The following is a 115,343-nucleotide window of genomic DNA, read 5'->3' as shown; positions in this document are numbered from 1 at the left end:
AGAAAAAAAAGCGATGGAGACCGAATCTTTCTTGCAGTTGGAGACCGACCGGCTTCACCAGCTTCTGGTGCTGCACTGGCAGGGCTTTGTCCCTAGCGAAGTGTACCGCGAAGGCTTAATGGAGGCAGTTCAGGTTTCCAGAAGAGCCGGTCTGCAGTGTTGGGTCATGGACATGAAGCACATGAAAGTCATCAGGCAAGCCGATCAGGAGTGGACCATTGCCACCTGGTTCCCCAATTACCAGTTACTGGGAATCAAACGATTGGCTTTTGTGGTGTCTGAGGATATCTTCAACCAGATGGCCGTGAGTAGCATGGTGGCCACGCTCCGGCCTAAGATGCGCACCGAGGTAGAGTACTTCCAGGAGTTGAACTCGGCGTTGCGGTGGGCGCAGGAAAACACCGGTGGACTTAGCGATTTTGGTCGGTTTTCCGTAAAATAGCCCAAAATCGATCGTACATTCTGCATGAACATCCGCAAAAAAGTAAAAGTGATTCTTCCCCTGGAAGGTGGCCGGTTTGTGGCCCTAGGTGTATTTGTGAAAGCCGCCGAGCAGGCGCAATGGTCTGACCAGGAAATCCAGTCAGTGATTGACGAGGTGGTGGAAGCTAGTGAAGCCGAAGCCCTGTCCATCCTGCAATCGTACACCGTTTCGTAATTACTTTTCTGCCATGCCCCTAAGCCCCAAACTGGAAGCCAAACTAAGCAAAACCTACGAGCCCGACAGCCGCCTGGATGACGTGTTCGCCGGCAATGACCTTACCTTTATTACTGACAAGCAGGGCCACCCCGTTACGCTGTTCATCGGCAAGCGCAAACCAGACGGCAGCATCAACGGAGAGCGCTACGTGCGCCGCCTGAAGTTTGAGGCCGATGGCACCACGCTCAAATCCAGCCACTGGGAAAACAAAGGCAAAGTGACCCGCTTTTGATTTCAGGCCAGTTTTGCAGAACTGGGCTTAAAACCTTTCCCTTTGATCTTAAGTTTGGGTTAGACATTCCAGATTCTTTCCAGAATTCCCGCCGTACTTGCGGGTGAATCCCACGGCTATGAAAATACTGGTGATAGAAGACGAACCCGAGATGCTGGAGACCTTGGTGCGCTCTCTTAAGCAAGAACAATACCTGGTGGAAACCGCCGCAGATTATAAAACCGCGCTGGAAAAAGTGGGTGTGTATGCCTATGACTGCATTTTGCTGGACATTAACCTACCCGGCGGCACCGGCCTGGAGATTCTGGAGGAGCTCAAAAAGCAGCAGAAATCGGAAGGGGTGATCATTGTCTCGGCCAGGAACTCGGTGGATGATAAAATCCAAGGTTTGGAATTAGGCGCCGATGATTATTTGCCCAAGCCGTTCCACATGGCCGAGCTGCACGCCCGCGTGAAATCTGTCTTGCGCCGGCGCAAGTTTGAGGGGCAGCACCTGCACCAACTACAGAACCTGCAGATTGACCCAGACAAGCATCAGGTGTGGGTAGCGGGGGAGGAGCTGGTGCTTAACCGTAAGGAGTTTGACATTCTGCTGTACCTGGTCACCAACAAAGACCGGTTGGTCAGTAAAACGGCTCTGGCCGAGCACGTCTGGGGCGATTACATTGACCAAGCCGATAATTACGAATTCATCTACTCACAGATCAAAAACCTCCGGAAGAAACTGAAAGACCATTCCGCCGAGGTGGAAATCCAGGCCATTTACGGGATCGGGTATAAACTGGTCACGGCATGAAATTGCTCAACCACGCCACCTCTTATTTTGCGGGGCTGCTGCTGGTGGTGATCTCGGTCTGGGCCGCGCTTTTCTACTTCAACATGCTGGACGAAATCTACGACAGCATGGACGATGGCCTGGAGAACCAGAAGATTTTGGTGGTGCAAAAAGCAAGTCGAGACAGTACCGTGCTGGCGCAAAAAGACTTTGAGGCCGGGTATTTCAGGATCAAGGAGATTCCGTTCACCTTGGCCATCCACCGCAAAGATCGCTACCTAGATACGCTCATGTACATGCAAAACGAGAAGGACTTTGAGCCCGTCCGCATGCTGACCTCGGTTTTCCGGAAGGGTGACAAATACTATGAGTTGCGGGTGATCACCTCCATGGTAGAGGAAGACGACCTTATTGAAGACCTTTTGTACTCTCTGCTTTGGCTGTACCTGGGACTGATGGGCAGTATTCTGGTGCTCAATAACCTGCTTTTGAAAAGAATCTGGCGCCCTTTTTACAATGTCTTACAACGGCTGCAGAGGTTTAGGTTAGAAGATCCGCAGCCGGTTCCTGTTCACCAGACCAATATTGAAGAGTTTCAGCTCCTGAACCAGACCGTGGAAAAGTTGCTGCAACAGAATGTGGCCACGTACCAGAACCAGAAAGCCTTCATTGAAAACGCCTCCCATGAACTGCAGACGCCATTGGCCATCAGTTTGAACAAGCTGGAACTCTTGGCCGAGAGCCAACCCCTACAGGAAGAACAGTTGATGCAGATTGGAGCCGTCATGGAGAACCTGGAGCGGCTCACCCGCCTGAACAAATCGCTGTTGCTGCTGTCCAAGATTGAAAACCGGCAATTTGCGCAGGAAGAAGAAGTATCGCTGCCTACGCTGCTGCAAAAGGTACTGGTTGATTTTAATGATCAGCTGTCCTATAAAAAGATCTCCCTGAAGGTGCAGATGCTGGAAGAAGTAACGCTCAGGATGAACCCTGATCTGGCGACCATGTTGGTGCTGAACCTGCTCAAAAACGCTATTGTCCATAATGCAAAGGGAGGCTTTCTGCGCCTGGATCTTTCTAAAGAAGCCTTGACCGTTGAGAACTCGGGCCAAGCCCAACCTTTGGATGAGAAGAAGGTATTCACCCGATTCCATAAAGAAGAGGCATCCGTAAACTCTACCGGGTTGGGATTGTCTATCGTGAAAGCCATCTGTGACCTGTACGGCTTCCAGATTACCTACCGCTTCAGGCAGGGGCATACTTTTACCGTTACCTTTTAGGGAAATCGTTTCCAGGTTTCAAGCCTATTTTTTAGAAATCAGGTTCGAAAAGCTTTTCTCTCAATTCTTGGAGAATGGATTTCCTTCTAGTCCGGCCCCAAAAAAACTTTCACTTCTTTTTAGATTCCCAATTCTTTCCTGTTTTGGGTCTGACCTTTGGCTTACCATAACGTGATAAGCTAACCTTTAGACCTATGAAAACCATTTTAATAGCCTGTATGGCAACTGGTGCTACGCTTTGGAGCTGTAGCCAGAACATCACCGCCACGCACCTTCCGTCTTTGGTGCAAAACTCCCTTCAAGTGAAGTTTCCCGGGGCCAAGTCCGTGGAGTGGGAAAAACTGGGAGACCTCTACGAAGCCGAATTTGAGATAGACCAGCTGGAACATACGGCCCTGCTCAACGCCACGGGGCATGTAGTAAGCCACAAACAAGACATTTCATCGGTCCAGCTCCCGCCCCCTGTTTCCATGACCTTGAAGCGCGACTACCTGGCTTACCTCATCGATGATCTGGAGAAAGTGGAAAAAGACGGCCAGGTGTATTACCAAGTAGAGCTGGAGAACAACAACGAGGAGGTACAGCAGGTATACACCCCTAACGGTGTGTTGGCCAGTGTAAGTTATTGGGAATAAGGTTTGTATCTGGGATTTCGGAATGAGAATATAAGCAGTTAACGGTGTTCTAAAGCTCTTTTTCTTAAACGATTTTAAAACACCAGAGGCAAAAGATAGTAAAATGGCAGGAGGGTGACCTTGCTGCCGAGGTAAACCTTCAAAAGAAAAATCCTATGAAACGCTTTCAAATAGTAATAATGAGTTTGGTGCTGTCTCTGGCCGCCCTGGCCTGCGATAACAGCAACGCCCACGGTTTAGCGGATGAAAAACCCAAAAAAGCCAAAAAGAAGAAAACCATAGAACCCTCGTCTGAGGCGGTGCAGGTACAGCATAAATGGGAAGTTCCCGAGATCCTGCGGGAGGTGTCGGGGATTGCTTTCCTGGGGAACGGGAAGTTTGCCTGCGTGCAGGATGAAGCCGGGGTGATCTTTGTCTATGACACAAACAAAAACAGCATAGAAAAGCAGGTGACCTTTGGCGCTGCCGGAGACTATGAGGGCATTGCCTTGGCCGGCAACACTGCCTACGTGGTCAGAAGCGACGGGCACTTGTTTGAGGTAGGCAACTGGCAGTCCATGGCCCCCCAGATCAAAGAGTACTCCACGCCGCTCACCGAAGCCCATAACGTGGAAGGGCTTACCTATGACGGGCAACACAAACGACTGCTGTTAGCTATCAAAGGCGAGGAAGCCGGTGGCCCCGAATACAAAGGAGTATACGCGTTTGACTTGAGTTCCAAAACCTTATCGGTGGAGCCCATCTTTAAACTGAACCTGAAAGATCCTTTGCTGCCGCAGGGTACCGCCAAAAGCCTGAGTAAAACCTGGCAACCGTCAGAGATCGCCATCCATCCGGTGACTGGTGAAATCTACCTGAGCGAGGGTTCCAATCCGCAGTTATTTATCCTGAACCAGGATGGTAGCATTAAGACCCGGCACAAGCTGCGGGATGCTGATTTCTACAAACCCGAGGGGATTGCCTTCAGCCCAACCGGCGAGTTGTTTATCTCCAACGAAGGCAAAAAAGAGGCAGCCAACATCTTGCGGGTGAACCTGGCGCAAACAAGATAAGCCCAAAACTGTTCTTGTCTCTCACATATATTTGATTTATGCTCTTAGAAAGAAACCTGAAGTGGGGCGTCATTATCCATTACACCTGGAAAAGCATGCTCTACTACCTGCTGCTTTCGGTGGCGGTGTTCCTGCTTCATGACTACTTTGACGTGCTGCAACTGCATCTGCCTTTTTCCACGCTTACGGCCTTAAGTACAGCCTTGGCTATTTTCCTGGGCTTCAAGAACAGCAATGCCTATGAGCGTTGGTGGGAGGCCCGGCAGATCTGGGGCCAATTGGTGAATAGCAGTCGGTCTTGGGCGCGGCAGGTGGTGACCATGATCATTCCTAGTGAGGAGCAGGACGCCGAAGTAGTTAGAAAGCTGCAGCACCGCATGGTGTATCGGCATTTGGCGTTTGTGCATGGGTTGCGGGTTTTTCTGCGGAAGCCCAAGCCCTACAATAACACTCAGCAGGAAGAGATCTATGAAGAGCGCAACGAGTACTCAGATACAGTGGCTTTCTTATCTGAGCATGAATACCAGACTTTTTGCCGTAAAAACAACCCACCCAATTACCTGCTCAACTTACAGGGTGATGACATGAAAAGAGCTTTTGAACGGGGATGGCTTTCAGATTACAGGTTTGTGCAATTAGAGCAGACGCTGGTGGAGTTCAACAACATCCAAGGCAGAAGCGAGCGGATCAAGAACACCCCTTTTCCGAGGCAGTACAGTTTCTTCTCTAGGGTGTTTGTATTCATCCATGCCTCCCTGCTGCCCTTTGTGTTTGTGGAGGAAATCGGCTGGGCCAGTATCCCTATTTCGGTGATTATCTCTTTTGTGTTTCTGTGCCTTGACCTGGTAGGCGAGCGCATGGAAGACCCCTTTGAGAACCGCCTGGAAGACGTGCCGCTCACCCAACTCTCGCTCTCCATTGAAACTAACCTGAAAGAGCATTGGGGCGACCATAACTTCCCTGAGGTGAAAGATATCCAGAACGGGATCATGTTATAGAGAAGCCTTTTGTAACCGAGAATTGCAAGCAAAAAAGCAGAGTCCCTGTTTAAGGCCCGTTTTCCAGCAAACGGGCCTTAAACAGGGACTCTGCTTTTGAAAACATGTTTAGACTCTGGCTCCGGTGCCGGTGGTATGAACGGCTGCCGGGGTCATGCGGGTTAAAACCGCCTGGCCTACAATCAGTAAGCCCACAATAAAGTGCGGCTCCCAGATATAATCATGGAAGAAGAAAAGCCAAGGCGACAGGGCTAACAAAAACCCTATGGCCAGATCACTGATGATGTGCGCCGGCATAGGAATGATTTTCATGGCTCCGGTTTCATTGCGGGTCATGAGCGCCTGAATTAGGATCAGGACCCCAATGCCAATAGGAAGGAAGCTTTCTATGCCTCCTCTGTAAAAACCAAATAGCCAGGGCGAGGCAATCAGTAAGATCGCGATGAGATAATCCATGATGCCATGGATGCTGGTTGGAATAATCCGCATAAGAACCTCCTTGAATTAAACTAGAAACAACTACCCATTTATACGATCCAGAAATCAGTTTGCTGTTAGTGTTTTTACTGATTTTCAATCATTTACCATGTAGTTTGTACTGTTTGTGAGAAAGGGGTTCTCTTTGTCATTTTCTTTTTATACCTTAGATGATATCAATATGATATCAAAATAAATAAGGCCATGAAAGCAGAAAAATCTTTTAATCCAGCCTCGGGGTACGTCATCCTGGTTGTACTGGTAATCGTCATTATTGCGGCCATCGCTTCTGGTTCCATCTTTGGGCCAGGGGTAATTGCGCCCTTTTCCCTGGTGTTCCTGTACCTGGCCAAGGGCTTCAAGATTGTGAACCCAAATGAATCTAGGGTGCTTACGCTGTTTGGGAACTATGAAGGCACTATCAAGCAGAACGGGTTTTTCTGGGTGAATCCCTTTCTGGTAACTAAAAACATATCGCTCAGGGCCCGTAACCTGGATACCTCGCCCATCAAGGTGAATGACAAACTGGGCAACCCCATCATGATTGGGGTAGTACTGGTGTGGCGGGTGGAAGAAACCTTCAAGGCAGCATTTGAAGTAGACAATTATGAAACGTTTGTGAAAATCCAGAGCGAGTCTGCCATGCGTAAGCTGGCGGGGGCCTACCCGTATGACAACTTTGAGACCGAGGAAGAGATTTCCTTGAGGGCCAGCTCGCAGGAAGTGAACGATGAATTAGAACGAGAATTGATGGAACGGTTAGCCATTGCCGGCATTCATGTGCTAGAGGCAAGAATCAGTTATTTGGCGTATGCCCAGGAAATTGCCAGCGCCATGTTGCAGCGCCAGCAGGCTACCGCTATTGTAGCTGCCCGGGCCAAAATAGTGGAGGGAGCCGTGGGCATGGTGGACCTGGCCTTAAGCCAATTGAATGACCGGCGCCTGGTAGATTTAGATGAGGAACGCAAAGCTGCCATGGTCACCAACCTCATGGTCGTTCTCTGCTCAGACAGAAGCATCCATCCTGTGGTGAATGCGGGTACTTTACACCACTAGCCTATGGCCGAGAAAAAGTCGTTTGCCCTGCGCATGAACGCAGACATGATGAAAGCTTTGGAGAAGTGGGCCGCAGATGAGTTCAGGAGCACCAATGGCCAGATTGAATGGATTGTGCAGGAGGCACTCAAAAGAGCCGGGCGGCTGCCTCAGCCCAGACCGGAGCAGGAAGAGGGTGAAACCCCGCAAGACCCGTCTGCGTCATAGGACCAATTCAAGGCAGCAACAGGTACTTTCCGGAGATTCAGTCTCGCAGGTTTCCTGTTCTTGCATTATTCTGTTTTAGTCACAGTTCCAGAAAGTTAAGGCCAAAACAGAAATAGTCTTTTTTCATTTTAGATAAAAATACCCAAAGAAATGGGGTATCTACTAAGCAGCATTTATAGGAAAATTGATATCTTAAGCCATGGTAACGCCTAGAGCGAAAGAGAAATCTGTTCATCAAGTTTAATTTAAAGAACTATGGAATACGAAGTGAAACCAGCCGAAGGCCGGTTAGGAATCTTGATCCCGGGATTGGGAGCCGTGGCAACAACGTTCATTGCCGGGGTAGAAGCCGTAAAGAAAGAGTTGGCCAAACCGGTAGGCTCGCTTACCCAGATGGGGCGCATCCGGTTAGGAAAGCGCACCGAGGATAGACACCCCCTGATCAAGGACTTCGTTCCACTAGCTGGGCTGGAGGACATCGTATTCGGGGGCTGGGACGTGTACGCCGACAACGTGTTTGAGGCCGCCGTGAACGCCAAAGTGCTGGAGCCCATGCTACTGCACGCCGTTAAGCCAGAGTTGGAGTCCATCAAACCCATGAAAGCGGTTTTTGACAAAGCCTACGCGCGTAACCTGGACGGTACCCACGTGAAAGAGGGGGCCAACAAGATGGAACTGGCCGAGGCGCTGATGGAAGACATCCGATCCTTCAAAGAAGCCAACCAATGTGACCGCCTGGTAATGGTGTGGTGCGGTTCTACCGAGATCTACATTGAAGAGTCTGAGGTGCATGACACCATTGAGAATTTTGAGGAAGGGCTGCGGCAGAATGACCCTCGTATCGCGCCCAGCATGATTTATGCCTATGCGGCACTTAAGATGGGCGTTCCTTTCGCCAACGGTGCCCCTAACCTCACGGTAGACATCCCGGCTATTGTGGAGCTGGCCAAAGAGAACGGCATCGCTATCTCGGGCAAAGATTTCAAGACAGGCCAGACCTTGATGAAAACCATTCTGGCTCCTGGTCTGCACGCCAGAGCCCTAGGCGTGAAAGGCTGGTTCTCCTCCAACATTTTGGGTAACCGCGACGGTTATGTGCTGGATGCCCCCGAGAACTTCAAGACCAAGGAGGTTTCCAAACTGAGCGTGCTGGATGAGATCTTCCGCCCTGAGTCAAACCCCGAACTTTACGGTGATATGTACCACAAGGTGCGCATCAACTACTACCCGCCCCACGGCGACAACAAAGAAAGTTGGGACAACATTGATATCTTCGGTTGGCTGGGCTACCAGATGCAGATCAAGATCAACTTCCTGTGTCGTGACTCTATTTTGGCAGCACCATTAGTGTTGGATTTGGCCTTGTTCACTGACCTAGCGCAGCGCGCTGGCATGAGTGGCATCCAGGAGTGGCTGAGCTTCTACTACAAATCACCGCAGACCGCAGAAGGGCTGGCGCCGGAGCACGATATTTTTAAGCAGTTGATGAAACTGCAAAATACCTTGCGCCACATGATGGGCGAGGACCTGATTACCCACCTAGGGCTGGATTACTACCAGGACCTGGTGGACACCTTGTAAGGCGTTCATGATCTGGATGCATAAACTCATTTCCACCAGCTTTGGAATTGGGTACGTGGGCAAGGGCGGGGGTACGGTTGCGGCCGTGGCCACCTGTCTGGTCTGGTACCTGGTGCAGGCCGGCGGAAATGAGTTACTCTCCTGGCAAATTGCGCTTACGTTGCTGATCACGGGGCTAGGCATTTGGTCTGCCCAGAAAGTGGAGCCCCTGTGGGGAAAAGACGACAAGAAAGTAGTAGTAGATGAGGTGGCGGGCATGTGCATTTCTTTGTTAGCCATTCCCGTCACTTTTCCGTATTTGGTGGCAGGGTTGGTTTTATTCCGCTTTTTTGACATCGTGAAGCCCTTTTACATCAGAAGGGCCGAGCAGGTGAACGGCGGCTGGGGCGTGATGCTAGACGATGTCTTAGCCGGGGTCTGCGCCAACCTTGTTCTGCAATTGATAATTTACGTAAAGCTTTTTTAGATGCTCACTTTTCTAAAGGCACAGACTGCCTCTGTGGGCTCCACAGTCGTTGATTTCCTGGTAACCATTTTGGCCGTGGAGCTATTTGGAAGTTGGTACGTGATGGCGACCGTGATTGGGACCGCCTCTGGCGGAATCACCCACTTTGCCTTAGGGCGGGAATGGGTTTTCCATGCCGAGGATTCCAGTCTGCCGGCACAGGCTATCAGGTACTTCATTATCTGGAATGGGAGCCTTTTTTTGAATGCTGCCGGAATTTACCTCATCACGCACTACTCAGGCATCAGCTATATCTTCTCCAAGATTATTACCTCGGTTGTGGTAGGAGTGGGCTACAATTACCTGATGCAAAAGAAATTTGTTTTCAGAAAAGACACTACCTATAGCTAATTCTTTCACAACGGGCACATGGAAGCAACTGAGAAAATGGGCATTGATTCTTCTTTCAAAAGCAAGAAAGCCCCCGGCGAGAAAGCCTGGAAAGTATTCCTGCAACAGGGTATCTACAAAATAGTGAACCCTTTTGTGCGGCTTCTGATCAAACTAGGTTTCACGCCCAATGCTGTCACCACCACGGGATTCATCATGAACGTGGGGGTCGCCATCATTTTTGTGGTAGGCGGCGAAAGCGAGAACCGCAACGACTTCTCCTACGTGGGCTGGGCCGGCTTCCTGATCATGATGGCGGGCCTATTTGACATGCTGGACGGCCAGGTGGCCCGGATGGGCAACATGGGGTCTACATTTGGGGCTTTGTATGACTCCGTGCTGGACCGTTATAGTGAACTGGTCATGTTCCTGGGGATCTGTTATTACCTCATGGCCCACCATTACTTTTTGAGTTCCCTCTTCTCGTTTATTGCCATGATCGGGTCTATGATGGTGAGCTACACGCGCGCGCGCGCCGAGGGGTTAGGTGTGGAGTGCAAAGGCGGTTTCTTCCAGCGTCCAGAGCGGGTGGTGCTGATTGCCTTGGCCGGCATGTTCTGCGGGTTGACGGCTTCTCTCATTGGCCCGGACTTCAAGCTGTACGTGCCCGGTATCCCGTTCCACATTTTCGAAACCATGTCGGTCTTCACCATTCCTATCACCATTCTGGCCATCTTCACCAACATCACAGCCTTTACCCGGTTGATGGAGGCGCGCCATGCCCTGGAGTTAAAAGAAAAGAATCAGACCTTGAACAGGTAGGAGGATTTTATAAGATTTGACTTTGTGCCGTTTGGGGCCTGTTTTAGAGAAACAGGCCTCAAACGGCATTTTGATTTATTCTCCCAGCATGGGAGCCGCCTCAAACAACTCCAGCATCGGTTCCCCGTCGCGCTTGGGGATCGGGAAACCCAGAAGCTCAGCCATGGTAGCCGCCACATCTACCTGGGAGCGGGGTTTGGTAGCAATGGTTCCGGCTTTTACATCGGGGCCCAGCACTAATAAGCTAATGTGCCGGCATCCTTCGCAATTGTCACCGTGGTCTTCAAAGCGGTCGCCTAAGTGCCGGCCGTGGTCATTGGTCACCAGTAGCGTGGTGGTGTTTTTATACTTGGGCTGTTTTTGGAGCCATTTCCATAAATCGGCCACTAATTGGTCGCTCTGTTTGATGGCTTTGACGTACCCATCCCAGTTGCCCTCATGGGCCTCAGAGTCCGGTTCGCGCAGGTTGATAAGCACCAGTTTGGGCTTATATTGGGTAAAGACCTGTTTGGCAATCCGGATGGTGGTGGTATCGGGGCGGTAGCCGGTTCCTATTCCATTGTTGCCGCAGCTCACGGATGGTTCAAAAGTAGCCACCGAGTCTTGGCTGTAGGTGCGGGCCAGAATCTCCAACTTGTCTTTGCTGGTAATCACCCAGGCATCGGTGGCCGGGGCTCCGGTGTGCTGCCGGTAGTAATGAAAGACCGACGGCAGCGCCGGTAGTTCATCTCCGTTGTTTTGTATGTGCTGGTGATAGCCGGTGGTAAGGGCTACGTGCCCCGGGTTGGTCTTCGTCACTCCTTTGTTGTAGAACTGCGGATGGAAAACGCCTTTCGGAGCCAGCTCCTGAGCCATGTGGGGGATGTTGGCGAAGGTAGAATCTCCCCACGAATCTGAATACCGTACGCCGTCAATCACCACCAGCACCACGTTTTGTGTGGCGTAGGTTTGGCTAGGTTTCTGTAAGTGAACGGTAGGAGTGGTGTTGGTGGAAGAGTGGCAGGAATTCAGCAACAAACCAAGGGTAAGCGAAAGCAAGTGCACGGGGAAACGAAGGATCATAAAATCTGGTAAGCTTTGTGTCGTGCCTACTACGGATATAGCAGGTATTTTGCTCTAACTTGTTTAAAATAAGTAAGTTCATCGGCCCAGGTCGATAAAATATCTTTTGGAGAATCGCCGGCTTGCAGGCGCTGACGCGTCACATCTGTTTTCCAGAGTCCATCGAGTCGGCTGTTTTTCCATTCCAGTTGGGTAGGGTAGAGGGTTTTCAGGGCATGGATGATGTAGAGGGTAGCCTTGGCAGACTCAAACTTGTTCCGGTCGGTGACTACGGCCTGAGCCCCGTAACAGGTCTGCCCAACAAACTTGGGCGGATAGATCCGGATGCCGTCTACCACGCTATCAGGTTTGAATTGGATGGGTTGAAAAGTAACGCCTGCCAGTTTGTAGCTGTTGAGTTGTTTGGCCAGTTTCTCGCCGTCAATCCAGGGGGCGCCAATAAACTCAAAGGGCTGCATGGTGCCCCGGCCCTCAGAGACATTGGTGCCCTCCAGAATACAGGTTGCCGGGTAAAGGGTGGCGGTGGTCAGGTTGATCATGTTGGGCGAAGGCTTGACCCAGGGCAATCCGGTTTGGTCAAACCACTGTCCGCGGGAGTAATGGCGCATGGGAACCACCATCAACTCGGCTTGGGGCAGGTTCTTGGCGGCTCGTTCCCCGTTGAACATCCGGGCCAACTCGCCTACGGTCATGCCATGCGTGATGGGCAGAAAGTTGGGATTGGTGACGGGTTGTTTCGCGTTTTTGCCCACCGCTCCATCTACATACAGACCGGTAATGGGGTTAGGCCGATCCAGCACAATCATGGGTTTCTTGTTCTCGGCGGCCGCTTCCAGCACGGCCTGCATGGTAGCGATGTACGTGTAGTACCGCGCCCCTACATCCTGAATATCGAACAGGAGGACATCCACATCTTTCAGCATCTCTGGGGTGGGTTTCCGCACTTTGCCGTACAAGGAGATGACTTTCAAGCCAGTTTTCTTGTCTACGTCATCGGCTACGTGGTCATCGGCCTCGCCCCGGATGCCGTGCTCAGGGCTGAACAATTTCACCAGTTTAACGTCTGAGCGCGCATGCAATAAGTCCACCAGGTGACTTTTGTCTGGCATCACGCCGGTATGGTTTGTAAGAATGGCTACCCGCCGGTTCTGGATAAAGGGAAGGAATTCTGGGGTCACCAACCGTTCAATGCCGATGACTACCCGTTCTGCCGAGGCAGCAGGTTTAGCCTCTTTCTTTTTCTGCGCAAATGCCGCATTATGAACCAGTAAGAGAAATGCCAGCAGCCAATACCTGCCAGTGAGGGGATGTCGCTTCATACCCCCAATATAGCAAAAGAAGAAGATTTTATGCCTATTTCCCTAACGGTTGTTTATGCCCTGTTTTACAGAAAACAGGGCATAAACCAGGAGAAAGAAATTACAGGCCGTCGCCGTATTTGTAGTTTGAATTTACGGTTACAGGCAGTTTGCCTTGGGGTGTGATCTCACCCATGAGCATTTTAGCCGCCGCTGCCTGAACGGCGGGTAATTGCTGGTACCCCACTAACAGGGCCGTAGCTTGGTGGATATCCTGGAAGCGGTTAAGGGTATAGGCATTGTCAAACAGCACCACCACGCTCCGTTTCTTCCGGACTAATTCATTCACCAGGGCCCGTTCCTCGGGGGTAAAGCCCAGGTTGTTGCTGGGCCTGATGCTGGGGCCATAGATACTGATCAGGAGCAAGTCATATTTCAAGAGTTCTTTCCTGAGCTTTTCCAGGTATTTCTTGTTGCTCCGGCGGGGTAAAAAGAAATCCTGGGTAGCCAGTTTGGTTTTAATCTGCTTTTGGAAAAACGTGGTTCTGGTACCTCCTACGGCCAGACTGGCGATTGTGCGTTTCTTTTTCTCTTCCAGCGGAATCATTTTGCGCTTGTTCTGCAGAAGGGTAAGGGAGCCTTCTGCCAGGCCCCGCAGCATTTCATGGGCATGAGGAGCGTGCAGGTCCTGATAAAGGCTGTCCAGTTCTATGGGTTTGTACTTGTTCAGGCCTACCCAGAACTTGGCCGCCAGTACTTTCTTGCAACGCCGGTCAATCTCTTTCTGGCTCAATCGCCCGGATTTGATAGCCGCCTTGATAGCCTCCAGGGCATCTGGTACACTAACCAGACGCTCCAAAACATCATTTCCTGCTTCCAAAGCCATGACCTCGGCTTCGCCGGGCTTAAAGTATTTGGTCACTCCCTTCATTACCATGGCATCGGTGAAGATAAGGCCTGCGTACCGGAGCTCGTTTTTCAAGATGCCTGTAACGATGGGTTTGGAAAGGGAGGCAGGCAGATTGGCGGTAGAATCCAGTTTAGGCAGGTGGATGTGCCCTACCATAATACCGCCCACCCCGCTCTGGCTCAGGTGCCGGAAGGGGTGCAACTCCAGGGAGTCAAGGCGCTCGCGGCCGTAGGGGATAACGGGCAAGTCATAGTGAGAGTCAACGTCGGTATCGCCGTGCCCTGGAAAGTGCTTGGCTACGGCAATGATGCCCTTGTCCTGCATGCCTAGCATTTGGGCCAGGCTTTTGGAACTGACATCATTTTTGTTTTCGCCAAAAGCCCGGTAGCTGATAATGGGATTCTTGGGGTTGTTGTTCACGTCTACCACTGGCGCAAAGTTCACGTGCATGCCCAGCCGCTTAAACTCAAACGCCATTTCGGCGCCCATCTGGTAGATAAGACTGTCGTTGTTAATTGCCCCCAAGAGCATGGGCAAGGGGTATTGCATGGCGCTGTCCATCCGCATGCCAATTCCGTTTTCGGCATCCATGCCAATCCAGAGGGGCACTTTAGAGGCTGCCTGTAAGCGGTTGGTCATTTTCGCCTGCCGGATAGGACCTCCCTGGAAGAAAATGAGTCCGCCCACTTTGTAGCGTCTGATCAGGCGCAGGACATCTGCCTCGTGCTTGGGTCCTTGGTTGGAGAACACCTCAATCATCATGAGTTGGGTGATGCGCTCATCAGGGGTCATCCGCCGGAAAACAGAGTCCACCCACTTGTTCTTGCGGTTGAGGGCCGTGATTAGGGCGTTGGGGTATTTGATGGTGTCTTCCGGCGAGATGGGTTGAGGCTTAAAAACCACCGTCTCGTCTGCGTGCGGATTTTTCTTTTTACACGCCGAAAAAGCAAGAACTGTCAAAAACAGTACAAGGCAGTACGTGGGAAAAGTCAGGCGGTGCGCAGGAAGTTTGAACATGAGGCTTGGGCAATAGGTACGGCTTGGATTCCCCTTGGGGGAAGGGACCCATCTAAAAGCCTTTACCTTACGGCAACCATTCTTCATGGTTTTGCGCGGGATGCAATTGATCTGTTTGTTTCCAAGCGTGCATGTTTTTAAGATCTGTTGATGGCTTTGTAGGTCTTCATTCGCGCAGCACTTCAGATCTGGTAGATGCCTTCACGCTAAAGCTGTATTCTTCAAGATGTTTAGTTGAATGGAAGGGCTAGAAGCAGAAACGCCGTTCCCAGAATGAATCTGGGAACGGCGTTTCTGCTTATGATCAAATGCGTTTAAGCCTTCTCTTTGAAAATCTCGGCAAAAAATTGCTTCATGGCTTCCCAGGAACGGCGGTCAGCGGCGGCGTTGTAGGCAGCGCCTTTGGTGATGTCAGCGCCCGCCTCTGGGTTGGTAAAGGCATGCACTGCCCCGCTGTAGGCGTTGAACTGGTAGTCAACTTTGGCGTCGTTCATTTCTTTGAAGAAACCGTCAAGCTCGGCTTTAGAAACAAACGGGTCAATGGCCCCGTGCGCTACAAGAACTTTGGCTTTGATGTTGGCGGCATCGGCAGGGTTTGGGGTGCCTAAACCTCCGTGGAAACTTACCACCCCGGCTACATCGGCCCCGCTGCGGGCAAGTTCCAGAACAGTGGTCCCTCCAAAGCAGTACCCAATGGCCGCTACTTTGGCACCATCTACGTTAGTTTGCTTCTTTAACTGGGTCAGCGCGGCGTTTACCCGCTGGCGTAGTAATGGAATGTTGTTTTTGTATTTCCCGGCTTCGGCACCCATCGCCTCTGGAGTTTTGGGTCTTACCCCTTTGCCGTAGATATCGGCGGCGAACGCTACGTAGCCCATTTTGGCCAGCTGCTCACACCTCTTCTTTGTGTAATCGCTGAGGCCGTTCCATTCGTGCACTACCAACACGCCCGGTAGCTTTCCTTTTTTGGAGGCGTCATACGCTAGGTAGCCTTCCAGGGTGGTAGAACCCTCTTTGTACTCCACCAACTGGGTTTTAATCTGTTGGGCCTGCGTGGTAAGGTGTGTCATAAAGAATAGAAGGAAAACAAAAGCAATAGATAGCTTTTTCATGGTTTCATAAAGTTTAGGTTCAAAGCAGGTTGCCAGTTTCTATACTTAAAGCGGGTATAAAAAGATTGGCGTAACCGCCACGAAGGTAGCAGTTACGCCTGTGATAGACTCAGGAAAGAACCCGCCTTTTTCTTACCTGTTTTGAAGAAAGTGCTTACTTCTGGTAAACCAGGTGGACAGATGATAGTAAGTTCAATCTCTGATTATGATCTGCTTTTGGAACGTGTTAGCCCATGAGAACCGGTAATTCACCAGATCAAAGCTTAGAACGTCAAGGAGGCACTTACTCCTCCCTGACCCCTCTGCCAGGCTGGCAAGACGGTCCAGTTACGTTTGGTAAGCTGCCCTTTGATTTTCTGAAAACCCCAGTACGTGGCTTTCCCGGAGAGGTAGCCCACCGCAGCACCCGCTAATACATCAGAAGCCCAGTGTTTGTTGTCATTGATGCGCGACAAGCCCACCAGGGTAGCTACGCCATAGGCGAGTTCAGGCACCCATTTGCTGTCTCGGTATACCGAGGCAATGGCTGTGGCAGCAGCAAAGGCATTGGAAGTGTGCGAGGAAGGAAAGGATGTGTTGCTGCCATCCCCGTTCGCCCCGTCAAACAAATGGCTATCCTCGGTGTTACTGGGCCGATGCCGCTGAAAGGATTTCTTCAGTTTATCGGTGACCAGAGAATTGAGGTAGAAACTGCCCAGACCTACTATGGCCGCCTCCCGCATCTTGGGACGCTTGGCTAAGGCTCCTAAGGTAAACATAGTGGCAAACGTGACATGCAGTGGTACGGCCCTCCCAAAGGGTTCCAACACACTAGCGGTTCTGTTCGACACAATGGTTCGGTTTTCCTGCGACAAAAGCCTGACAGGCCGGTCTAGCCGCTCATATGAGGTGATGAAAATGCCCGCCACCGCCAATGAAGCTGTTGACTTGAGCAAAATTCTTTGATGTTGCTGAATCCACGAAGGCTTGGGCGCGCTTTGCAGCCGAAACGTGTCTTGGGGTGCTTTTAACGAATCTGCCGGCAGGTACGCCGCAAATACAGAGACTCTGGTAAAGAATAGCAATGCTACGAGGAGCAAGAGGGAACGCATAAACAGGGTAGAAGCTTAAAAGTCAAAGGGATAGATGTTGTAAGAAAGTGGAAACTAGCCCATTTAGTTTCCGGAGGTTCAATTTTTCGATGAAACTTGGAAACTCTGCCATCAACCCAGCAGATTTATCCGGTGAAAGTTTGGGGTGAGCAGCAGAGAAAGGGTGGTTTTGCCTGATAACGGTTTGGCTAATAGATAATTGTTTAAAAACAAAAAGCCCTTCGGGGTGGCGAAGGGCTTTTTGTTTTTAAACGGAAATGACGTTTACGATTAATGACAGCGTTTAGTTATCATTCTGCATTTTCTGCTGAATGGCTTGCTGCAGTTCCATCATGTGGGGCTCTACTTTGGACTGCCCAATCTGGGCGCTTTTCATGGTGATGGTAGACTGCTTGGAAGCTAGTTTTTTACCGGTGGGGGTCTGGTAGAAGGTATTCATGTCTTTCAGTTCTTTCTCGGTGAACTCATCCATGTATAACTTAATCAGATCGCCTTTGATGGCGTCCCAATTCATGTACTTGGAGAAGAAAGACCGCACTTCTAATTCGGCGGCTTTCATGGCAGGTACTTGTTCCATCTGCATGGTCAACATCTGCTGAAGGTTGTCATCAATGGTCTTGGGGCTGCCCATGGTCAGGAGCAAGGTTTCAGCTGCTTTGTAGTGGCTGCTTTGGGTTTGCGCCATGGCGCTTCCTGCTGAAACCACCAGCAGAAGAACCCAAAGAGAGAAGAATTTTTTCATTTTAGAAGGTAGATTTGTTTCATAGGTACGTAACAGGTAGCAGAATAGCCAGTTTTGCAAGGTATTTATTTAAGCCACCCTTTGGGCAGGAACCGCTTGGAACCGTATGCGTACCACAGGAAAAGCAAATCGTTAGAGCACTTTTAGATTATCCTAATTTATGAAAATAACCAAAAAAGATACTGTTTACGAGGGCCATTACCGGCTGCAGGTGTATACCGTGCAAGATCAGGAAAACGAGTTCAAACGCGAGGTGTTCCAGACGGGACAGGCGGCGGCGGCGCTGGTATTTGACACGAAGAAACAGAAGTTCATTTTTGCCAAACAGTTCCGGCCAGCCATAGAGCAGGATTTAGTGGAAGCTGTAGCCGGCATGCTGGACAGTGAGGACGAGAAACCAGATGCCGCCATCACCCGGGAGATTGAAGAGGAGATAGGGTATGCGGTAGATCACCTGCAGCCCATCTATGAGTTTTACCCTTCGCCGGGCGCCTTTGCTGAAAAACTTTACTTGTTTTACGCCGAGGTGAGCAAGAAAACAAGTGAAGGCGGCGGCAAAGACGAGGAGAACGAGGATATCAAAACCTTGGAGCTTTCCCCCGAGGAACTCTCCAACTACTTTTTTATAGATGGCAAAACCCTGCTGGCCGCCGAGTGGGCCAAAGCCAATCTGCTTCCCAAACTCATGAATCAGACCAACGGAAAAGATTAACTTTAGTACCTTCCTGCATACAAAGGCCGATTCAAAGCCGATTTTGAGAAACAAAGCTAAAACCACAAAGGCAAAGCCCCGTCCTGCTGAATCAAGCGGTGACGGGGCTTTGCCTTTTGAATACCCGTTGAGGAAATCTCCAGATAACTCAGGCAAAAGGCTTTCACTGTAAAAACGCTGCCTGGGTGAGTTCTTTGAGCTTTGTAAGAGCTTTCAGTCTTAATTCTAAAAGTTCTGCCGCCCGGCCTGTAGTTTCTCAGGTTCCTGTGAAGTAAATTTCTGGCCTAATCTTCACCGGTTCTACCCCATGAACAAACACTACTACTTAGGTTGCCTGCTCTTGTTAGGGAGTTTATTTACGAATTGTGCCTTCCGGAAAACGTCACAGCCTGATTCCCGCGCAGGGCGGGCAAGTACCGTCAATCCCTTTATCGGAACCGGTGGGCACGGACATACCTATCCGGGGGCGGTTATGCCCTTCGGGATGGTGCAACTCTCCCCCGATAACGGAACCCAAGGCTGGGACTGGTGCTCGGGGTACCACTATTCAGACAGCCTCATTGCGGGGTTCAGCCACACGCACCTGAGCGGGACGGGTATTGGCGACCTTTGCGACATCTCCGTGATGCCTTATTATGCGGGCGCGGTGGAGAAAAAGGAACGTCAGAAGTTCAGCCACCAGCAGGAAACGGCTACCCCGGGTTTCTACACGGTTACGTTGGAGAACAAGATAAAGGTGGCACTCACGGCCACTGACCGGGTAGGTTTCCACCAGTACACTTTTCCCAAGGACTCAGTAAAAGCCATCAGCCTTGACCTGGGCTTCGCCATCAACTGGGACAAACCAACCCAGACTACCATCACCCTGGTAAATGATACGCTTATCACCGGTTTCCGCAGGTCTAGCGGATGGGCAAACCAGCAGTGGGTCTATTTTGCGGCTGTTTTCTCAGAACCGGTGCAAAAGCATATTTTGAAGAAGAATGGGCAGCGGGTAACGGGAAAGGAAGTAACCGGGGAGAAAGCCTTGGGCGCTTTCCTGTTCTCTAAAGGCGAGAAACCGTTGCTTTTGAAAGTGTCTATTTCCAGTGCTAGTATAGAAGGAGCGTTGCAGAATCTAGCTTCTGAGATCCCGGGCTGGGACTTTCAAAAAGTAGCCGCTAGCGGGAAAGCGAAATGGGAGCGTGAACTGGAAAAGATAGAGGCCAATTTCATAGCCCCGGCCATGGACACCATCTTTTACTCGGCGCTGTACCACTCCTTTGTGGCTCCGTCTTTGTTTTCAGACGTGAAAGGGCAGTACAAAGGCAATTCAGATACGGTACGGCAAGTAGGTTTCAACCGGTACACCGTCTTCTCGCTATGGGATACGTTTCGGGCGGCGCATCCTTTGTACACCATCACCCAACCAGAGCGGCTGCCAGATTTCCTGAACTCTCTGCAGGTTTCCTACAAAGAACTGGGTTTATTGCCTGTCTGGGAATTGTCTGGTAATGAAACCAACACCATGACCGGCTACCATGCCGTGCCCGTGCTGGCCGATGCGCTCCTTAAAGGTTACCTGCCCGAAAAAACGGAGGAGATGTACCAAGCCATGGTGGCCAGCGCGTCGCAGAACATCCGGGGCACCGACTTCTACCGGAGCTACGGCTACATCCCCGCTGACAAAGATGGGTTCTCTGTGACCAAGACGTTGGAGTACGCTTTTGATGACTGGTGCATTGCCCAGGTGGCCAAAAAGCTGGGGAAACAGGCAGACTATCAGAAATACAGCAAACGGGCACTTTCGTACCAACCGCTGTTTGACTCCCAAACACTTTTCATGCGCGGCAAGAACGCCGATGGCAAGTGGAAAGTACCTTTTGATCCCTTTTACTCAGAACACGGCGAAAAAGGAACCTACATTGAAGGCACCGCCTGGCAGCACAGTTGGTTTGTGCCCCACGATGTGCAAGGCCTCATTAACTTGTTTAACTCAGAGCAACGCTTTGTTCAGCATCTGGACTCCACCTTTAATGTGACCTCTCAGATGACCGGCGAGAACGTGTCTCCGGATATTTCGGGCTTGATTGGCCAGTACGCCCACGGAAACGAGCCCAGCCACCATATTGCGTACCTCTACAACTACGCCGGTCAGCCCTGGAAAACCCAGCAGAAAGTGCGCCAAATCATGGATCAGATGTACCGCAATCATCCAGACGGCCTCTCGGGGAACGAAGACTGCGGCCAGATGAGTGCCTGGTATGTGTTCAGTGCCCTAGGCTTCTACCCCGTTAATCCGGCAGACGGGAATTATGTGTTGGGCAGCCCGCTCGTCACCAAGGCTAACATCAAGGTCGCGGGTAACAAGTCCTTTGAGATCACCGCCAAAAACAATAGTCCGCAGAACATCTATGTGCAGCAGGTCTTCCTGAACGGCAAGCCTTTGGCGCGCACGTACATTACCCATGCAGAAGTGATGCAAGGCGGAGACCTCAAATTTGTTATGGGACCGCAGCCCAACAAAGCTTGGGGAACCTCACCAGAAGCCTATCCGCCCTCCATGTCTGGGCGCAATTGAGAGAACTCCCGTTCGGTAAAATTGGTCCTTAAATTAACTCTCCCGGTTTCCTCCCGTAAACAGGTACACAAGTTTATTGTATCACCCTTTAAGCTGACTATACTATGGAAGAGCAAAATAAAGACCAGGGCACGCCACAAATGAACGGCGATGGAAGCAATAACAGCCAAGACGGTAACCGCGGTGACGGAGTTTTCGCCGATCATAACTACGGTACCAAAGCCGAAGGCGGAAATACCGCTAACTATGACGCTGATGGCGATTTCGTAGACTTCAATGGCAAAGAAGATGGAGGAACCCCGCACGTAGAGATTAACGGCGGCGGAGACATCCAAGGCCGCAGAGGTGGCGGTTACGGCGAGAGAGAGCAGGAATTGGGCAAACATCCCACTGAACACAAACGGCCCATCCACGGTGCTGAAAGTGACAAAGACACTGGTTATGGAACCCACGCCGGTGGTTTGAGCGATAGCCACAGCGGCTTCAAAGGAAACCACAACGGAAACGACGGTACTGGTGGAGGCCGTAGCAGTGGGCACGCTGGTCACGGCGGAGACCCAGATGACCAGAAATATTCGCCCAATGAAGGCGGAAAAGACCAAAACAATGACCCTGATGTAGCGGGCCGTGGTGCCCGTACCAATTAAGATATAGTAATGAAAGCAAACAGAAGGCCTGTCTCTAAGCAAGAGACAGGCCTTCTGTTTTACCACTGTTTCTCTGAAATCGCCTGAAAAGCAGCAACTAAGGGCTTGTAGCCAGAAAAGGTTTCTTGCGTAAAAAGACTTTTAAGCCTGCTTTTCTGAAAACAACCTTAAACTGATTTGTGAGCCTCCTTTGCAGAGTTGCTCTTTGGTGGGCAGATGATGTAGCGATTTCAAAAGGGATGAGGGAAGATTAAGAAGCCAAAGTCGTCGTACATGGAGAGGGGGTATAGGTTAAGGAGACGCACCAGAAAACCACACCTTAAAAATTGGCTGGAAAACCAAAAATGAGCTCAAAACAGAAAAACGACGCAGAAGCGCTGACGCTGGAACTAGATGGCCATGAAATATCCATCTCAAATCCAGACAAACTCTACTGGCCAGACGAGGGCATCACCAAAAAAGACTTGGTGCTTTATTACCAAACCTTAGCCGATGTGCTGTTGCCTTATCTGCAGGACCGGCCGGAATCCTTGCTGCGTCACCCAAACGGCATCACCAAACCCGGGTTTTTCCAGAAAGATGCCGGAGACCAAGCACCTGACTGGCTGCAAACCACTTCTATCAAAGCCGAATCGACCGGGAAAGAGGTAGATTACTTGGTTTGCCAGAACAAGGCCGCACTGGCGTATCTCAACAATCTAGGCTGTATCCAACTCAACCCCTGGAACTCGCGTCTGCAGAACCTGGACAAACCCGATTACCTTGTCATTGATCTGGACCCCGGCGAGAATACTTATGAGGAAGTGGTAGAGACGGCGTTGGTGGCCAAACAGATTCTGGATGAGTTGGAGATTCCGGTGTATGCCAAAACATCGGGGGCCACGGGCATGCACCTCTACGTGCCTTTGGCAGCCAAATGGCCTTTTGACCAGGTAAAAGAACTGGCCCATGCCCTGGTGCAGCAGGTACATGACCAACTGCCCACCCTCACTAGCCTGGAGCGCAGCCCTAAAGAGCGCCGGAACCAGATCTACCTTGATTTCTTGCAGAACGCCATCGCCCAGACCATTGCCGCGCCTTATTGCGTGCGTCCCAGACCCGGCGCCGCCGTTTCAACCCCGTTAGAATGGAAAGAAGTTAAAACCGGATTGCACCCTTCGCAGTTTACCATACAGAACGTGCCCGCCCGCGTAAAGAAACTGGGTGATATTTTCAAACCAGTGCTGGGCGAAGGCATTGACGTAGCCGCATACCTTAAAAGACTGAAGAAATAAAACTATGGAAAACAGAACCAAGAACACGCTTTTGCTTGCCGGGGTAGCCTTGGGAGCATTGATTGCCTTACGTTCCTACAACCGCCGCAAACAGGAATTCTCTTTCAAAGACCGCACTGTCCTCATCACGGGGGGGAGCCGCGGACTAGGATTAGTGTTAGCCCGCATGTTTGCGGAACAGGGCGCCAACATTGCCATTTGCTCGCGCACCCAAGAGCAACTTGACGCCGCCAGAGAAGAACTGGAGGCAGGTGGTGCCAACATGTTAGCCTTTAACTGCGATGTAAGTGACCAAGTCCAGGTAAAAGCCATGATTGCCGAAATCAACGATAGGTTTGGGCCTGTAGAGGTGCTCATCAATAACGCCGGCATCATTGCGGCCGGGCCGCTGGAGGAAATGACGGTAGAGGATTTCAAAGCGGCCATGGACATCCATTACTTCGGCTCGCTGTACACTATGCTGGAGGTGATTCCGGAGATGAAGGCCCGCGGCGAAGGTCGCATCGTGAACATTGCCTCAGTGGGGGGGAAGGTGAGCGTTCCGCATTTGGTGCCTTACAGCGGCAGCAAGTTTGCGCTGGTGGGCATGTCTGAGGGATTCAGGTCTGAGTTATTGAAAGACGGCATCTACGTCACCACCATCAACCCGGGCCTGATGCGTACGGGAAGTGCGCGCAACGCCTTCGTGAAAGGCCAGAACGAAAAAGAGTACACCGCTTTTGCTTTAATGGATGCCAACCCCATGATCTCCCTTGCCGCCACGAAAGCTGCCCAAGACATCATAGACGCCTGCCGTTACGGGAAATCAGAAGTCACCTTGGGCTTGAACGCAAAGTTTATCAGCACGCTGCATGGCCTCTTCCCGGGGACTACCGCAGATTTGATGGGATTGGTGAATATGTTCTTGCCCGGGCCGGGCGGAGTTGGCAAGCAAGCCGTGCGGGGGTATGAAAGCGAGACAGAACTGACGCAATCTCCCCTGAACGCCCCCAATCAGAAAGCAGCCCGCGAGAACAACGAGCTATAGGCAAACGGCTGCAGCACATCTGTGATTAGGGTAGGCCTGCCAAGGTATGTGCTTGTTTTCCAGTACAAATCAACTTTTTGCCGTATATACAGTCTTACCAAATTTAAAATTATATGAGTGATACCACTGTTATCAAAATAGACAGCGCGTTTTCTCCTAAAGGGGACGACGGAGAAAAATACCTGGCCTCGGGCAAAACCGTTTCTATGCGCCTCTGGGAGAGAGAACAGCCCGGAGATGCCAAACCAGAGGTGCGTCGGGAGTACGAAACGGTAGGTTTTGTCATATCAGGGCGGGCCGAATTGCACTCAGAAGGACAAATTGTCATTCTGGAGCCGGGTAATTCCTATGTGGTGCCTAAAGGCGCCTCCCATACCTATAAGATATTGGAGGAGTTCACAGCCGTGGAGGCAACTACCCCTCCAGCCCACGTGAAAGGCCGGGATGAGGGCTGAGAAATCCACTATCCTTCTAGAAACCCATTTTCCTTGCCTACCGGAAGGAAGACCCTTGTGTAATGTCCCAGATACTTATAAAATTGTGCGAGGTGCTTCAGATAGCGGTAAAGTGGCATTGACCTTTGTAGAGCATGGATAAAGCAGAGCAACAAGATTACTTTGATAGTATTGGAAGGCTTGATTTTGAGCAGGCGCGCATCAAGCACGTCCTGTTCAAATCAAAGCTACGGGCTTTGCTGTACGGGGCCAATATTGACACTGAACCGGTAATCTCTACCACCGGGTGCTCCCTCGGGAAATGGATCTATGACGTAGCTATGCCCAAAATTGGGCATTTACCAGAGGTGAAGGATCTTGAACGGGTGCACAATGAAATGCACGTGATTGCCCGCCGTTTGTGGCAGCAATACCAACAAGGGAAACAGGAAGAAGCCCTCAAAGATCTGTCCCAGATTGATGCTACGGCCCAACGGCTGCTACACTTACTAGATGTCATTGAGCGCAAGACGCTAGCCTGACACTTTGGTTTTCCTTCCAAAAAGACGAAAACAGTAGGGCTGGCAACACCGCCTGCAAGAACCTTTTGCTATGGCTTAAGTACAAGTAGGCAGACCCGATCAAGAGTCGGGGAGACATGTTTTACTTAAGCTTTAAGAAAATGGCAGATAAAGAAAATACCCCCGGGCCCGAAGAAAACAACAACAACTCGGCAAACCAGATGGAACAGGGCAAGCAGTCAGAGCACCAGCGCCAGGACGTGAGTGACCATGACAGTTACCGAAGAAACGTAACTGGGTACGACTCCACCAAGCAGGATGAAAACTTCTCTGGTACCGAGAAGGCCGGCGGTGGCAACACCATAGACGAAAGAGACACCAACGATGGTGATTCAAACCAAGAAAACAACTACTAATCAGTTGATAGAAAAAGCCCTTTGAGCAAATCTGAGGGCTTTTTTGTGCTTTCTACGGAACTAAAAAAATATTTTTTAAACACCGCATCAAACGGGTGTTTAAAGGCTGTTTTTCTAAAACTGGCAGAGAACTTGCTATTAGGTGTATACGCAATGATTTGGCAGGCTTAACGTTGAATCAATTAGCGTGTTCTTCTGTTATAAAACTACATGGAAAAGCATATGAAAAAGGTTCTTTTATCAGTACTAACCGGTCTGTTTCTGACTGGTGCCTCGGTGGCGACACCGGCTGTGGCTGACACGAAGGGAGGAGCTGCCACCACATATGCAGCGCCTGCTCCAGTTGGGGCCAGAGATATCATCACCGAAATAATTGACGTGGTAGGGCTGAAGCCTCGGTTTGAGGTGCGCGCTGCCAACGTTCCTAACGCGGCTGCCGTGATCATGAACGGCAAACGCTATATTCTCTACAACGAGAACTTTGTGAGCACGCTGAACAACGCGCTTAGAACCGACTGGGCTGGGATTAGCATTCTAGCACACGAGATTGGGCACCATTTGAATGGTCATACGCTCTCTCAAGGGGGCAGTAACCAGCAAGATGAGTTGGAGGCCGATGAGTTCTCAGGTTTTGTGCTGCGAAAAATGGGCGCTTCTCTAAGCGAAGCCCAGGCGGCGATCAAAGCCTTGGCCGAGGAGGAAGATTCTTACACGCACCCTGGCAAGAGCTCTCGCCTGACTGCCATCAGCAGAGGCTGGCGGAATGCGCAGGAGCAGATCTTGGCTAGTGCCAAGGCTGGTACTCCAAACCGTACTGTAGCTGCGGCTAACCGCTCTGTTTTCACCGAACAGCCAGTGGCTACCACTGCCAGCAGACGTAGTTCAGCTTCTAGCAGAATGCCTTCTCAGCAAATCCTTCGTCAGGTGAAACTGCAGAGCGCTCCTCAGGAGAGAATCTACGTAACTACTTCTTATAACCTGGTGCGCGAGACGTCACAAGGCATGGAAGTGATTGGTAAACTGCAGAAAACAAAAAGCAGCAAATTCCCTTACGTATTGGAGAGCCGTTACTTCTCTTACCTGTTCGTGAGTACAGATGGGTTGCTGTTGAATGAACAAGGCCAGCGCGTGGGTGTGTTGACCACCACCTAAGCCGCTCCCTTCTAATACCTACAAACGCTACCTTCCTCCCAGAAGGTAGCGTTTTTGTTTTAAGGCCAGGTAGACGTGCAAAGCCGGTTGTTTTTTTAAAGTAAACCCAAAACGCTGTGACCATCTACCCAGAAGTTCTGGCTCGCATCCAATCCAACCAATGCGGCAGGCTTGTCGCTGAAAATTTCTCTATATTCTCCCGCTGAAAAGGATGGTTTTCTGTTCTAGGCCTCTTCTCCTGAAAACAGCCCCAAAACAGTAGCAATTTGAGGCGGCAGATGCAAGATTTCGTTTTTTGCCGTACCTTTTACCCATGAACCGTTTATCCTTCCTGCAGGGCCTGTTAATGGCCTCTATCAGCGTTAGCACCGTAAGCCTTTCTTCTTGCGCCCAAGAAGTGTATCAGACAAACCAAGTGTTGAAAGACGTGGAGATCCTCTCCGCCGATTCTCTGGGAGGGCGCTTGCCCAACACCCCAGGCCATGCCAAGGCCCAGCAATACTTGATGCAGCGCTTCCAAAGTATCGGGTTAAAACCTGTAGGACAGCAGTACCAACACACCTTCACCTTTGCACCACGTAATTCCACTTCAACCGTAAACGGGGTAAATCTGGTGGGCATGATCCAGGGGAAATCAGATAAAGTGATTGTGGTTTCGGCGCACTATGACCACGTTGGTACCCGCAACGGGAAAGTTTATAATGGGGCGGATGACGATGCCTCAGGCATTGGGGCTATTCTGGCGCTAGCTACCCACTTCCAGAAACAAAAGCCGCAGCATACCTTGGTGTTTGTCGCCTTTGATGCTGAGGAGCAGGGCTTGCAGGGGTCCAAAGCTTTCGTGGCCAACCTGCCGTTTGCGAAAGAACGGATTCTGCTGGACGTAAACCTGGACATGGTCAGCATCTCTGAGAAAAACGAACTGTATGCTTCCGGTACGTACCACCATCCTTCCTTTAAACCGATGTTAGAGCAGGTGGCCGTGCCAGAGGGATTGAACCTGCGTTTCGGCCATGACCGCCCAGAGCAGGGCCATGATGACTGGACTCTGCAATCTGATCACGGCAGCTTCCATAATGCCAAAATCCCGTTCATCTACTTTGGGGTAGAGGACCATCCGCATTACCACCAAGAAACCGATGAATTCAGGAACATCCATCAAGCCTTCTACCTGAAAGCCGTAGAAACAATTATGCGATCGGTGCAGGTGTTAGATAAGCAGTTGCCTTTGTAAAGACCTTAAGCGTAGCTAACTAGCTGGTTAACATAAAATTCCGTTTTTGACTCATTTGATGAAAATGCGTTAAAAACGGAATTTTTGATTTTACCACATTCCTTTCTTTAAATCCAATAGGGCAAGATTTGGCACGTAATGTGCAGAAAAGCCGCCCAAACGTTTGAATTGCATTTTTTACAGATTCATAACCCTGTAAAATATAAATCGTTTAAGACTTAGTGCCAAAACCGATGTTTCACCAACAACGAAAGCATGGTCAAGAATCAAACGTATGGATTTATTCTCTTAATAATTCTCCCATTTCTGAAAGAAATTTCGGGGTCTACTACGCAGGCACCGGCGATGCCCGCCATCAAGCATCACCCGGTAGCCATGAAAGCTTCCGCTCCTAGAGCGATGACAGAGGAAATGGAGCATATCAAGGTAGATGCCTCGGTCTATTTCCCGGTAGAGGAGCAAACGGATGAAGACCCCCTCATCACCGCCGACGGCTCCAAGATAAACGAGCAAAACCCCGGAAAGCACCGTTGGTTGGCGCTCTCCAGAAACCTGTTGGCCCGTTGGGGAGGCAAGATAGATTACGGCGACTCTGTAAAGGTGGAAGGGATCTCAGACAAACTAGATGGCATCTATGTGGTCAGAGACGCCATGCACCACCGCATCAAAGATCGGGTAGACATCCTGGTAGGCCCTAATGACAAAATCATGGGCTACTGGGAAGACGTAAAACTCATTAAATTATAGAAGTCCTAAGCTTTAAAAGCAGAAGCGCCCCGTCTTTTAATAGACGGGGCGCTTCTGCTTTTAATAGGATTGATGAATTTTTATAAAAGTTAACTATTTTATTTTCAGACATTTAAAGAAATGGTTTGGAGGCGTTTGAAGATGGTCTAAAGAAAATGAAGCGTTTTTGGCACGGTTTTTCCATTTGGGCAGATACAACCCCAAAGCGAGGTTCAATCAGGAAATACTAGTGACATGAAAAAGACATTACTAATAATGGTAGTTCTGCTGGCAGGGCTCCTTAACAAAAGTTTCGCCCAGAGTGGCGACGTGAAAGTGGGTATTAAGGGCGGTTACAGCGTAGCCGGATGGCAAGGAGAGACCGTGAAAAGCTTCGGGAATCTGTTGGAGTACACAGACGGCAATGTGCAGACCAGAATGCGGCAGGGCTTCCACGCGGGGGCTTTCCTGAGTATTCCGGTGGCCAACGGGTTTGAATTTGAGCCTGGCGTGCAATACTCTCAGAAAGGCATGGTTTTGGAAGGTAGAGTCCCCGGTGATGCTGCTCAATTCGCCAATGCCAAGGTAACGCTTACCAATAAAGCAGAATACATAGATGTGCCATTACTGGCCAAAGTTTACCTGGGAAGTGGTTTTAACTTGTTTGCCGGTCCGCAGGTGTCTTTCCTGCTTTCCAATAAAGTAAACGTGAATGCGGGTGCTTTTGGGTTTTCTGCTTACAACAATGACTTTGAATGGCAGAACAGCCAACGGAAAGTGGATTTGGGGATGTCGGCAGGGGCCGGATACCAGTTCCAGAATGGGTTAAATCTAGGAGGTAGCTATGACATGGGGTTCACTACCATAGATGCCAACGCAAATTATAAATCATATAACCACGGGTTTAAAGCCTCTGTTGGTTTCAGATTCTAAAGAGATTTTAGTTGTAGTGAATGTGTTATAGGATGAGGAAAAACGGCGGACATTGTCCGCCGTTTTTTTGTTATTGATTTCCTTTGTTTGAGTTGGCACCTGCTGTATTGCCGGCACGTTGCCTAACAGCACCTACAATACCCGCTGTGATGTTGCCTACGCTGGAAAGTAAGCGACCGGCAGAGATTCTCTTGGTAACCAGGCCGTACACCAAGGCTACGCCCGCAGCTCCGGCGGCCACATACAAAGCAGTTCTCCAGGTTTTGTTTGGAGCAGAAGTAAGGGCGGTGGCAGCGGTTAGGCCGGTTGGGGCTGGCTCTTCATACCCGGCAGATTCCCAAACCTGATGCAGGTAGGTTAAAACATCGGTAGAGGCCTCTCTCTGGCGTAAGATAGTGCCGCGCACCTCGGCCGGTAACTCGTGGTCCAGGGCATCCCGATAGGCTTTCTGAGCCCATTCTTCACCGTAAATGCAGGAACCTAAGATGGCTTCTTCGCTGCTGCCCGTGATGGTGGCTTTAAAATCCATCCATTGACGGTAAAGCTTTCCTTTAGCGGTAGTATCACGTTCGGGGCTGCCGCCGTGTTGTTGAATGATTTGGTTCAGTTCATTGGCAAAAGCCAGACGTTGCTGTGAAAAACGACGGTACGCATCTTGCCGAAGTGAATCAGTGCTTTCCCGGGCGGCACGCTCGTAGCCTTCCAGGCCATCATGTACAAATTCGTTTAGTTCTTGCAGAACCTCCACGACTTTTTGTTTCTCGTTAGTTGACATACGTTCGGTTATGGTTTATGAGCTTTAATGAACGTGAACTACCGTGACAGGTTTAAGAAAAATATAAAGGCTCTATATAGGTAGAATCTATTAAGCGCTTTAAGGGCTTTTAACCGGTTTAGGTCAAAACAGCCTTAAAGCGCTTCTGGCATTTAGTTGAGGCGTTAAACAGAGGTCTTTTTAACCTATCTCAAACTGCAAAGGCAGGTTGAACGGCAATTGCCTGCGTTTGCTGCGGCCATTCAAATCGGTAAGGAACGTGTTAAGTTGTTCCTGGTACTCCAGGTGGTAATCTTCGTGGAGGTGTTTCTGGATAAGCATCATGGCACGCAAGACCAACCGGGCGGTGGCCACATAGAACCCTTTGTAAATGCTCTCAAACTGCCCGGTGAAGTTGTCAAAGATGAGGTTCAGTAAGTAAAGGTGGAGTTCTACCTCGCCTTTGCGGTCTTTGGTGATGCGCTGGTACCGGGCAATTTCTTGGGTGGCTTTCTTCAGACCGCGATTCAGAGCTTTGCTCAAAGAACGGCCCGAGACAGTAAACATGATGTCATGGATGGTCTCTGAGCTTCTCTCAAAGAGGGTTTCCAAAGTCACCTCCTCCAGCAACTCAAAAGCGAGGGTATCATAGGCTTCCGCGTCTTTCCTGACCAGACGCAGCACCAGGGCTTCCTTCTCTTTCTCACTCAATTTTTTCAACGCCTGCTTGAAGTCAGCGGAGGGAACGGGCATACAGTTTATTCTTTTCTTATAAATCGAATCAGGAGTTTAGCGGCTGCTTATCGCTCCTAAAGATTTCAAAATTACTGCTTTGTGTTCGCAAATAAAAAACGGCCTTTTGCCAACTGGCTTGATTTATGTCCATTTTCGGCAAAGAAGGTTTAAAGTGCAGCTGGGTTGGAGGAAACTGTGTACAGAGAGATCTGTAGGCTAGTACAAAAAAAAGAGCCTCCTATTTTCTAGGAGGCTCTTTCTAAGATTAAGAACTAGGCAGTTATTTCTGAACGGCGACTCTTCTTATGGTGAGCGTATCACCTACTTGAATGTACACCAGGTAAAGACCATGGTTCAGGTTAGTTACATCCATAGAAACTTTCAATTCCTGATTAGTGATAGCTGCTTTCTGAGTCATCACTTTCTGGCCTGCTACGTTGTACATGGTAATTTCTGCTGATATCTCCCCATTCTTGAAGCCTTTCGCTTCAATGGCGAGCTTTTCAGTAGCAGGGTTAGGCCATAAAGTGAGTTTATGCTCAGGTGAAAGTTCCTTGATGCCGTTGGGGTCTCTCATTCTTATCAAAGCGGCGCTGCTGATGTTGTTACCCTCGTTTATCTCATCAATAGTTCCCCTGTGGTCTACTTTGGCAATCAAGTAAAATTGGTCATACCCCATCCAACTTGGAATAGTAAAAGAGACAGAGCTAGTGGTAGAAGCACCTGCGGCTAATGCGGGGTGTTCACTCTCAACTACTAAAAAATCGGCAATCTCATACTCATCATCAGAAGATACAAAATAAGAGACTTTACCGGCAGCAGCAGTTGTATTGCCCGTATTAACTACTCTTGAGCTAATGATAACAGTGTTTCCAATATTGACAATAGTTCTATCAATTGTTGGAGTCTGAACCATCAAATCAGGTTTCTGAACGCTGGTGTTTGCTTCATAAACGGTAATAGGAACAGCTGAAAGGTTGTTAGTTTCACTACTCTCCGTTATTGAATTGTTAGGGTCGGCAATAAACAGGATGTGATAGTTTCCTACAGCGGTGCTAGCCGGGATGGTGACAGTAGCATTTTTAGTTACACTTTCCCCAGCTGCTAATGCGTCTCCTGTGGATGTGCCCAAAAGGATGTCGCTACTTTCGTAAGTGTTATTTGCTGACAGATAATACCCAACATTACTGGAAGATGCTGGTATTGTTCTGCTGTTAGTGATAGTGGTGTTTAAGTTTACGGTAGACCCCTTAGCCACAAAAGGAGAGGAGATCATAGTGTTACTTAGAATAAGGTCTACGCTTTGTGGATACACAAAGAAGCCCAGCATGTCTATCACGTTGTTTGTTTCATTGCTTTCAGCTACTGCATTCGCCGGATCAGCTATGAACAGTAAGAAATAGTTTCCTTCTAGAGTGCCAGTAGGAACGGTGAAAGTACCAGATCTAGTGGCATTTGTTCCCGAAGCCAAAGTGCCACCAGTAACGGTACCTAAGGCAATGTCATTGGTATCAAAAACATTGTTGGCAGAAAGGTAAAAACCTAAATTACTACTTGGCGCTGTTGAGTTGCCGTTGTTGCTTATTCGAGCTGAAACTGTGATAGAGCTACCAACACTCAAGTTGCTAGTGGAAGCAGAAACGTTGCTAACTGCTAAATCAACTGTTGGGGTAACTACCGTAATTGCTGAAAATCTTAAATTGTTGTCTTCATTACTTTCCACAACAGCATTTCTATGATCCGCTTTCACCAATAACCGGTAAGAACCGGCTACGGTAGTTGTTGGAATGGTCACGGCAGCGGTGAGAGTAGCAGTAGTGTTTTGATTTAAGCTTGACCCGGTGGCTTCAGCTAATAAAACATCTGCGGCATCCCAAGTGTCATTTAAAGACAAGTAAATTCCAACAGAAGAAGCTGAGCTGTTAGCATTTCCTTGGTTCTTGATTAAAGCAGCTACGGTGAATACAGCTCCTTGTACGTAGGGAGAAGTAGAGGGAGAAGTATAGAAAGTCTCCACTATCAAGTCTGGGCTAGGGGGGGCAGTTACCGTCAAAGCAACAGAAGAGACGTTGTTGGCCTCATTGCTTTCGGTTACCGCAGCCGCTGGATCTGCCACAAATAAAACATAGTAGTTGCCTGCAGTTGTTGTCGCCGGAATGGTGAGAGTAGCAGTTTTTGAAGCTGAAGTACCAGCAGAAAGTGCTCCGCCGGTAGAAGTGCCTAAAGCCACATCAGAAACCTCAAACGTTGTATTAGTAGAAAGGTAGTAACCTACGGTGCTGGCGCTTGAAGAAATGGTGCCAGAGTTTCGGATAGATGAAGTAGCCGTAACAGTGCCACCTGTGGTCAACGAAGCAACCGATAAAGCTGGGGCTTGAATATTCAGGTCTACAATTTGAGTCAATACCGTCAAGGCTACTGGTGATACGTTATTGGACTCATTTCCTTCCGTCACACTATTGGCAGGGTCGGCTACAAAAAGCACATGGTAGTTGCCTGGCGCAGTTCCTGCAGGAATGGTAAGGGTAGCTGTTTTTGCCGCAGAGGTGGTTCCGGCTAGGGTACCCCCGGTAGTAGTGGTTAACGCTACATCAGAAGCCTCAAAGGTGGTATTGGAAGAGAGGTAATAGCCCATGTTACTGCTGGTGGCAGAAACAGAGCCTTGGTTTCTGAGAGTAGAAGTGGCGGTTACCGTAGCTCCTGCCAGCAAGGCTGTTGGAGAAAGGGATGCGTTCTGCACTATCAGGTCTGAGGTGTTGTTTGTTACCGTAAGAGCAAGTGACATGATGCCATTTGTCTCATTAGATTCTGCAATGTGGTTTTCAGGATCTGGTACAAACAGGATGTAATAACTGCCCGGAGCAGTGGTGCTTGGAATAGTTAAAGAAGCAGTTACAGCTTCAGAGGCTGAAGCGGCCAATGTACCGGCTGTTTGGGTCTGTGTCAACAACACGTCATTTTCATCCAAGGTAGCATTAGGTGAAAGGTAAAAACCAACGGCGCTTCTAGGTGCCAGGGTGTTGCCATTGTTTGTCAGAGTTCCCGTCGCAGAAACAGAAGCTCCTGTCACCACTGTGGTAGCAGCTAAGGTTCTGGCGGTCACATTCAGGTCAATAACATTAGAGGAGTTAACGGTAATTGCTGACGCCCTCACGTTATTGGTTTCGTTTGTCTCCCCCACAAGGTTTGTAGGGTCTGCCACGAAAAGTAAGTTGTAAGCACCTCCAGGTACGGTGCCAGGCAAGATCAGGGAACCACGTCTCTCTGCTGAGTTGGCGCTGGTAAGAGTTTCGCCATTGGTAACACCTAAGTAAAGATCCGTTGTCTCAAAGGTGCTGTTGGCAGATAGATAATACCCAACATTGCTACTTGGAGAGGAAGTGGAACCTGTGTTAGCGATAAAGCTGGTAGTGGTAAAGGAGGTTCCTGGGCTAATGCTGCTTACTGAGGAAAAACCAGAAAGGATAGATAAATCAACAGAAGGGGTTACACAGGAAATATCAGCTTCAAAACCGGAGTAAACAGCGCTACCATCGGTGTTAAAGCGTAAGGTCAACGCTCCGGAGGCACTTGAGGCTGTAATTACTCCTGGGTTGTAGGAATATCGGCCAATTAATGTGGCGGAGGTACTGGTACCATCAAATATCTCCAGGTAATCGTACCCAGGCTCTACCGAAAAGCTTGTAAAGGATAGTTGTATTTTATTTCCGGTGGTGCCTGGGTTCAGTGTAATAGATCCACTGGCATAGTTAGAGTATTCTCCGGTGCCGCCGTTGTCATAGACTTTACCTGTACACGTGGTAAAGCTGGAAGTGCCGTTAAAAGGAACGATGAAAGTAGTGCCTTGCGCGGTAACACTTAGGTAGCTACTTGCCGTATTGTTGGTTTCGTCGCTCTCTGCGATGGAGTTTAGATAATCAACTGCCTGTATGAGGTAGTAATTACCAGGAGCAGTATTTGCCGGGATGGTCACTGACGCACTTCTAAAGCTGCTGTTATAACTGCCAGAGGAAACCGCTCCGCCATTAGCAAAACTGATTAAGACGTCTGCTGCATCCAGAATATTATTCGTTGACAGATAATACCCCATGTTACTGGACCCTGCATTGGTATTCCCAAGGTTGTAGACGGTGGAAGAGACCGTCAAAGGATTGCCGGCAGATACAGTAGCAGAAGAGATACTAGGGGTTTGGAGATTCAAATCAACATTAGGCGCTACCACAGAAAAGGCAACACTGGCAACGTTATTGTTTTCGTTTGTTTCGGTGATGCTATTTAAATAATCTACCTTAAACAGGATATAATAAGATCCCACGGGTGTATTGGAGGGAATGGTAACATTTGCCTCCCTAGAGTATCCGGAAGTGCCGCCCGCAATGCTGGAACCTGAAGAAGAACCAATAAAGGAGTCTGCTGCATCTAAGGTAGAATTAGTAGATAGGTAAATTCCCACGTTGCTGGAGGCTGCCATGGTGTTCCCCATGTTGAAAACCGAGAATCTGGTAGAGACCAGATGCCCTGGTGAAGCAGAAGTACTGTATAGGTAGGGTGATTCAACATACAGGTCTACAGAAGGCGAAACAACCGTGATCTGCCGGGCAAGCGTGTTGTTGGTCTCGCTTGCTTCGGTAACGCTATTCAGGTAATCGGCTACAAAGATAATGTTGTAGGTACCGGGAGTAGTACTAGCCGGTATGGTGATTGTGTTATTGAAATACACATTTTCACCTGCGTTGAGTCTGTAAACACTTGATGCGGAGCCAATAAAAACATCTGCCGCGTCTAGGGAGGTGTTAGAAGATAAGTAATACCCAACACTGCTGGATGAAGCGAAAATATTCCCCTGGTTCCTAATGCTTCCAGACACCGTTACTGAACTGCCAGGAGTAATGGGAGTGTAGTTGTACTCATTCACTACGGCTGAGTTAACAACAAAATCAACAGCAGAAGGCACCACCGAAATGGCAACACTACTCACGTTGTTGTTTTCATCAGACTCTGAAATAGTGTTCAGGTAGTCTGCCTTAAAAAGGAGGTAATAAGACCCGTTGGCAGTACCCGCCGGAATGGTAAGCGTTTCATACCTGCTGGATGTTCCTCCTGCGACAAGGGTTCCCCCAGCGGAAGAGCCAATAAAGGTGTCCGAATTGTCTAAAGTACTGTTGGTTGATAAGTAGTAGCCCACATTGCTACTAATTCCAGCGCTGTTGCCCAAGTTGTAAATAGAACTTGAAGCATTGATAGTACCTCCTACAGCTACGGAGGTGGGTGACACAGCAGCCCCCTGAATAGCATAATCTGCTTGTGAGTAGGCTGCCTGAGCCCCTCCGCAGAAGAGGAAAATCAAAAGCAGGAGTTTCCATCTGAAATCAGATGAGACAGAGAGTAAAGGTTTTAACATACAAGAATAGAAAAGGGGAAAGGGTAAGGTTTAGTATAGATAAATAGGTTTATGGAATTAATCCTATAAAGATGCGGCAAGAATTTGTATATAAAAAGATTATTAAAATTCTGTGTTAAAATATTTTTCTGCCTCCTAAGTGCACGAACAGTTGAAAAGTAAATTCAAAACATTTCTAGGAAGACGATGAACCAAATAATACGCTTCGTTAAATAGATATCGCCTTTCTACACTATTAGAATAGAAGATATACACTCTTGAAAAGTATATGCTAAAAGTAGCCATCGGTGGCGCAAGTATACGTTCACAGCCGATTCCAAATTTCAAAGCAATAGGGTAGGTGCTCGTAGTTTTTTGCTTTGAATGTTTTATAGGATTATTCAATACTTGTCAGTTTTTAATTTCTGGCTGTGATCAGGCAAGCTTAAACTGTATTTTCTTATTTGGGAACTTGTTACTTAAATGCAATAGATGAAGCCAAGTGCCTAAGCCGATACCTACCACTTCTTTAGTTATAAGACGAACTATCATACATAAGCAAGCGCTTCAACACAAATAGAGTCCAGAAGAAGAAATTGGCTCTATATTTTAACTAAAACAAAAAGGCCGCTTCATCTACGAAGCGGCCTTTTTTAGCTAGTTTTTAGCAAAATAGGGTAAAAGCCCTACTTCTTCATAAACTTATCGCGCACGGATTTGAACTCTGAACCGGTTTTCCAGGCAGGCCAGACGTTTGATAAAGCGAGGCGTTTTCCTACTTGGTACAGTAATTGCAAATCGGCTACGGCACCATCTGTTTTAAAGTTTGCGTTCACCTCATCATTGGGTTTGTGGTAGATGTTGGCAGTGAAATTGTCCAACAGCCTTTTGCCCTCGACTTTGCCTAAGGTAACGTGGTCAATGCCCATGCCGGTGAACAGCGCTGGAACTCCCGTCTTGGCGAAGTTAAAGTGATCAGATCGGTAATAGAGACCAGCCTCCGGATTAGGGTCCCGCGCAATGTACCGGCCCTCCTTTCGGGCTTCTTCTGAGAGAATGTCCTCCAATTCTGATTGGCCCATACCAATGAGCACGATGTCCTTGGTAGGTCCAAATGGGTTTAGCATGTCCATGTTGAGGTTTGCCACGGTTTTTTCCTTCGGGAAAGCCGGGTGCTCTGCGTAATGCGCGGAGCCTAACAGGCCCTGTTCTTCCGCGGTGACCGAAAGAAAGACTACGGTTCTGTCGGGTTTTTGGGCTTGCTCCTGAAACGCTTTCGCCACGGCCAGTAGACCGGCGGTTCCGCTGGCGTTGTCGGCGGCGCCGTTGTAGATGCTGTCGTTTTGCTCGTTTTTCTTGCCAATGCCTAGATGGTCCCAGTGCCCGGAGTACACAATCGCTTCATCGGGGCGCTTGCTCCCAGTGATCTTCGCGATGAAGTTATAAGATTTGTCATTCCTGATTTTGGCTTTCAGGGAAGTGCTTACCGTCATGCCCAAGGTATTTCCTTTGAACCCAGGTTTGGAAGCCCGCTGCAGTTCTGTCTGGTAGTTTTTGCCGGCGGCGGAGAATAGTTTTTCAGCAACGGGGGTGGTGATCCAGCCTTCCATGGCGCAATGGTAAGTTTCCTTTCCGTTTGCCCCCAGGTAGAACTTGGAGGTGTTCCAGTTGTTCTGTACCACCTTGAAGCTGTAACCCGCCGGTTCTGTGGCGTGTACAATGAGGCATCCTTTGGCTCCCTGGCGGGCGGCCTCCTCAAATTTGTAGGTCCACCGACCGTAGTAGGTCATGGTACGGCCTTTGAAGAAGGTGGTGTCGGTAGAGTAGAACCCGGGGTCGCTGACCAGAACCACCACTACCTTATCTTTCACATTCAGCCCGGCGTAGTCGTTCCAGTTATATTCCGGGGCCACAATCCCGAAACCGGCAAACACCAGTTCACTGTCTTTAATGGAGACATTTTCCTCGGTCCGTCTGGCCCAAATCACGTAGTCATCCAGCCCTTTCAAGGTCAGGGCCTTTTTGCCTTTCACGGTCATTGTAGGAGCGGGTGAGGAGGTAATCTCCACCATGGGTACTTCCTGCAGGTAGCTGTTGCCATTGCCGGGTTCCAGGCCCAATGCCCTGGCTTCTTGCTCCAGGTAAGCGAGGGTTTTCTTCTCGCCATTGGTGAACGGCTTGCGGCCTTCCATGTCATCGGCGGCCAGAGCAGTAACGTAAGTGCGGTAGCTTTCTTCGGTAACACGGCCCTCAGTCACTGGCGCCTCAGTAGGAGTCGCAGCGGTAATTGCTTCAGATGCAGTTGCAGTAGTCTGCTGAGTGGAGGTGGTAGATTGGCAAGCTGAGATAAAGGTTAATCCGAGCGGCAAAGCCCAGAGATGGTTGCGTTTCAACATAGGTAGTTCATTTAGTAAGCTATTGACCTTCTTTATTTAAACTTCTCAAAGTAAAATCTAAATCAGTTATATACTCCATTTCAACTAAATGGCTGAAAAAAGCTTTATTATTTATCCATTTATCTGCCTCATTAAATAAATATTTATCTCTTGTGAAAATTGACCTAGGAGTTACTTCTAAAAAGAAAACATGACCTAAAAACAACATCTGGTAAAAACCAAATTCATTAATATGAGTTAATGTATGTTCGTTGAAAGCTAGGGAAGGATTGTTGAAATTTTCTTCAACAAAGTAAATACCATTGTTTTTCAAAAAGTAAAGGGGTAAATCCCCTAATCCGTATCGTGCAAAATTCTTGACAGGATCAAATTTTGTGTCTAATCCACTTTTTGTATAACGATGATATTCTTGTAAAAACACTTCATAAACTCCTCTTTTAAATTGTCTTGTGAAGTTTCTTAAAAACCTTGGTTGTATTTCAAAAGACTTTTTGATTTGTAATGTTAACCTTGAATGATGATAGTTAAAGTATATAGACCTTAATTCCTTGTATGAATTTTCGTTTTTATTTTGTTTGAAAAGGAATTTAATAATATTAAAAATTTCTTTAAAGGCTAATTCTGGAGAGATGACAAACTCCTTGAATTTATTCTTGGTAGATGACCCAAAGTATGAGTTGCAGGAATTACAAATGTCAAAACCTATCATAGTAGAACCAAGCTGCCTAGAAACAGTATGAGGTTCACTGGTGAAAAGTACTTCCGGTCTTTCTTTTAAACACCAAATACATTTTCCTTTGTAAGTGTACTCTTTCATAGGTCTTTAATAAAAAGGTAAAACTGCCTTCTTAAGTCTGAATTAATTATAAAGGGTCTGTTTTCTTCAAAACAGACCCTTTACTTTTTTACTTTAGATGCTCGTCAAAGTACTCGGTTACTTTTTTGTAGAGGTGCACGCGGTCTTTGCCGCCCACGTTGTGCGGATGGCCCGGGTACACGAAGTAATCCAGCAGCACGCCTTCATCCACCGCTTTTTTCAGGAAGGCCTGGCTGTGTTGCCACACCACCACGTCATCTACCGTGCCGTGGATCATGAGCAGCTTGCCTTTGAGGTTCTTTACGTGGTTAAGCAGATTGGCTTGTTCATAGCCCTGGGGGTTTTCCTGCGGAGTATCCATGTAGCGCTCGGTGTACATGACTTCGTAGAGGCGCCAGTCTATTACCGGGCCACCCGCTACGCCTACTTTGAAGACGCCAGGTTGCTTCAGCATCAAAGAGGTTGTCATGAAGCCGCCGTAACTCCAGCCGTGAACGCCCATGCGGGTGGCATCTACATACGGGAGGCTCTTCAGGTAGTCCACTCCTTTCATTTGGTCGCTTACCTCGGCTACGCCGGCCTGCCGGAAGATGGCTTGTTCAAAGGCACGTCCGCGGTTGGCAGAGCCCCGGTTGTCTAGCGTGAACACGATGTAGCCTTTCTGGGCCATGAGCTGCATCCAAAGGTTGGAGCCGCCCAGCCAGCCGTTGGTGATCATTTGGGCATGCGGACCACCATACACGTACATCACCACTGGGTACTTTTTCTTCTCATCAAAGTTGGGCGGCGTGATCATCCGGCAGAATAGATCTGTACCATCTTCGGCTTTAATAGGGGAAACAGTGGTTTCGCCTAAACGATAGTCTTGCAAAGGATTTTGGGCTACCAGCAGCGTTTTTGTGATTTTGCCAGCATCGGTGTCCAAAATGCGGATGGTGCGCGGGGTGGCGGGGCTGCTGTAATTGTCTATAAAGTATTGACCGGTAGGGCTGAAGGAAATGGTGTGCACCCCGCTGCCTTGGGTGAGCCGGCCGGTGCGGCCGGTGCTTAACTCAGCGGCGTAAAAGTGACGCTCCAAAGGGCTCTCGGCGGTGGAGGTGTAGTACGCTTCGCGGCCGTTTTTGTCAAAACCCACTAAATCAGTTACCACCCACTCGCCTTTGGTCAATTGCCGAATCAGCTGGCCATTGGTGTTGTACAGGTAAAGGTGGTCAAAGCCGTCGCGCTCGCTGATCCAGACAAACTGATCGGGCTTGCCCGGTACAAAGTACAGCGGGTGCTCAGGCTCTACCCACTTGTCATTTTTCTCCTCAAACAAGGTTTTCACGAAGGCGCCGGTAGTGGCATCGTACTGGTTTAGCCACATGTGGTTCTGCGCACGGTTGACTACCGCCAGGTAAATGGATTTCTCGTCGGGGCTCCAGGTCAGGTTGGTGAGGTATTGCTCGGCGGGTTCTCCGGTCTTCAGGAAAATGGTTTTGCCCGAGGCCACGTTGTACACGCCCACCGTCACGTGGTGGCTTTTGCCGCCCGCCATCGGGTATTTGATGTTGTTGAGTTGCGCGGGAATCTGGCTAACGTCTACCAGCGGGTAATTGGTGACCATGGTCTGGTCCATGCGGTAATACGCCAAATGGTTCCCGCTGGGGCTCCAAAACGTGCCTTTAGAGATCCCGAACTCAGAGCGGTGGGCTGCCTGTCCGTTTACAATTTCGGGGTTCGCCTCCTGGGTAATCTGCTTGTTTTCGGCACCGGGCTGGGAGATGAACAGGTTCTGGGCCTTGGTGTAGGCGACCCGCTGCTTGTTAGGGGCAAAGTCCACGTTTTCGGCGGCGGCATCCAGCCGGTAAAACGCCTGCGCTGCCTTGGTCTGCAGGTTGTACCGGTACAGAGCGCCGCGTTGGTTAACCAGGATGTCATTGCCGTTTAGCCATTCCAGGCCATTAACGCCAGAAACTTTGGCGCCGCCAGCCTTCTCCAGGGCGGCACTCAGATCAGCTACGGTAAGCACTACTCTGGCATTTTCTCTTACTGAGCCGCGCAGCAACTGGTCATTTCTGTCGCCAACGTAGCTGAATTCATCTCTGCCAGGTATCCAGGTGAGTTGGCGCAGATTGGCGGGCGAAAGGCTTGGGTTCAGGAAGGCGTCTTCCATGGTTAAAAGCTTCTGCTGGGCAGTTGCCGTAACAGAAGACAGGAGTGACAGCCACACAAAGGCTATCCAGGCAAGGGGTTGTTTGTGCATGTTCTGTGGGGTTATGCAATTGAAAACCAGAATGCCCAAGAGCAGCCCGGTATGGGTTTTTGATGGAAAAGTAACTATCAAAAATTAGGCTAAACTACCTTTTTTTGAGGAACAAGAGGTAGTTTTTAGCTGTTTTACTTTTGCTGAGACCGGAGCAGAAGGCTCTTCCTAAACTCATGTTAATTGCTTAATTTTGTGTTATGGACATTCTAACTGAAATTCTGGAGCAGGAAGACGTGCTGTTATTGGAGGAAACCACTGATGTGCGGGAGCTGGTGGTGTACAACGATGACGTCAATACGTTTGAGCACGTGATCAATACCTTGGTGCAGGTCTGCCGCCATACACAGGAACAGGCCGAGCAATGTACCATGTTGATCCACTACAAAGGGAAGTGCACCGTAAAGCTGGGCACGTTCTCTGAGTTGGAAATTATGTGCACTGCCATCCATGACCGGGGTATCTCAGCAGATATTGTTTAACCCTGAATTACCTGGATGAATTTTCCTTCTAAGCTGATTGAGAATGCGGTAGAAGAGTTGGCAAAATTACCCGGTGTAGGCAAGAAAACCGCCCTACGCCTAGTTTTGCATTTGCTCAAAGCCGAAACCGAAGATACAAAACAACTTTCTGAGGCGCTGGTACGCATGCGTACTGGCATCAGGTACTGCAAAACCTGTCATAACATTTCTGACCAGGAGGTGTGCGGCATCTGTTCTAATCCGCTCCGGGACCGGGCCTTGCTGTGCGTAGTGAGTGACATGCGCGACGTTATCGCCATTGAGAATACCGCGCAGTACAAAGGTGTGTACCACGTGCTGGGTGGCGTGATCTCCCCGCTGGAAGGCGTTGGCCCCTCAGATCTGCACATACAGTCGTTGGTAGAGCGGTTGCCAAACTCAGGGGTGAAAGAGATCATCCTGGCCCTTAGCCCTACCATGGAAGGAGACACCACGGCCTTTTACCTTACTCGTAAACTGAAGGACTATCCGGCCCGCATTTCCAGCATTGCCAGAGGCGTGCCGGTGGGCGGAGAACTGGAGTATACCGATGAGATTACCTTAGGCCGAAGCATTCTGGACCGTACCGCTTACAGCCAGATTTAGGCTTTAAGCTTCCTTCCATGAAAACAGCCCTAAAAGGCAGAGAGAGCAGGAACATATGTTCCTGCTTTTTTTATGTTTGTAGTACTTTTCCCAAATTACAGGTGAATTACCCGCTTGTACCAACCCGACCCAACGTTCGCGCTTGAAAGACCTCTCTGTTATCATTGTCAATTACAACGTCAGCTATTTCCTGGAGCAGTGCCTGCTTTCCGTCAGAAAGGCCATGCGCAAACTGCAGGTAGAGGTGTTTGTAGTAGACAATAACTCGGTAGACGGATCGGTGGAGATGGTGCAGCGGCGCTTCCCCGAGGTGATTTTGCTGGCCAACAAAGAGAATCTGGGTTTTTCCAAAGCCAACAACCAGGCCATCCGGCAAGCGCAGGGCAAATATGTGTTGCTCCTCAATCCTGATACAGTGGTGGAGGAAGACACCTTCCTGAAGTGTTTCCAGTTCATGGAAGGGAACCCCAAAGCGGGGGCTTTGGGCGTGAAGATGATGGATGGTGCAGGTAAATTTCTCCCAGAATCTAAGCGCGGACTTCCCACGCCATGGGTTGCCTTTTCTAAGGTGTTCGGCCTGGCGGCCATGTTTCCTACTTCCTCCGTCTTCAACCGGTACCATTTAGGGCACCTGCCCGAGGATAAGGTGCACAAAATTGATATTCTGGCAGGGGCCTTCATGTTCATGCGAACGGAAGCGCTGGAGAAAGTGGGCCTTCTGGATGAGAACTTCTTCATGTATGGCGAGGATATTGATTTGTCTTACCGAATCAAGGAGGGAGGGTACGATGTGGTGTACTTCCCGGAAACGCGCATCATCCACTACAAAGGCGAGAGCACCCGCAAAACCAGCGTGAACTACGTGTTCATGTTTTACCGAGCCATGATGGTGTTCGCAGAGAAGCATTTCAGCGGACGGCAGGCCCGGCTTTATTCCTTTCTAATCCGGTTGGCCATTTACCTGCGAGCCGCCATTGCCATTTTCTACCGGGGGCTGCAACGCATAACCCCTATCTTACTGGACGGCCTGTGTCTGGCGGTGGGGGCTGTGGCGGGTGAAAAAGTAGTGCCTGATCCCTTGCCTCTGGACCCTTCGCCTATGTGGGCGGCGTACCTCTGCGTTTGGCTGGGAAGTGCCTTCTTCAGCGGGGCGTATGACAAACCCGGCCGACTTTACCGCCTGGTAAGCGGCATGCTCTGGGGCAGTATTCTGCTTATGGCTTTCTCCAGCATTGTGTCCATTGTGGGGGAGACCAATAAAAAGCACCTGCTGGTGGCGGTGCTGGTGGGCTTAGTAGGCATGACTCTCTGGCGGTTGATCTGGCACTTTAAAACCTTCGGACACTGGCGGTTTGGTGAACCCAAAGCCAAACGCATTGCGGTAGTGGGCAGCGGCAAAGAAGTGAAAAGAGCCTCTTATTTATTGCGGCAAGCCGGAGCGCAGGAACCTTTAACCCGCTTGGAACCACAGCACACTTCCGCCGATCTACGGCAGATCAAAGAAATTATAGAGATTTACAAAATTAACGAGCTGATCTTCTGCGGTAAGGATTTGCCGGTTTCCCAAATTATAGAATGGATGGTGCAGATCCACAACAGCGCCGTGGAGTTCAAGATCCTGCCCGAGAACAGTACCTACATCATCGGGTCATCTTCCAAGAATGCCCGCGGCGATTATTACGCCCTGCACATTGAGGTAAACCTGCTCAACCCTTATCATCGGCGGAACAAAGCAGTGCTGAACTCGCTGGTAAGTGCCGTATTGCTGGTGTTGTCCCCATTGCTGATCTGGCGCATCAATGGAAAAAGGCAGTTTCTGAAAAACTGCCTCGGGAACCTGGTAGGGCTTTACCAGTGGGTGGGCCTGAAAGCCACCGCCACCCCAGAATCAAAACCCGCCATCCTTTCACCAGTAGACAAAATCTCGCGACGCCGAATCAGTCCGGCGGCGGCCCGGCAGATGGAAGTGGTCTATGCCAAAGACTATACGCCTTCCGCAGACCTCCTGATTATGGCCCGTAACATTTCTAACCTGGGCAGACCGGCGTAGGAAGCTTGACCTTTCCCTTGCTAGACTAGTTGAAAAAATCAGAAGGGTGTAACGGCTTATCCAAAATACTGATTCACACTAAGATGCGTTTAAGAGGCAGGTGTTGGTTTTATTCGCCTGTATTTTACTTATTATTCCTCCTAAAATCGTGAAAGTTTAATTAAATATTCACGAAAACGCTATAAAAACAGCAAAAGCTCCTATTTTTGATCCCACACCTTTATGTCTTCACAAGAGATGATTACTACCGAACAAAAAGCACTTTCAGATCGCATTACCTCACTTGCTGAGTCGCAAACCATTGCCATGGCCAAAAAAGCCCGTGAACTGGCGGCCAAAGGGGTGGACGTTATAAATCTAAGCTTTGGGGAGCCTGATTTCCAGACCCCTCAGTACATTAAGGATGCTGCTAAGAAAGCCATTGATGATGGCTATACCTTTTATACACCTGTGGCAGGGTATCCAGACCTGCGCAAGGCCATTGTAGAGAAACTGCGCCGTGACAACGGTCTGGAGTATGGCCCAGAAAACATTGTGGTTTCCACCGGGGCCAAGCAATCTATTGCCAACGCCGTGATGTGCCTGGTGAACCCCGGCGATGAGGTTGTGATTATCTCTCCGTACTGGGTAAGCTACGAAGAAGTGGTGAAACTGGCCGAGGGGATTCCGGTACCGGTGCAGGGCGCCTTGGAAAACGACTACAAAATAACCGCCCAGCAGTTAGAGGATGCTATTACCCCAAACACCAAGCTGGTAATGTATTCTTCGCCGTGTAACCCAACCGGGTCTGTGTTCACCAAAGACGAACTGGCTGCCTTTGCCGCTATTCTGGAGAAAAATCCGCAGGTGTACGTAATCGCAGACGAGATCTACGAGTACATCAACTTCACCGGAGAGCACTACAGCCTGGCTCGTTTTGAGTCTGTGAAAGACCGCGTGATCACCGTGAATGGCTTCTCTAAAGGCTATGCCATGACCGGTTGGCGCGTTGGTTACATTGCCGCCCACAAAGACATTGCCGATGCCTGCGATAAAATGCAGAGCCAGATAACCAGCGGAACCTGCTCCATTGCCCAGAAAGCCGCCCAAGCCGCGCTGGAAGGCGGAAGAGCCTCTGCCGAAGAAATGAGCGCTTCTTACCTGCGCCGCCGTGACCTAGTGTTGGGCTTGATGAACGAAATCCCGGGCTTTAAAACGTATGTGCCGCAGGGGGCCTTCTATATCTTCCCAGATGTGAGCGCTTTCTTCGGGAAATCTGCCGGAGACACCAAAATTGAAAACGCAAATGACTTGGCCATGTACCTGCTCAACGATGCGCACGTTTCTTTGGTAGAGGGTGGCGCGTTTGGGGCCCCGCAGTGTATCCGGTTCTCGTTTGCCGCGTCAGATGCCAAATTGATTGAGGCTCTGGACCGTATCAAGGCTAGTTTGGCAAAACTAAGCTAAAACCGGGTCTCGCATTTTCTTTTTACCTTTGCCTTAGACATTGGATAGCACGCCTACAAACCAGGTGGGTTATCCAATGTTTTGTTTCAACCTATTCTTATTTCTGAATGCCCCTTCAGCATACTGTATCTTCCTTGTTTGCCCGTTTCAGCCAACTGCGGGTATTGGTAGTTGGCGACGTGATGATTGACGCTTATCTCTGGGGAAAGTCGTCGCGCCTGTCACCAGAGGCCCCGGTGCCGATCGTGAACAAATCCAAAACCGAGCAGCGCCTGGGCGGAGCCGCTAACGTGGCCCTGAACGTGCAGAGTTTGGGCGCAACCCCCTTGCTTTGCTCTGTGGTAGGGGATGACCCGGAAGGACACGCGTTGATCCAGCTTTTACAAGATCAGGGCCAAACGGCGGAAGGCATCATTTTGAGTTCCGAAAGGCCTACTACGGTAAAGCAGCGCATTATTTCTGGAGGCCAGCAATTATTAAGGATTGACTCAGAAGTGGAAACCGATTTGTCTGCTACTGAGCGCCAAGCCTTAGTGCAACGGTTCCAGGCGTTGCTGGAGAATGCCCACGTCGTCATCTTTGAGGATTACGACAAAGGCGTGCTGAGCGCCCAGGTTATTGAAGAACTGCTAAGCCTGGCCAAGCAAGCAGGCATACCCACAGTAATTGACCCCAAGAAAAAGAACTTCTTGGCCTACAAAGGCAGTACACTTTTTAAACCCAACCTAAAAGAACTGAAAGAAGGCCTGAAAGTTGATTTCGCGGATGCCAACCTTGAAGCTTTTGAAGCCGCGGTAGATCAGTTGCAGGGCCAACTGGAGTTGGAGAATGTATTGGTGACTCTTTCGGAGCGGGGGGTTTTCTGTCAGTCTGCCTCCCAGACCAAAACTTACCTAGATGCCCACATCCGGTCAATTTCAGATGTCTCTGGGGCCGGTGACACCGTGGTGAGCATTGCCGCTTTGAGCCTGGCCGCCGGTTTGCCGCTTCCTGCTCTGGCAGAGTTGGCTAACTTGGGCGGAGGTTTGGTTTGTGAGCACGTAGGCGTAGTGCCTATAGATAGAGAGCAACTTTTGGCGGAGGCCTTGGAGTCTAAAGTACTCCGCAGAGAATTGGCCTCCTTTGAGGTAAAAGCCTAACCGAAAATGCTGAATAGAGGCTGTTTTAGTCAAACTCCGCCTGAAATCTGAATAAACAAAACGGCCTCCTGTGAATCTTCGCAGGAGGCCGTTTTCATATCAGTTTCTTAAAAACAGGGGGAGAAACCCTTAACGGTGGCTGTACTCTTTCACCGTTTGGATGAAGCATTTCACTTTCTCCGGGTCAGTGTCTGGGTACACCCCGTGGCCTAAGTTGGCGATGTGCCGGTTCGGTCCAAAAGCTTCCAGCATTTTGATGGTTTCACGCTTTACTCCGGCAAAGTCGTTGTAAAGGGCGCAAGGATCCAGGTTTCCTTGTAGGGTTTTATTTGGCCCAACTGCTGCCCGAGCATCTTTCACATTCATGTTCCAGTCTAACCCAATTACTTGGCAATCAAGCTGGCCAAACTCAGCCAGTGAGAAGAACGCGCCTTTGGCGAAAACCGTCACGGGTACATCCGTAATGGCCTGGCAAATCTCAGAGATGTACCGGTAAGAGAACTCCTGGTAATGTGCCGGCGGTAGAATGCCTGCCCAGGAATCAAAGACCTGAATCAGGTTGGCGCCGGCCTCTACCTGTGCCTTCAGGTAAGCGATAGTGGTGTCGGTGATTTTACGGAGTAGTTGGTGCGAAAGCTCTGGAGCTTCGTACAACATCTTTCTTGCCTTGGAGAACGTCTTGGATCCGCTGCCTTCCACCATGTAGGCGAAAATGGTCCAGGGCGCACCCGCAAACCCGATCAACGGCACGCGGCCATTCAGTTCACGCTTGGTGACTTTGATAGCCTCCAGCACGTAGTTCAGGTGCTCGTAAGGGTCTGCCACGCGTACATTTTCTATATCGGCAGCCGTTTTGATAGTGTTTGGGAAGATAGGTCCGCGTTTCTCTATCATCTCGTAGGTGCAACCCATCGCCTCGGGTACTACCAAGATATCGGAGAAGATAATGGCGGCATCCACGTCCAGCAAATCTACCGGTTGAATGGTCACTTCGGCGGCCAGTTCAGGGGTTTCTACCAGTTCCTTAAATCCAGAGAGACGCTCGCGCACGGCGCGGTATTCTGGTAAAATACGACCTGCCTGGCGCATAAGCCATACAGGAGTTCTTTCAGTTGGCTGCCCCATGGCGGCACGCAGGAGCAAGTCATTCTTTAATTCCATGCCGCAAAGATAAGGCATAAAAATGAAGTCCTGAGTTCTGAGTTCAGAGTTCTAAGTCAGAATTTAGAGAGCGGCAGAATTCCAAACCTGGGTTGGTTTTAAGCTCGTTTTGGCAAAATGGGCTTAAAAGGAGAGTCGCTTATTTGAAAAGGGCCAGTAAGGCGGTGACAATAAAGCTTACCCCCAATGAGAGCACAATGAAACCCATGATCTTGGCTAAGGCGGAAAGACCGGCTTTGCCCATGAAGATCATGAGACGGGGAGAGAAAAGCAGGATCACGTAACTTACCATGCCTAGCAGCACAATAGCCAACACCGTGAGGCCCATGTCCAGGATGGTGAGCGATTTGGTGAAAAGGCTGATGACTACCGCAATGGACCCCGGGCCTGAGAGTAAAGGCATGGCAAGTGGGGTGAAGGAGATGTCTTCCTTCTCCATTCCCTCAGCCACCACATCTTTTGAGATCTTTTTGCCATCCTCTGCTTTCGGGTTGAGCAGGTCCAGGCCCGCCCGCATGATCATAATGCCCCCGGCAATGCGCAGGTCATGAATGCGGAGGCCAAAGAAATCCAGTACGGCCTGCCCGGCCAGGAAGAAGACCGTCAGGATCAGGATCATGTAGATACAAGCCCGTAACGCCTGTTGGTTCCGGCGGGCCGAGGTGTCATCATGGGTAAGCGTGAGAAACACCGGCATAGCCCCAAACGGGTTTACTACCGAAAACAAGGCCGAGAAAGTTGCGAGTAGAATTTCCATTGCCTCCAATAATACGCAAAATCAGGAAATTACCTGCTACAGCAGATTTGCAGGCAGAAGCGCCGTGCTCCTGCCTGCAAAAATCACCTTTTAGGCAAAAAGCCGCTGCCAGATACCGGATTGCCTGGGTTTGGCAGGGGTGGAAAGGCGCTTCTGCTGCGCCAACTGTAGGCGTACGATGGCTTTTACCAAAGAGGAATGCGCCTGCCCATCACGGCCCAGCACCCCAATGACGCCCGGTTGCCAGTAGTCAAGGATTTTTTTGCCGTCTATAGACGACGTAAGGATAAAAAGATGCGTACGGTCCAGGTGCGAGGTCAGGGATTTCAGCAAGCGGGTGTCAGGCTCATAGCCTAACGCAGCTTTGCCTCCCAGCACAATGATTTCGCGGGTTGAGTTGCGTCCAATGCCAAACTGGCTCTCAAACACTTCATAGCTAAAGGTCTGCACCTCTACCCGTTGGGCGTATAGATTTTGCTTATTCAAAGCTTGGACGAGTGCACCAGCCAACGTTTGGTCATCTTCCAGGAGTAAGAGCCTGTAGGAAGTATTCATAAAGGGGTTTAGATAATTCTATTTTAATCTAAGCAAATGGGGAGTTTGCTGATTATAAATGTTGTATAATGATAATATTAGGGTAGTATCTTCTACTATCCTCCAAAGATATTCTTTTTTCTAGAAATTTTTATGCTGTGTTCTCATCTGAGATTAAATAAAGAATTCTGGAAAGAAAATATTCCGCTGGCCGCCCTAAAACTTGTAGCTTACCCGCATAAGCCTGAGATTTGGGTTTCCGGTAGATGGCCTGACTTTCTGCAGGAGACGCATATTTCTTATACTTGTGACTTTCCGGTTTTAAGATGAACAATATTAAATTAGGCATTCTGGGTGGTGGCCAACTGGGCCGTATGCTTTTACAGGCAGGGCTGGATTTCAACCTGTACACCTTGGTTCTGGACCCCGATGAACACGCGCCCTGCCGCCATCTCTGCGAGGAGTTTGTGCACGGAGATTTTAAAGATTATGACACGGTTTACGCCTTCGGGAAGAAGTGCACGCACGTGACCATTGAGATAGAGCACGTGAACGTGGAGGCGCTGTTTCAATTGGAGAAGGAAGGCATTCAGGTGTACCCAAAACCAGCCTCGCTCCAAACCATCCAGGATAAAGGCCTGCAGAAAGAGTTTTTTCAGAGAAACAGCATTCCCACCTCTGATTTCAGGTTGTTGAAAGATGTAGCGGAGCTGGAAGCCAATGTGGATTTCCTTCCCGCTTTCCAGAAGTTGCGCCGCGGGGGCTATGACGGAAACGGGGTGATGCGTTTGTCTTCTGAAGGAGATTTGCATAAAGCCTTTCAGGCACCTACGGTCTTAGAGAAACTGGTGGAGTTTGAAACGGAGATCTCGGTGATCTGCGCCCGCAACGTGCAGGGTGAGGTGAAGGCATTTCCGGTGGTGGAGCAGGTCATGCACCCAGAGCACAATTTAGTAGATTACCTGCTGGCTCCGGCCCAAATTGCCTATAAGTTGCAACGCATGGCCATCGAGATTGCCACGCACGTAACCACTGGCTTAGACATTGTAGGCCTTTTGGCGGTGGAGATGTTTGTCACCCGTGACGGCCAGATTCTGGTGAACGAGGTGGCCCCCCGTCCACATAACAGCGGGCATCACACCATGAAAGCCAATGCCACCTCCCAGTTTGAGCAGCATCTGAGAGCTATCTTAGGCTTGCCGTTAGGCGATACTGAGCCCCATTGCCCGGCCGTGTTGGTGAATCTCTTGGGCGAGGCCGGTTATTCTGGCGAGGCCGTGTACGAGGGACTGGAAACCACCTTACAGGAGCCCGGGTTGCACATTCATTTATATGGAAAGAAGTTTACGCGCCCTTTTCGGAAAATGGGCCACTTAACAGTGTTGGCATCCACCATTGAAGAAGTAAAACAAAAAGCAGATACCATCAAGAACCGCTTAAAAATCATTGCATGAGCCAAACTCCTGAGCAAACAAATGCCCTAGTAGGCATTATCATGGGCAGCCAGTCAGACCTGAAAGTGATGTCTGGTGCCGCCGATATCCTGGAACAACTGAATATTCCGTTTGAAGTAACCATCGTGTCAGCGCACCGTACGCCCCACCGCATGCTGGAGTACGCCGAAGGCGCCCGCAAGAAAGGCCTGAAAGTAATCATTGCCGGAGCCGGCGGGGCCGCCCACTTGCCGGGCATGGTGGCCGCACTTACCACGTTACCCGTGATTGGCGTACCCGTGAAATCAAGCAACTCTATTGACGGTTGGGACTCTATCTTGTCTATCCTGCAAATGCCTTCCGGGGTACCGGTAGCCACGGTTGCCCTGAACGGAGCCACTAACGCTGGCTTACTTGCCGCCCAAATTCTGGGAACCACCAACGCCGTAGTAGCCGATGCCTTGGAAAAACACCGGGGCACCCAACGCGACAAAGTAATGCGTTCTGTAGAGCAATTGCGCCGAGGTGACATTGAAATGGACTAGCTTTTGCTTTCCTTCCAGACCATATCCACAAAGCCCACGCTTGAATTCTCTCAGGCGTGGGCTTTGTATGAAGAGGCCTTTCCACCGGAAGAACGCCGAAGCTTAGAGAGACAAAAACAGCTTTTACAGAACCCCGCCTATCAATTTTTAACCATCCACTTTGAGGGTGTTTTTGCAGGAATCCTAGGGATTTGGCAATTGCCTGACTTTACCTTCCTGGAGCACTTTGCTGTGCTGCCTGACCTGCGGGGAAAAGGAGTAGGGAGTATCGGATTACAGACGCTTTTACAACAAACAAAGCAGCCTGTGATTCTGGAGGTGGAGCCTCCCTTGACCGAGGATGCGCAGCGGCGGATTAGCTTCTATGAACGATTAGGTTTCCACCTGAATAAGTTTGACTATCGGCAGCCGCCGTATGATGCCACCAAACCATGGGTACCATTATTGCTTATGTCATACCCTTCTTTGATCACCTTGTTTGAGATTGAACAGGTGAAGGCACAGCTATACCGTTTCGTTTACCAGCAAGCCGTTTAGAGGGTCGTTTCTGAAAAGGAGGCTGAAATTACTCTTCCTGTTTCTAAAGGGTTAGAAGTTTCAAGCCCTGTATCTCCACTCCAGGATAAAGCAATACACCATAACCAGGGCGCAGATCGTGAGTCCCAATGATTCCCGGGCTTCCTCAATGGCGGGGGAGCGGCTCATGTCAAAAAAGATGCCCTGGTACACAGGTGGCCAAAGCAGGAAAGCGGTAACGGCATATCCCAGAAAAGCCACCGCATACACCCACCTGAACAGCTTACGCTTATAGGCCAGAAAGCAAAGTACCGCCGCAGACAGGTAAACCGGCACCCAAATAACCGGATCAGGGTCATTCAACTGCACAAAGGCAAACAAAACGAACATCACCATAAATAATAGCAGAAGCAATACCCGGAATTTCATAGGACCTTAAAAATAGCTTTTTCTATATTCTTCACGAATGTAAAATTTTCTAAACAAGGTGCAATAGCAACTGTTTTACTTACTTAAAAGTATCATACGTAGAACTCTTTCTATTGCATGCCTATGAAAATACTTATCCGCTTTAGTATAGTTGCTTTGATGCCCCTGCTGTTTTCCGGATGCTACAAAATCAAGGGTCATTACGGAGGTCCAAAAAGTTTTGAGCCGCAGACCCGGGCATTACAGGCAAAGGACGTAGCCCTTCCTGCGGGGTATTCCATTGAACCGGTGGCTTCCGGACTCACCTATCCAACAGGCATCACCTTTGATGAGCAGGGGGCCGCTTACATTACCGAGGCGGGTTACTCTTATGGTGAAATCTGGCTTCCTCCCAAACTGCTGCGCCTGAACCCCGATGGCACCACCACCCAGATAGCCGTCGGCGACAAAAACGGTCCTTGGACCGGGGCCACCTACCATGACGGGTTCTTTTATGTGTCAGAGGGAGGGGAACTGGAAGGCGGCCGCATTCTTAAAATCTCCCGTAATGGGCAAATCACCCGGTTAGTGGAAGGGCTGCCCAGTTTAGGCGATCACCATACCGATGCCCCGGTGGTAGGAAAAGACGGGTACCTGTATTTTGGGCAGGGAACGGCCACCAACTCGGGCATCGTGGGCACGGATAACTACCATTACGGCTGGCTCAAGCGCAACCCCAACTTCCATGACATTCCGTGTAAAGACGTTGTGCTAACCGGGCAGAACTTTACCACCTACAACCCCTTAACCGAAGACGACAAAGACGAGGTCACTACCGGTGCTTATCTTCCGTTTGGGACGCCTAGTACGCCTAACCAGACCATCAAAGGAGCCGTGCCCTGCTCCGGGGCCGTGTTCCGGGTGTCCTTGCAGGGTGGCCCCTTGGAGTTGGTGGCCTGGGGCCTGCGCAACCCATTTGGATTGGCCTTCTCGCAAAACGGTCAGCTTTATGTTACCGATAACGGTTACGATACCCGTGGCAGCCGGCCAGGATACGGCGCCGGCGATGTGCTTTGGGCCGTGCAGCCGGGGCAGTGGTACGGCTGGCCTGATTTTGCGAACGGACAGCCTATGGCTTCTGATGACTACAAAACCCCGCACGATGACCCTAAATTCTTGTTGGCGCAACACCCCGGCACACCTCCCAAACCTGCGGCTATTCTTGGGGTACACTCCTCTTCCAACGGATTAGATTTCTCGCGAAATGCTGGCTTTGGTCACGTAGGGGAGGCGTTTATTGCCCAGTTTGGCGATATGACCCCCGAAGTAGGCCACACCTATGGCCCCGTCGGTTTCAAGGTAGTGCGGGTAAACCCGACCAACGGAGTGATAGAGGATTTCGCGGTCAACAGAAGCAAGACGAACGGACCAGCCTCTATCATGAAGAACGGAGGATTGGAGCGGCCCATCGCTGTGAAGTTTAATCCTGCTGGCACAGAGTTATACGTGGTAGATTTCGGGATCATGCCCATGACTGAGCAAGGACCCGCTCCCAAGCAACAGACCGGAGTAATTTGGAAAATCACTAAAACTGCTGGCAGATGAGAACGCTATTCCCTACCCCTACAATTGCCCGGCATCTGCTATGGCTGCTGCCTTTCTTATTGCTCAGCAGTTGTGGCACCGCCCGCCGCAGTGAACCCATCATGGGACCTCTGGCTGTACGCACCCAGCAGTTGGAAAACGGCAGAGTGGTGTTCATGCAGCACTGCCAGCGGTGCCATCCGCTAGGCGAGGCGGGTTTAGGCCCCTCGCTCAACAACATTCCATTGCCCGGCACAGCCCTTCGGTTCAGGGTAAGGAGCAAGGCTTTTTTCTTGGGAATCGGGCGGATGCCGTCTTTCAAGAAACACGAAATCTCCCGAGACCAGATGGATGACCTGGTGGTGTATCTGAAAGCCCTTCGGCGACACAAAACCAATGAAGCGGTAGCCTCCCAATAGTTTCTCTTTTAAACCCATTTTCAGAAAAGCACGTGAAAAGGACACCACCCATTTCACGTGCTTTTTACATAAGAAAAGATGGACCCCAATGCCCAGCACATTTACCTTATTCGGCACGCCCGACCTCTTGTCAACCGCAAAGGATTCTTCTCCAAAGCCCAAGCCCAGCAGTATCTGCAAGACTACAATGTGGCGGAGGTAGAGGAGGTGATGGAACGGAGTGAACACCTGCCCATGAACCAGATCAAAAGAGTTTTCTGCAGTACGCTGCCCCGGGCCAAAGCCACCGCCCGCATGTTGTTTGGGCCAGACGTGCAATTGATAGAAGATGCAGCTTTTGTGGAGTTTGAGAACCGTATCTGGGGACTACCTATAGGCAAGTTTCCGCTTAAGTGGTGGCAGGTAACCTCCCGCATTCTGTGGCTTTTGGGGTTAAACCAGAAAGAAATTGAGAGCTTTACCCAAGCCAAAGCCAGAGCCAGGCAAGCCGCTAATCATTTAATTCAAGAAGCTGAGGAAAACGGCTTAGCGGTCTTGGTAGCCCATGGTTTCCTGAATGAATTCATCAAACGAACCCTAAAAAAACGTGGCTGGAACGTCTTACTGAACGGGGGTAGGGGCTATGTAGGAGTAACGCAATTGGAGAAGTAAATTCAGGATTGTTCTGGTGAGTTTTATCATTTAGTAGATTGAGAACACCTGAAAGCTGTCACAGGAGAGAGTTAAGTGGTAGAATAACTTACTTGGAAGTGAAACTGCCCAAAGCCTCATATTCAGAGACTAATGCGTTAAGCCTGTTTTAGGATAGTAGCCTTAAAACGGAAAAGCCCTCTTCTTTTTAACTTCCTTCTTCACCGATGATGCTTTGTAGCCGCCTTCAAACAACTGCCCAAAATTTATCTTTAGTTTTTCAGGAAAATCCTCTAAACAACTACAATCCGTGTGCGCCAAAGCACGCAAGGTTAACTCGGCGCAGGCATAAGAATCTGCGGCGGCACGGTGGTGCTTGAACTGAATGCCGTGGCGGTTGCATAGCGATTTCAAGTCATATTGCGGTAGGCCCTGCCATACTTGTTTGGAGAACTGCACGCTGCAGGCGTAGTTCAGCTCAGGAAAGGGAAGGCCATAGGTGTTCAACGTAGCCCTGAGCACACTCATGTCAAAGCTGGCATTGTGGGCAATGACCAGTTGGTTCTGCAGCATTGGTTTCAGTTCCTGCCACACCTGGTCAAACGTCGGGCTGTTCTGAACATCCTTGGGTTTGATGCCGTGGATGGCGATGTTCCAGCTGTTGAAGTACGGATACGATTTTGGTTTGATGAGCCAGGCCTGCGTGTCTGCAATCTGCCCGTTTTTCACAAACGTCAATCCAATCTCACAAGGGCTGTCACGGTCAGACGTGGCTGTCTCAAAATCTAAGGTAATAAAATCCATTTCCATACTCCTTTAGCTCCAAAGAAACAAAGGTACGAAGCTTTGGAAGCATTACTGTCTGGTTACAGTCTGGGAAAGCAAAAAAGGGTCGTTTTTGTAAAAACAGGCTGGAAAGAGGAAGCTGATACTTCTGTAAAAGCAGAAAGGAGAAGCCAATGCCTCTCCTTTCTGCTTTATAAATTCAAAGGAAACTATGCTTAACGACGGGGAAACAGGATGTCCAGAATGTCACGGGTAACAGACCCCGGACGGCGTCTTTCCTCTTCCCTCCAGTCATATTCTGCGTCATAAGCCTGGTCCCCGTGTAAAATGAAAGCACCAGGTTCCAGCCGTACGCCATACAGATTCCGGCAATCGGTGGGAGGGGGCTGATGCCCGGGCGGACGGTTAGGATACCAAACTCGGCACTCGCCGGGTGGTGGGTAATGGCCTTTGGGAACGCCCTGTAGTTGCCGAGGGCCTGCCGTTCCTCTTGGAGGAAGAATGACGCGACCTAATATGCCGCCTAAGCTTCCATTCTCCCGAGGCCTAGTTTGGTCGTTCCGGTTGTCACGCCATTCCTGGTCTTGGTAGCCTTTGTCTTTTTTGTGTTTCTTTTCTTTGTACTCCTTGCCCTCTTTGTACTTTTTACCTTTTTCTTGGGCAGAAGCCGCCGGACAGACCAGAAGTGCAAGGCTGGCAGCCAACAATACCGCCGTTACTTTAATCTTTCTCATAGGGCAAGGTTTTAAGGGTGAAAAGATTCTATGAAACAGGCAAAGTTCATACCACACCTGAAACGGCTACTTCTCCGGGTCGCTTTTCCTTTTCCTCAGGTTTGAGAAATGACAGCTAACTACGTCTAAGCAAACAAAAAAGCCCTACCGCAAGGCGATAAGGCTTTCTCAACTAAACCTATTTATTGTTACTTAACTTCTTCGTAATCCACGTCGGTCACGTTATCTGTACCGGCAGACTGGGTGGCACCACCTTGTCCGTTAGAACCTGGTTGTCCAGCTCCACCGAATCCGGCTCCGCCGTCAGCACCTGGCTGTCCGGCTCCGCCAGTGGCGGCGTACATCTCCTGAGAGGCAGCCTGCCAGGCGTTGTTGATGTTTTCCATGGCGCTGTCAATCGCGGCCAAGTCTTTCGACTCGTGCGCTTTCTTCAGGTCAGCCAAAGCACCTTCAATGGCAGTTCTGTTTCCGGCAGAAAGTTTCTCACCGTACTCTTTCAGCTGCTTCTCGGTCTGGAAGATCATAGAGTCAGCCTGGTTTACTTTCTCTACCTGCTCTTTGGCTACGCGGTCAGCCTCGGCGTTAGCCTCTGCTTCTTTACGCATGCGCTCGATCTCTTGCTCAGACAATCCAGAGGAAGCCTCGATTCTGATTTTCTGCTCTTTGCCAGTTCCTTTGTCTTTGGCAGACACGTGCAGGATACCGTTGGCGTCAATATCAAAGGTTACTTCGATCTGAGGAACGCCGCGTGGTGCTGGCGGGATGTCTGACAAGTGGAAACGACCGATGGTGCGGTTGTCGCGGGCCATTGGGCGCTCACCCTGCAACACGTGGATTTCCACGCTTGGCTGGTTGTCAGAAGCAGTTGAGAAGGTCTCAGACTTCTTGGTTGGGATGGTTGTGTTAGACTCAATCAACTTGGTCATCACACCACCCATGGTCTCAATACCCAAGGAAAGCGGCGTTACGTCAAGCAACAGAACGTCTTTCACCTCACCGGTCAATACACCACCCTGGATAGCGGCCCCGATGGCTACTACCTCATCTGGGTTCACACCCTTAGATGGTTTCTTGCCGAAGAATTTCTCTACTTCCTCCTGGATTCTTGGGATACGGGTAGAACCACCTACCAAGATTACTTCGTCAATATCAGATGGCTGCAAGCCAGCGTCTTGCAACGCTTTGCGAACCGGCTCCATTGAACGACGTACCAGGTCATCGGCTAACTGCTCAAACTTGGCACGAGACAGTCTGCGCACTAAGTGCTTAGGACCAGTCTGCGTAGCGGTGATGTATGGCAGGTTGATTTCGGTCTCAGAAGAAGAGGAAAGCTCAATTTTAGCTTTCTCAGCAGCTTCTTTCAAACGCTGAAGGGCCATTGGGTCATTGCGTAAGTCCATGCCTTCTTCGGCTTTGAACTCATCGGCTAACCAGGCAATAATCACTTGGTCAAAGTCGTCACCACCAAGGTGGGTATCACCGTTGGTTGACAATACTTCAAACACACCGTCACCTAACTCCAGAACAGAGATATCGAAGGTACCACCACCTAAGTCGTATACCGCGATTTTCTGATCGGCGTGTTTTTTATCCAAACCGTACGCCAAGGCAGCGGCAGTAGGCTCGTTGATGATACGTTTCACATCCAAACCGGCAATCTGTCCGGCTTCTTTCGTAGCCTGACGTTGTGCGTCGTTGAAGTAAGCAGGAACTGTGATCACCGCCTCGGTTACCGTAGTACCCAGGTAGTCTTCCGCAGTTTGCTTCATTTTTTGCAAAACCATGGCAGAAATCTCCTGCGGCGTGAACTGACGGTCGCCAATTTGCACACGCACCGTGTTATTGCTGCCAGACTGCACGTTGTAAGAAACGTGGCTGGTTTCGTCTTTTACTTCTGAGAAGCCGCGACCCATAAAACGCTTGATGGACGCGATGGTATTTTGTGGGTTAGTGATAGCTTGACGCTTGGCAGGATCACCTACTTTACGCTCACCGTTCCCGTTGTCCAGGAAAGCCACGATGGACGGAGTAGTCCGGCGGCCTTCGCTGTTCGGAATCACCACTGGTTCGTTACCCTCCATTACCGCAACGCAAGAGTTGGTAGTTCCTAAGTCAATGCCTATTATTTTTCCCATTGTCTATAGTTTTATTTTAGTAGTTTCTGAATTCAAACTTGTTTGCACTCTTATTAACAAGACATGTGCCAAGGCCATAATTCTGACGTTTTGTGACACAATGTCATTTTTGGCAAAAGCCATGAAAAAGGCTATACGAAGTTTAGGTAGAAGATGGCAGCCCAAGCGGCGCTTTTGGCTTATTTTTAGGAAAGGAGGCCCCAAAGCAGTGGCATTTTACCATGTCCCTGAGGTTCAACAAGACAGAAAACCTGATTTCAATTTAGCTTACTAAGTCAAAGAGACCGGTGAACGAATTTAGAACAGGGTTGCCTACCCTGCCACATCGTAACGGTGAAACGGCACTACCTTTTTCTGAAATGCGGCTGATAAGTGGCTTTGGGTTTTGCCAACCCTTTCAAAACCTTTACTTCCTCTGAAGTCAATTCCCGGTACTCACCCGGCTGCAAAGAACCCAATTGTAAAGGCCCAATGGCCACCCGCACCAGTCGGAGCGTTGGATATCCTACGGCCGCCGTCATTTTGCGCACCTGCCGGTTCATGCCCTGGCTGATTTTGATCTCCAACCACGTGGTAGGAATGTTTGCCCGGAAACGGATGGGCTTGGAGCGCTCCCAGAAGGTAACGTCTTCTAGTAGTTTAGCCTTGGCGGACGATGTTTTCTTGCCCTGGAGGAGCACGCCTTTTTCCAGCTGGTCCAGCGCCTCGTCGGTAGGTACGCCTTCTACCTGCACCCAGTAGGTTTTCTCTACCTTGAACTTAGGGTCTGAGAGACGGTGCTGCAATTGCTTGTCATCGGTGAGCAGGACCAGGCCCTCGCTGTCATAATCTAACCGGCCCACGGGGTACACGTTTCCAACGGGCACAAAGTCTTTCAGGGTGCTGCGCCCATTTTCGTCTGTGAATTGGGTAAGGACTTCAAAAGGCTTGTTGAGAAGAAGGTACTGCAAAGCGGTAGCGGTAGATGACAGACAAAAGTACGGCTTTGGATCTGTTTAGGGCGTGTTTTTCTGAAACTAGCCCCATTTTGCCAATGCCTGCTGAAAAGGAAGGATACAAAGTCAGTAGACAGATTTGAATTTACGCTATGTAAACCAAGGAAAACTTAGAGTGAAACCGTTTCTGGTCTAGGGTTTGGAAATCAGGTTAAAACCGACTTAGCTACTTACCTTGAAAGAATCCGTATAGAGAATTGGAAATGAGAAAGAGCTTGGAGGCTTTGCGAGGTTTACCTGTGTTAAAGCCTGATAAAATATCGTCCTGAACTATAACCTTCCACTATGAAAAAGAGCCTCATCCTTTGCGCCGCTGTCTCCATGTTTTTGATGGCTAGCTGTAATTCTGCCCCCAAACATAAGGAGGGAGACGTGGAACCAACTGCCACCGAAGAAAGAGATCCTAGCGTACGGGCGCAGGACTATGAAACCGGAGCCGCCGATAACCGTGCTGATACCATAGCTCCAGCCGTGGACTCTGCCGGCGGTAAATAGAAAGAAGGCTGCTGGAATGGCAGCCTTCTTCTTTTAAGGTCATTGCGTTAAATGGCAGATTCTTATAAACTGCCGTAAAAACGCCGAAGGGCCCATTCAGCGCAGGCTAACCCCAGAAGCAGGAAGTAGAACCAGGGCTGCTCCAAAAGGTCTTTTTCCTCATCATCGCTTCGCAGGATGGTTTTGAAATTGGCTTTGAGTAAATCCTGCTCTAGTTGGGCTAATTGCGCGGGATAGTACAGCCGGGTCTCAGATCTATCCGCGATTTGGCTCAGCAAGCTATGATCGGCCACGGCCATGAGTGATTCAAGGTTCTGTTCCTGTACCACAAACTCCCCGTTATCGGTGTGGGTCTGGTTATCAAGGCGGGTGAAGGCGGTGTAGCGGTAAACGCCTACCGGCAGGTTGCCTAAACGCAGTCCTTCGCCGCCCTGCTCGTGCCGGAAACGATGCTGCGTCTGCTTTCCACCTTCATGGGTTAAGGTGAGGGAAATGGTCTGCCCAAAAATCTCTTCCTGAACTGCATTGAATACATCGGCCTGGAGGTTGACGCCTTCTGAGGTCTCAAACTCGTCTTTCACCGGGTACACGTGCAAGCGCTTCTGGTTTCTTCGGTTGGCCAGCAATTGCACCACGTGGGTCATGAGTTCATCATAAATCTGCGACGTGCCATTGTCTACGGCCTCGGTGAGCCGCCACTGCCAGCTGCCATCGGTGAGGAGGACCGCCGATGGGGTAGGGGCAGCCGGTTTGTACACCATGAGCGGTTTGGTAGTGCGCACACTGCCTACTTGTTGCTGCAAAATAACTTCAGCCGCCGGCGCGATCCGCCAATCCCCAAAAGTAACGGCCGTAGGAGGCCAGCTTCTGACCCGGGTTTGGGCGGTGGGCTCGGTGGAGAACCGTTGGAAAGCGTTGTTCAACAGCGGTTGCACCTCATCAAACTGAGGGGAAGGACGGCTCAACTGTACGCCCGCCTGCAAAGCATTGAAAGCGTTGAAATCTGTCTGAGCGCCCAAAATATAGAAAGTCGGAACGTTTGCCGCTCTTAATCTTCTAAGCCAATCATTCCCTACGCCGCTGATGTTTGGAATCTGGTGTAGGATGACCGCGTCATAAGGCGTTTTGAAACTAGGATTCTGAAAAGGCCCCAACACCACTTCCACGTCTAACAACTGGTTTGTGAGCAGGGCGCTTCTAAGGGCTTTGATGTCTGGGTGAGGGGCGGCGGCCGCCACTAACACTTTCAGTTTTCCTTTGATGATCTCCAGGTAGGCGTGGCGACGGTTGTTCAGGTTGGTGAACTCACCGGTGAGTGGCTGTACCACCACTTGGTAGTGCTTCTTGCCCGCTTGCGCCGCATTCACCTGGAATGACGTCTGCATCGCGCCTCCCCGAGGCAAAGAAATGGTTTTTCGTTGTACAGTTTTGCCGTTTTCCTGTAGCATTACGGTAGCCGTGGAGCCTCCAAAGCCATTATGCCGCACGCGGGCCACAACCGGAAAAGAGGTGCCTGTATAGTTGATTTTGTTGTACTGAACTTCCTCCAGCACCACATCGCGCTTAGCTACGGTATCGCCCAAGGCTACGGGGTAGATGGGGGCGTCATACAGCTGGAAGGTGGGAGTGGGGCCCTGGTTATGGATGCCATCGGAGATGAGGACGGTGGCTGCCAGGTTCTGGTTTCTATAGGTGCGGTCGCTTTTCTGGACCAAAGCGTGCAGGTTGGTTACTGAGGCCTTGAGCGGAGTCTGCGCAAAAGAAGTAATTGTGGTATCTCCTTCCTGAAATGTCTGTTTGATCACTTCCAAGCCTTTGTCGCTTAAGCGTTGGGCCAGGGCGTCGAGGCTTTGCAGGGTGCGGTTCAGGTCCTCCTTGGGAGTGAACAAGCCCACCGATTGGGAGTTGTCCAAGGCCAAGACCACTTTAGGTTTTACTTCCTCCTGCCGGATACGGCGGGTATAGGGTTCCAGCAGCAGAAAGCACACCAATGCTACCAAAAGAGCCCGCAACGAAGCCAGGAGCCAGCGCAACCCGGTAGGCCAGGGACCTCCCCGCCGGTACATAAGCCAGGAAACACTTATTCCGGCAGCCAGGCAAAGCAATGCATACCAAGGAGAATAAGCGGTGTGAATTTGGAGTGATTGCACAAACGGTGAGTTAGGTCACAGGTTCAAGTAGCAAGATAAAAGAAGTAAGGCATAGTTATGTCTATTCTCCTTTCTTCCTTGGTTTATTTCTCTAACTGAGCACATAAGAAAGTTATTGCCTTTCGGTTTAAGGGCCGTTTTCATTAGAACTAGGCCTAAATCATACTCGGTACAAAACTTTACTTTTACTTCTTGTAGAGTACCCAGGTTGGCGGCTCCAGGATGGTAGCAGTAAACGCCCATCCCTAATTTTTAAAAATGACACCTATTAAAAAGTGGAAAGCAGGTTTTTTTGCTCCTCGTTGGGCTGCTGTGCATGGCCCCTCCGGCAAAGGCAGAATGTTGTCCAGGTTTAGAGAGTTTGTTTTGGATAGTCGGGATTGGAGTAGCCTTGTTTGTCTCTTTCTGTGGGGTCTTCATCTGGATGATCTTCAATAAAGACGAAGGACAGAAGAGAGTGAATCAAACGCAAACGAACTTCGCCAGAGACCCACATAAAGGAAGCCAAATCATCTACTTTGTGATTTTTGCGGGTGTCCTGCTTTTGTTGGCCATCATCACCTCCAATTGGTGAGAAACCCTTCATACACAGAAAACCCGATGCTTTGGGAAACAGCATCGGGTTTTCTGTGTATAGAAACTAGTTCTAGGACTAGGTCAGCATACCGCCGTCTACCTGCAGGGTTTGGCCAGTAACGTAGGCAGATAAATCAGAAGCCAGGAATACGGCTGCATTGGCAACATCTTCCGGAGCGCCTCCGCGCTTCAACGGAATAGCTTTTCTCCATTCGGCTACCACGGCAGCATCCAGTTCATCGGTCATGTCGGTTTCAATAAAGCCTGGTGCGATGGCGTTGCTACGGATGTTACGGGAACCTAATTCCAGTGCCACCGATTTGGTGAACCCAATTATACCTGCTTTAGAGGCAGCGTAGTTGGCTTGTCCAGCGTTGCCTTTGATACCTACTACACTGGTCATGTTGATGATGGAGCCGCTCTTGGCGCGCATCATGTGTTTAGTGGCCGCCTTGGTCAGGTTGAACACCGATTTGAGGTTGGTGTTGATTACGGCATCCCACTGGTCTTCGCTCATGCGCATGAGCAAACCATCTTTGGTGATACCGGCGTTGTTTACCAGCACATCCAGCTTGCCGAAGTCTTTCACCACAGATTCTACCAATTGCTCGGCTTGGGTGAAGTCAGAGGCATCGGAACGGTAGCCTTTGGCTTGGATTCCGTACTCCGCTAATTCTTGCTCCAGGGCCTGACCTTTCTCTACGCTGGAGAGGTACGTGAAGGCCACGTTGGCACCCATTTCAGCATATTTCTTCGCGATGGCCCGTCCAATGCCTTTAGAGGCGCCGGTTACAAGGGCAATTTTTCCTTCCAGTAATTTCATAGTGCTTCTTTAAAGGGCCATCACCAATCAGGAGACGCTCCCCGGTTCTCGGGGCCAAATATACTAATTGCGGGCGGGAGCCAAAGTAACACCCCAAGGTTTTCACCACGTACCTCCATTTAGAGTCTGTTTTGATGAAAACCTGCTTAAACGGATAGAGAATCAATAAAGCTTGAATACGCTTGTTTTCTGCCGAAAGGCAGATTACGCCAAAGCTGAATGTTCCCTGCAAAAGGGAGACGAAATTCGAGCTCAGCAAAGATTGGGGCTAAATTACAAGCTTGGAAAGTTACTTGCAGAACCGATTAAGGAGATTGCCGGCATCGGGAGAACCAAGTTCAAAGGCTCGTTGCCAATCCTGGCAGGCTCCTTTGCGGTTCTTTTGGGTATGTTTCAAAACGCCTCGGTTATAGAAGGCTTGTACCATGTTGGGGTCATACTGGATGGCCCGGTCATAGTCTTCCATGGCGGGGTTGTACTGCTTTTGGCGCATGCGCAGGTTTGCCCGGTTCAGGTACGCCACGGCATAGTCTTCCTGCAGGGCAATGGCTTGGGTGAAGTCCTGTACAGCTCCTTTGATGTCTTTTAGGCGGGCCCGGTTAAGTCCCCGGTTGTTGTACGCCTTGGCATAGTTGGGCTGATGCGTAATGGCTTGGTTGTAGTCTTCAATGGCTTGCTTGTACTGGCCCCGGTTCTGTTTGATGTCGCCCCGGAATTTAAAGGACTCGGCATCATTGGGCACCAAGAGAATGGCCTGGGAGAAATCGGCGTAAGCGCCGTCAAAGTCATCCATCTCGTATTTGGCCACCCCGCGCAGGCGGTAGAGGCTCCCGTCATCGGGTTTCTTGGCAATGGCGGCATCGTACTCGCGCACGGCACCAATGTAGTCGTCTTTGCTGGCCCGTTCCAGTCCCTCGCGGTAGTGGGTTTTGGCCGTTTTACAGCCGCTGAAGGCCAGCAAAAGCAGCAAAACAACAAAGGAAAATTTAGGTGAAAGCGGGGTGTGAGATTGCAGTTGCATAGGTAGGGTCTAACTTCTGCTACATACTCATTTTTGGGAATATAGTTTTAGGTGCATATTCCTGAAAGAGACCTGAAACGGTAGTGCAGCAGGGTGCGGTTATGTTCTTTAAGAACTCAGTTTCCTGTTTTTCATTGTATTATCCTGAAAAGCGGCACGAAGGATTATAAAAGAAAACGGGTGAATTTTTGAAAAGGAAGTGGAAAGCTTTTGCTCCAGCATTATACCGTTTCAATAGGAGAACGCCCTGAATTGCAGCTTTAGATAAATAAAGGCTGTTGATATAAAATCAAGCCAATCACCTTCTGTCTGCTGTGCTTTCGGGGGTGAAACCTTTGCCGCCCGAAATAGTTATAGGAAAACTTTTCCTGAGTTGACCTTTTAATTAGGTAGTTTTCCATTGCAGTAACCCGCTCTTCATGTCCAGTACAGACCAATTACCTGAATTTTTAAGCAAAACAAACCCGGTAGACATCTTCAGCGCTGCCCAACGGCAAGTAAGAAAAGACCTGATGGGAGGAACTCCCTTGGCCGAGGTCATGGACACGCTCCTGCTAACCCTTGAGAAAGCCTACCCAGATATTTCTGCTTCGGTATTATTGCTGAAAAAAGATACCCTACATCATTTAAGTGCCCCCAGCTTGCCAAAAGCCTTTTCCGAAGCCATTGACGGAGCCCAGATTGGGCCTCTGGCGGGTTCCTGCGGTACCACGGCGTTTACCGGAAAGCGGGTAGTGGTGGAGAGTATTGCCACAGACCTCAGATGGGCAGATTACCAGATCGCTCTGGAGCATGGGCTTAAGGCTTGTTGGTCGCAACCCATTCTTTCCTCTCAGGATGAACGGGTATTGGGGACCTTCGCCCTTTATTATAAAACCGAAAGGACGCCTTCAGAAGAGGAAATCCAGCTAATGGACCTTGCAGCTGACTTGGCGGGTACTGCCATAGAGTGGGGCATGGTGTTGAAAGATTGTCACAGTCTGGAAGATGAGCTGAAAGAATCTAACGCCGCGTTGCAGGCCTTGAACAATGATCTGGAGAATAGAATCCAAATCCGCGCCCAGGAATTGGAAAAGCAGAATTACCTTACCCAAACCATTACCGACAATGCCACCGGGGCACTCTTCATGATGGATGCCACTGGATACTGTACGTTCATGAACCCCGCAGCCGTAGAGATGGTGGGGTACACGTTTGAGGAAATACGGGCAAGGCAGCTCCATTACATGATTCACCATCATCGGCCAGATGGTTCTCAGTATCCTTTGGAGGAATGTCCGTTAGACCGGGCCTTGCCCCAGAACTTTGACGTGCGGGCCCATGAAGATGTGTTCTTCCGCAAAGACGGAACCTCTTTCCCCGTCTCCTGCGCCGCCAGCCCTATTTTTGACGAGAACGGAGTGCCCATTTCCACCGTGATTGAAGTACGCGACATCACAGAAGAGAAAAGAAACCGACAGGAGTTGCTTGATGCAGTCTCCCAAATGCAAACCCTGCTCTCGGCCATGCCCCAGATCGCTTTTACCGCCACGGTAGAGGGGGAGCTGGATTATGTAAACGGGCATTGGCAAACATATACCGGGCTGCCCCAAACAGATGTACTTGGCGAGCAATGGATAGGGGCCTTGCACCCCGAAGATAGGGAAAGGGCTGCCGTCACGTGGGGAAATTCTATTCAAACGGGTCAGGATTACGAGATTGAGTTCAGGGTAAGGCATTGGGGGGGTAATTACCGCTGGTATCTGACCAGAGCCATTCCGCTAAAAAACGAAAAAGGGGAAGTGCTGAAGTGGTTCGGCACCGCGACCGACATCCATGAGCAGAAGCTACTGATTGGCCGCTTAGCGGCCACGCAAGAAGAACTGCAAAAGATGAATGCCGAGCTCACCCAGAAAAACACGGATCTGGAGCGTACCAACGCCGACTTGGACAACTTTGTCTACACCGCCTCACATGACCTGAAATCGCCAATTGCCAATTTGCAGGGACTGGTGAAAGCCCTTCAGGAAGAGTTACAGGAATTGGGGCCCCAAACTCAATCGGTAGATCCGTTGCTAGACATGATTGACAAGGCGATCATCCGGTTCAAAAACACCATTGATGAGCTTACCGAGATCTCCAAGATTCAGAAGCAGGTAGAAACAAGCCAAGAAATGGTGAACCTGGAAGATCTGGTGGAGGAGTTCAAGGTGATTAACGCCGAATTGATCTTTTCCAGCGAAGCCACCATCACTACCCAAGTGACCGCCGCCCCGGCGATCTGCTTTTCTAAAAAGAATCTCCGGAGCGTGTTGTACAACCTCATCAGTAACAGCATCAAGTACCAACATCCAGACCGCAAGCCTGAGGTGAAAATAACAACGGCTACCTATGGGGAACACGGGATTAAGCTGAGCATTGAAGACAACGGGTTAGGCATAGAAGAGCACCATCTACCCCAGATTTTTGGCATGTTCAAACGGGTGCATCAGCACGTGGATGGCTCAGGTGTGGGCTTGTACATTGTAAAGCGCATTATTGAAAATGCAGGTGGTGAGATCTCGGTTAAAAGCAAAGTAGGCGAGGGCACAACCTTTGAAATACAACTGCCCAACGGTACCCTTGGTGAGCGTCCCAGTTAGAACCAGAGCGTGAATATTTCTTCAGAAGCCGATGTTGTCACAGAGCAACATCGGCTTCTGCTTTCTAGCGCATTCTTGCGGTAACTTATTACATTTGGTAAAGCTTCCCTTCTGTAAGCTAATCAGTTTAGAACCTTGTTTTACTCTTACTTAAGCCCTATGATAAAGTCAATGAAATTTTCGCTGTTGCTCACGTGTCTGTTGAGCGTTTGTATTCTGTTCAGCTGTACAGCCCAAAAAGCCTCCGGCAAAAAAGCGGGTGCTGCTAAAACTGCCGGAAAAAACCAGGCTTCTGAAACCGTGGTGTACCTAGTGCGCCACGCTGAGAAAGCTGCTTCCAACGGTACCATGACCGATGACCCTAATTTGTCAGAAGCAGGCCAGAAACGGGCTGAGGTCTTGCGTACCCAACTGGCCTCAGTACCCGTAGCCGCGCTTTTTGCCACTAAATACAAGCGCACGCAGCAAACCCTGCAGCCTCTGGCAACCGCCCAGAAACAAACCGTTCAGATATACGAGGCACAGGACTTCGCAGGATTGGCCCAAAAGATAAAGCAGGAATACGCCGGCAAAACCGTGGTGGTAGCCGGTCACTCCAATACCCTGTTGCCTCTGGTAGAAACATTAAGCGGGAAAAAGCCAGTATCTGAGATCGCCGATTATCAATATGATTACCTGTTCAAAGTGACTTTGCCTACTGGAAAAGAGCCGGTGGTGGAAGTGCAGAAATATGGTGAACCATCCGTAACTCTAGCTAACTAGGTAACATCAGTAATTAATAAAGCCAAAAGCCGAATCGGGGCTGTTTTCTGTAAAACAGCCCCGATTCGGCTTTTGGCTTTCAACAAGGATCAGGCTTGGTTCACAGTGGAATAAGCAGGTTTGTTTGCGCGCATGAACACCAGGTGCAACACCAGCGCTAGTATAGAGAAAATCAAACCTACGGCTACCACGCCGTTCCATTTCCAGAGGTGCCAGGCTTGGCTCGCGATGAACGTACCCGATGCCCCGCCCACAAAGTAGGTGACCATGTACACGGTGTTGAGGCGATTCCGGGCTTCGGGGATCAAGGAGAAGATGAAGGTCTGGTTGGAGATATGCGTGGCCTGCACGCCTAAATCCAAGAGAATCACCCCAATCACCAGCCCAATAATACTGCTGCCCGAAAACCCAAACACTACATAAGAAAGCACAATAAGCGCAATGCTGAAGGTGGTGATGGAAAAGGCATTCCCTCGGTCATTGAGCTTGCCCATGTAGCCTGCGGCCAATGCTCCGCCAGCGCCCACTAATCCGAAGAGTCCGGCCACGTCACTACCCGCATTGAAGGGTGGTTCTTCCAATAAAAACACCAGCGTAGTCCAGAAAGCCCCGAAGGTGGCGTAACACAAAGCTCCGCGCAAAGCCACCAAACGCAACATGGGCTGGTCCCGGATCAGGTGCACGAGGGATTTCATCAGGTTTTTGTAATTCCCCTTAAAATCAGAGGGCACTTCGGGTAAGAGAAAGTACAGTGCTCCCCATAAGGCCAGCATCATGCCCGCCGCAATGTAGAACATGGCTCGCCAGCCCAGGTGTGCGCCCACAAACCCACTGATGGTGCGGGAAAGCAGAATCCCAATCAACAGACCACTCATCACAAAGCCTACGGTTCGGCCGCGAGTCTCGGGTTTCGCCAGGTGGGCGGCCATGGGAATCAATAGCTGAGGTACTACGGAGGTAGCTCCAATCAGGAAACTGGCAGCCATCAGCATCTGGATGTTTACCGAGAAGGCTGCCAAAAGCAAGGCAATGATAATGGCTGCAAAATCAACCATGATCAGCCGTTTGCGGCGCAGCATATCTCCCAGCGGAATAATGAAAAGCATGCCCACCGCATAGCCAATCTGGGTCAGCATGGCCAAACTACCCGCCGAGGCTTCGGTGACCCCAAAGGATTCGGAGATGCGGCCCAAGAGGGGCTGGTTGTAGTACAGGTTGGCCACCACCAGACCCGTGGCAATGGTCATGACCCACAGGTTAAGCTTGGTGAGTTCTGGTTGAGCGGGGGAAGAGGTATTCGTTGTCATGATAAAAGGAAGGCCGCTATCAAGAAATTTTCAACAGTGAGTTTGAGATGCAGCCAATTAAAGTGCGAGTTTACGGTTCTTAGGTCCGTTTGTCTACAGGAATAAGTACTTTATAAGCTAAAAACCAGAAAAAGGAGGGGTGTGCCTGTTTTCAAGGACTTTCCCTTTTACCTTAAAGAGGCTGATTGAAAATACCAAAACAGATAAAAGGCAGTTACTTTCAGATAAAATGGTACATTCCTACAAAATATCCTTTGTCTCTGTCCCATGAAAAATATAGCCCTTCTGTTTTGCAGTTTTTTGTTTATTTCGGCTTGCCAGGTCCAAACGGTTCCTAAGGCTAGTGTCGTAGGCGAAACAAAGCAGGAAGATGCCGTGAAGCGGATGGTGGACAAGCAGGCAGCCTGGCTTCTGAGTCACCCTGAGATCCATGCGGCTTCCATTGGCGTGTACCAGGACGGCGACATTCACATGTTCCATTACGGGGAGTTAGATCCTGGCAAAGGAAATACACCCACTGATTCAACTATCTACGAGATTGCCTCCATATCCAAAACATTTACCGGAACTTTGGTGGCCAATGCGGTGCTGGAGGGGAAACTTTCGTTGGAAGATGATATTCGGAAATACCTCAGGGAAGAGTATCCTAACCTCGCCAAAACCGGTAAGCCAATCCAGGTGAAACATCTGCTGACGCATACCAGCGGGTTGCCCCGGGCCTTGCCCTTTGACTCTGTGCTCTGGCAAAACCCCAAGGACAGCCTGGTATACAAACTGCATGCGTTGGCCAAAGACTATTCAAAACCTCGGTTTTTAGCCGATTTACACAAAATAACCTTAAAAGAGGTGCCGGGCGCTGGGTACTCTTACTCTAATGTGAACCCAAACTTGGTGGCCCACATTCTGGAGAACATTTACGGCAAAAGCTTTGAAGATTTGTTGGCGCAGACCATCTACTCCAAAGCCGGCCTCCGCTCCACCGCCATGACCTTGTCTCCTAAAGCAAAAGGCCGGTTGGCAAACGGGTACAATGAGTCTGGCGTATTGATGCCACACCTAGAATCACCTTTGTGGGGCGCTGACGGAGGGCTGAAATCTACCCTGCCAGATTTAATGAAGTACATGGCCTTCCATCTGCAAAAGGAAAACGCCGTCGCGCAAAAATCACAGGAGTCATTGTCCGCAACACACGGCTATTTCTGGACGGTGCGGGAAAGTAAGGGAACAAAGGTGGTCTCAGGGCACGGCGGTGCCTTCGGGACCCAGACGTGGTTTTCTTTTTATCCAAACCTCAACAAAGGCATTGTAGTTATCACCAACGAATCTGACCCAACCACCGCTAGTAAAATCTCTGGCATGGTGCCCTGGAACTCTCTGTATATTGACTTATTGCAGATACTCAACCAAGACGGTGCCGCCAAAGCCATTGCCTTTTATGACCATCTAAAAGCCTCCCAAGCGCCAGGCTATCACCTGGAAAGCACCGAAACCGAGCTGAATGAACTGGGCTATCATCTGCTGGAAAAGAAGAGGGTAGACGATGCCGTGGCGATCTTTGAATTAAATACCCGCGAATTTCCAGCCTCTGCCAATGCTTTCGACAGCCTGGGAGAAGCGTATCTGGCCAAAGGCGATAAAGAAAAGAGCCGGTTAAATTACCAAATGTCTCTGGAGCTTAATCCAGAGAATGACAATGCCAGAAAGATGCTGCAACAGTTGCAAGCGTCTTCAAAATAGAAGTTTCCCAGAATCGTCCTTTAGGTATAAGGATTTTTTCTGCTTAAACTGCGCCAAGATTTTCATCAATTCAATTTGTTTTTGGTTTTAAGCTCATTTTTAGAAAAGAAGTTTTAAAACAGCATCACGCTTCGATTGTATACTATTAGGAGAGAACCCTTATGTATTGCTGAAGTCCTGCCAAGACTTGATTGTACTTAGATGCAGTCTTGCCTCACAGCCTATCTTTACCTGAATTCTCAAAAAAGCAAGACAACACTACTTCTTCTCCCAGTACTTTTCAATAAGTTGCCTAATAAGTTGCATACGCCTCTTCAATCTGTGAGGTCGCAGCAGCGGAAGGAAATGGTCATGCGTGGCATAGAAACCCTGGTAAAAGACCCAAAAGCCCAAGGCCAGGTAGGGCATAGCGGCCAGCTCTTCTCCTGACAGCGGACGTACTTCGCGGTACGCGGCCAGGAAAGTAGAAAAAGTCTGATCTGCCGTTTCCTGCGTCATTTTCCCGTGGTGTACGTCAAGGCAGAGGTGCTGCCAGAAGGTCATGACATCGTTCACCAACCAGCCACGGCCCAAAAAGTCGAAATCAAAAAGGGTAAGCTTCTCATCGCCGTCAAAGTGGAAGTTCTTCGGGAAGAAATCAAAGTGGCAGTACCCGGAAGAAAAGGCCTCAGGGTTGAACTGCGCCAGACGGGATTGCGCTTTTGCCGCGGCCTCCTGCAGCCACTGGTAGTCTTCGGGATTTTCAGTAAAGTAGTCTTTGATGGCGTGAAGTGGTTTAATCAGTGTAGTTTCCGTATCCAGCAGCCAACGTGCTTCGCTTAGCGGGACGGACGCAGAAACCTGGTGGAACCTGGCCATTTCATGCCCCAGTAACCGTAGCTGGTTTTCATTCAGCAGCGGCACCCTGACGCCGGGCGCATACGTGAATAACACCGCCGATCGGTCTCCTTCAGCGGCGGGCAAGGTCTGGATCACCTTCCCCGGGGCATCCGGAACGGGATAGGAGATGGAAACCCCGGCTTCCTTTAACGCCAGAAGCAAATCGGTTTCGGCTTGCACCTGCGCGTGATTTCTATGGGAGGCGCGGTACACCCGCAGAATGTAGCGGGCATCAAGCGAGGTAATTAGATACGTATCGTTCACGCCCCTGGTCAGGTACTCGCCTTGTACCTCGCCCAGTTTATACTGCTCTGAAACAAAGGAGGCGAGCGCGTCAGCGCTTAGGGTGGAATAGGCGGTAGGAAATACAGAAGCCATAGCGGAACAAGGTTAGGAATTAATACGGAATCTGGCCCTGATGTTTTCTTAGGGTTAGAATTGGGGTACTTCAGGGGTTTGGAGTTCAACCCTTTGCGGTTGCGCTCGTTTCAAAATGGGTGTTACGTTCAACCCAATTTAGAAACTATGAACCAGGAAGAAGAAAACAAGCAGCAAGATCCAACCAAGAAATTTGATGCCCCTCCTTTCTCTGAATCTACCCAAAGCGAGCCAGGCGAAGAGTCAGAAATGAAGATCAAACCCGACCATGGCGAGGAATCTTACAAAGGATCGGGGAAACTGGTGGGCCGCAAAGCCATTATCACCGGCGGTGACTCGGGCATTGGAAAAGCAGTGGCCATCGCGTTCGCCCGCGAGGGAGCCGATGTGCTGATCTCGTACCTGAACGAGGAGGAAGACGCCCAGGACACCGCCAAGTGGGTAGAGCAGGAAGGCCGTAAAGCCGTCCTGATGCCCGGCGATATTAGCGATGAGGCGCATTGCAAAGCTATTGTGCAGCGCGCGGTAGACGAGTTTGGGCAGATTGACATTCTGGTGAACAACGCGGCGTTCCAGATGGCGCGGGAGTCTATGCAGGAGATTTCCAGCGAGGAGTTTGACAGAACGTTCAAGACCAACGTGTATGCCATGTTCTACCTGTGCAAAGCCTCTGAGCCCCACATGAAACCGGGCAGTACCATCATCAACACCACCTCGGTGAACGCCTATAAACCATCGCCCATGCTGCTGCCGTACGCCGCCACCAAAGGCGCCATCCAGAACTTCACCGCCAACTTGGGCCAGATCCTCGCCGACAAAGGCATCCGGGTGAACTGCGTGGCCCCAGGCCCTATCTGGACCCCGCTCATTCCGGCTACCATGCCTGAGGAGCAAGTGAAAACCTTCGGAAAAGACACACCTTTGAAACGCCCCGGCCAACCCGTGGAATTGTCGGCGATCTATGTGCTGTTGGCCTCTGAAGGCTCCAGCTACATGACTGGTTCTACCGTGCAGGTAACCGGCGGTACGCCTACCATTTAAGGCTGATTTCAGGAAAGCACTTTAAAAGCGCTCCTTCGGGTTAAGGCTGAGGGAGCGCTTTTGTGTTACTGCTTTTCAATTGAGGAGAGCTAGGCCGTTTTTAAGCTTTGTTTTGAAAAATAGGCCTGAAAAGGCAACTCCGTTATAAACTTGGCAAAAGCCCGATTATGATGTAGCTTTGCCAGTACATAACCTTACATCCAGACACATGGCATCAAAATATGATTTGATAGTGGTGGGTAGCGGCCCCGGTGGTTACGTAGCCGCCATCCGCGCATCACAATTGGGTATGAAAGTAGGCGTGGTGGAGAAAGCTGAGTTGGGCGGTATCTGCCTTAACTGGGGCTGTATCCCTACCAAAGCCTTGCTTAAAAGCGCACAAGTATTTGAGTACATCCAGCACGCCAAAGACTACGGCATCAACGTAGGTGAGGCTTCTGCTGATTTCGGTGCTGTGGTAGCCCGCAGCCGGGGCGTTGCCCAGGGTATGAGCAAAGGTATCCAGTTCCTGTTCCGCAAAAACAAGATTGACCATATCGCCGGTTACGGCAAACTGAAAGGCAAAGGCCAGCTAGAGGTAACCAACGCCGATGGTGCTTCTGAAATCTACGAAGCAGCGCACATCATCCTGGCGACAGGTGCCCGTTCGCGCGAGCTGCCAAACCTGCCAATTGATGGCAAGAAGATCATTGGCTACCGTCAGGCGATGGTGTTGGAGAACCAGCCTAAGAGAATGGTGGTAGTGGGTTCCGGTGCCATTGGTATTGAGTTTGCCTACTTCTACAACGCCATGGGTACCGAGGTAACCGTAGTGGAGTTCCTGCCAAACATTGTTCCGGTAGAAGACGAAGAGATCTCTAAGCAACTGGAGAAATCGTTCAAGAAAGCCGGCATCAACGTGATGACCAGCTCAGAAGTGCAGAGCGTGGACACTAGCGGCGAAGGCTGTGTGGTGAAAATTAAAACCGCTAAAGGCGAGGAAACCATTGAGGCCGATGTAGTGCTTTCTGCGGTTGGTATCCAAACCAACCTGGAGAACCTGGGTCTGGAAGAACTAGGTGTAGGCGTAGAGCGCGGTCGCGTGTTAACCGATGATTTCTACCGTACCAACGTGGAAGGTATCTATGCCATTGGTGACATCGTGAAAGGCCCTGCCCTGGCGCACGTTGCCTCTGCCGAGGGTATCATCTGCGTAGAGGCTATCGCTGGTCACCACCCAGAGCCGTTGGACTACAAAAACATCCCCGGCTGTACGTATTGCTACCCAGAAATCGCGTCTGTAGGGTACACCGAGAAAGAGTGCCGTGAACTGGGCCGCGAGATCAAAGTGGGTAAGTTCCCGTTCTCGGCCTCTGGTAAAGCCAGCGCCGGCGGAAACAAAGACGGTTTTGTGAAAGTGATCTTTGACGCTAAATACGGTGAGTTCTTAGGAGCCCACATGATTGGCGCCAATGTAACTGAGATGATCGCCGAGATTGTGGTAGCCCGTAAACTGGAAACCACTGGTCATGAGATCATCAAAGCCGTTCACCCGCACCCAACCATGTCTGAAGCCGTGATGGAAGCTGCCGCTGCCGCCTACGGTGAGGTAATCCACTTGTAATTAGTCTTAGAACATACTTTGAAAGGCCCGGGCATTTGCTCGGGCCTTTCTGTTTTTACCCCTGTTTGCAGAAAAGGGCTTCTAAACAGATAAGGCGTTCACTGGTTGTATAAAAGATGGCCCCAAGATTAAACCTTTGTTAAGAAATGATCTCTAACAGGGGAGCTTTCTTAGACACAAACCTTGTGTAAGCCTGTTTTAACTGTATGGTTCTTTGACTACGCGTACCTTAATTTCCCCCGCATGAAACAAGTTGTCCTGCTCCTTCTTCTCATCTGCGTAACTTCGCTCAGCTTCACTTCTGTGCTTGCCCAAGGTAAGATCAGCGGCCGTCTGCAGGATATTACCACCAAACAGCCGGTGAGCTACGCCACGGCGGCACTTCTTGCCGGGGCAGATTCTTCCATCGTGGCCAGTGCGCTGGTAGATGGAAATGGCGCTTTTGTGATAACCCCCGTTGCTCAAGGCCGCTACCACCTTAAGATTTCCTTCGTGGGGTATGCTACCAGAGTAATGCCCAATATCCAGGTAACTTCCACAACTCCCAATGTTGATCTGGGTGTTATTGGTTTGCGGTCGGCGAGTACGCACTTGAAGGCCGTGGAAGTGGTGGGGCAGCGCGCCCAGGTGGAGTACGGCCTTGACCGAAGAGTGTACAATGTGGGGCAGGATTTATCTACCGTGGGCGGTACAGCTGTGGATGTGATGCAGAATGTGCCCTCGGTGACCGTGGACCAGGAAGGAACCGTAAGTATGCGCGGCACCTCCAACATCACCATCCTCATTGACGGCAAGCCCTCGGCTTTGAGCGGCTTGGGGCTGGACCAGATCCCGGCCAGCACCATTGAACGCGTAGAGGTGATTACCAATCCCTCGTCTAAATATGACCCCAGCGGAACGGGCGGCGTTTTAAACATCATCTTGAAAAAAGAGAAGCAAAGAGGTTTGAACGGAGTGGCCTCGGTGAACGCCGGGATGGGCAACCGCTACAACACTTCCCTCAACTTGAACTACCGCTTCGGCAAACTGAACCTGTTCACCAACTATGATTTTAGGCAAGATTATAGAAAAGGCACCGGAAGTGTGTTTAGGACTAACTATGGAATAGCAGAAATATCTAAACTGGACACTACTTCTTATCTGGAGCAGCAATCAGCGAACTCAAACCAGCGGGGAAACCATAATGTGCGTTTCGGGGCCGATTACCAGCTAACTGATAAGCAAAGCATCACAGGTTCAGTGCTGTACCGCTACGGGTACCGCGAAAATGACGGGAACACTTTTTACCGGTTTTTAGAGGAAAACCGGTCGCTCAACAGCACTTCTACCAGAACCACCACCGGTGACGAAACCAGTCGGTTATTTGAGTATACACTAGGCTACCGCATGACCTTTGACAAACCCGGCCGTGAGCTAACCGCCGATGCCGTTTTCAACCAGGAGGAAGAAAGTGGACAAGATGATTTCAGGCAGCTATTCTACAATGCGGAGGGCCGCGAAACGCCGGAGCGAAACGACTTGCAGAAAAACCAGGGACTGGAAAAAGAGCGGGAATTCTCGTTGCAGGTAGATTATGTGCACCCGTTCAGTGAGAAGGGCAAATGGGAGGCCGGCTACCGCAGCACCTTTGAGCGCAACGACGAAGATGTGCAAGCCACTGAATTCAATAGAGATACTGGTCTCTATGAGAACAGCCCAGGGCGCACGAACCATTTTGTGTATGATGAGTGGGTGCATGCCGTGTACGGAAACTACGGAGATGCCATTGGTAAATTCAGTTACCAGTTGGGCTCGCGGCTGGAGCAAACCAATATTGTCACCGACCAGATCACCCAAGGCAAGCGCAACAACATTGATTACCTGAACCTGTTTCCCAGCTTGTTCCTGACCTATGAGTTTTCTCAGGAGCAGAAAGTGCAGACCAGCTACAGCCGCCGCATTGACCGTCCGTGGACGGGGCAGTTGAACCCATTCCGGGATATTTCTGACCCTTTAAACATCAGGGAGGGAAATCCGAACCTTCGGCCTGAGTTCACTGATTCTTATGAGGTAAACTACTTGCATTTCTGGAAAGAGACCACCGCCACTGTAGGGGTTTTCTACCGCAGAATGACCGATGTGGTGCAGTCAATCCGGACTCAGTTCACCACGGAAAATGGGGAAAACGCCACACTGTCTACCTTTCAAAACATTGCCTCAGGTGAATCTTATGGCGTGGAGCTAACCGGCACCGCCAACTTGTTTAAGTGGTGGCGCCTTAACGCGAATGTCTCTGGGTTCAATTACAGGATCAACGCCACCGAGCAGGGATTTGCTACCAACAGCCGCCTGAGCTGGACCAGCCGTCTCAATTCCAATTTCACACTACCGTTCAAAACCGAAATCCAGCTTTCAATGAACTATAGGTCTCCCACGGTGACGGTGCAAGGAGAGCGTTCTTCGTTCTATACTACCAGTTTAAGTGCCCGCAAGGAGATTTTAGGCGGTAAGGGGAACATCATTCTGCGGGTGCAGGATATTTTCAATACCATGCGCTTCAACTCCTACACGTTCTCAGAGTTTGAGTTTGAGGAAACCAGCCGCTACAAACCGCAGAGCCAATTGGTGTTTGTGGGCTTTAGCTACCGTTTTGGGAATACGTCGCAGAAAAAGGATCGGGACGAAAGGGAGGGAGAACAGCCGGCCGGTCCAGAGCGCGAAGGTGGGGAGTACTAATCTATCTAAGTTTGGTTTAAGCTTACTTTCTTGAAAACGTGCTTAGAACCTTTCAATGGGTAATGGGAATGAAAAAGGCGGCTTCCCTGAAAAGAGAAGCCGCCTTTTGACTTAAAAATTAAAGGGATCTAGTCATTATTCTTTTTGGCGTACTGATCGTAGCGCTTAGGATCTTTCTTGCGATCTTTCTTTCTACCAATTGCACCACCGGCTACAGTACCAGCAGCGGCACCAATCACGGCACCTTTACCACCGCCAAGAATGGCTCCGGCGGCTGCCCCACTGGTACCGCCAATCACGGCGCCTTTGGCTTTTTTACTCCAGCCTTTTTTCTCTTTCTTCACTTCCTGGGCTTGTGCCTCATGCGTCACGCTGCCCCCTAATACAAACACGGAACACAGCATAACCAAAGATATCTTCAGATTTTTCATAATCTTCTTTTGGTTGGTGTATTGCATTTTACGGGTTGTGAAATGGAGGAGTTGTGTTTTAAAGTAGGATTCAGATAGGAATATGTAAAGGTGATGGTTTCTTAGGAACTTTGTTTCTCTTCTAACAAGTATCCATGAACCAAGTGGAAACAACCATAAAGTTTTCTGTACTTCTAAAGAAAACAAGCCAGAAACAGCTTCAGCTAGTTGTTTCTGGCTTGTTTTAGGAAAACCTTGGGTAAATAGAGATTACATCCGCTCGTCGTGCTGCGATAGGTCGAGGCCCAATTGTTCCTCTTCCATGGAAACCCGCAACGGAGAAATCAGGTCGGTTACTTTCAGCAGAATCCAGGAACCGGCAAAGGCGAAAATCGATACTCCAATTAATGCCCCAAATTGAGCCAGGAACAACTTGGTCTCCCCAAACAGCAAGCCTTGGTCTGCAATGGCCGGGTTCACGCCTTTGTTGGCAAAAACGCCGGTTAGCAGCATGCCCACCATTCCGCCCACGCCGTGGCATGGGAAAACATCTAAGGTGTCGTCAATGCTGGTACGGGTCCGGATGTCTACCAACAGGTTGCTTACCACGGCTGAGATCACCCCAATGGCAATAGAGTGGGGAAGGGTCACAAAGCCGGCTGCTGGGGTAATGGCCACCAAACCAACCACAGCCCCAATGCAGGTTCCCATCGCCGACGGCTTGCGTCCTTTCACGCCATCAAAGAAAATCCAGGCCAAGGCCGCCGCCGCCGATGCCGCCATGGTAGTGGACAAGGCGGTAGAGGCTAGAGAATTGGCCCCCATGGCCGAGCCGGCGTTAAACCCGAACCACCCAAACCATAACAAACCGGTACCCAATAGCACAAACGTAATCATGGCCGGAGAGTGGGTGGGTTCGTTTCTTCTCTTCAGGAACAAAGCGGAGGCCAGCGCCGCCCAGCCCGCCGACATGTGTACCACGGTTCCGCCGGCAAAGTCAAGAACGCCCAGTTTAAACAGAATGCCCTCTGGGTGCCAAGTCGCGTGGGCTAGTGGCGCATAGATAAAGCAGAAGAAAAGCAGGATAAAAATAGTGTATGAAGTGAACCGGATGCGCTCCGCGAATGCCCCGGTGATCAAGGCAGGTGTGATGATCGCAAACTTTAATTGGAACATGGCAAACAACGCTAAGGGAATAGTAGGAGCCAGAGACCACGGATCACCGTCCAGCACATTCTGCATCATGAAAAACGTGCTCGGATTCCCGATGAAGCCGCCTATAGAATCACCGAAGGCCAGGCTAAACCCAAAAACCACCCAGATGACTGTGAGCATGGCCATACAGATAAAACTCTGCAGCATGGTGGATATCACGTTCTTCCGGTTTACCATACCCCCGTAGAAAAAGGCCAGGCCCGGGGTCATGAGCAGTACAAACGCGGTGGCGGTCAGCATCCAGGCAACATCGGCTTGGTTCAACTCCGCGGTAGAAGCCGCTTTGGGCACAGAAGGAAAAATGAAGGTCAGCCCCACCACAATCACCAGCAGAACGAAGGGGATTTTGGAAAGCTTAGTGACCGCCGGTGCCTTGGCAGCCGGAGGGGCCGTAGCAGTAGAAGTGATCATAGGTAACCTGATAAAGATGTTTGAAAATGTTTGGCATCCTAATATTGTAAAATATTTTCAAGGTTAAAACAATATTATTGTGAAATGATTAAAGGAATAGCTAATATGTTAATAAATTGAAAGTAAGTGTTTTGCTAATTCAGTAAAGGGGATTTCCTAAGGTCTGCTTCTCCTGCCACTTTTATAAAGGAGGCTGTATTCCTTTTTTAAATTATTAATTTTAGAGGCTCTTGCCAACCAGTAGAGTTTTTGTGGTTAAGCACGAACTTTATTCAAAATGTTGGCCCTTTATCTGCTTTGGGGCGGAAAGTCATCGGTTTTCTTTTTTCGTATTATCACCTGTAATTAATCTTAACTATACCCATGCGACCATCATCTGCCTTTTCAAAAATCACTGTTTGGCTTATTTGTGTAGGAATGCTGTTGGGCTGTCAGAAAAGCCAGGAGCAAGAAGCTGCAGGAGGTCAAACGGCTACGGAAGAGCAGGCTACTGAAAACGGCTACAAGGTCATTGCCATCAAAGACGGCGATACGGTGGAGTTGCTGAAGGATGGGAAGCCGGTGCGGGTAAGGTTACAGGGCGTAGACTGCCCCGAGAAAAACCAGGATTACGGCACCCGGGCCCGGCAGTTCACTTCTGACCTGGTCTTCGGGAAATTTGTGCAATTGAAAGTGCAAGATGTGGACCGTTACGGACGTACCGTGGGCGAAATTATTCTGCCCGACGGCCGAAGCCTAAACCAGGAATTAGTCAGAAATGGATTTGCCTGGCACTACACAGCGTACTCTAAAGACCAGGAATTGGCCCGGTTGGAAGCGGAGGCCCGCGCCGAAAAGCGGGGACTCTGGGAAGGGCCTTCTCCTCAGGCACCTTGGGAATTCCGGCAAAGCCGACGGGGAAATGGCGCTGCCACGGCTAATGCCAGCTCTGACCAAAACACCAGCTCAGCAAAGAAAACGTCTGCCTCAGGCGCTTCTGCCATTGCCAAAGGCGGCAAGGTGCATATCTGCCAGAGCAAAGGCTCCAAAACCTTCCACGTGGATCCAAATTGCAGTCTGCTGGATCGGTGCAAAGCCAGTAAGGCGGCCATTACCTTAGCCCAAGCCAATAAAGAGAAACGTACTCCCTGCAAAACCTGCGCAGACTAGACACTTGCCTTTTGGGCTCATATTCTGGAAAACAAGACCAAGCAAGCCCAATAGGTTGATCTTTAATGAATAAAGAAAAGCCATCTCCTTGATGAAGGAAGCGGCTTTTCTTTAGGGGCTTGATCTTAGAACGCCAGCACGTTGCCGCTTACTACCCTGATTTCGCTTCGGCCGCCGGCTTGTTTTTCTACCACAATCTGGGTGCTGATGCGTTCTTTCAGGGCTTCTACGTGCGAGATAATACCGATCATCTTGCCGCTGGCCTGCAGACTTTCCAGAGCATCCATGGCCACATCCAAGGTCTCCGCATCCAGGGTTCCAAATCCTTCATCAATGAACAAGGAGTGAATCTGGGCTTTGTGGCTCGCCAAATCAGACAGTCCTAAAGCCAAGGCCAAGCTCACTAAAAAGCTCTCTCCTCCGGAAAGAGAATTCACAGACCGGATGGCGTCTCCCTGGTAGGTGTCAAGTATCTGCAGTTCTAACTCATTCTCGGTACTTTTAAGAATCCGGTACCGGTCATTGAGGCGGTGCAGGTGCCGGTTGCCCAGTTCCACCAATCGGGCCAGGGTAAGGCTTTGCGCATACTTGCTGAACTTCTTGCCATCGGCGGAACCGATAAGTCGGGCAAGCCGGTCCCAGCGTTCTGCCTCACCTTTCTGGATGTCTAGTTGCTGAGTCAGTTGGCGGTGTCTTTCGCGCAGGTCTGCATCCTGTTGCAATTGCATTTCAAGTCTTCCAATCTGGGCCAGGTTCTGGTTTTTCTCTTCTTCAGACGCGTTGATAAGGGGCTGCAGTTCTTCCAACGTCAGCTCGGTGAGGTGCCGCTCTTTCTCGGTCTGGTACTCCACTTGGGTTCGTTTCAGGCTCTGAGTTAGTTCATGAATGGTTCGGTGCAGGGTCTCTTGTTTCTCCCGCAGCTGGCGCGCTTCCGTTTCTGGTAACAGCAACGCCTGCAACTCTGCTAAGGAGGTGTACCCCAAAGTGCTGATTTTCTGTAAGAGCGCGGTTTCCAGTTCTGCAAGGGAACGGGTGTTCGCCTGGTGCTCTTTTATCCTCTCTGCAAGTTGGTGACGCAAGAGGTTCAGTTGCTCCTGTTCTTTTTGCCAAGCAGTTTCCGAGGCTTGCCTGGCCTGGGTTGCTCTTTGAAGTTCTGCCTGTAGCCGTTGTTTCTCAGTTTGGGGCAGAATTCCTTCTGGCAATAAGTTGTAGCGTTGTTGGCGCAGGTCCTGCAGTTGGGTCTGTGCCGCTTGTAGGTGCTGCTGCTTCAAAGAAAGTTCACCTTGCTTTTCTGCCAGCATTTTCTTGCCGTTCTCTACCGTAGATTTAGCTTCTGAGTATTTCACCCGAAGATCCGGCAATTGGGCTTTCTTCTGCTCGTATTCTTCTTTCCGTTTCTCCAACTGGTTCAGCAATTGGGTACCGTTGCTGCCGGAGTAGGAGAGACCGTATGTCATAAAAAAACCAAGGATGGTGCCGGAAATAACTTTTTCCTGTTCGTTTATATCCTCGAGTTCTTCCTGCAGGTCTTTCAGGCGGGCAGTGAATTGGGTGCGTTCTTTAACCCAATTTTCTAATAGGTGCCGCAAACGCTGTTGCTCAATTTGCAGCTCCCTTTCTTTTTGCTGGGCCTGCTCTGTCTGCGCCCGAAGGCTCCGGAGGGTTTCCAGGGAGGCGGTTGCCTGCTGTAACTCTGTTTGCCGGGCCGCCCAGTAATGGTCAATGGCATCTGAGGCGGCGATGTCATGCGCCAGGTTCAGCGCAGTATTTAGTTGCGCGAATGGCCCGTGCAGGGCTTGGGTTTGCTCGCTGATGTCCTTTAGAACTCTCTGTGTATGCTGCTCCTCTAGCTGCAGGTTCTGTACACTGGCTGAGAGTTGGCGCTCTTTTTGGTCCAGGGTTTGCACCCGCTGTTGCTGAAGTTGCAGATTCTGCTCGGCCTCACTTAAAGTCTGCGGCTGATGCGTTTCTACAAATGGGTGATGCGTGGAGCCACAAAGCGGGCAAGGCTGCTCTGGCAGCAGTTGGTTCCGGGCCGCTTCGTACTCCTGGATCTGCCTCTGCAAGGTTACGATTTGCTGCAAGTCCTTCAACTTGTCCTGAGCTTGTTCCTGCTCCGTTTGGGTTTGGACATGGAAGGTTCGCTGCTGGTGCAGGTCTTTTGCGATCTGCGAGAGTTTAACCTGCCACTCCTGCCGATTGGCCTCTAATTTTAAATAACTTTTGCTCAGATCCAACTGCTTTTCCAGTTGGCTGCAGACCTTCGGTAAGCGGTGGCAAAGCTGTTCCAAGACCTCGTGTTTCTGGCCCTGCAAAGTTTTGCTGGCTTGCGCCTGCAAGTCTGCCAGCAATCCTTGCTGTTCTTTTAGAAGGTGTTCGGTGGTCTCTAGCTGTGTTTTAGAAGTAGCCGCATTTTGGCCTTCTTTTTCCAGAATCTGCTGTAAACCCGCCAGCTCAGCCTTCAATTTGGCTTGCTGTTTTTTCGCCTCCTCCAAGTTGTTGAGTTCCGATCTCCCTTCGGGCAGGGTTTGGATCAGTTCTTCGTCCCGGGCATTCTCTTCCAGCCATTTCCTGAAAGAGAGGCCTTGCTCGGCAATCTTTTTAAACTCGTTTTCCTGATCGTCAAGGTTTTTAGAAAGGTGCTGGATCTGGTTTCGAAGTTGGAGGGCAGTTTGCTCTTCTCGGTTGTATTGCGCCAACTCTGCCCCGATTTGGGTGTCTTTTTGGAGAACTTGGTCTAAACGAGGTTCAGCCTCGGTGAGGCTTTGGTGGGCTTGCGCCTGAGTTGTACGGGCAATCTGCACTTGTGCAGCTTGGTCAGCCACCACCTGTTCCTGAACGGGAACCTGCTTCTGCAGCGTTTCGATTTGTTCGCTTAAAAGTTTTCCCTGGCCCTGCACCTGATCCAACACTGCCAACTCGCCCTGAAAAGGCCTGGCTGATTCATGGCGCTGCAATTTCTGAAGCTGAGGCGTCCAGGCATCGTTTTCAGCGTTAGCTGCGGCGACTTGGGTGCTCAGGTGATGTTCGTTTAGTTTCAGTTTTTGCAGGTTCAAAAGCCACGATTGTTGCTCTTGGTGTTGCCGGATCCGGTGATTGGCCAGTACAACCTCCTCTTTCAGTCTGGTTGCCTCCTGCTCCAACGCGGTGCGGTCCTCCTCAGAGAGAAGCTGGTCTAGTTGCAGCCGCTGCTCAATTACCTGCAGTTTGTGTTTCTCTGCTTTGGCTTTCTCGTAAGCCGCCATGGAGATTTGGGAGTAAATGCGAGTATCGGTGAGTTTTTCTAGTAATTCGCTGCGTTCGCTCTCGCTCGCCTTCAGGAACCGGGTGAAATCGCCTTGGGAAAGCATTACAGAGCGGAGGAACTGTTGAAAGTCCAGGCCACACAAATCAATGATGCGCTGTCGAGTCTCGGACAGGCGTGACTCAAGCACCTCCTGCGTAGAAGCGTCTATGAGTTCCATAGTGGGGCTTTGTAGCTTGCCATCGGCTTTGCCGCGGCTCCGGCGAAGGTTCCACCGGGCCCTGTAAGTTTTTCCCTGGGCCTCAAACTCCACCTCAGACCAGCACTCCCCGGTGTGCCGGGTCATGATCTCTGACACTTCCCGGCCATGGCGTGGTACCTGGCCATACAGGGCCACGGTGATGGCATCCAGAATGGTAGTCTTGCCTGCCCCGGTGGGCCCTGTAATGGCAAAAAGCCCTGAGTCGCTTAACGGCGTCTCATCAAACCGAATAAGGTGCTCCCCCTGAAGCGAGTTCAGGTTGAGGAAACGAACAGAAGTTATCTTCACGGGATTGGAAACTATGCGAGATAGTAAAGATACAGATTTTGGAGAGGAGGTGGTAAGGCTTTACCAGGGATTATCTCACAAATGCGGAATCCTTTTAGGGACGGAGATTAGAAGCATTATTTATTGTGGGGGCTTAAAATGGAGTTGTTTTAATTCAAGCTGAGTTGAAGATTATGTATAAGTTTAGCTAATTAATTAGGGCCTCTTGTTGAGTAAATAATTCAATTTCTTCTTTAAACGTTTACCCTTGAAGTTTCTGCTGTTATCTTTGCTTAGATTGATTTCTGGGTGCTTTGCTTAAAATGGCTCCAAAGCCTTATTTCTAAAGAATACAAGAATTATATAGTTTCAATGATTCCTTCTAAAAGAATTGTAGAATTAGATTGTATCAGGGGAATCACTGCCTTTATTGTTGTCTTCTTCCATTTTACCGGAGGAACTTCTTTGTTTCCTTTCTTCAGGCTATTTGCTGGCGGAACCGACCTGTTCTTTATTATTAGTGGTTTTGTAGGGTACAACCTGGTTCGCAGCAATCCGCGGGCAGGTGAATACCTCCTGAAGAGATTTGTCAGGCTGATTCCAATGTTTTGGGTTTGTGCTTCCCTTACTTTTGGATGTATGTTCTTGTATAGCCTAAAACACGGACTGCCTGTAGAAGCACTTCTAATTCAATATGCTTCCAATCTTTCTTTTCTGAATTATTATCAAGAAACTCCCTTTCTGGATGGTGTCTATTGGACCTTGTTAATTGAAGTACTCTTCTATGCCATGCTTGCGGTGGTCTTGTGGTGTAAAGGGGTGCGATATGTGGAATGGGGTGGGGCTATCCTTTTAGGTTATTTATTGGTTACTAGTGTTGTGCCTATAGGGAGCTTTGGTTCAACCCATGAAACCATCTTGAATGGCTTTCCGCTTTTGATTGTCTGGCCTTCTTTTTACGCTGGAATTATATTTAACAAATTAAAATATGAGAAGGCAAGCCCTATTCGATGGGGTTTGGTATTCATTTGTATTGTAACCTCCATTTTATCAATTGAGAATTCTAACCTCATCCATGGAGTTGTTAATCTTTTAAGTCCAGTAGAGAATGTTGGAATGACCCTGCTCTACTTCATGGTCTTTTATTTGGCAATTAATTCCTGTCTGCCCTTCTTTATTAATAGGTTTACAAAGTTCCTGGCCCAAATTTCCTACTGTCTCTATCTGATCCATAATGAAATAGGAAAACAGTTTATCCAACCTAAGTTGAAGTTCTTTCCAGAGTTTTGGCAGATTATATTAATGTCCGGCCTTGTTCTGGTGTTAGCCTACCTTTTAAGTTTCTTCCTTGAAAAGCCATTACTCGAGCGGTTGCACCGTAGATGGTTTGCAACTAAAAGGGAGCCGGTGAAGGAGGCCTTAAGGCTTCAGGGCACTCCCGAATTGTTGTCTTAGAGAACCCCTTGTTTATAAATGATCTGTTAGTTGGAAAGGCCAGACTAAAAAGGAGAGTTGGCCTTTGTGGTATTTAGTTTCTTCCATCTGGGTTTTTGGAAAGCTAGCATAAGGAAGGGCGTGCATGGTAGTTGCATGATCTACCTACTCAGTCTATAGGTTGGTGATAAACCCATTATGTATCTAAATATTGCAAAATCCGTTTTAGCACCTGATGAGCTATTAGGTACTGGCCAAGAATGAATGTGAGAAAGTTTGAAGCAAAAATTAACCTAATAAGTGGTTTTTAGTTGATTTTCGTTTTTGGCACGGTAGTTGAAAAGGTAGAAAACATAAGAGATAAACTTTTACAGACTCTAAAAAGTACTAACATGAAAAAGCTAAGTTTGATATTCGCCTTACTGTTCTTAGTGACTGTTGCTTTCAATAATGCCCAGGCGCAAGAAAGAAAAAAATGGAGCCCACAAGCAAAAGGTGCGGTGATTGGAGCTGGTACCGGTGCTGCGGCAGGTGCCATCATCAACAAGCGTAACCGTGTAGTGGGTGGTGTTGTTGGAGGTGTTGTTGGTGGAGCCGCCGGATACGGAGTTGGTAAAATCATTGACAACAAACAAAAGAGAGCCGCCGCTGAGCGTGAAGCAGAATTTAACAGAAATGTTGCTGCAAACAGAGCCTACGCGTATAGCTCATCTAACAGATCTGCCGGTTCTTCTGCTAAGAGATCATCATCTTCTGCTGCTAAGACTGCCGCAGTTGCTGCTCCAGCAGCCATGGCCTACACTGGATATACCGCAGGTCAGCCACAAATCATGACTATGTCTAACCTGTCTTTCTTGCCAAATGAGCACTACGGTGACTACTCCAAACCGTATGCTGATTCTGAATACAGAAGAAAAAGCTGGTAAGCTGGGCTAGAGCCTTATATGAAAAAAGCCCAAGCCCTGAGCTTGGGCTTTTTCGGACCAAAATTTAAAATATTTGAAACTCCTAATATTCTAATGGAGTATGTGGGGTAGTCATTCATAAAACCAATTACTATGAAACCATACCTGTTAATGTTTGTATTTGCTGCTCTGCTTTCTTCGTGCACCAAAACTGAAAAGAAGGAACCCGTGAACGTGCAGCAATTGAATCAGCAGTTTATAGGAGCCTGGAACAGTAAAAATTCAGCCCAACTAGATACGCTTTTAGCCGAGGATGTGCACTTTGTACAAGGCGAAGTACACTATAATGGTAAATCCGAAGTGTCCCAGAAGTGGGTGAGAGAAACGATGGGTACCATTGAAAACCTGAGAACTTTCCCCGTAAGCTCCGGTGCCGATGAAAACATCGCCTTTGAGGGCGGTACCTTCACTGTAGACGTAATTCCTTCTGACCGCCAGCTACCGAAGGGTGAAGGCGAAGGTAACTTTATGTTACTTTGGAAGAAAAACGAAAAAGGAACCTGGAAACTACACTATGCTCAATTGGAAGACCATCCCGTGCAGGTAGCTAGATAAAAGGTAATATACTTTAAATGAGAAAAGGCTTGAAGGGTAATCTTCAAGCCTTTTCTTTTTATCGCCTTAGATACCTTATGTTCAAATCACTATGAATGGACTTTTAGAGAAAACAGCTATCACTAATAACCAGAAGCATTCTAATTTGCACAACAGGATTTCTTCAGGATGACAAAGAGAGTTGATAATTAGAGAACAAGTTGACCGAACATTTTAAGATATGAAACTGGTAGTTTCTAACAGGAGTGAGCTTCTATCATGAAAAGCGAAGTATAACGTTTGATGCCTATTAGTAGAGGCGTTTTAAATCTTCTTTCCAGAAAACACTCATAAAGCAATAAGGCACCGCATGCGGTGCCTTATTGCTTTAATAATAAGTTGTACTGCTGCTTACACAGAGAAACTGTCGCCGCAGCCGCAGGTACGGCTGGCGTTGGGGTTGTTGAAGAAGAAGCCTTTGCCATTCAACCCGTCAGAGAAGTCTAGCTCAGTGCCGGCCAAGTATAGGAAGCTTTTCATGTCTACCACTACCTTCACGCCTTTGTCTTCAAACTCCTGGTCCATAGGCTTTACCTCGTCATCGAAGTCCAGCTTGTAGGACAAGCCAGAGCATCCGCCACCGGCTACAGAGGCTCTTAAACGGAAGCTGTCGTCTATGTTAGAGTCTTGCTTCAGCTTGAGTACTTTTTCTTTTGCTTTATCAGAAACGGTAATCATACGCGTGTCCTTTCTTTATTTTAGGAGACCGGATTCAAAACCACACTGAAAACGGTGATGGTGTTGATGTCTCGGCCGTAATATAGTTTATCCAACGCATCATACATGTTGGTCGCCCGGAAGTAGGAGGTGTTCAGCTCGCGCTCGCCCCGCGCCACCCATTGAATGGTAAAGGAGCTTTCCTGGTCACGCGACTGCCGCACATAGTCCAGCATCTTCCGTAGCGCATCCACCTTATCATAACCTGTCACCGTATGGAACAGGAACGACTGGTGGTGCCGCGGGTTCACCGTAATCAAATCAAGGCGCATTCGGTCTTCCATGGGGCGGAAGTCAAACAAAAGCTGACTTCCTTCCATGCCCAAATGATCTTCAATCTGCTTTTGAATCCGGGCGCTCTCTACGTGCACATTGGTGGATACATCCATTGCGCTCGCAGAAATCTTAGTGGTGCGACTTAGCCTCTACCAATGGCTCTAATCCGTTTTTCACGCGGTAGTCATTGATAGCAGATTTGATGGCGTCCTCAGCTAAAACTGAGCAGTGGATTTTAACTGGCGGTAATGCCAATTCTTCCACAATTTCCATGTTGTCAATAGCCAAAGCCTCGTCAACGGTTTTGCCTTTCAACCACTCCGTTGCCAGAGAAGAAGAAGCAATAGCAGAACCACAACCGAAGGTTTTGAACTTGGCATCAGTGATAACCTGGTTCTCATCTACTTCAATCTGCAGACGCATTACGTCACCGCACTCAGGGGCACCTACTAAACCGGTACCTACGTTTGATTTTGATTTGTCCAGCGTACCTACGTTGCGTGGGTTGCTGTAATGATCGATTACTTTATCTGAATAAGCCATGGCTTTGTGTTAATTACGAATTAATAAATAGGAATTAAGAATGGGGATTAAGTAACTAGTTTATACGTATTTAAATGAGATACGAATGATTCCTACTACTTAACTCCCCATTCCTAATTGAAGTCTTAGTGTTCTGCCCACTCTACAGAGTCAAGGTCAATACCTTCTTTGAACATTTCCCACAGCGGGCTAAGTTCACGAAGTTTGGTCACGGCTTCTTTCACGTGGCTGATGGCGTAATCCACTTCCTCATCGGTAGTGAAACGGCTCAAACCGAAACGCAGGGAAGAGTGCGCTAAGTCATCGCTCATGCCCATGGCTTTCAGAACGTAAGAAGGCTCCAGGGAAGCTGAAGTACAAGCCGATCCAGAAGAAACGGCGATGTCTTTCACGCCCATCATCAAGCCTTCACCTTCTACATATTTGAAGGAGATGTTGCTTACGTGTGGCAGGCGGCTCTCTTTGTTTCCGTTCAGGTAAGACTCTTCCATTTGCAGCAACTCGCGCTCCAAGCGGTCACGCATAGCAATGATACGGGCGGTATCAGAGGCCATGTCGGTGCGGCAGATCTCGGCGGCTTTGCCTAAACCTACAATACCAGGCACGTTCAGAGTACCAGAACGCATGCCGCGCTCGTGTCCGCCACCGTCCATCTGGGCAGTAACTTTTACCCGTGGGTTCTTACGACGTACGTACAAGGCACCAACGCCTTTAGGACCGTACATTTTGTGACCGGAGAACGCCATCAGGTCAATACCGTCGGCTTCTACGTCCACCGGGATTTTACCTACGGCTTGGGTAGCATCTGAGAAGAACAGAACGCCGTGCTTTTTGGCAATGCGGCCAATCTCTCTGATAGGCTGCACCACACCAACTTCGTTGTTTCCATACATGATAGAGATCAGGATGGTCTTGTCAGTGATGGCAGCTTCTAGTTCTTCTAGGTTAATCAAGCCTTCTGAGTCTACATGCAGATAAGTCACCTGTCCGCCCAGTTTCTCAATGTGCTTACACGTATCCAATACTGCTTTGTGCTCAGTAGTGGCCGTGATGATATGGTTTCCTTTAGAGGCATACATCTCAAACACACCCTTGATGGCAAGGTTGTCTGACTCCGTAGCGCCTGAAGTGAAAATAAGCTCTTTAGGGTTACAGTTGATTAGGGCCGCGATCTGCTCACGGGCATAGTCAACGGCTTCTTCGGCGGCCCATCCGAAAGGGTGGTTACGGGACGCAGCGTTCCCGAAGTGATTGGTAAAGTATGGCAACATGGCCTCCAACACGCGCGGGTCCATAGGCGTGGTGGCATTATTATCTAGATAAATCGGAAATTTCAGCATCTTCGTCAATAGTTTTCCTTTGGTGGCTTATCAAAAAAACAGATTTTCTCTCCAGTTAGTTTGATTTCCACGCAAAAATACACAAAAAACATCACTTAGGATACTCTTAAATAAACCGTATGCATGTAGAACATATTGGCATTGCCGTGAAAAATTGCCAAGACGCGAATCAGTTGTTTGCCAAATTGCTAGGCGCAGAGCCCTATAAGGCCGAAAAAGTGGAAAGCGAAGCCGTAAACACCTCCTTTTTTCAAGTAGGAAACACCAAAATCGAGCTTCTGGAAGCCACCGCTGAGCACAGCGCCATTGCCAAGTTCATAGAGAAGAAAGGAGAGGGAATCCACCACATTGCCTTCGAGGTGGAAGACATCCACGCGGAGATGGAACGCCTGCGGGCAGAGGGTTTTCAGCTCCTGAACGAAGCCCCAAAACGCGGAGCCGATAACAAATTAGTCTGTTTTGTACACCCAAAATCAGCCAATGGCGTGCTGGTAGAACTGTGCCAGGAGATTAAGAAATAGCGGTTTCAAGGCATTTTAAAGCTGTTTTTGACAATAAAGGCTCAAAAGGAAATGGATGCGGAGCCAAAACCTTCACAGCTGCTTAGAACACTGTGAGGTTTTCATTGTGGGCTGACGTGGATGGTGAATCTGCCCTCCTCAAAACAGAGCTTGTGAAGCAGGACGAGCAGGATGGAAGTAGTTTGCCTACTAGTATTTTCAATTTCAGTTTCCTGTAGGATACCTGGTGTAGTGCAGGTGAATGATTTTGTATAGGGTAATCAGCAAAACAGGTTGTCACTACCATGTACCAATAGTATGCTGAGTAGAGCGTAGAGGTTGGGACAGATAATAAGCTTATTGGTGATTCATGGTGCAGCAATGTCAAATGGTCGCCAAAGGGTATTTTTTACAAACATGACAACTGCTTATCCATGGAAACACTCTCTAAGGCACTACAAAATAAGCTGACTTCGCTAGGCATTACGCTTCCGTCTGCCCCTGCCCCAGGAGGGGCTTACGTGTCGGTTAACGTAAGGGCCAATATTGCCTATGTAGCTATTCAGTTTCCTATAGAGGGGCAGAAATTCATGTACCAAGGTACGCTGGGAAAGGAAATCACCTCTCAGGACGGGTACAAGGCCGCACGGCTGGCGGCTCTTAACACGTTGGCCCAGATAGAGAAGTTTGTAGGGCTTGACCGGGTGAACGGGCTGAACCATGTAGACATCTACTACCAGTCTGTTGAAGGGTGGGATGAAGGCCCTCTGGTAGCCAACGGTGCCTCAGAACTTTATGTACAGGTTCTGGGAGAAAAGGGCCAGCACAGCCGGGCCATCTTTGGGGTGCACCGGCTGCCCCGTAACTTTTGTGTAGGCATCACCTGCACCTTCACCCTAGAGCAGGAACAAGCTCATACCTAACCAAAAAGAACCTATCAGATTTGTCTCAAGCTAACTTGCCGCTGCAATGGATGCAACCCCACTACTTTCCTACTTTAACCGCTACATCAGCCTTGATTATAAAGAGCAGGAGATCATTCTGTCAAAGGTGAAGCATAGGAAGTACCTGAAGGGACAGTTTGTGGTGCAGCAGGGAGATGTATGCGCCTTTGAAAACTACGTGCTTTCCGGATGTTTGAAGTCGTTCCACATTGACCCAACGGGGAATGAACATATTGCCATGTTCGCCATTGAAGACTGGTGGACCGGTGATCTGGGAAGCTTCATCACCCAAACGCCTTCTTCCTATAACATACAATGTCTGGAACCCTGCGAACTGCTGCAGTTCACCTACCCCGATCTGGAAGAACTTTACCTGCAGGTCCCAAAATTGGAGCGTTTCTTTCGCATCATAATCCAGAAGGCCTATGTTGCCTCGCAGCAAAGGGTGGTGCAGAACCTGAGTATGCCAGCCAAGGAGCGTTACCTGCAATTCCGGAAGCAGTACCCCAGCATAGATCAACGTGTGCCCCAGTACATGATCGCGGCCTACTTAGGAATCACCAAGGAGTTTCTGAGCAAGATCAGGAGCCAACTGATTCATGAGCAGTAGCCAATTCATTAGTGTAGCACCTACTTTGACCCGCTTTGTTAAACTAGATTAACCTCCTTTCTTAAACTACTTCATCGCCCCGCAGCCCTCGCTATGTGAACTTTGTGGCATCACATTAACCCAAAGTTTATGAGCCAATTATTAGAAAACATCAGCGATCTGAATGACTTGGTTTTACAAGGTAAAGCCCTGGAAGCATTCGACAAGTACTACCATGAGGCGGTAGTAATGCAGGAAAACGAAGCCCAACCTACCGTAGGCAAAGCTGCCAACCGCAAACGCGAGGAAGAGTTCTTCTCTTCTATCACCGAATTCAGGGGAGCCCGTCCCTTGAAAGTCACCGTGGGGGAAGGCGTCACTATGGTGCAGTGGCAATACGATTACACCCACAAAGACTGGGGCGTCAGAAACTATACCCAAGTATCGGTGCAAGAATGGCACGAAGGCAAAATCATCAAAGAACAATTCTTTTACGGCAACTAAGGCCTCAGTATTTCCTCATTCAATTCTAAAAATTAAAGAAAATGAAAAGACAATCTTTCATAACAGGAGAATCCTATGCCTCTTTAGTGCTGCGGATATTTTTAGGAACCGTTGTATTTGCCCACGGGGCACAAAAGCTGTTCGGGTGGTTTGGTGGGTACGGCTTCACTGGTACCATGGACTTCTTTACCAACACCATGCAATTGCCTTGGTTGGTAGGGTTTCTGGTCATCTTGTTGGAGTCTTTGGGAGCCTTGCTGCTGATTGCCGGAGCGGCTACACGTTTGCTGGCAGTGGCCTACACTTTTCTGGCCTTAGGAATCTTGTTCAGTGTGCACATCCAAAACGGCTTCTTTATGAATTGGTTTGGCAATCAGGCCGGAGAAGGCATGGAATACTTTCTTCTCTGGATTGGGATAAGTGTGGCGCTGGTCTTGATAGGAGGAGGGAAGTTATCAATTGATGGCCTTCTCCATAAATCCAAAGCTGACAAGGCAACACGTCATCCGGAGGTACCAAGTATCCAGAAGCAGGAAGCTGAAGTGGCCGTGCTTTGATAACGGGTAATTAAACCACCATTCATCACAACCATGAAAATAGAAGTGCAACTTATCAATGCCTTCGTGGATGGCAATGAAGGAGGCAATCTGGCGGGAGTTCTGGTAGATGCTGATTTCCTTACAATGGAACAAAAACTGGAGATTGCCCGGCAAGTAGGCGTATCAGAGACAGCCTTTGTGTCTGCATCTTCAGTGGCAGACTTCAAGCTGGATTTCTTTACCCCAACCCGCCAGATTGCGCATTGTGGCCATGCAACCATTGCAGCCTTTGCCTATCTACACCAGCATGGAAAGGTAAAAAGCTCCCGGTCTTCCAAAGAGACGATTGATGGTAATCGGGCCATTTACCTGAAGGGCGGCTTGGCCTATATGGAGCAGAGCAAACCCTCTTTCCATGGTTTAAGCCAGGCGGAAGAGAAATCGGTTCTGACTTCATTGGGCGTAGAACCTAAAGACCTGATGCCTCATGCAAAGCCGATGTTGGTGAATACAGGTAATTCATTTATAGTGGTACCGCTCAGGAGTAAAGCAGTGCTAAAGCAATTAAAGCCAGACCACTTGCTGATAGAGCAAATAAGCGAAGCGAAGGATTTGGTGGGGCTATACCCATTTTCGCTGGAGACTGAAAAGCCTGGCAGAGATGCTGGCGCACGCATGTTTGCACCACGATACGGCATAGAGGAAGAAGCCGCTACCGGTATGGCTGCCGGTCCTCTGGCCTGTTACCTGTATGCGGTGTTGGGCATTGGAAAAAGTGAGTTTCTGATTGAGCAGGGGTACCTTATGGGTATCCCTGCCCCAAGCCTCTTGACCGTAGAGTTGGTAAAGGAAGCAGGTGAAATTACCAGTCTTCTGGTTGGAGGGAAAGGGAGGATGAAAAAGACAATCATGGTAGAAGTAGCCTTTTAAGATCTATTAGAAAACCCACGCGATTCTTAACCAGTTTCCAGAAACATGGATAAAAACATAGAAATCATCTTCAACTTCCGGAAGCATCTATTGACAAAAGTTGAAGGCCTGACGGTTGATCAGTTAAACTTTATTCCGGCACAGAGCAGCAACAACATTATCTGGAATTTGGCGCACATGACGGCCGTGTTGCAAGCCCTTTGTTACAGGAGTTCTGAGTTGCCCTTGCAAGTAGAAGATGATTATTTCTACCCCTTCCTGCCGGGCACCAGGCCTTCGGGTTTTGTGACTGAAAATGAAATAAAGGTCATAAAGCAGCAGCTCATTTCCACTGTCCATCAAGTAGCCAGCGATTTAGAGGTAGGTGTTTTTACCAAGTACAACAAGGTGGAAAAAATAGAAAAGGTGTACCACATAAAAGTAGAATCAGTAGACGATGCCATCAAATACGTGACGCATCATGACGGAATCCATTACAACGCCATCGGTACCCTCATAAAGTCAATGGAGCAATCCTTTCAACAAAGTGGACACAAATCAAACATAGGGTAAAGCGTAGTACGCTTGACCTTTCAAAATTCAGGGATTTGCACTCAGTTTTCGTGGTGTAACCTTGGTCCTATTCATTCAAACGATCACAAAAGAGTCCATGCACCACCTAGAACAAGATGCCACCAATTTCTCTTCTCTTCTGGCCAATGTGACGGCTATCGCAGAAGATTATCTTAAGAACATAAACGCAACTCCAACCAGTCTGCCGCAAGCGCCCGAGCTTTCCTTTGAATTACTTGAAGATGGGGTTGGGGCTAAGGACGCCATTGAGGCATTTACCGACAAGATCAGGCCATTGCTGGTAGCTGCCTCTGGCCCTCGCTATTTTGGGTTTGTCACCGGGGGCGGTACTCCGGCTGCCATTCTGGGCGATTGGCTGGCCACGGTCTATGATCAGAATACGCAGCTACTGCATGGCAAAGGAGATGCCTCTGCCGCAGTGGAGCAGCAGACCATTCAAATGCTGTTGAATTTCTTTGGCTTGCCAGATACCTTTCACGGAGGGTTTGTAACGGGGGCTACCATGTCTAACGTCACTTCGCTGGCGGTGGCGCGTCAGTGGCTTGGAAAACAACATGGCAAGGATTATGCAAGGGAAGGCGTCAGTTCTCCCGTAAAGGTGTTGGCTGCCGTGCCGCACTCTTCCTCGGTCAAAGCCGTAGCCATGCTAGGCATGGGAAGCAGCCATGTGCAACTGTTACAAACGCTGGACCAACGGGAGGCAATGGATATTGATGCCCTCAAAGCATGTATAACATCTGCACCCTTTGAGCCTTTTATTCTGATCTCCAGTGCGGGTACTGTCAATTCAGTAGACTATGATGACCTGCTCGCCATAGCAGAACTTAAAAAACAGTACCGTTTCTGGTGGCATATAGATGCCGCTTTTGGTGCTTTTGCCGCTCTCTCCCCTGATCACAAACATTTGCTGCACGGCTGGGAATGGGCAGACAGTATCACCGTTGATTTCCACAAATGGTTGAACGTGCCCTATGACAGCGCGGGGTATTTCATCCGGAAGGAACATGCTCTGCTCCAGGTGCAGACGTTTCAGAATGCCAATGCTCCTTACCTAGGAGATCCCATGGAAAACTTCACCTATGCCAACTTCGGACCGGAGAACTCTAGGAGATTCAGGGCGCTGCCGGTGTGGTTTACCCTCACGGCTTACGGCAGGCAAGGATATCAAGAGATAGTGGAAAGGAACATCCGCTTAGCGAAGCAATTGGGCAAAGCACTGGAAGACAGTGGTCAATTTGTACTGTCGGCACCTGTTCGCCTGAACGTGGTGTGCTTTACCACTTTACCCGAAGAAAGCAGGCCGCAAAAGCTCCAGCAAATACTGGATAAGATCTATGCAGAAGGGAAGGTCTTTGTCACGCCAACGGTTTACAAAGGCATTCCTTCTCTCAGGGCTGCGCTTGTAAACTGGCGAACAACCGAGGAAGATGTCCAAACAGCGGTGGCTGCTTTGGTACAGGCTGCTTCTTGAGAAGAAATGTAAAAGTTAATCCCAGGAAGTGATACGTCTCCAACCTTGCTTTTTCGGTGATTGTCACCTCACAACTAATGAATGCTAGAAGCAACAGACGCCTCTGAATGGACAAGCTTATACATAAGCTCCTCCTTCCATTTTTAAGCTCAATTTATCAAAACATCTATAAAATGAACGACCAGATTAAAATCACTAAAACAGAATTGCTTTCAGACAATTGGTACACTCTCAACAAGGTAACCTATGAATACCAGAAGAAAAACGGCGAATGGGAAACGCAGAGCAGAGAAGCTTATGACAGGGGCAATGGCGCCACCATTCTTTTATATAACCGCGAAAACAGAACGGTGGTGCTCACCAGACAATTTAGGCTGCCTACTTATGTGAACGGGAACACCAGCGGTATGTTAATAGAAGCTTGTGCCGGTTTGCTGGACAAAGACAATGCGGAAGACTGTATCAGAAAGGAAACCGAGGAAGAGACCGGTTACCGGATATCAAAAGTGCAAAAGATCTTTGAAGCCTATATGTCGCCAGGCTCTGTTACAGAGATGCTGCATTTCTTTGTGGGAGAATATTCCAATGAAATGAAAGTAAGCAGCGGAGGCGGCTTAGAGGAAGAACAGGAAAACATAGAAGTACTTGAACTAGATTTCGACCAGGCCTATGGAATGATTTCTTCGGGCGAAATAAGAGATGGGAAGACAATTATGTTGCTGCAATGGGCCAAACTTCATCAGTTAGTAGGATCGTGATATCAGCTAGGTAAGCATATAAATCCCCGCTTTTAAAGAAGCTATCAATTCTCCATTCAGAAACCTGAGCATTCAAGAACTCAGGTTTCTGAATGAGCAAAATTCAGTCTCCCCTGACTTACTGGAAACGAGGCAATAAACCCTTCCTTAACGGCACCTTTACCGCTTTAGATGACTCCTCGCTCAAGCTCTACCTGATTTGATTGCACCTCCAATAAAAACAAGAAACCTACTATTCTTTACAACTGACATAGGGGGAAAGGGCAGCATTGAAATCATTCTATATATAATCTAAGCGCAGATCTGAAATAGGTATGATCCTTCATTTTCCATTACGTTGTCTTGTAGGTAGAAATATCTTCCTCCTGCTTGTTTTCCTAGTGGTTTGTCACAATTGCCTGCAAGCGCAGGTGGTTGACCAATCTTTCCAACCACCCCAGATTCTCACTAACAGCACGGTAACATCCATGACTAAACTGCCGGATGGCAAGGTGCTGCTTCTGGGTAATTTTACGCAAGTAGAGGGTAGTCCCAAAATCAGGATTGCCCGGTTGCGGGCAGATGGAAGCCTGGACCACAGTTTTTCTGCTGATATCAGTAAGTTCAGGGTAGATGCGGTGGCCGGACAGCCCGACGGGAAAATACTGCTAGGTGGCGGCTTGGAAACTGAAAATGGGCAGGTAAAGAATGTCATCATCCGGCTGGAGGAAGACGGAAGCCCTGAACAAGGATTCCTGATTGAACTGGAACCAGTTACGAATGGATACTTCTTAACTACCCTATTGGTGCAGAAGGACGGCAAGATTCTGGTTGGGGGTTCGGTGAAGGCAAAAGGAGCAGAGCGAAAAGGAGTGCTCCGGTACCATAGCAATGGCGCATTAGATCACTCTTTCAGTTTTCAACTGCCCGAAGTGCCTGATTTAGACCCTGAGTATTATGTGATGACCCTCGCTGAGCAAGAAGGCAAGGGCATTCTGGTGGCCGGTACATTTGTAGAGTACGATGCGCCGGGGTTGGTTCGGGTAAAGACCAACGGCGACCTGGATCAGACCTTTTCTTCAAACGTGCTTAGTGGCGTGGTCAGGTCTATTACCGTTCAACCCGACGGGAAAATGCTGGTAAGACCAATGCTGCTAGATAACTCAGACTATACTTACTTTTTGGGCAGGCTCAATGTCAACGGAAGTGTTGACTCTGGTTTCCCGTTGCTGAGAGAGTACAGCAACTTTCAGCACAACTACTTGCACGCCATGTCACTGCTCCCAGACGGGAGTATGCTGCTGGGAGGTAGCTTTAGATACTTCAACGATCAGCCGGTCAGCAGTCCGGTTATTAAGTTGACCTCCACTGGTCAGATTGACAACAATTTTACCTTCAACAGGGCTGCTACCAGCATCACCTCCCTGGTGAGCTTGCCTGACCAGAAGTTTCTATTGGCCGCTAACCTAAACAAGTCACAGACGGGTGAGTACGTACATCTGCTCCGATTTGCTGGAAATGGGGAAGAAGACGTTACCTATCAAACTGAAATCCACCACGAGACTAGTGCCAACTTTGTACGGGAGGCAGACGGAAGCCTCTTGCTGTACGGAACCTTCAGTAAAGTGGCAGGAATGAAACGCGATGGTTTAGCTAGAATCTTGCCCAGCGGAGCGCTAGACCTAGAATTTGCCCCTACTTTTTCGGGCTCGGCTAATACTATCCTGAATGCCCTCGTGCTGCAAGAGGACCAGAAAATCTTGGTTGCCGGCAACTTCACCACCGTGAACGGAGCCAGCCACAAAGGCCTGATTCGGCTTAAACAGGACGGAACGGTTGACCCTGATTTTAAAGTGGGCATTAACCAAAACCTTAATAAAGCTCCTAACATAAGTGCTTTGCTGGTGTTGCCTAGCCAACAGTTGGTCATGTTTGGGTACTTTGATAACATACAGGGGTTGAGCCGTCCGGCTTTTGTGCGGTTGCATACTGATGGCTCGGTTGACGAGGCGTTCCAATTTGAGGCAGGAGAAGCCCGCAGTGTAGCGCAGATGTTTCAGGCTCCTAATGCAACTGGGAAAATTCTTGTGAGAGGGCTGCTGGTGTTCAAAGATGCCATGAATAAACCCATAGGCAGTAAGAACATCTTCCGCCTCAACCCAGATGGCTCCTTAGACAATACCTTTGTATTAGATGACCAGGTGTACAGTGCGCATACCAACATGGCCATTCAGCCCGACGGTAAGATTCTGGTCACGGGTAAATTCACTACCTCTGACCTTTATCGCTTGTACAGGTATTCTTCTGAGGGGGTTTTAGAAACAAACTACCAGGTGGGGGTAGCCAACTCCTCACAAGCCCTCACGAGTGTTGCTCCTTTACCTGATAATTCCGTGCTGTTGGGAGGTTACTTCACCTCCATAAACGGATTTAATAGGAACCATCTAGTCAAGTTAAATCCAGAGGGGGAAGTAATGCCAGATTTTGATGCCCACCTTTCCCCCGAGGCATTTGTCAACGGAATCATCTACACACCAAACAATGAGATTTTCCTGAAGAAAACGAATGTATCTTATGTAACCTCCTCCCTGCAGCAGGTGCAGAAATTTGTATTCGGGGAATCTCCGGCCCCAGTATTGCCAGCCACACCGGAACGTCTCACCGCCACGGCCAGCACCACTACCCAAGTCACCTTGACCTGGACCGATATTGCCTCTGATGAGACTGGCTATGAAGTGGAAATTGCCTCTTTTGATAATGGTCCTTTCAAACTGCTGGCCACCTTGCCGCTGAATGCTACCTCTTATCTGCACGCCGGTCTGCAAAAAGCAGCCACGTATGTGTACCGGGTTAGAGCTAAGAAGGGCGCCCTTTTCTCTGGTTTTAGCAACACTGCCACTGCCCTGGTTACCTCCATACCCCATGAAACACCTGATGCTCATGTTCAGGTGTACCCAAACCCCAATACCGGAAAGTTCTTCCTTTCTATGCCGGAGGTGGAAGGAACCTCCGTGCGGGTTCAGATTTATGCCAGCACCGGCAAGCTTCTGTGGCACCAGGAACTTCCCGTAAAGGCTAATCAGGTGCAGGAGCAAATCTCGTTGCCGTCACTGAGCGCAGGCCTGTACATTTTGCAGCTTCAAACCCAAAAAGGGGAGATAAAAAAGCGGTTGGTCATTCAATAAGGTAGCTGCGTTTCCATCATTTGGAAGGACCTGTACATGAGAAATCAAAGCCTTTCCTGATTTGAGCTTGGTTGCGTTAAAACTGCCTTAAAACAGGAAAGCCTTTGATTTGCCAAACGCTTAGGGTTCCGCTACCTTTGCGGCTCGGTTTTACAGTATGCCTTCAAAAGAAGGTACTGCGTATAGAAGCCCCTTGATGCCCTGTAGCTTATGACCCCTGATATCCTTCTTCCTGACCATAAAGTTTTCTCCTTGGTAGCTGAAGCAGCCCGTGAACTGAATACCCAAGCCTACGTCATTGGCGGTTTTGTGCGGGATTTGGTTTTGAAGCGGGCGTCCAAAGACATTGACGTGGTCTGCATTGGCAGCGGCATTGAGTTGGCGCAACGTGTGGCTAGTAAATTGCCTAACAAACCCAAAGTAGCCGTGTTCAAGAACTTCGGGACGGCCATGCTCAAAACCGAGGACGGCTGGGAAGTGGAGTTTGTGGGTGCCCGTAAAGAGTCCTACAGATCAGATTCTCGCAAACCCGAGGTGGAGCAGGGGACGCTGGAAGATGACCTGAACCGCCGCGATTTCACCATCAACGCCATGGGCATCAGCCTGAACGAAGGAAGCTTTGGGGAGTTGGTGGATCGGTTCGAGGGCATGAAGGACCTACGGCGCAAAAACATCAAAACACCGTTGGAGCCGGGTATTACCTTTTCAGACGATCCGCTGCGCATGATGCGTGCCATCCGGTTCGCTTCTCAATTAAATTTTGATATTGACCCTGATACGTTTGACGCCATCGGGGAGAACAAAGAGCGCATCAAGATTGTGTCGCAGGAACGCATCACCGATGAGTTGAACAAGATCGTGCTCTCCAAAAAGCCTTCTTACGGGTTCAAGCTGCTGTTCCAGACCGGATTGCTGCACCTTATTTTCCCAAAAATGGTGAAGCTGCACGGCGTGGAGACCATCAACAAGAACTCGCACAAAGACAATTTCTACCATACCCTGCAAGTGCTGGACAACGTGGCTGAGGTCTCCGATGACCTCTGGCTTCGCTGGGCCGCCATCCTGCACGACATTGCCAAGCCGGAAACCAAGCGCTACAATGAGAAAGTAGGCTGGACGTTTCACGGCCACGAAGACCGCGGCGCCCGCCAGGTACCCAAGATTTTCGCTGATCTTAAATTGCCGCTCAACGACCACATGAAGATGGTGCAGAAATTAGTGCGGCTTCACCTGCGGCCCATTGCGCTGGTAAAGGAAACCGTCACCGATTCTGCCGTACGACGGCTGTTGTTTGAGGCCGGTGATGACATTGACCTGCTCATGCAGCTCTGCAAAGCCGATATCACCTCCAAGAACAACGACAAGGTGAAGCGCTACCTGCAGAACTTTGAGCGTGTAGAGCAGAAACTGAAAGAAGTAGAGGAGAAGGACAGCCTGCGTAACTTCCAGCCGGTGATCACCGGTGACCTGATCATGCAGACTTTCGGGATTTCGCCGTCTAAAGAAGTAGGTACTCTTAAAAATGCCATCACCGAAGCCATTTTGGAAGGTGAAATTCGGAATGAATACGATCAGGCGTTTGCCTTCTTATTAGAGCAAGGAAAAAAATTGGGGCTAGAACCCGTGTCTTCCTGATAGCAGGTACTGATAGGAAAATCTATAACAAAGAGAAGCCGTTTAGCCCTGGTTTAAAAGAAAACAGGGCTAAACGGCTTCTCTTTGTTTTCAAAGTTTGGGTCTCTTGCTCAACGCGCATTTCAAGGCCTCGGCTTGCATGGGTACGTGGTTGCGGCCTACTACTGCCAGCACCCTTTCCCCTCTGAGAACCGCCTCTGTTAGCAGCCGGTACATGTGTCGGTTTCGGTTCTCGCTAGTTAGGCGGTTAATTTCATTGGTGAAGTTCCCGCCGGTCTTTTGCCCGTCTCCCAGTGGGTCGAACCAGTTGGCGGGAGCCTCCCACCAGTTTGCCGGCGTGGTCCAGTATTTCTGGTAAGCTACCTGCAGGGCGGCCACATCAGGGATTACCTCATCAAAACCCTTGATCATCTGGTTGGCTTTGACAAGCAACTGAGCGATGGCTGCTTTTAACTGTTCTTCATTTAATCCTTTTCGTTCGCGCAACCGGCTGGCCTCCCGCAGGATGAAGAACAGTTTTACCTGGTCTTTGCCAAACCGCCCTGATTCCATCAGTTGATCAACCTCCTCCTGCGGCGACATTTCTAGGGTTTGGGTTTTTACGCCATCAGCCTGAGCCAGAAACCTAACGTATCCCGACTCTCCCATTTCCCTGATGGTTTCATCCTCTGAGGAAGAAATGCCTCGGTTGGGTCCCTCAAAAAAGACCAGAGTTGGTTTCTGGATATCCCAGGTCATGCCTATTTGGGCAAACTGCTCGTGGGTAGGGTCTGTGGAATGGAAAGCACCAATGTACTGCAAATTGCCACCTTCTGATGATTCCAGAGACAAATTCCACTGCGTAGAGGTGGTTTCTTTCCAGTTTTTATAAGAGAGCAATCTGGTGTCACACTCGCAAGAAGAAGGTTGTGCCATACTCATACTATTAGAAGAGAAAAGCAGTAGAGAGAAGATCTTGATTTGGCTTAGAAAAGGTTTCATCGTGTTTACCTTTAAATTGATTTTCAAAAGAGGAAAAATGAAATTCACATACTCTGCACGTAGAACCGATGCTTTCTTAAGCACCCCTACTTTCTAAGCGCCACCGCTTCCTCCACCACTTCGCCATTCTCCCGAACCACCATTTTGGATACCTCTTTGTTTTTGACGAACTCAAAGGTTAGGTCACGTTCCTGCACGAAGAAGCGGTTGGTGGTTTCTGGGTGAAGTGCCATTTTCTGTCCGTTGGTCAGCAGGTAAAGGGCATTGTTTTCTTTTTTTATGGTAAGCTCCCCAGATTTGCCGCCTGCGTAAGTTCCTGCAAAACGGTCTAACGAGTTGGTGGGAAGGGTGATGGCCTTTCTGGTATTGAGGTAAGGGGCCGGGCCATGATCATAGCTCAAGATGCGAGTCATTTTCCAGGTGCTGTCTTTTAGCAGCCACAGGTTAGAGAACTTAGCCAAACCCGCCCTGATTTCCTTCTTGCCTTTTTCATGGGTGTAGAAGTAATGGTCACCGGAGACAATGGCCCCGTAGGCATTCTCCCCCTTGAACATAGGGTACACCTTGATGGTCCCTTCCACGGCTTCTCTTCTGACCTTGAAATTTTCGTTACCGCACAGGTTGGTTTTCACACTCTGGAGGAGTCCTTCCTGCCCCAAGGTGATGCCGCCTTTGTCATGGTAGAACTCCAGGTCCTCTGAGATAAACTGTTTCATGCGCTCTGTGTCGCATTGGTTGTAGGTAACCCAGAAGAGGCTGTCTAGGTGGGTAATGGTTTTATGGAGAGAGGGTGAGGACGTTTGGGCCTTGCTTTGGGAAAATGAGGCCAAAAACATAGCTAAAACCAAGGAGGTTACGGCTAAAATCTGCTTTCTCATAAGAAGAATTGGTATTGAAATCTAAGCGGCAAGTAAGGCTCACTGGAACGTGAGGAGAGGAAGGCCGAATGCGGTCAAAGCAAAGCAGCAACTTAGAAGCCAAAACTTAAGAGAGGAAAGAAAGGAGGACTTTGCCAGTAGCGCGTCCTCCCCAAACAAAAGCTTCTCAAGAAATCCAGAAAGAGAGCTTTTGGTTTCCTTGCCGTTTAGGGCCTGGTTTCTGTAAACCAAGCCCTAAACAGTATTTATTTGCGGCGGCTTACGTGGGAGCCCCCAGACTGATTCATTTCTATTTGATCTTGCTGCACGGCACCCAGGTACTGAATGTCGCTGGCGCCGCTAGCGGAGGCACGGAGGTGTTTCTGCACATTTACTACCGTGTTGCTGGCTCCGCTCACGTCCACCTCGGCCGTTTGCGCCACCAACTTAGAGGCCTCTACTCTGCTGGCACCGCTACCATCCACAACAAGATGGTCGGCATTGCCTTTTAAATTGGTTTTGGCAGCCCCGCTCAGGTCTATGTTTAAGCGGGTGGTGCTGATGCTGATGGCTACTTCGCTGGCTCCAGATTGCCGGATGGTAAATTCTTCTGGCGCGAAACCAACCACTTCCACCTTCGCAGCGCCGCTGATGTCTACCAAAGACAGGTCTGGGGTTTCCACCTCAATCAGGACAGGGCTTTTGTTTCCATCCCATAACCGGAAGAACTCGCTGTCACGCTTGATTTTCAAGACGCCGTCTTGCACCCGTAGCTGCAATTTCTCCAACTCCGCTTCTGAGCCGGTTACCCGGGCACTGTGGCGGAACGACTGCCGAACTCTTATGTGATAAGCGCCTCCGGCCTCAATCTCGGTGAAATCGCGCACATTGTAGATTTTGGAAATACCTGAGTAATCGTCGTTTAAAACAGCCATGTCATCGCCTAAGCCAGAAACTGGTCCTCTGGTGGTTGCTCCAGAAGTGGTGTCTACCACGCTGCAGGTAAGGCAAATCAAACGACCCTCTTTCATTTGCCAAGTATTGCCGGCCAGGTCTTCTGAATAATACTCGCCGTTGGTGATTTCGTGCGAGAAATGGTTGGCAAACCCTTCAGAGAAGCGAATCTGTTTTCCCTCTGGTATCAGCACCCTGATTTGTAGGTCCTGATCACGGAAAATGGCATTTGGCTTGAAGGTGAACGCATCATCGAACCGAAGTACCGAGTCCTGCTGCACCATTTTATAGGAGATCATCTGAGCGTTTCTGATAGCGTCTTCCTCGTTCAGCCCATGGGCTTTGTACGTCTGGATTACTTTCACATCAGTACCGTTGTAACCTTCCAGCTTCACGCTCATGCGGTGGCCGTAGCCGTGGTTGGTGTCTCTGATGTTGAAGACCATGGTTTTGTACGGTGCCGCAGGGAAGGTTTGCTCAGCCGCATACTGGCCAGATTCCTGAAACTGACGAGCTGTCAAGGCGATACCGCTCAGCAAGGCCGCTACTGCCAGAAGCCAAGCTCCCAACATTGGCCAGCCCACAGCAGGGCGCAGGAAGAACCGCTTCGCCAACAAGCCAACCCCAAGCAGAAACAAAAGCAACGCCGGGATAAAGCCTGCAAAGAAACCAGCCCAAACTAACCAGGACGGAACCGCATTAAAGAAAGTCCCGGCCGGGATGTTGCCCACATTAAAGTACTCAGGCTGATCTAGCGCCCCGATGCCAATCATGAGAGAGGTAAGCAGGGCAATCATAAAACCACCGGCTACCACCATCATCAGCAGACCTGCAAATACTCTCACCAACGTTACCAGAAACCCCAAGATGGGGTTCAGTACCCTGGACAGGACCTGGATCACCTGCGACACCAAACGTACCGGGAACAAAAGGACTTTGGCTAAGGTGCTCTCCTGCCCGTTAGCGTCCTGCATGTTCAGGTTGTTTTTAACTGATTCTTCTATACTGGAGAGCGTGACGGGGTTTCCCTGCATTTGCACTCGCTCTGTGATGGTTTTAGCTTCTGGGACGGCGATCCACAGGATGATGTAAGGGATCAACCCGAAACCACCGATCAGGAAAAGCAGCAGGAACAGCAACCGGATGATGGCTACGTCTGCCCCAAAATAGATGGCCATCCCGCTGGCTACCCCACCCAGTTTTTTGTCTACCGGGTCTCTGAAAAGTTTACGGACCGGAATTTCAGGAAGAGCTTCGTTTTTAGGCAAAGCAACCCAGCAAATTACGTACAGAATTACCCCAAATAAGGTAAAGCCTCCCGTAAACGGCACCCCTAACACTAAAATTACAAAGGCCAGTCTTACCCAAAGCGGATCCATCTGGAGGTAGTTGGCAATCCCTGAGGCTACTCCCGCCAGAACCTTGCGGTTCACATCACGGTAAAGGCGCTTTTGCTCTTTGGGAGCTGGTTCAAAGGGAGGGGGCGTAGCCGAATTGGCCTGGGCTTTGGCTGAGGCTGCTTCGTTTTCCTCGGCTTCCACCGTCTCAAAGTCGGCGATGGTTCCCATCTGGGAGATGAGTCCTTGCACGTCTTCGCGGGTGATGACCTGCTTGCCTGGGTTCAGGCGAGCGAAGAAGATCTCCGCTATACGCGACTCAATGTCTGCCACAATTTCCTCGTGCCCCTCATAGGTAGAGAAATACGACTTTATGGCGGCAAGGTACTGACTCAACATCTCGTAGCCGTCTTCCTCCACGTGGAAGATCATGCCTTGCAAGTTGACACTTATATTCTTTTTCATGGCTAGTTGGATTTCTTGCGGTTGATGATGAAGGTGGTGGAGTCTACCAGTTCCTGCCAGGTAAGGCGGAGCTGCTCTAGAAACTCAGTGCCGGTGGCGGTGAGTTTGTAGTACTTGCGGGGCGGTCCCGAGGTGGATTCCACCCAGGAGTAGTCTAGGAGGCCGGCGTTCTTCAATCTGGTCAGTAATGGGTAGAGCGTCCCCTCCACTACAATCATCTTGGCCGCAGTCAGTTCCTCCAGCATGTCGGAGGCATAGGCTTCGCCGCGGGCGATGATTTCCAGAATGCAGTACTCCAGAATCCCTTTCCGCATCTGCACTTGTGTGTTTTCTACTTTCATGGTCTGTGAGTCTGAATTATTGATACAAATATATAAGAAGGTACTATGTAAAACAAGGTACTGGTAAAATTTATTTTTTGTTTCCAGATTACACTTTAAACCATTGCGGGAAGTACTTAGAAAGGATTTGATAGAGAGGAAGGAGAAGCGGAAGAAGAAATATGATTAAAGTTGGAACAGATACGTGCAAAAGGTTGTCATATCGGCTAAGGAATGTAGTTATTATCTAGCCAGATGGCTCTATATTTACATGTTATTTCCGTATATGACTTATAACTATTTTTTATGGTCAAAAAACTATTACCCATTTTATCTTTTCTTATACCTTTTCTGCTTCCTGAACTCACCCAAGCACAAAATATTTCTGCCCCTAAGTACAGCAACGAGTTCCTCAACATTGGAGTAGGGGCCAGGGCCTTGGGGATGGGAAGCGTTCAGTCGGCCATCGTCCGGGATGCTACTGCCGGTTTCTGGAACCCCGCTGGGCTAGTAGGCTTACCCAAGCGCCACAATGCCGTGTACATGCACTCTGAGCTTTTTGCCGGCATTATCAAAAATGACTACGGTTCTTATGCCACCAACCTTGACTCCACCAGTGCCCTGGCCTTTTCGGTGATTAGGGTGGGGGTAGATGACATCGCCGATACCAGACGCCTTCAAAATGAGTATGGCGCCATCCAGTATGACAGCATTGAGTTTTTCTCTGTAGCCGATTATGCCTTTCTAGCCTCTTACGCCCGGAAAAGCAATCTCATCCAAGGCCTTACTTTAGGAGCAAATGCCAAAATCATCTACAGAAATGTTGGAAAGTTTGCCAATGCCTGGGGTTTTGGGATTGATGCCGGTGCCCAGTTACGCAGAGGCAATTGGCAATTTGGCTTGATGGCCAAAGACATCACCACCACTTTCACCGCCTGGAAACTGAACCCCGATGAGTTGGAAAGTACCTATCTGCAAGAGGAAGAGTCTTTCAACGCCAATAGCATTGAAGTCACTTTGCCCCGCCTGATTCTAGGAATAGGACGATCCTTCCAGTTTGCAAATAAGTTTTCTGCTTTAGTGGCCACTGACCTAGAAATCACCTCAGACGGAAAAAGAAACACGCTTCTATCCACCGGGGTGGTGTCAGTGGATCCTAGGGTTGGGGTGGAGCTTGGGTATGCGAACTCTGTGTTTTTGCGCGGAGGTTTCAATAACGTGCAGGAAATAGAAGACCTTAATGGGAAAAGCAGTTGGAAAGTACAGCCTAATTTTGGCATTGGCGTGGCTACCCGTGGCCTGCAGTTAGACTTAGCTCTTTCCAAAGTTTCAGACAACTCCCAAGTCTCCTCTGTGATTGTTTCTGTGGCCTATAGTTTTGATTGATATTCGTGTGCGAACTTGTTTTATGAAGACACCTTACTCTTTTAAGTTTTTTCTTTTAGCCATTCTCTTTTCCCTTGCCCTGCTTGGCGGTACCTCATCATCCCACGCTCAGCAAGTCACTTACGGAAATGAGTGGATCAATTACAGCCAAAAGTATTATAAGATCAAAGTACCCACTACTGGCATATACCGCTTAGACAGAGCCTATCTGCAAGCGGCTGGTATCAATGGAGTGGATCCTCGGAATTTCCAGCTTTACCGCCGCGGTCAGGAAGTCTCCATCCACGTGGAGGGGGAAGCAGATGGTTCCTTTGACGCCAATGACTTCATTGAATTCTACGGAGAGCAGAACGACGGAGCTTTGGACCGGGAGTTATATAAGAATCCTACTGCTAACCACATCAATCCTTACTATAGTCTTTACACTGATACAGCCGCTTACTTTCTGACCTGGTCAACCACAGCCGGAAAGAGAATGGTGAATTCTAATCCAGAATCTTCAGGGTTAACCGCATCAGCATGGCACTTACAGGAAAGAATCATATTTGACAATGGTCAGTATACCCGTGGCAAGAGGTACGGAGAGAATTACATGTCTTGGATGGATGCGGGTGAGGGCTTTACCGGAGGATCTACCAATGGATTTACGTACAACCTGCCAGCTATGGCCTCCAACCTCTACCCTGAGGGAACCGCACCGCAAGTAGAAATCGCATTTTTAGGGGCTAATGACAACATTCAAGATGTGGATGTGTTTGTAAGGCCCCCAAGTGGACCAGAGCGTTTGGTAGGTTCTGTTAGACTTACCGGCTATTCAGCTTTGAAGCAGGCGTTTACCTTAGCGGCTAATGACTTCTTTGCAGATGGAAAATTGGTGCTACGGATCACCGCCAGAAACACGGCTTCTCGTTTCAGAACCGTTTACTTCAAAACAATCTACGCACAAAGAAACATCATTTCTACCTCTAGTCTTGCCGTTAAACCTTCTACTCCTTCTAGTACCCCATCCTTGTATTTGTTTGAAGGGAGCACTGCCGCCAATGCTATTGGATATGATTTAACCAACCAAGGAAGCATTAAACGAATTACTGGGGTAGTTTCTGGAGCACAGAAGGCATTTGTTTTTCCTGCCTCCTACATTAGTGGGATCCTATGGTCAGGGGCAAACCTGGTGCCTTTACCAGCTAGGGAAGTGGTGTTCAGGTCTGTTACGGGTAATCAAGCAAACTACCTTATTATTTCACACCAGAGTTTGATGGTGCCTAGTGGCAATTCAACAAATCCGGTACGTGATTACGCTGCTTATAGAGCCTCTGCAACAGGGGGCGGATATGATACGCTTTCCATGGAGGTAGGTCAAATCTACGATCAATTCTTCTACGGGGATAAATCATCGGCAGCTATCAGGAGGTTTATGAAGTTCATGATGGCTAACGGTAATCCGGAGTATCTTTTCCTGGTCGGGAAAGGGTTGGAAGCGGACAATGCTGCTGTCAGACAAAATCCTGCTGCTTTGGCTTTCAAGGATCTGGTTCCTACGGGTGGTACTCCAGGGTCAGACATTTTCTTTACGAGTGATTGGGACCAGGATAACTTTGTCCCTAAGGTAGCAACCGGTCGTATCCCGGCGAGTACCCCTAAGGAAGTCTTGGACTATCTTGCAAAGATCCGGGTGCATGAGAGCCTGCCTTACAGCTTGGATTGGCGTAAAAACATGCTCCACCTGGTGGGAAGCAGTGGTGAAGAACAACGCACCCTCCTCTCTTATATGAGGAGTTACGAACGGATTGCAGAAGGTACATGGTTAGGTGCTAATGTTTTAACCAAAATCAGAAGTGCCTCTGGAGGGCTAGATACCCTAAACATAGCTAGAGAGCTAAATTCAGGACTTTCCTTGATCACTTTTTTCGGGCATAGCTCTGCTACCGTTTCAGATCTTGATATAGGGCGTGTTTCCGATGTGGTGAATGGGTACAACAATAATGGGAAATACCCCATGATTCTGATGAACGGCTGTAATGCCGGGGATACTTTCACTACCTCCAGAACCTTTGGAGAAGATTGGTTGCTAACGGCAGATAAAGGAGCTATTTCATTTTTAGCTCATACCAGTTATGGCTATCCTTCTTTATTAAACCAGTTCTCTACTAACTTCTATTTTACCGCTTATGGTGACTCCTCTTATTTATCAAAGCCGATAGGGATACAGCACCAGCGCACCATTGAGTTATCCAGTAAATTAACTGGTGACAATGCCACCGCTATGTACATGCAAATGGTGTTGCAGTCAGACCCTGCTTTAGTTATGATTGGGCCAAAAAAAGCAGACTATGCAATCACAAACGGAGGAGCTACCATTCACTCAGTTAATGGTTCTACCATCAATGCCAGCACCGAGAAGTTTTTACTGAAGCTGGATATTCGCAATTACGGTAGGGTGAACCTAGATACCTTCTATGTTTCAGTGAATAGAAGGCTGGAAAACGGAACTGAATTGATGTATGACAAGATCAAGGTGGCCCCGGTCTTCTTTCGAGATACTATTCAGATAGAACTGGATGCCAGGACCACTGAAGGAGCGGGTGTTAACACCTTTACTATTAAGCTGGATCATACGGATACAATTGACGAGTTGGATGAAGTAAATAACATCAGAACAATTGAATACTTCTTCGCGAAAAGCGGAGTCCTTGCCTTGGGGCCACAAGAGTACGGTATTGTGAAGGATCAGAAAGTGAAGCTGATTGCGCAATCCACAGATTTGCTGACGGCGCCAAGGGGGTACCAGTTTGAAATTGACACCGTGCATACCTTTACCAGTGCCTGGAAGAAGTCCCAGATCATTCAGGCCGCCTCAATGCCAATTTGGGAAACTACCCTTCCGGCTAATACCGTAACCAGAGATAGCGCAGTATATTTCTGGAGGGTACGGTATGAGAACAGTACCAACGAGGAAGACACCCTATGGACTACCAGCTCGTTCCGGTACATTCCAAATAGCCCTTCAGGGTGGTCCCAGAAAGGCTTCGGGCAAATAGTAAAGGCTGAAAAACAGAAACTGGTAGAACAGCCTCAATCCAAAACGTTTGCATTTTCTCCAACTTTCAGGTTTGTTGAGCTAAAAGGAGTAGGTGGTGGTCAACCTTTTGAGCTTACTCTATATGGAATTTTCTTAGACAACTTAAGGGCTATAGAATTCGATTGTGGCTACACACAGCCAAATATGATAGCAGTTGTTTTGAATGATAAAACTCTTGAACCAGTAAATACTTTGACAGCATTTGGCTCCATTTGCGGAACTGACCCTAAAGTTGTTTACCATTTCAATGACTTACGGCAAGCCGCAAACCAAACTCGTTTAGAAAACTTCCTGAACAATGTACCGTCAGGCTATCATGTGGCTTTGTTAGGATTGAATAATGTCCCATACTCCACCATGAGCCCAGGTTTGAAGGCTGCTTTAAGAAACATAGGATCTTCTCTGATTGATCAGTTAGCAACTGGAGACCCTTTTGCCATAGTTGGCCGTAAAGGGGCAGCGCCAGGAACGGCAACCGAGCAAACCTATTCTTCCTCTGATCCAACCCCACGTAATCAGCAGAACGTTCGTCTTGAGAAACGAATCAATTCCCAAGAATCGCAAGGGGTGTTGGTGTCTACCCTCATCGGGCCCGCGAAAGAATGGAAGTCGTTACACCATCAGATGAAATTAGAGCCATCTGACAGCTATCAGTTAGATGTAATTGGTGTAGACCAAAACGCGAAGGAAACCACCCTTTCTTCCAATGTCACTTCCTCTAACTTTAGCTTAGCCGGTGTGAACGCCGCAACCTATCCTTATCTGCGCTTGAAACTGTCACTGAAGGATGAAAACCAACGGACTGCACCTCAATTAAAAGAATGGACGGTGTTATACGAGGGTGTACCAGAAGGCGTGATTAGGCCAGATTTAGTGGGGCTGGATAAGTACAACAAGCTTTCTGAGCAGGCTGCCAGCGGAGAAGTGAATTTGCAATATGCCTTCCATAACATCAGTGAGGTGAGCTTTGGAGACTCGCTAACCGTAGAGACCACCTTGTTTGAGGAAAGCGGCACCAGAACGGTAAAGAACTTCAAAGTGGAGCCTCTGCAGAAAGGGGATACCGTCTTTTTCAACCACAAGTTCTCTACCCTGAACTTGAAAGGAGCCAACCGTCTCAGAGTGACTGTAAATCCGCGCATTCTACCTGAGCAGACGTACTTCAACAACACGCTGGAAGTACCTTTCAATGTAAACCTTTCTGCCGGAATGCCGCCGGTGCTGGATGTGGTGTTTGACGGGGTTAGAATTTTGGACGGTGACATTGTATCCCCAAGCCCGTTGATCAGCATGGTACTGAAGGACAATAACCGCAAGATCCCGATTACGGATCCTGCATCCATGAAGGTGTACCTTAAGAAAGAAGGAGCAGAGTTTGTGGAATTGGATGTAAGAGCCAATCCGGCCATTCAATGGTTCCCGGCCGATGATAAGAATGACTTCAGGGTAGAATATCACCCAGAGAGACTTGAAGATGGCAAATATACCTTAGAGGTTCAGGGGTTTGATGCACTGGGCCAACGCGTGGGTAGTGAACGCTATAGTGTTAATTTTGAGGTTATAAATGCCTCTACCATCACTAGTTTCTATCCGTACCCTAACCCGTTCTCCTCCAAAACCAGGTTTGTCTTCACCTTAACGGGTAGTACTGTACCAGATAAAATGAAGCTCCAAATCATGACCGTAACTGGTAAGGTGATCAGGGAAGTACAGAAAGAAGAACTAGGCCCTATTAGAATCGGGAATAACGTCTCTGAATTTGCTTGGGACGGTACCGATGAGTTTGGGGATAAACTTGCCAACGGAGTTTACCTTTATAGAGTGGTGATGGAGAACAGCGCCGAAGAGACTAAGCACCGGTACACCACAGGTGACAAGGCCTTCAAAAACGGTTACGGTAAAATCTACATCCTCCGATAATTCTTCCTGTTTCAGGGCCTTTTGCTGAAATAGACCTAGAAACAGATGATAATAAAAATAAGAAAGCCTGCTGAGTTATCTCGGCAGGCTTTCTTATTTGATGGTGAGAGCTGCTAGGTAATTAACTAGCTAAAAGGTTTCTTGGTGAAGGACAGCTTTGTCGCTATCCGTTTAGACCAGTTTTAGCTAAAGCGATTAATAAACAGACTATATTCTGCTTTATAGTTTAATTCTGACTGAAACCAGCCTTTCTTCTAAAGGTGAAAAAAGTAAATGGATAGGCATGGCGCTCATCGGGGAGGTGTTCTTCCTGCTCGGTGACTTCCCAGGCATCGGCCTCCAACTCCGGGAAGTAGACATCGCCCTCAAACGACTCGTGCACCAAGGTGAGGTACACCACTTCCGCAAAGGGCAGTGCTTGTTGGTAGATCTCTCCACCACCTATCACCAAAACCTGCTCATCCAGAGCTAATCCTGCCTGCAGGCCTTCCTCTAAGGAGGCGGTGACCAAACAGCCTTCGGGGGCGGTATAATCGGGTTGACGGGTGATAATGATGGAGGTCCGGCCGGGTAGGGGTTTGCCAATGGCTTCAAATGTTTTGCGGCCCATAATCATGGGGTGGCCCATGGTCAGTTTCTTGAAATGCTGCAGGTCTTTGGGCAGATGCCAGATTAACTGGTTGTCTTTGCCGATGACGCGGTTTTCGGAGATGGCAACTACTAATGCAATCATATCGCTTGTTGAAAAGTAAAGCCCCGTAGGAAGTCTTGTATTTTCATCCGCTTTTTGCCTTCCATCTGTAGTTCTTCAATGGCATAGGCGGTGTTGTTTCCACACTGGAGGCGCAAATAGGTTTTTCCGTCGGTGGTATAGGTGCCGGGTTCCGCTTCGGGGGCGTTTTCCAGAACCTGGCCCGAAAAGATCTTGAACTGCTTTTCCTCCAACACGGTCCAGGCGGCAGGGTACGGTGAAAGGCCGCGGACAAAATTATGCACCTGTTGGGCGGGTTGGCTCCAATCTATCTGGCAGGTCTGTTTGAAAATTTTTGGGGCCATCCGTAAGGGCTCTGCCGGTTGGGGCTGCGGATAGGGCTGCACGCGTTCCTCCACAATGGCCGTAACGGTTTCCAAGAGCAGGTCAGCGCCCGCGTGCTTCAATTTCTCATACAGCGTCCCGAAGTTGTCCTCAGGGGCAATGGCTACTTTTTTCTGCAGGATAATATCGCCGGTGTCAATCTCGTGTTGCAGGAAAAAGGAGGTGACGCCGGTTTCCTGATCG

At 49.4% G+C, this 115,343-nt stretch carries 101 protein-coding genes (1 of these 101 only partly in view); 61 read left to right on the top strand and 40 right to left on the bottom strand.

Going from position 1 to position 115,343, the window contains the following annotated elements; translation table 11 throughout:
- Positions 1 to 13: 13 nt before the first annotated feature.
- The 8 genes from ACW9SV_RS22050 to ACW9SV_RS22015 all read left to right on the top strand — a co-directional run bounded on the left by ACW9SV_RS22050 (position 14) and on the right by ACW9SV_RS22015 (position 5,672).
- Complete coding sequence (locus tag ACW9SV_RS22050) at positions 14 to 442, top strand: hypothetical protein (RefSeq protein WP_479558949.1); 429 nt, start codon at positions 14 to 16, stop codon at positions 440 to 442.
- A gap of 24 nt (positions 443 to 466) precedes the next feature.
- Positions 467 to 658, top strand: a complete 192-nt coding sequence (locus ACW9SV_RS22045; protein WP_479558948.1) for a hypothetical protein — start codon at positions 467 to 469, stop codon at positions 656 to 658.
- A 13-nt stretch (positions 659 to 671) separates the two neighbouring features.
- Positions 672 to 932: a hypothetical protein gene (locus tag ACW9SV_RS22040; protein ID WP_479558947.1), complete on the top strand. Its 261-nt coding sequence runs from the start codon at positions 672 to 674 to the stop codon at positions 930 to 932.
- 118 nt (positions 933 to 1,050) lie between these two features.
- On the top strand, positions 1,051 to 1,728 hold the full coding sequence (locus ACW9SV_RS22035; RefSeq protein WP_479558946.1) for a response regulator transcription factor: 678 nt from the start codon (positions 1,051 to 1,053) through the stop codon (positions 1,726 to 1,728).
- On the top strand, positions 1,725 to 2,987 hold the full coding sequence (locus tag ACW9SV_RS22030; protein ID WP_479558945.1) for a sensor histidine kinase: 1,263 nt from the start codon (positions 1,725 to 1,727) through the stop codon (positions 2,985 to 2,987). Before ACW9SV_RS22035 ends, ACW9SV_RS22030 begins: the two co-directional genes overlap by 4 nt.
- A gap of 194 nt (positions 2,988 to 3,181) precedes the next feature.
- Positions 3,182 to 3,622, top strand: coding sequence for a PepSY-like domain-containing protein (locus ACW9SV_RS22025; protein WP_479558944.1), 441 nt, complete (start codon positions 3,182 to 3,184; stop codon positions 3,620 to 3,622).
- Positions 3,623 to 3,777: 155 nt separating this feature from the next.
- A complete protein-coding gene (locus tag ACW9SV_RS22020) occupies positions 3,778 to 4,674 on the top strand; it encodes a hypothetical protein (protein ID WP_479558943.1) in 897 nt (298 codons plus the stop codon).
- A gap of 38 nt (positions 4,675 to 4,712) precedes the next feature.
- Positions 4,713 to 5,672 (top strand): bestrophin family protein, encoded by a 960-nt coding sequence (locus ACW9SV_RS22015; RefSeq protein WP_479558942.1) that lies wholly within the window; start codon positions 4,713 to 4,715, stop codon positions 5,670 to 5,672.
- Positions 5,673 to 5,780: 108 nt separating this feature from the next.
- Here the strand turns inward: ACW9SV_RS22015 and ACW9SV_RS22010 are convergent, their stop codons facing one another.
- Positions 5,781 to 6,161 carry an SPW repeat domain-containing protein gene (locus tag ACW9SV_RS22010; protein WP_479558941.1) on the bottom strand — a complete coding sequence of 127 codons (381 nt, stop codon included), beginning with the start codon at positions 6,159 to 6,161 and terminating at the stop codon, positions 5,781 to 5,783.
- A 192-nt stretch (positions 6,162 to 6,353) separates the two neighbouring features.
- On the opposite strand from ACW9SV_RS22010, the gene ACW9SV_RS22005 reads away from it, so the two are divergent.
- The 6 genes from ACW9SV_RS22005 (at position 6,354) to ACW9SV_RS21980 (ending at position 10,650) form a co-directional block, all read left to right on the top strand.
- On the top strand, positions 6,354 to 7,205 hold the full coding sequence (locus ACW9SV_RS22005) for an SPFH domain-containing protein (protein ID WP_479558940.1): 852 nt from the start codon (positions 6,354 to 6,356) through the stop codon (positions 7,203 to 7,205).
- Positions 7,206 to 7,208: 3 nt separating this feature from the next.
- Positions 7,209 to 7,412 carry a type II toxin-antitoxin system antitoxin gene (locus ACW9SV_RS22000; protein ID WP_479558939.1) on the top strand — a complete coding sequence of 68 codons (204 nt, stop codon included), beginning with the start codon at positions 7,209 to 7,211 and terminating at the stop codon, positions 7,410 to 7,412.
- A gap of 255 nt (positions 7,413 to 7,667) precedes the next feature.
- On the top strand, positions 7,668 to 8,993 hold the full coding sequence (locus ACW9SV_RS21995) for an inositol-3-phosphate synthase (RefSeq protein WP_479558938.1): 1,326 nt from the start codon (positions 7,668 to 7,670) through the stop codon (positions 8,991 to 8,993).
- A 7-nt stretch (positions 8,994 to 9,000) separates the two neighbouring features.
- A complete protein-coding gene (locus ACW9SV_RS21990) occupies positions 9,001 to 9,459 on the top strand; it encodes a phosphatidylglycerophosphatase A family protein (RefSeq protein ID WP_479558937.1) in 459 nt (152 codons plus the stop codon).
- Positions 9,460 to 9,849 carry a GtrA family protein gene (locus ACW9SV_RS21985; protein ID WP_479558936.1) on the top strand — a complete coding sequence of 130 codons (390 nt, stop codon included), beginning with the start codon at positions 9,460 to 9,462 and terminating at the stop codon, positions 9,847 to 9,849.
- A gap of 18 nt (positions 9,850 to 9,867) precedes the next feature.
- The gene (locus ACW9SV_RS21980; protein WP_479558935.1) at positions 9,868 to 10,650 is read left to right on the top strand and encodes a CDP-alcohol phosphatidyltransferase family protein; all 783 of its coding nucleotides are present in this window, start codon (positions 9,868 to 9,870) and stop codon (positions 10,648 to 10,650) included.
- 75 nt (positions 10,651 to 10,725) lie between these two features.
- Here the strand turns inward: ACW9SV_RS21980 and ACW9SV_RS21975 are convergent, their stop codons facing one another.
- The 6 genes from ACW9SV_RS21975 to ACW9SV_RS21950 all read right to left on the bottom strand — a co-directional run bounded on the left by ACW9SV_RS21975 (position 10,726) and on the right by ACW9SV_RS21950 (position 17,882).
- Positions 10,726 to 11,712, bottom strand: a complete 987-nt coding sequence (locus ACW9SV_RS21975) for a sulfatase-like hydrolase/transferase (RefSeq protein WP_479558934.1) — start codon at positions 11,710 to 11,712, stop codon at positions 10,726 to 10,728.
- A 29-nt stretch (positions 11,713 to 11,741) separates the two neighbouring features.
- A complete protein-coding gene (locus ACW9SV_RS21970) occupies positions 11,742 to 13,031 on the bottom strand; it encodes an exo-beta-N-acetylmuramidase NamZ family protein (protein WP_479558933.1) in 1,290 nt (429 codons plus the stop codon).
- Positions 13,032 to 13,131: 100 nt separating this feature from the next.
- The gene (locus ACW9SV_RS21965; RefSeq protein ID WP_479558932.1) at positions 13,132 to 14,937 is read right to left on the bottom strand and encodes a glycoside hydrolase family 3 protein; all 1,806 of its coding nucleotides are present in this window, start codon (positions 14,935 to 14,937) and stop codon (positions 13,132 to 13,134) included.
- Positions 14,938 to 15,251: 314 nt separating this feature from the next.
- Entirely contained in the window at positions 15,252 to 16,049 is a 798-nt protein-coding gene (locus ACW9SV_RS21960) for a dienelactone hydrolase family protein (RefSeq protein ID WP_479558931.1), read from the bottom strand.
- A gap of 263 nt (positions 16,050 to 16,312) precedes the next feature.
- On the bottom strand, positions 16,313 to 17,140 hold the full coding sequence (locus ACW9SV_RS21955; protein WP_479558930.1) for a phosphatase PAP2 family protein: 828 nt from the start codon (positions 17,138 to 17,140) through the stop codon (positions 16,313 to 16,315).
- 283 nt (positions 17,141 to 17,423) lie between these two features.
- Entirely contained in the window at positions 17,424 to 17,882 is a 459-nt protein-coding gene (locus tag ACW9SV_RS21950) for a DUF2059 domain-containing protein (protein WP_479558929.1), read from the bottom strand.
- Between the two features lie 160 nt (positions 17,883 to 18,042).
- On the opposite strand from ACW9SV_RS21950, the gene ACW9SV_RS21945 reads away from it, so the two are divergent.
- The 12 genes from ACW9SV_RS21945 (at position 18,043) to ACW9SV_RS21890 (ending at position 29,518) form a co-directional block, all read left to right on the top strand.
- The gene (locus ACW9SV_RS21945) at positions 18,043 to 18,594 is read left to right on the top strand and encodes an NUDIX domain-containing protein (protein ID WP_479558928.1); all 552 of its coding nucleotides are present in this window, start codon (positions 18,043 to 18,045) and stop codon (positions 18,592 to 18,594) included.
- A 307-nt stretch (positions 18,595 to 18,901) separates the two neighbouring features.
- Positions 18,902 to 21,154 (top strand): GH92 family glycosyl hydrolase, encoded by a 2,253-nt coding sequence (locus tag ACW9SV_RS21940; protein ID WP_479558927.1) that lies wholly within the window; start codon positions 18,902 to 18,904, stop codon positions 21,152 to 21,154.
- Between the two features lie 104 nt (positions 21,155 to 21,258).
- Positions 21,259 to 21,801 carry a hypothetical protein gene (locus ACW9SV_RS21935; RefSeq protein ID WP_479558926.1) on the top strand — a complete coding sequence of 181 codons (543 nt, stop codon included), beginning with the start codon at positions 21,259 to 21,261 and terminating at the stop codon, positions 21,799 to 21,801.
- 344 nt (positions 21,802 to 22,145) lie between these two features.
- Positions 22,146 to 23,075, top strand: a complete 930-nt coding sequence (gene ligD / locus ACW9SV_RS21930) for a non-homologous end-joining DNA ligase (RefSeq protein ID WP_479558925.1) — start codon at positions 22,146 to 22,148, stop codon at positions 23,073 to 23,075.
- Between the two features lie 4 nt (positions 23,076 to 23,079).
- Positions 23,080 to 24,102 carry an SDR family NAD(P)-dependent oxidoreductase gene (locus ACW9SV_RS21925; protein WP_479558924.1) on the top strand — a complete coding sequence of 341 codons (1,023 nt, stop codon included), beginning with the start codon at positions 23,080 to 23,082 and terminating at the stop codon, positions 24,100 to 24,102.
- A 113-nt stretch (positions 24,103 to 24,215) separates the two neighbouring features.
- A complete protein-coding gene (locus ACW9SV_RS21920; RefSeq protein WP_479558923.1) occupies positions 24,216 to 24,557 on the top strand; it encodes a cupin domain-containing protein in 342 nt (113 codons plus the stop codon).
- Positions 24,558 to 24,691: 134 nt separating this feature from the next.
- A complete protein-coding gene (locus tag ACW9SV_RS21915; protein WP_479558922.1) occupies positions 24,692 to 25,078 on the top strand; it encodes a CZB domain-containing protein in 387 nt (128 codons plus the stop codon).
- Between the two features lie 140 nt (positions 25,079 to 25,218).
- The gene (locus ACW9SV_RS21910; protein WP_479558921.1) at positions 25,219 to 25,473 is read left to right on the top strand and encodes a hypothetical protein; all 255 of its coding nucleotides are present in this window, start codon (positions 25,219 to 25,221) and stop codon (positions 25,471 to 25,473) included.
- A gap of 222 nt (positions 25,474 to 25,695) precedes the next feature.
- The gene (locus ACW9SV_RS21905) at positions 25,696 to 26,625 is read left to right on the top strand and encodes a M48 family metalloprotease (RefSeq protein ID WP_479558920.1); all 930 of its coding nucleotides are present in this window, start codon (positions 25,696 to 25,698) and stop codon (positions 26,623 to 26,625) included.
- A 313-nt stretch (positions 26,626 to 26,938) separates the two neighbouring features.
- Positions 26,939 to 27,859 carry a M20/M25/M40 family metallo-hydrolase gene (locus tag ACW9SV_RS21900; RefSeq protein WP_479558919.1) on the top strand — a complete coding sequence of 307 codons (921 nt, stop codon included), beginning with the start codon at positions 26,939 to 26,941 and terminating at the stop codon, positions 27,857 to 27,859.
- Positions 27,860 to 28,114: 255 nt separating this feature from the next.
- The gene (locus tag ACW9SV_RS21895; RefSeq protein WP_479558918.1) at positions 28,115 to 28,606 is read left to right on the top strand and encodes a hypothetical protein; all 492 of its coding nucleotides are present in this window, start codon (positions 28,115 to 28,117) and stop codon (positions 28,604 to 28,606) included.
- A 234-nt stretch (positions 28,607 to 28,840) separates the two neighbouring features.
- The gene (locus tag ACW9SV_RS21890) at positions 28,841 to 29,518 is read left to right on the top strand and encodes a porin family protein (protein ID WP_479558917.1); all 678 of its coding nucleotides are present in this window, start codon (positions 28,841 to 28,843) and stop codon (positions 29,516 to 29,518) included.
- Positions 29,519 to 29,588: 70 nt separating this feature from the next.
- Here the strand turns inward: ACW9SV_RS21890 and ACW9SV_RS21885 are convergent, their stop codons facing one another.
- From ACW9SV_RS21885 to ACW9SV_RS21860, 6 genes are all read right to left on the bottom strand, one after another.
- Positions 29,589 to 30,293 carry a ferritin-like domain-containing protein gene (locus ACW9SV_RS21885; RefSeq protein ID WP_479558916.1) on the bottom strand — a complete coding sequence of 235 codons (705 nt, stop codon included), beginning with the start codon at positions 30,291 to 30,293 and terminating at the stop codon, positions 29,589 to 29,591.
- A gap of 180 nt (positions 30,294 to 30,473) precedes the next feature.
- Entirely contained in the window at positions 30,474 to 31,025 is a 552-nt protein-coding gene (locus tag ACW9SV_RS21880; protein ID WP_479558915.1) for a hypothetical protein, read from the bottom strand.
- A 262-nt stretch (positions 31,026 to 31,287) separates the two neighbouring features.
- Positions 31,288 to 36,408, bottom strand: a complete 5,121-nt coding sequence (locus ACW9SV_RS21875) for a CARDB domain-containing protein (protein WP_479558914.1) — start codon at positions 36,406 to 36,408, stop codon at positions 31,288 to 31,290.
- A gap of 665 nt (positions 36,409 to 37,073) precedes the next feature.
- Positions 37,074 to 38,783, bottom strand: a complete 1,710-nt coding sequence (locus ACW9SV_RS21870; protein WP_479558913.1) for a M28 family metallopeptidase — start codon at positions 38,781 to 38,783, stop codon at positions 37,074 to 37,076.
- Positions 38,784 to 38,802: 19 nt separating this feature from the next.
- The gene (locus ACW9SV_RS21865; protein WP_479558912.1) at positions 38,803 to 39,600 is read right to left on the bottom strand and encodes a hypothetical protein; all 798 of its coding nucleotides are present in this window, start codon (positions 39,598 to 39,600) and stop codon (positions 38,803 to 38,805) included.
- A gap of 88 nt (positions 39,601 to 39,688) precedes the next feature.
- Positions 39,689 to 41,845 (bottom strand): S9 family peptidase, encoded by a 2,157-nt coding sequence (locus ACW9SV_RS21860; protein WP_479558911.1) that lies wholly within the window; start codon positions 41,843 to 41,845, stop codon positions 39,689 to 39,691.
- Between the two features lie 200 nt (positions 41,846 to 42,045).
- On the opposite strand from ACW9SV_RS21860, the gene ACW9SV_RS21855 reads away from it, so the two are divergent.
- From ACW9SV_RS21855 to ACW9SV_RS21835, 5 genes are all read left to right on the top strand, one after another.
- Positions 42,046 to 42,327 (top strand): ATP-dependent Clp protease adaptor ClpS, encoded by a 282-nt coding sequence (locus ACW9SV_RS21855; protein ID WP_062544330.1) that lies wholly within the window; start codon positions 42,046 to 42,048, stop codon positions 42,325 to 42,327.
- 15 nt (positions 42,328 to 42,342) lie between these two features.
- Entirely contained in the window at positions 42,343 to 42,951 is a 609-nt protein-coding gene (recR, locus tag ACW9SV_RS21850) for a recombination mediator RecR (RefSeq protein ID WP_479558910.1), read from the top strand.
- A 142-nt stretch (positions 42,952 to 43,093) separates the two neighbouring features.
- The gene (locus ACW9SV_RS21845) at positions 43,094 to 45,001 is read left to right on the top strand and encodes a glycosyltransferase family 2 protein (RefSeq protein WP_479558909.1); all 1,908 of its coding nucleotides are present in this window, start codon (positions 43,094 to 43,096) and stop codon (positions 44,999 to 45,001) included.
- 222 nt (positions 45,002 to 45,223) lie between these two features.
- A complete protein-coding gene (locus ACW9SV_RS21840; RefSeq protein ID WP_479558908.1) occupies positions 45,224 to 46,447 on the top strand; it encodes a pyridoxal phosphate-dependent aminotransferase in 1,224 nt (407 codons plus the stop codon).
- 107 nt (positions 46,448 to 46,554) lie between these two features.
- Complete coding sequence (locus tag ACW9SV_RS21835; RefSeq protein WP_479558907.1) at positions 46,555 to 47,586, top strand: bifunctional heptose 7-phosphate kinase/heptose 1-phosphate adenyltransferase; 1,032 nt, start codon at positions 46,555 to 46,557, stop codon at positions 47,584 to 47,586.
- Positions 47,587 to 47,715: 129 nt separating this feature from the next.
- Here the strand turns inward: ACW9SV_RS21835 and hemE are convergent, their stop codons facing one another.
- The 3 genes from hemE to ACW9SV_RS21820 form a co-directional block, all read right to left on the bottom strand.
- Complete coding sequence (gene hemE / locus ACW9SV_RS21830; protein WP_479558906.1) at positions 47,716 to 48,747, bottom strand: uroporphyrinogen decarboxylase; 1,032 nt, start codon at positions 48,745 to 48,747, stop codon at positions 47,716 to 47,718.
- Between the two features lie 139 nt (positions 48,748 to 48,886).
- On the bottom strand, positions 48,887 to 49,504 hold the full coding sequence (locus ACW9SV_RS21825; RefSeq protein WP_479558905.1) for a MarC family protein: 618 nt from the start codon (positions 49,502 to 49,504) through the stop codon (positions 48,887 to 48,889).
- 90 nt (positions 49,505 to 49,594) lie between these two features.
- A complete protein-coding gene (locus tag ACW9SV_RS21820; RefSeq protein WP_479558904.1) occupies positions 49,595 to 50,059 on the bottom strand; it encodes a hypothetical protein in 465 nt (154 codons plus the stop codon).
- A 305-nt stretch (positions 50,060 to 50,364) separates the two neighbouring features.
- On the opposite strand from ACW9SV_RS21820, the gene ACW9SV_RS21815 reads away from it, so the two are divergent.
- From ACW9SV_RS21815 to ACW9SV_RS21805, 3 genes are read left to right on the top strand one after another with little or no spacing between them, the layout of a single operon-like run.
- Positions 50,365 to 51,492 carry a 5-(carboxyamino)imidazole ribonucleotide synthase gene (locus ACW9SV_RS21815; RefSeq protein WP_479558903.1) on the top strand — a complete coding sequence of 376 codons (1,128 nt, stop codon included), beginning with the start codon at positions 50,365 to 50,367 and terminating at the stop codon, positions 51,490 to 51,492.
- A complete protein-coding gene (gene purE / locus ACW9SV_RS21810) occupies positions 51,489 to 52,016 on the top strand; it encodes a 5-(carboxyamino)imidazole ribonucleotide mutase (protein ID WP_479558902.1) in 528 nt (175 codons plus the stop codon). Before ACW9SV_RS21815 ends, purE begins: the two co-directional genes overlap by 4 nt.
- A 3-nt stretch (positions 52,017 to 52,019) precedes the next feature.
- A complete protein-coding gene (locus ACW9SV_RS21805; protein WP_479558901.1) occupies positions 52,020 to 52,553 on the top strand; it encodes a GNAT family N-acetyltransferase in 534 nt (177 codons plus the stop codon).
- Between the two features lie 60 nt (positions 52,554 to 52,613).
- Here the strand turns inward: ACW9SV_RS21805 and ACW9SV_RS21800 are convergent, their stop codons facing one another.
- Positions 52,614 to 52,961, bottom strand: a complete 348-nt coding sequence (locus ACW9SV_RS21800) for a transmembrane 220 family protein (RefSeq protein ID WP_479558900.1) — start codon at positions 52,959 to 52,961, stop codon at positions 52,614 to 52,616.
- Positions 52,962 to 53,084: 123 nt separating this feature from the next.
- On the opposite strand from ACW9SV_RS21800, the gene ACW9SV_RS21795 reads away from it, so the two are divergent.
- The 3 genes from ACW9SV_RS21795 (at position 53,085) to ACW9SV_RS21785 (ending at position 55,594) form a co-directional block, all read left to right on the top strand.
- Positions 53,085 to 54,545: a PQQ-dependent sugar dehydrogenase gene (locus ACW9SV_RS21795; protein WP_479558899.1), complete on the top strand. Its 1,461-nt coding sequence runs from the start codon at positions 53,085 to 53,087 to the stop codon at positions 54,543 to 54,545.
- Complete coding sequence (locus ACW9SV_RS21790; protein ID WP_479558898.1) at positions 54,542 to 54,943, top strand: c-type cytochrome; 402 nt, start codon at positions 54,542 to 54,544, stop codon at positions 54,941 to 54,943. Before ACW9SV_RS21795 ends, ACW9SV_RS21790 begins: the two co-directional genes overlap by 4 nt.
- A 78-nt stretch (positions 54,944 to 55,021) precedes the next feature.
- Complete coding sequence (locus tag ACW9SV_RS21785) at positions 55,022 to 55,594, top strand: histidine phosphatase family protein (protein WP_479558897.1); 573 nt, start codon at positions 55,022 to 55,024, stop codon at positions 55,592 to 55,594.
- A gap of 162 nt (positions 55,595 to 55,756) precedes the next feature.
- Here ACW9SV_RS21785 and ACW9SV_RS21780 read toward each other — a convergent pair whose 3' ends face one another.
- From ACW9SV_RS21780 to ACW9SV_RS21765, 4 genes are all read right to left on the bottom strand, one after another.
- Positions 55,757 to 56,383 (bottom strand): 3'-5' exonuclease, encoded by a 627-nt coding sequence (locus ACW9SV_RS21780; protein WP_479558896.1) that lies wholly within the window; start codon positions 56,381 to 56,383, stop codon positions 55,757 to 55,759.
- 191 nt (positions 56,384 to 56,574) lie between these two features.
- On the bottom strand, positions 56,575 to 57,093 hold the full coding sequence (locus ACW9SV_RS21775; RefSeq protein WP_479558895.1) for a hypothetical protein: 519 nt from the start codon (positions 57,091 to 57,093) through the stop codon (positions 56,575 to 56,577).
- A gap of 188 nt (positions 57,094 to 57,281) precedes the next feature.
- Positions 57,282 to 59,228 (bottom strand): molecular chaperone DnaK, encoded by a 1,947-nt coding sequence (gene dnaK / locus ACW9SV_RS21770; RefSeq protein WP_479558894.1) that lies wholly within the window; start codon positions 59,226 to 59,228, stop codon positions 57,282 to 57,284.
- A 344-nt stretch (positions 59,229 to 59,572) separates the two neighbouring features.
- The gene (locus ACW9SV_RS21765; protein ID WP_479558893.1) at positions 59,573 to 60,178 is read right to left on the bottom strand and encodes a pseudouridine synthase; all 606 of its coding nucleotides are present in this window, start codon (positions 60,176 to 60,178) and stop codon (positions 59,573 to 59,575) included.
- 330 nt (positions 60,179 to 60,508) lie between these two features.
- On the opposite strand from ACW9SV_RS21765, the gene ACW9SV_RS21760 reads away from it, so the two are divergent.
- The gene (locus ACW9SV_RS21760) at positions 60,509 to 60,718 is read left to right on the top strand and encodes a hypothetical protein (RefSeq protein WP_479558892.1); all 210 of its coding nucleotides are present in this window, start codon (positions 60,509 to 60,511) and stop codon (positions 60,716 to 60,718) included.
- A 62-nt stretch (positions 60,719 to 60,780) separates the two neighbouring features.
- Here ACW9SV_RS21760 and ACW9SV_RS21755 read toward each other — a convergent pair whose 3' ends face one another.
- The 4 genes from ACW9SV_RS21755 to ACW9SV_RS21740 form a co-directional block, all read right to left on the bottom strand.
- On the bottom strand, positions 60,781 to 62,868 hold the full coding sequence (locus ACW9SV_RS21755; RefSeq protein ID WP_479558891.1) for a vWA domain-containing protein: 2,088 nt from the start codon (positions 62,866 to 62,868) through the stop codon (positions 60,781 to 60,783).
- A gap of 352 nt (positions 62,869 to 63,220) precedes the next feature.
- Positions 63,221 to 63,487, bottom strand: a complete 267-nt coding sequence (locus ACW9SV_RS21750; RefSeq protein WP_479558890.1) for a hypothetical protein — start codon at positions 63,485 to 63,487, stop codon at positions 63,221 to 63,223.
- Between the two features lie 33 nt (positions 63,488 to 63,520).
- Positions 63,521 to 64,267: a 3-oxoacyl-[acyl-carrier-protein] reductase gene (gene fabG, locus ACW9SV_RS21745; protein WP_479558889.1), complete on the bottom strand. Its 747-nt coding sequence runs from the start codon at positions 64,265 to 64,267 to the stop codon at positions 63,521 to 63,523.
- Between the two features lie 289 nt (positions 64,268 to 64,556).
- Positions 64,557 to 65,288, bottom strand: a complete 732-nt coding sequence (locus tag ACW9SV_RS21740; protein WP_479558888.1) for a tetratricopeptide repeat protein — start codon at positions 65,286 to 65,288, stop codon at positions 64,557 to 64,559.
- A 419-nt stretch (positions 65,289 to 65,707) separates the two neighbouring features.
- Here ACW9SV_RS21740 and ACW9SV_RS21735 point away from each other — a divergent pair, with 419 nt between their 5' ends.
- On the top strand, positions 65,708 to 67,909 hold the full coding sequence (locus ACW9SV_RS21735; RefSeq protein WP_479558887.1) for a PAS domain S-box protein: 2,202 nt from the start codon (positions 65,708 to 65,710) through the stop codon (positions 67,907 to 67,909).
- Positions 67,910 to 68,080: 171 nt separating this feature from the next.
- Complete coding sequence (locus ACW9SV_RS21730; RefSeq protein WP_479558886.1) at positions 68,081 to 68,671, top strand: SixA phosphatase family protein; 591 nt, start codon at positions 68,081 to 68,083, stop codon at positions 68,669 to 68,671.
- Between the two features lie 89 nt (positions 68,672 to 68,760).
- On the opposite strand, the gene ACW9SV_RS21725 is transcribed toward ACW9SV_RS21730, so the two are convergent.
- Positions 68,761 to 69,978 carry an MFS transporter gene (locus ACW9SV_RS21725; protein WP_479558885.1) on the bottom strand — a complete coding sequence of 406 codons (1,218 nt, stop codon included), beginning with the start codon at positions 69,976 to 69,978 and terminating at the stop codon, positions 68,761 to 68,763.
- Between the two features lie 267 nt (positions 69,979 to 70,245).
- On the opposite strand from ACW9SV_RS21725, the gene ACW9SV_RS21720 reads away from it, so the two are divergent.
- A complete protein-coding gene (locus tag ACW9SV_RS21720; protein ID WP_479558884.1) occupies positions 70,246 to 71,715 on the top strand; it encodes a serine hydrolase in 1,470 nt (489 codons plus the stop codon).
- A 258-nt stretch (positions 71,716 to 71,973) separates the two neighbouring features.
- Here ACW9SV_RS21720 and ACW9SV_RS21715 read toward each other — a convergent pair whose 3' ends face one another.
- The gene (locus ACW9SV_RS21715) at positions 71,974 to 72,972 is read right to left on the bottom strand and encodes a phosphotransferase enzyme family protein (protein ID WP_479558883.1); all 999 of its coding nucleotides are present in this window, start codon (positions 72,970 to 72,972) and stop codon (positions 71,974 to 71,976) included.
- A 147-nt stretch (positions 72,973 to 73,119) separates the two neighbouring features.
- On the opposite strand from ACW9SV_RS21715, the gene ACW9SV_RS21710 reads away from it, so the two are divergent.
- The 3 genes from ACW9SV_RS21710 (at position 73,120) to ACW9SV_RS21700 (ending at position 78,331) form a co-directional block, all read left to right on the top strand.
- The gene (locus ACW9SV_RS21710; RefSeq protein ID WP_479558882.1) at positions 73,120 to 74,013 is read left to right on the top strand and encodes an SDR family oxidoreductase; all 894 of its coding nucleotides are present in this window, start codon (positions 73,120 to 73,122) and stop codon (positions 74,011 to 74,013) included.
- A 208-nt stretch (positions 74,014 to 74,221) separates the two neighbouring features.
- Positions 74,222 to 75,616 carry a dihydrolipoyl dehydrogenase gene (gene lpdA, locus ACW9SV_RS21705; RefSeq protein ID WP_479558881.1) on the top strand — a complete coding sequence of 465 codons (1,395 nt, stop codon included), beginning with the start codon at positions 74,222 to 74,224 and terminating at the stop codon, positions 75,614 to 75,616.
- A gap of 243 nt (positions 75,617 to 75,859) precedes the next feature.
- Complete coding sequence (locus tag ACW9SV_RS21700; protein WP_479558880.1) at positions 75,860 to 78,331, top strand: TonB-dependent receptor domain-containing protein; 2,472 nt, start codon at positions 75,860 to 75,862, stop codon at positions 78,329 to 78,331.
- Positions 78,332 to 78,459: 128 nt separating this feature from the next.
- Here ACW9SV_RS21700 and ACW9SV_RS21695 read toward each other — a convergent pair whose 3' ends face one another.
- A complete protein-coding gene (locus ACW9SV_RS21695; RefSeq protein WP_479558879.1) occupies positions 78,460 to 78,762 on the bottom strand; it encodes a YMGG-like glycine zipper-containing protein in 303 nt (100 codons plus the stop codon).
- Between the two features lie 249 nt (positions 78,763 to 79,011).
- Entirely contained in the window at positions 79,012 to 80,367 is a 1,356-nt protein-coding gene (locus ACW9SV_RS21690; protein WP_479558878.1) for an ammonium transporter, read from the bottom strand.
- 363 nt (positions 80,368 to 80,730) lie between these two features.
- On the opposite strand from ACW9SV_RS21690, the gene ACW9SV_RS21685 reads away from it, so the two are divergent.
- Positions 80,731 to 81,516 (top strand): thermonuclease family protein, encoded by a 786-nt coding sequence (locus ACW9SV_RS21685; RefSeq protein WP_479558877.1) that lies wholly within the window; start codon positions 80,731 to 80,733, stop codon positions 81,514 to 81,516.
- A gap of 125 nt (positions 81,517 to 81,641) precedes the next feature.
- Here ACW9SV_RS21685 and ACW9SV_RS21680 read toward each other — a convergent pair whose 3' ends face one another.
- Complete coding sequence (locus ACW9SV_RS21680; RefSeq protein WP_479558876.1) at positions 81,642 to 85,310, bottom strand: AAA family ATPase; 3,669 nt, start codon at positions 85,308 to 85,310, stop codon at positions 81,642 to 81,644.
- A 351-nt stretch (positions 85,311 to 85,661) separates the two neighbouring features.
- On the opposite strand from ACW9SV_RS21680, the gene ACW9SV_RS21675 reads away from it, so the two are divergent.
- From ACW9SV_RS21675 to ACW9SV_RS21665, 3 genes are all read left to right on the top strand, one after another.
- The gene (locus tag ACW9SV_RS21675) at positions 85,662 to 86,744 is read left to right on the top strand and encodes an acyltransferase family protein (RefSeq protein ID WP_479558875.1); all 1,083 of its coding nucleotides are present in this window, start codon (positions 85,662 to 85,664) and stop codon (positions 86,742 to 86,744) included.
- 290 nt (positions 86,745 to 87,034) lie between these two features.
- A complete protein-coding gene (locus ACW9SV_RS21670) occupies positions 87,035 to 87,649 on the top strand; it encodes a YMGG-like glycine zipper-containing protein (protein ID WP_479558874.1) in 615 nt (204 codons plus the stop codon).
- A 132-nt stretch (positions 87,650 to 87,781) separates the two neighbouring features.
- Positions 87,782 to 88,243: a YybH family protein gene (locus ACW9SV_RS21665; RefSeq protein WP_479558873.1), complete on the top strand. Its 462-nt coding sequence runs from the start codon at positions 87,782 to 87,784 to the stop codon at positions 88,241 to 88,243.
- 390 nt (positions 88,244 to 88,633) lie between these two features.
- Here the strand turns inward: ACW9SV_RS21665 and ACW9SV_RS21660 are convergent, their stop codons facing one another.
- From ACW9SV_RS21660 to ACW9SV_RS21645, 4 genes are all read right to left on the bottom strand, one after another.
- Positions 88,634 to 88,960 (bottom strand): HesB/IscA family protein, encoded by a 327-nt coding sequence (locus ACW9SV_RS21660; protein WP_479558872.1) that lies wholly within the window; start codon positions 88,958 to 88,960, stop codon positions 88,634 to 88,636.
- 20 nt (positions 88,961 to 88,980) lie between these two features.
- On the bottom strand, positions 88,981 to 89,388 hold the full coding sequence (locus ACW9SV_RS21655) for a hypothetical protein (RefSeq protein WP_479558871.1): 408 nt from the start codon (positions 89,386 to 89,388) through the stop codon (positions 88,981 to 88,983).
- A 16-nt stretch (positions 89,389 to 89,404) separates the two neighbouring features.
- Positions 89,405 to 89,818, bottom strand: coding sequence for a Fe-S cluster assembly scaffold IscU (gene iscU, locus ACW9SV_RS21650; protein ID WP_062544368.1), 414 nt, complete (start codon positions 89,816 to 89,818; stop codon positions 89,405 to 89,407).
- Between the two features lie 125 nt (positions 89,819 to 89,943).
- Entirely contained in the window at positions 89,944 to 91,158 is a 1,215-nt protein-coding gene (locus tag ACW9SV_RS21645; protein ID WP_479558870.1) for an IscS subfamily cysteine desulfurase, read from the bottom strand.
- Between the two features lie 119 nt (positions 91,159 to 91,277).
- Here ACW9SV_RS21645 and mce point away from each other — a divergent pair, with 119 nt between their 5' ends.
- The 11 genes from mce (at position 91,278) to ACW9SV_RS21590 (ending at position 102,765) form a co-directional block, all read left to right on the top strand.
- Positions 91,278 to 91,679, top strand: a complete 402-nt coding sequence (mce, locus tag ACW9SV_RS21640; protein ID WP_479558869.1) for a methylmalonyl-CoA epimerase — start codon at positions 91,278 to 91,280, stop codon at positions 91,677 to 91,679.
- Positions 91,680 to 92,092: 413 nt separating this feature from the next.
- The gene (locus ACW9SV_RS21635) at positions 92,093 to 92,581 is read left to right on the top strand and encodes a RidA family protein (RefSeq protein ID WP_479558868.1); all 489 of its coding nucleotides are present in this window, start codon (positions 92,093 to 92,095) and stop codon (positions 92,579 to 92,581) included.
- Positions 92,582 to 92,627: 46 nt separating this feature from the next.
- Positions 92,628 to 93,212, top strand: coding sequence for a Crp/Fnr family transcriptional regulator (locus ACW9SV_RS21630; RefSeq protein ID WP_479558867.1), 585 nt, complete (start codon positions 92,628 to 92,630; stop codon positions 93,210 to 93,212).
- 129 nt (positions 93,213 to 93,341) lie between these two features.
- Complete coding sequence (locus tag ACW9SV_RS21625) at positions 93,342 to 93,695, top strand: SnoaL-like domain-containing protein (RefSeq protein WP_479558866.1); 354 nt, start codon at positions 93,342 to 93,344, stop codon at positions 93,693 to 93,695.
- Between the two features lie 41 nt (positions 93,696 to 93,736).
- Complete coding sequence (locus ACW9SV_RS21620; RefSeq protein ID WP_479558865.1) at positions 93,737 to 94,252, top strand: DoxX family protein; 516 nt, start codon at positions 93,737 to 93,739, stop codon at positions 94,250 to 94,252.
- Between the two features lie 33 nt (positions 94,253 to 94,285).
- On the top strand, positions 94,286 to 95,164 hold the full coding sequence (locus ACW9SV_RS21615; protein ID WP_479558864.1) for a PhzF family phenazine biosynthesis protein: 879 nt from the start codon (positions 94,286 to 94,288) through the stop codon (positions 95,162 to 95,164).
- Positions 95,165 to 95,209: 45 nt separating this feature from the next.
- A complete protein-coding gene (locus tag ACW9SV_RS21610) occupies positions 95,210 to 95,716 on the top strand; it encodes a DinB family protein (RefSeq protein ID WP_479558863.1) in 507 nt (168 codons plus the stop codon).
- 97 nt (positions 95,717 to 95,813) lie between these two features.
- On the top strand, positions 95,814 to 97,208 hold the full coding sequence (locus tag ACW9SV_RS21605; protein WP_479558862.1) for a pyridoxal phosphate-dependent decarboxylase family protein: 1,395 nt from the start codon (positions 95,814 to 95,816) through the stop codon (positions 97,206 to 97,208).
- A gap of 173 nt (positions 97,209 to 97,381) precedes the next feature.
- Positions 97,382 to 97,966, top strand: a complete 585-nt coding sequence (gene nudK / locus ACW9SV_RS21600; protein WP_479558861.1) for a GDP-mannose pyrophosphatase NudK — start codon at positions 97,382 to 97,384, stop codon at positions 97,964 to 97,966.
- Positions 97,967 to 98,433: 467 nt separating this feature from the next.
- Positions 98,434 to 101,130, top strand: a complete 2,697-nt coding sequence (locus tag ACW9SV_RS21595; protein WP_479558860.1) for a T9SS type A sorting domain-containing protein — start codon at positions 98,434 to 98,436, stop codon at positions 101,128 to 101,130.
- A 210-nt stretch (positions 101,131 to 101,340) separates the two neighbouring features.
- Complete coding sequence (locus ACW9SV_RS21590; protein ID WP_479558859.1) at positions 101,341 to 102,765, top strand: CCA tRNA nucleotidyltransferase; 1,425 nt, start codon at positions 101,341 to 101,343, stop codon at positions 102,763 to 102,765.
- Between the two features lie 90 nt (positions 102,766 to 102,855).
- Here the strand turns inward: ACW9SV_RS21590 and ACW9SV_RS21585 are convergent, their stop codons facing one another.
- The 4 genes from ACW9SV_RS21585 to ACW9SV_RS21570 form a co-directional block, all read right to left on the bottom strand.
- Positions 102,856 to 103,680: a hypothetical protein gene (locus ACW9SV_RS21585; RefSeq protein ID WP_479558858.1), complete on the bottom strand. Its 825-nt coding sequence runs from the start codon at positions 103,678 to 103,680 to the stop codon at positions 102,856 to 102,858.
- A 152-nt stretch (positions 103,681 to 103,832) separates the two neighbouring features.
- Positions 103,833 to 104,624, bottom strand: a complete 792-nt coding sequence (locus tag ACW9SV_RS21580) for a nuclear transport factor 2 family protein (protein ID WP_479558857.1) — start codon at positions 104,622 to 104,624, stop codon at positions 103,833 to 103,835.
- Positions 104,625 to 104,869: 245 nt separating this feature from the next.
- Complete coding sequence (locus ACW9SV_RS21575; protein WP_479558856.1) at positions 104,870 to 107,359, bottom strand: GIN domain-containing protein; 2,490 nt, start codon at positions 107,357 to 107,359, stop codon at positions 104,870 to 104,872.
- Between the two features lie 2 nt (positions 107,360 to 107,361).
- The gene (locus ACW9SV_RS21570) at positions 107,362 to 107,700 is read right to left on the bottom strand and encodes a PadR family transcriptional regulator (RefSeq protein WP_210466040.1); all 339 of its coding nucleotides are present in this window, start codon (positions 107,698 to 107,700) and stop codon (positions 107,362 to 107,364) included.
- Positions 107,701 to 107,985: 285 nt separating this feature from the next.
- Here ACW9SV_RS21570 and ACW9SV_RS21565 point away from each other — a divergent pair, with 285 nt between their 5' ends.
- Both ACW9SV_RS21565 and porU2 read left to right on the top strand, forming a co-directional pair.
- Positions 107,986 to 109,065: a putative type IX sorting system protein PorV2 gene (locus ACW9SV_RS21565; protein WP_479558855.1), complete on the top strand. Its 1,080-nt coding sequence runs from the start codon at positions 107,986 to 107,988 to the stop codon at positions 109,063 to 109,065.
- Positions 109,066 to 109,087: 22 nt separating this feature from the next.
- On the top strand, positions 109,088 to 114,064 hold the full coding sequence (gene porU2 / locus ACW9SV_RS21560) for a putative type IX secretion system sortase PorU2 (protein WP_479558854.1): 4,977 nt from the start codon (positions 109,088 to 109,090) through the stop codon (positions 114,062 to 114,064).
- Positions 114,065 to 114,290: 226 nt separating this feature from the next.
- Here the strand turns inward: porU2 and ACW9SV_RS21555 are convergent, their stop codons facing one another.
- Both ACW9SV_RS21555 and fmt read right to left on the bottom strand, forming a co-directional pair.
- Positions 114,291 to 114,797 (bottom strand): dihydrofolate reductase, encoded by a 507-nt coding sequence (locus ACW9SV_RS21555; protein WP_479558853.1) that lies wholly within the window; start codon positions 114,795 to 114,797, stop codon positions 114,291 to 114,293.
- On the bottom strand, positions 114,794 to 115,343 hold the 3' portion of the coding sequence (fmt, locus tag ACW9SV_RS21550) for a methionyl-tRNA formyltransferase (RefSeq protein ID WP_479558852.1). Its footprint extends 392 nt past the window's final position; the window shows 550 of its 942 coding nt (coding positions 393-942); the start codon falls outside the window, past its right edge; it ends in the stop codon at positions 114,794 to 114,796. The genes ACW9SV_RS21555 and fmt overlap by 4 nt, the downstream gene beginning before the upstream one ends.

The sequence above is a fragment of the Rufibacter sp. JT20002 genome, assembly GCF_056491185.1.
The sequence above is the reverse complement of the archived record's forward strand: the minus strand, read 5'-3'. Positions and strand labels throughout refer to the sequence as shown.

Excerpts from the sequence above, each read along its gene's own strand:
- ACW9SV_RS21590 (WP_479558859.1), top strand. The coding sequence starts at position 101,341 with ATGACCCCTGATATCCTTCTTCCTGACCATAAAGTTTTCTCCTTGGTA.
- nudK (WP_479558861.1), top strand. The coding sequence starts at position 97,382 with ATGAACGACCAGATTAAAATCACTAAAACAGAATTGCTTTCAGACAAT.
- ACW9SV_RS22005 (WP_479558940.1), top strand. The coding sequence starts at position 6,354 with ATGAAAGCAGAAAAATCTTTTAATCCAGCCTCGGGGTACGTCATCCTG.
- ACW9SV_RS21605 (WP_479558862.1), top strand. The coding sequence starts at position 95,814 with ATGCACCACCTAGAACAAGATGCCACCAATTTCTCTTCTCTTCTGGCC.
- ACW9SV_RS21860 (WP_479558911.1), bottom strand. The coding sequence starts at position 41,845 with ATGCACAAACAACCCCTTGCCTGGATAGCCTTTGTGTGGCTGTCACTC.
- ACW9SV_RS21645 (WP_479558870.1), bottom strand. The coding sequence starts at position 91,158 with ATGCTGAAATTTCCGATTTATCTAGATAATAATGCCACCACGCCTATG.
- ACW9SV_RS21935 (WP_479558926.1), top strand. The coding sequence starts at position 21,259 with ATGGAAGAGCAAAATAAAGACCAGGGCACGCCACAAATGAACGGCGAT.
- ACW9SV_RS21685 (WP_479558877.1), top strand. The coding sequence starts at position 80,731 with ATGCGACCATCATCTGCCTTTTCAAAAATCACTGTTTGGCTTATTTGT.
- ACW9SV_RS21750 (WP_479558890.1), bottom strand. The coding sequence starts at position 63,487 with ATGCTGTTTCCCAAAGCATCGGGTTTTCTGTGTATGAAGGGTTTCTCA.
- ACW9SV_RS21980 (WP_479558935.1), top strand. The coding sequence starts at position 9,868 with ATGGAAGCAACTGAGAAAATGGGCATTGATTCTTCTTTCAAAAGCAAG.
- ACW9SV_RS21570 (WP_210466040.1), bottom strand. The coding sequence starts at position 107,700 with ATGAAAGTAGAAAACACACAAGTGCAGATGCGGAAAGGGATTCTGGAG.
- ACW9SV_RS21925 (WP_479558924.1), top strand. The coding sequence starts at position 23,080 with ATGGAAAACAGAACCAAGAACACGCTTTTGCTTGCCGGGGTAGCCTTG.
- ACW9SV_RS21700 (WP_479558880.1), top strand. The coding sequence starts at position 75,860 with ATGAAACAAGTTGTCCTGCTCCTTCTTCTCATCTGCGTAACTTCGCTC.
- ACW9SV_RS21690 (WP_479558878.1), bottom strand. The coding sequence starts at position 80,367 with ATGATCACTTCTACTGCTACGGCCCCTCCGGCTGCCAAGGCACCGGCG.
- ACW9SV_RS21910 (WP_479558921.1), top strand. The coding sequence starts at position 25,219 with ATGGCAGATAAAGAAAATACCCCCGGGCCCGAAGAAAACAACAACAAC.
- ACW9SV_RS21555 (WP_479558853.1), bottom strand. The coding sequence starts at position 114,797 with ATGATTGCATTAGTAGTTGCCATCTCCGAAAACCGCGTCATCGGCAAA.
- ACW9SV_RS21720 (WP_479558884.1), top strand. The coding sequence starts at position 70,246 with ATGAAAAATATAGCCCTTCTGTTTTGCAGTTTTTTGTTTATTTCGGCT.
- ACW9SV_RS22045 (WP_479558948.1), top strand. The coding sequence starts at position 467 with ATGAACATCCGCAAAAAAGTAAAAGTGATTCTTCCCCTGGAAGGTGGC.
- ACW9SV_RS21665 (WP_479558873.1), top strand. The coding sequence starts at position 87,782 with ATGAAACCATACCTGTTAATGTTTGTATTTGCTGCTCTGCTTTCTTCG.
- ACW9SV_RS21970 (WP_479558933.1), bottom strand. The coding sequence starts at position 13,031 with ATGAAGCGACATCCCCTCACTGGCAGGTATTGGCTGCTGGCATTTCTC.
- ACW9SV_RS21740 (WP_479558888.1), bottom strand. The coding sequence starts at position 65,288 with ATGCAACTGCAATCTCACACCCCGCTTTCACCTAAATTTTCCTTTGTT.
- ACW9SV_RS21615 (WP_479558864.1), top strand. The coding sequence starts at position 94,286 with ATGAAAATAGAAGTGCAACTTATCAATGCCTTCGTGGATGGCAATGAA.
- ACW9SV_RS21940 (WP_479558927.1), top strand. The coding sequence starts at position 18,902 with ATGAACAAACACTACTACTTAGGTTGCCTGCTCTTGTTAGGGAGTTTA.
- fabG (WP_479558889.1), bottom strand. The coding sequence starts at position 64,267 with ATGAAATTACTGGAAGGAAAAATTGCCCTTGTAACCGGCGCCTCTAAA.
- ACW9SV_RS22020 (WP_479558943.1), top strand. The coding sequence starts at position 3,778 with ATGAAACGCTTTCAAATAGTAATAATGAGTTTGGTGCTGTCTCTGGCC.
- ACW9SV_RS21655 (WP_479558871.1), bottom strand. The coding sequence starts at position 89,388 with ATGGATGTATCCACCAATGTGCACGTAGAGAGCGCCCGGATTCAAAAG.
- ACW9SV_RS21895 (WP_479558918.1), top strand. The coding sequence starts at position 28,115 with ATGGTCAAGAATCAAACGTATGGATTTATTCTCTTAATAATTCTCCCA.
- ACW9SV_RS22040 (WP_479558947.1), top strand. The coding sequence starts at position 672 with ATGCCCCTAAGCCCCAAACTGGAAGCCAAACTAAGCAAAACCTACGAG.
- ACW9SV_RS21890 (WP_479558917.1), top strand. The coding sequence starts at position 28,841 with ATGAAAAAGACATTACTAATAATGGTAGTTCTGCTGGCAGGGCTCCTT.
- ACW9SV_RS21825 (WP_479558905.1), bottom strand. The coding sequence starts at position 49,504 with ATGGAAATTCTACTCGCAACTTTCTCGGCCTTGTTTTCGGTAGTAAAC.
- ACW9SV_RS21875 (WP_479558914.1), bottom strand. The coding sequence starts at position 36,408 with ATGTTAAAACCTTTACTCTCTGTCTCATCTGATTTCAGATGGAAACTC.
- ACW9SV_RS22010 (WP_479558941.1), bottom strand. The coding sequence starts at position 6,161 with ATGCGGATTATTCCAACCAGCATCCATGGCATCATGGATTATCTCATC.
- ACW9SV_RS21920 (WP_479558923.1), top strand. The coding sequence starts at position 24,216 with ATGAGTGATACCACTGTTATCAAAATAGACAGCGCGTTTTCTCCTAAA.
- ACW9SV_RS21695 (WP_479558879.1), bottom strand. The coding sequence starts at position 78,762 with ATGAAAAATCTGAAGATATCTTTGGTTATGCTGTGTTCCGTGTTTGTA.
- ACW9SV_RS21715 (WP_479558883.1), bottom strand. The coding sequence starts at position 72,972 with ATGGCTTCTGTATTTCCTACCGCCTATTCCACCCTAAGCGCTGACGCG.
- ACW9SV_RS21760 (WP_479558892.1), top strand. The coding sequence starts at position 60,509 with ATGAAAAAGAGCCTCATCCTTTGCGCCGCTGTCTCCATGTTTTTGATG.
- ACW9SV_RS21725 (WP_479558885.1), bottom strand. The coding sequence starts at position 69,978 with ATGACAACGAATACCTCTTCCCCCGCTCAACCAGAACTCACCAAGCTT.
- ACW9SV_RS21785 (WP_479558897.1), top strand. The coding sequence starts at position 55,022 with ATGGACCCCAATGCCCAGCACATTTACCTTATTCGGCACGCCCGACCT.
- purE (WP_479558902.1), top strand. The coding sequence starts at position 51,489 with ATGAGCCAAACTCCTGAGCAAACAAATGCCCTAGTAGGCATTATCATG.
- ACW9SV_RS21840 (WP_479558908.1), top strand. The coding sequence starts at position 45,224 with ATGTCTTCACAAGAGATGATTACTACCGAACAAAAAGCACTTTCAGAT.
- ACW9SV_RS21585 (WP_479558858.1), bottom strand. The coding sequence starts at position 103,680 with ATGGCACAACCTTCTTCTTGCGAGTGTGACACCAGATTGCTCTCTTAT.
- ACW9SV_RS21800 (WP_479558900.1), bottom strand. The coding sequence starts at position 52,961 with ATGAAATTCCGGGTATTGCTTCTGCTATTATTTATGGTGATGTTCGTT.
- porU2 (WP_479558854.1), top strand. The coding sequence starts at position 109,088 with ATGAAGACACCTTACTCTTTTAAGTTTTTTCTTTTAGCCATTCTCTTT.
- ACW9SV_RS21790 (WP_479558898.1), top strand. The coding sequence starts at position 54,542 with ATGAGAACGCTATTCCCTACCCCTACAATTGCCCGGCATCTGCTATGG.
- ACW9SV_RS21595 (WP_479558860.1), top strand. The coding sequence starts at position 98,434 with ATGACTAAACTGCCGGATGGCAAGGTGCTGCTTCTGGGTAATTTTACG.
- ACW9SV_RS21780 (WP_479558896.1), bottom strand. The coding sequence starts at position 56,383 with ATGGAAATGGATTTTATTACCTTAGATTTTGAGACAGCCACGTCTGAC.
- iscU (WP_062544368.1), bottom strand. The coding sequence starts at position 89,818 with ATGGCTTATTCAGATAAAGTAATCGATCATTACAGCAACCCACGCAAC.
- ACW9SV_RS21985 (WP_479558936.1), top strand. The coding sequence starts at position 9,460 with ATGCTCACTTTTCTAAAGGCACAGACTGCCTCTGTGGGCTCCACAGTC.
- ACW9SV_RS21730 (WP_479558886.1), top strand. The coding sequence starts at position 68,081 with ATGAAATTTTCGCTGTTGCTCACGTGTCTGTTGAGCGTTTGTATTCTG.
- ACW9SV_RS21820 (WP_479558904.1), bottom strand. The coding sequence starts at position 50,059 with ATGAATACTTCCTACAGGCTCTTACTCCTGGAAGATGACCAAACGTTG.
- ACW9SV_RS21915 (WP_479558922.1), top strand. The coding sequence starts at position 24,692 with ATGGATAAAGCAGAGCAACAAGATTACTTTGATAGTATTGGAAGGCTT.
- lpdA (WP_479558881.1), top strand. The coding sequence starts at position 74,222 with ATGGCATCAAAATATGATTTGATAGTGGTGGGTAGCGGCCCCGGTGGT.
- ACW9SV_RS21660 (WP_479558872.1), bottom strand. The coding sequence starts at position 88,960 with ATGATTACCGTTTCTGATAAAGCAAAAGAAAAAGTACTCAAGCTGAAG.
- ACW9SV_RS21990 (WP_479558937.1), top strand. The coding sequence starts at position 9,001 with ATGATCTGGATGCATAAACTCATTTCCACCAGCTTTGGAATTGGGTAC.
- mce (WP_479558869.1), top strand. The coding sequence starts at position 91,278 with ATGCATGTAGAACATATTGGCATTGCCGTGAAAAATTGCCAAGACGCG.
- ACW9SV_RS21735 (WP_479558887.1), top strand. The coding sequence starts at position 65,708 with ATGTCCAGTACAGACCAATTACCTGAATTTTTAAGCAAAACAAACCCG.
- ACW9SV_RS21580 (WP_479558857.1), bottom strand. The coding sequence starts at position 104,624 with ATGAGAAAGCAGATTTTAGCCGTAACCTCCTTGGTTTTAGCTATGTTT.
- ACW9SV_RS21835 (WP_479558907.1), top strand. The coding sequence starts at position 46,555 with ATGCCCCTTCAGCATACTGTATCTTCCTTGTTTGCCCGTTTCAGCCAA.
- ACW9SV_RS21610 (WP_479558863.1), top strand. The coding sequence starts at position 95,210 with ATGGATAAAAACATAGAAATCATCTTCAACTTCCGGAAGCATCTATTG.
- ACW9SV_RS21855 (WP_062544330.1), top strand. The coding sequence starts at position 42,046 with ATGGACATTCTAACTGAAATTCTGGAGCAGGAAGACGTGCTGTTATTG.
- ACW9SV_RS21865 (WP_479558912.1), bottom strand. The coding sequence starts at position 39,600 with ATGAAAGAGTACACTTACAAAGGAAAATGTATTTGGTGTTTAAAAGAA.
- ACW9SV_RS21945 (WP_479558928.1), top strand. The coding sequence starts at position 18,043 with ATGAAAATAACCAAAAAAGATACTGTTTACGAGGGCCATTACCGGCTG.
- ACW9SV_RS21950 (WP_479558929.1), bottom strand. The coding sequence starts at position 17,882 with ATGAAAAAATTCTTCTCTCTTTGGGTTCTTCTGCTGGTGGTTTCAGCA.
- ACW9SV_RS22050 (WP_479558949.1), top strand. The coding sequence starts at position 14 with ATGGAGACCGAATCTTTCTTGCAGTTGGAGACCGACCGGCTTCACCAG.
- ACW9SV_RS21905 (WP_479558920.1), top strand. The coding sequence starts at position 25,696 with ATGAAAAAGGTTCTTTTATCAGTACTAACCGGTCTGTTTCTGACTGGT.
- ACW9SV_RS22035 (WP_479558946.1), top strand. The coding sequence starts at position 1,051 with ATGAAAATACTGGTGATAGAAGACGAACCCGAGATGCTGGAGACCTTG.
- ACW9SV_RS21870 (WP_479558913.1), bottom strand. The coding sequence starts at position 38,783 with ATGTTGAAACGCAACCATCTCTGGGCTTTGCCGCTCGGATTAACCTTT.
- dnaK (WP_479558894.1), bottom strand. The coding sequence starts at position 59,228 with ATGGGAAAAATAATAGGCATTGACTTAGGAACTACCAACTCTTGCGTT.
- hemE (WP_479558906.1), bottom strand. The coding sequence starts at position 48,747 with ATGGAATTAAAGAATGACTTGCTCCTGCGTGCCGCCATGGGGCAGCCA.
- ACW9SV_RS21965 (WP_479558932.1), bottom strand. The coding sequence starts at position 14,937 with ATGTTCAAACTTCCTGCGCACCGCCTGACTTTTCCCACGTACTGCCTT.
- ACW9SV_RS22030 (WP_479558945.1), top strand. The coding sequence starts at position 1,725 with ATGAAATTGCTCAACCACGCCACCTCTTATTTTGCGGGGCTGCTGCTG.
- ACW9SV_RS21880 (WP_479558915.1), bottom strand. The coding sequence starts at position 31,025 with ATGCCCGTTCCCTCCGCTGACTTCAAGCAGGCGTTGAAAAAATTGAGT.
- ACW9SV_RS21675 (WP_479558875.1), top strand. The coding sequence starts at position 85,662 with ATGATTCCTTCTAAAAGAATTGTAGAATTAGATTGTATCAGGGGAATC.
- ACW9SV_RS21620 (WP_479558865.1), top strand. The coding sequence starts at position 93,737 with ATGAAAAGACAATCTTTCATAACAGGAGAATCCTATGCCTCTTTAGTG.
- ACW9SV_RS21955 (WP_479558930.1), bottom strand. The coding sequence starts at position 17,140 with ATGCGTTCCCTCTTGCTCCTCGTAGCATTGCTATTCTTTACCAGAGTC.
- ACW9SV_RS21995 (WP_479558938.1), top strand. The coding sequence starts at position 7,668 with ATGGAATACGAAGTGAAACCAGCCGAAGGCCGGTTAGGAATCTTGATC.
- ACW9SV_RS22015 (WP_479558942.1), top strand. The coding sequence starts at position 4,713 with ATGCTCTTAGAAAGAAACCTGAAGTGGGGCGTCATTATCCATTACACC.
- ACW9SV_RS21795 (WP_479558899.1), top strand. The coding sequence starts at position 53,085 with ATGAAAATACTTATCCGCTTTAGTATAGTTGCTTTGATGCCCCTGCTG.
- ACW9SV_RS21775 (WP_479558895.1), bottom strand. The coding sequence starts at position 57,093 with ATGAGAAAGATTAAAGTAACGGCGGTATTGTTGGCTGCCAGCCTTGCA.
- ACW9SV_RS21635 (WP_479558868.1), top strand. The coding sequence starts at position 92,093 with ATGGAAACACTCTCTAAGGCACTACAAAATAAGCTGACTTCGCTAGGC.
- ACW9SV_RS21815 (WP_479558903.1), top strand. The coding sequence starts at position 50,365 with ATGAACAATATTAAATTAGGCATTCTGGGTGGTGGCCAACTGGGCCGT.
- ACW9SV_RS22025 (WP_479558944.1), top strand. The coding sequence starts at position 3,182 with ATGAAAACCATTTTAATAGCCTGTATGGCAACTGGTGCTACGCTTTGG.
- ACW9SV_RS21710 (WP_479558882.1), top strand. The coding sequence starts at position 73,120 with ATGAACCAGGAAGAAGAAAACAAGCAGCAAGATCCAACCAAGAAATTT.
- ACW9SV_RS21625 (WP_479558866.1), top strand. The coding sequence starts at position 93,342 with ATGAGCCAATTATTAGAAAACATCAGCGATCTGAATGACTTGGTTTTA.
- ACW9SV_RS21630 (WP_479558867.1), top strand. The coding sequence starts at position 92,628 with ATGGATGCAACCCCACTACTTTCCTACTTTAACCGCTACATCAGCCTT.
- ACW9SV_RS21565 (WP_479558855.1), top strand. The coding sequence starts at position 107,986 with ATGGTCAAAAAACTATTACCCATTTTATCTTTTCTTATACCTTTTCTG.
- ACW9SV_RS21960 (WP_479558931.1), bottom strand. The coding sequence starts at position 16,049 with ATGAAAAAGCTATCTATTGCTTTTGTTTTCCTTCTATTCTTTATGACA.
- ACW9SV_RS22000 (WP_479558939.1), top strand. The coding sequence starts at position 7,209 with ATGGCCGAGAAAAAGTCGTTTGCCCTGCGCATGAACGCAGACATGATG.
- ACW9SV_RS21885 (WP_479558916.1), bottom strand. The coding sequence starts at position 30,293 with ATGTCAACTAACGAGAAACAAAAAGTCGTGGAGGTTCTGCAAGAACTA.
- ACW9SV_RS21975 (WP_479558934.1), bottom strand. The coding sequence starts at position 11,712 with ATGATCCTTCGTTTCCCCGTGCACTTGCTTTCGCTTACCCTTGGTTTG.
- recR (WP_479558910.1), top strand. The coding sequence starts at position 42,343 with ATGAATTTTCCTTCTAAGCTGATTGAGAATGCGGTAGAAGAGTTGGCA.
- ACW9SV_RS21900 (WP_479558919.1), top strand. The coding sequence starts at position 26,939 with ATGAACCGTTTATCCTTCCTGCAGGGCCTGTTAATGGCCTCTATCAGC.
- ACW9SV_RS21575 (WP_479558856.1), bottom strand. The coding sequence starts at position 107,359 with ATGAAAAAGAATATAAGTGTCAACTTGCAAGGCATGATCTTCCACGTG.
- ligD (WP_479558925.1), top strand. The coding sequence starts at position 22,146 with ATGAGCTCAAAACAGAAAAACGACGCAGAAGCGCTGACGCTGGAACTA.